The organism is Flavobacterium hydrophilum, from assembly GCF_003202405.1.
GTDB classification, from domain to species: Bacteria; Bacteroidota; Bacteroidia; order Flavobacteriales; family Flavobacteriaceae; genus Flavobacterium; species Flavobacterium hydrophilum.
The window spans coordinates 403,557-518,899 of record NZ_QJHL01000001.1; the positions used below are offsets into that span (position 1 = coordinate 403,557).

The 115,343-nt window shown below is 34.4% G+C and carries 72 protein-coding genes and 2 other RNA genes (2 of these 74 cut by a window edge); 35 read left to right on the forward strand and 39 right to left on the reverse strand.

What is annotated here, in order from left to right; translation table 11 throughout:
* Together DMB68_RS01835 and DMB68_RS01840 are read right to left on the reverse strand one after the other, a co-directional pair.
* On the reverse strand, nucleotides 1–758 hold the 5' portion of the coding sequence (locus DMB68_RS01835; RefSeq protein WP_110344974.1) for an AMP-binding protein. 286 nt of this gene lie to the left of the window's left edge; the window shows 758 of its 1,044 coding nt (coding positions 1–758); it begins with the start codon at nucleotides 756–758; the stop codon falls past the left edge of the window.
* 3 nt (nucleotides 759–761) lie between these two features.
* Nucleotides 762–1,697: a CPBP family intramembrane glutamic endopeptidase gene (locus DMB68_RS01840; protein ID WP_110344975.1), complete on the reverse strand. Its 936-nt coding sequence runs from the start codon at nucleotides 1,695–1,697 to the stop codon at nucleotides 762–764.
* Between the two features lie 112 nt (nucleotides 1,698–1,809).
* Here DMB68_RS01840 and DMB68_RS01845 point away from each other — a divergent pair, with 112 nt between their 5' ends.
* Nucleotides 1,810–2,154 (forward strand): arsenate reductase family protein, encoded by a 345-nt coding sequence (locus DMB68_RS01845; protein ID WP_110346313.1) that lies wholly within the window; start codon nucleotides 1,810–1,812, stop codon nucleotides 2,152–2,154.
* Nucleotides 2,155–2,249: 95 nt separating this feature from the next.
* Nucleotides 2,250–4,760: an outer membrane beta-barrel family protein gene (locus DMB68_RS01850; RefSeq protein WP_110344976.1), complete on the forward strand. Its 2,511-nt coding sequence runs from the start codon at nucleotides 2,250–2,252 to the stop codon at nucleotides 4,758–4,760.
* 137 nt (nucleotides 4,761–4,897) lie between these two features.
* Here DMB68_RS01850 and DMB68_RS23585 read toward each other — a convergent pair whose 3' ends face one another.
* Nucleotides 4,898–5,077 (reverse strand): hypothetical protein, encoded by a 180-nt coding sequence (locus DMB68_RS23585; protein WP_078226371.1) that lies wholly within the window; start codon nucleotides 5,075–5,077, stop codon nucleotides 4,898–4,900.
* A gap of 416 nt (nucleotides 5,078–5,493) precedes the next feature.
* Between DMB68_RS23585 and fumC the strand changes: the two genes are divergently transcribed.
* Nucleotides 5,494–6,879 (forward strand): class II fumarate hydratase, encoded by a 1,386-nt coding sequence (gene fumC, locus DMB68_RS01860; protein ID WP_110344977.1) that lies wholly within the window; start codon nucleotides 5,494–5,496, stop codon nucleotides 6,877–6,879.
* A 147-nt stretch (nucleotides 6,880–7,026) separates the two neighbouring features.
* Here the strand turns inward: fumC and DMB68_RS01865 are convergent, their stop codons facing one another.
* Nucleotides 7,027–8,229: an NAD(P)-dependent oxidoreductase gene (locus DMB68_RS01865; RefSeq protein ID WP_110344978.1), complete on the reverse strand. Its 1,203-nt coding sequence runs from the start codon at nucleotides 8,227–8,229 to the stop codon at nucleotides 7,027–7,029.
* Nucleotides 8,230–8,468: 239 nt separating this feature from the next.
* On the opposite strand from DMB68_RS01865, the gene DMB68_RS01870 reads away from it, so the two are divergent.
* The 15 genes from DMB68_RS01870 (at nucleotide 8,469) to hxsC (ending at nucleotide 30,033) form a co-directional block, all read left to right on the forward strand.
* A complete protein-coding gene (locus DMB68_RS01870) occupies nucleotides 8,469–9,671 on the forward strand; it encodes a serine hydrolase domain-containing protein (RefSeq protein ID WP_110344979.1) in 1,203 nt (400 codons plus the stop codon).
* A gap of 169 nt (nucleotides 9,672–9,840) precedes the next feature.
* Nucleotides 9,841–10,237: a transfer-messenger RNA gene (gene ssrA, locus DMB68_RS01875) on the forward strand.
* A 486-nt stretch (nucleotides 10,238–10,723) separates the two neighbouring features.
* Nucleotides 10,724–11,311, forward strand: a complete 588-nt coding sequence (locus DMB68_RS01880) for an RNA polymerase sigma factor (protein WP_110344980.1) — start codon at nucleotides 10,724–10,726, stop codon at nucleotides 11,309–11,311.
* 224 nt (nucleotides 11,312–11,535) lie between these two features.
* Entirely contained in the window at nucleotides 11,536–12,579 is a 1,044-nt protein-coding gene (locus tag DMB68_RS01885; protein ID WP_110344981.1) for a FecR family protein, read from the forward strand.
* A gap of 247 nt (nucleotides 12,580–12,826) precedes the next feature.
* Nucleotides 12,827–16,144 (forward strand): SusC/RagA family TonB-linked outer membrane protein, encoded by a 3,318-nt coding sequence (locus DMB68_RS01890; protein WP_165830074.1) that lies wholly within the window; start codon nucleotides 12,827–12,829, stop codon nucleotides 16,142–16,144.
* Between the two features lie 11 nt (nucleotides 16,145–16,155).
* Nucleotides 16,156–17,532, forward strand: a complete 1,377-nt coding sequence (locus DMB68_RS01895; RefSeq protein WP_110344983.1) for a RagB/SusD family nutrient uptake outer membrane protein — start codon at nucleotides 16,156–16,158, stop codon at nucleotides 17,530–17,532.
* 65 nt (nucleotides 17,533–17,597) lie between these two features.
* On the forward strand, nucleotides 17,598–18,545 hold the full coding sequence (locus DMB68_RS01900) for an ABC transporter ATP-binding protein (protein WP_110344984.1): 948 nt from the start codon (nucleotides 17,598–17,600) through the stop codon (nucleotides 18,543–18,545).
* A gap of 11 nt (nucleotides 18,546–18,556) precedes the next feature.
* On the forward strand, nucleotides 18,557–20,824 hold the full coding sequence (locus DMB68_RS01905) for a Gldg family protein (protein ID WP_110344985.1): 2,268 nt from the start codon (nucleotides 18,557–18,559) through the stop codon (nucleotides 20,822–20,824).
* 111 nt (nucleotides 20,825–20,935) lie between these two features.
* Complete coding sequence (locus DMB68_RS01910) at nucleotides 20,936–23,746, forward strand: M16 family metallopeptidase (protein WP_110344986.1); 2,811 nt, start codon at nucleotides 20,936–20,938, stop codon at nucleotides 23,744–23,746.
* A gap of 127 nt (nucleotides 23,747–23,873) precedes the next feature.
* A complete protein-coding gene (locus DMB68_RS01915; RefSeq protein WP_110346314.1) occupies nucleotides 23,874–25,343 on the forward strand; it encodes a M28 family metallopeptidase in 1,470 nt (489 codons plus the stop codon).
* A gap of 405 nt (nucleotides 25,344–25,748) precedes the next feature.
* Nucleotides 25,749–26,019, forward strand: a transfer-messenger RNA (tmRNA) gene (ssrA, locus tag DMB68_RS23820).
* A 311-nt stretch (nucleotides 26,020–26,330) separates the two neighbouring features.
* The gene (locus tag DMB68_RS23540; RefSeq protein WP_196783669.1) at nucleotides 26,331–27,029 is read left to right on the forward strand and encodes a peptidoglycan-binding domain-containing protein; all 699 of its coding nucleotides are present in this window, start codon (nucleotides 26,331–26,333) and stop codon (nucleotides 27,027–27,029) included.
* On the forward strand, nucleotides 27,026–27,388 hold the full coding sequence (hxsD, locus tag DMB68_RS01935; protein ID WP_110344987.1) for a His-Xaa-Ser system protein HxsD: 363 nt from the start codon (nucleotides 27,026–27,028) through the stop codon (nucleotides 27,386–27,388). The genes DMB68_RS23540 and hxsD overlap by 4 nt, the downstream gene beginning before the upstream one ends.
* 6 nt (nucleotides 27,389–27,394) lie before the next feature.
* Nucleotides 27,395–28,888 carry a His-Xaa-Ser system radical SAM maturase HxsB gene (gene hxsB, locus DMB68_RS01940; RefSeq protein WP_110344988.1) on the forward strand — a complete coding sequence of 498 codons (1,494 nt, stop codon included), beginning with the start codon at nucleotides 27,395–27,397 and terminating at the stop codon, nucleotides 28,886–28,888.
* Nucleotides 28,885–30,033, forward strand: coding sequence for a His-Xaa-Ser system radical SAM maturase HxsC (hxsC, locus tag DMB68_RS01945; protein WP_110344989.1), 1,149 nt, complete (start codon nucleotides 28,885–28,887; stop codon nucleotides 30,031–30,033). Before hxsB ends, hxsC begins: the two co-directional genes overlap by 4 nt.
* A 124-nt stretch (nucleotides 30,034–30,157) precedes the next feature.
* Here hxsC and DMB68_RS01950 read toward each other — a convergent pair whose 3' ends face one another.
* The 6 genes from DMB68_RS01950 to DMB68_RS01975 form a co-directional block, all read right to left on the reverse strand.
* Complete coding sequence (locus DMB68_RS01950; protein WP_110344990.1) at nucleotides 30,158–30,730, reverse strand: DUF4833 domain-containing protein; 573 nt, start codon at nucleotides 30,728–30,730, stop codon at nucleotides 30,158–30,160.
* 242 nt (nucleotides 30,731–30,972) lie between these two features.
* Nucleotides 30,973–31,404, reverse strand: coding sequence for a GtrA family protein (locus DMB68_RS01955; RefSeq protein ID WP_110344991.1), 432 nt, complete (start codon nucleotides 31,402–31,404; stop codon nucleotides 30,973–30,975).
* A gap of 1 nt (nucleotide 31,405) precedes the next feature.
* Nucleotides 31,406–32,092 (reverse strand): CDP-alcohol phosphatidyltransferase family protein, encoded by a 687-nt coding sequence (locus DMB68_RS01960; RefSeq protein WP_110344992.1) that lies wholly within the window; start codon nucleotides 32,090–32,092, stop codon nucleotides 31,406–31,408.
* 140 nt (nucleotides 32,093–32,232) lie between these two features.
* Entirely contained in the window at nucleotides 32,233–33,039 is an 807-nt protein-coding gene (locus tag DMB68_RS01965; protein ID WP_110344993.1) for a phytanoyl-CoA dioxygenase family protein, read from the reverse strand.
* Nucleotides 33,040–33,263: 224 nt separating this feature from the next.
* The gene (locus tag DMB68_RS01970; protein ID WP_110344994.1) at nucleotides 33,264–34,052 is read right to left on the reverse strand and encodes an SDR family NAD(P)-dependent oxidoreductase; all 789 of its coding nucleotides are present in this window, start codon (nucleotides 34,050–34,052) and stop codon (nucleotides 33,264–33,266) included.
* Nucleotides 34,053–34,195: 143 nt separating this feature from the next.
* Nucleotides 34,196–34,864, reverse strand: a complete 669-nt coding sequence (locus DMB68_RS01975; protein WP_110344995.1) for a response regulator — start codon at nucleotides 34,862–34,864, stop codon at nucleotides 34,196–34,198.
* Between the two features lie 100 nt (nucleotides 34,865–34,964).
* Between DMB68_RS01975 and DMB68_RS01980 the strand changes: the two genes are divergently transcribed.
* From DMB68_RS01980 to DMB68_RS01990, 3 genes are all read left to right on the forward strand, one after another.
* Complete coding sequence (locus DMB68_RS01980) at nucleotides 34,965–35,153, forward strand: hypothetical protein (protein WP_110344996.1); 189 nt, start codon at nucleotides 34,965–34,967, stop codon at nucleotides 35,151–35,153.
* Between the two features lie 112 nt (nucleotides 35,154–35,265).
* Nucleotides 35,266–37,302 carry a tetratricopeptide repeat-containing sensor histidine kinase gene (locus tag DMB68_RS01985; protein ID WP_165830075.1) on the forward strand — a complete coding sequence of 679 codons (2,037 nt, stop codon included), beginning with the start codon at nucleotides 35,266–35,268 and terminating at the stop codon, nucleotides 37,300–37,302.
* Nucleotides 37,303–37,417: 115 nt separating this feature from the next.
* A complete protein-coding gene (locus tag DMB68_RS01990; RefSeq protein ID WP_110344998.1) occupies nucleotides 37,418–39,364 on the forward strand; it encodes a metallophosphoesterase family protein in 1,947 nt (648 codons plus the stop codon).
* Nucleotides 39,365–39,677: 313 nt separating this feature from the next.
* Here DMB68_RS01990 and DMB68_RS01995 read toward each other — a convergent pair whose 3' ends face one another.
* Nucleotides 39,678–40,739 (reverse strand): phosphatidylinositol-specific phospholipase C1-like protein, encoded by a 1,062-nt coding sequence (locus DMB68_RS01995; protein ID WP_110344999.1) that lies wholly within the window; start codon nucleotides 40,737–40,739, stop codon nucleotides 39,678–39,680.
* A gap of 366 nt (nucleotides 40,740–41,105) precedes the next feature.
* Here DMB68_RS01995 and DMB68_RS02000 point away from each other — a divergent pair, with 366 nt between their 5' ends.
* The 10 genes from DMB68_RS02000 to DMB68_RS02050 all read left to right on the forward strand — a co-directional run bounded on the left by DMB68_RS02000 (nucleotide 41,106) and on the right by DMB68_RS02050 (nucleotide 53,373).
* On the forward strand, nucleotides 41,106–41,630 hold the full coding sequence (locus DMB68_RS02000; RefSeq protein WP_110345000.1) for an RNA polymerase sigma-70 factor: 525 nt from the start codon (nucleotides 41,106–41,108) through the stop codon (nucleotides 41,628–41,630).
* An 83-nt stretch (nucleotides 41,631–41,713) separates the two neighbouring features.
* Nucleotides 41,714–42,637, forward strand: a complete 924-nt coding sequence (locus tag DMB68_RS02005) for a FecR family protein (RefSeq protein ID WP_110345001.1) — start codon at nucleotides 41,714–41,716, stop codon at nucleotides 42,635–42,637.
* 72 nt (nucleotides 42,638–42,709) lie between these two features.
* The gene (locus DMB68_RS02010; protein ID WP_110345002.1) at nucleotides 42,710–45,988 is read left to right on the forward strand and encodes a SusC/RagA family TonB-linked outer membrane protein; all 3,279 of its coding nucleotides are present in this window, start codon (nucleotides 42,710–42,712) and stop codon (nucleotides 45,986–45,988) included.
* Nucleotides 45,989–45,993: 5 nt separating this feature from the next.
* Nucleotides 45,994–47,763 carry a RagB/SusD family nutrient uptake outer membrane protein gene (locus DMB68_RS02015; RefSeq protein ID WP_110346316.1) on the forward strand — a complete coding sequence of 590 codons (1,770 nt, stop codon included), beginning with the start codon at nucleotides 45,994–45,996 and terminating at the stop codon, nucleotides 47,761–47,763.
* Nucleotides 47,764–48,146: 383 nt separating this feature from the next.
* Complete coding sequence (locus DMB68_RS02025) at nucleotides 48,147–48,698, forward strand: hypothetical protein (protein ID WP_110345004.1); 552 nt, start codon at nucleotides 48,147–48,149, stop codon at nucleotides 48,696–48,698.
* Between the two features lie 254 nt (nucleotides 48,699–48,952).
* On the forward strand, nucleotides 48,953–49,576 hold the full coding sequence (locus DMB68_RS02030) for an SMI1/KNR4 family protein (RefSeq protein ID WP_110345005.1): 624 nt from the start codon (nucleotides 48,953–48,955) through the stop codon (nucleotides 49,574–49,576).
* 285 nt (nucleotides 49,577–49,861) lie between these two features.
* The gene (locus DMB68_RS02035) at nucleotides 49,862–50,350 is read left to right on the forward strand and encodes a hypothetical protein (protein ID WP_110345006.1); all 489 of its coding nucleotides are present in this window, start codon (nucleotides 49,862–49,864) and stop codon (nucleotides 50,348–50,350) included.
* Between the two features lie 299 nt (nucleotides 50,351–50,649).
* Nucleotides 50,650–52,305: a sensor histidine kinase gene (locus DMB68_RS02040; RefSeq protein WP_110345007.1), complete on the forward strand. Its 1,656-nt coding sequence runs from the start codon at nucleotides 50,650–50,652 to the stop codon at nucleotides 52,303–52,305.
* Complete coding sequence (locus DMB68_RS02045) at nucleotides 52,302–52,934, forward strand: response regulator (protein ID WP_110345008.1); 633 nt, start codon at nucleotides 52,302–52,304, stop codon at nucleotides 52,932–52,934. Before DMB68_RS02040 ends, DMB68_RS02045 begins: the two co-directional genes overlap by 4 nt.
* 115 nt (nucleotides 52,935–53,049) lie before the next feature.
* On the forward strand, nucleotides 53,050–53,373 hold the full coding sequence (locus DMB68_RS02050) for a hypothetical protein (RefSeq protein WP_110345009.1): 324 nt from the start codon (nucleotides 53,050–53,052) through the stop codon (nucleotides 53,371–53,373).
* Between the two features lie 117 nt (nucleotides 53,374–53,490).
* Here the strand turns inward: DMB68_RS02050 and DMB68_RS02055 are convergent, their stop codons facing one another.
* From DMB68_RS02055 to DMB68_RS02105, 11 genes are all read right to left on the reverse strand, one after another.
* Nucleotides 53,491–55,536 (reverse strand): protein-disulfide reductase DsbD family protein, encoded by a 2,046-nt coding sequence (locus DMB68_RS02055; protein ID WP_110345010.1) that lies wholly within the window; start codon nucleotides 55,534–55,536, stop codon nucleotides 53,491–53,493.
* Nucleotides 55,537–55,671: 135 nt separating this feature from the next.
* The gene (locus DMB68_RS02060) at nucleotides 55,672–58,485 is read right to left on the reverse strand and encodes a M16 family metallopeptidase (RefSeq protein ID WP_110345011.1); all 2,814 of its coding nucleotides are present in this window, start codon (nucleotides 58,483–58,485) and stop codon (nucleotides 55,672–55,674) included.
* 12 nt (nucleotides 58,486–58,497) lie between these two features.
* Nucleotides 58,498–59,880, reverse strand: coding sequence for a TlpA family protein disulfide reductase (locus DMB68_RS23590; protein WP_231131559.1), 1,383 nt, complete (start codon nucleotides 59,878–59,880; stop codon nucleotides 58,498–58,500).
* Nucleotides 59,881–59,907: 27 nt separating this feature from the next.
* The gene (locus DMB68_RS02070; protein ID WP_110345012.1) at nucleotides 59,908–61,380 is read right to left on the reverse strand and encodes a retropepsin-like aspartic protease; all 1,473 of its coding nucleotides are present in this window, start codon (nucleotides 61,378–61,380) and stop codon (nucleotides 59,908–59,910) included.
* A 5-nt stretch (nucleotides 61,381–61,385) separates the two neighbouring features.
* On the reverse strand, nucleotides 61,386–62,258 hold the full coding sequence (locus tag DMB68_RS02075) for a thioredoxin family protein (protein ID WP_110345013.1): 873 nt from the start codon (nucleotides 62,256–62,258) through the stop codon (nucleotides 61,386–61,388).
* Between the two features lie 74 nt (nucleotides 62,259–62,332).
* Nucleotides 62,333–63,811 (reverse strand): PKD-like family lipoprotein, encoded by a 1,479-nt coding sequence (locus DMB68_RS02080; RefSeq protein WP_110345014.1) that lies wholly within the window; start codon nucleotides 63,809–63,811, stop codon nucleotides 62,333–62,335.
* 34 nt (nucleotides 63,812–63,845) lie between these two features.
* Nucleotides 63,846–64,613: a DUF4843 domain-containing protein gene (locus DMB68_RS02085; protein ID WP_110345015.1), complete on the reverse strand. Its 768-nt coding sequence runs from the start codon at nucleotides 64,611–64,613 to the stop codon at nucleotides 63,846–63,848.
* A gap of 13 nt (nucleotides 64,614–64,626) precedes the next feature.
* Nucleotides 64,627–66,075 (reverse strand): RagB/SusD family nutrient uptake outer membrane protein, encoded by a 1,449-nt coding sequence (locus DMB68_RS02090; RefSeq protein WP_110345016.1) that lies wholly within the window; start codon nucleotides 66,073–66,075, stop codon nucleotides 64,627–64,629.
* 5 nt (nucleotides 66,076–66,080) lie between these two features.
* Nucleotides 66,081–69,458 carry a SusC/RagA family TonB-linked outer membrane protein gene (locus DMB68_RS02095; RefSeq protein WP_110345017.1) on the reverse strand — a complete coding sequence of 1,126 codons (3,378 nt, stop codon included), beginning with the start codon at nucleotides 69,456–69,458 and terminating at the stop codon, nucleotides 66,081–66,083.
* A 113-nt stretch (nucleotides 69,459–69,571) separates the two neighbouring features.
* The gene (locus tag DMB68_RS02100; protein WP_110345018.1) at nucleotides 69,572–70,717 is read right to left on the reverse strand and encodes a FecR family protein; all 1,146 of its coding nucleotides are present in this window, start codon (nucleotides 70,715–70,717) and stop codon (nucleotides 69,572–69,574) included.
* A gap of 154 nt (nucleotides 70,718–70,871) precedes the next feature.
* Nucleotides 70,872–71,465 (reverse strand): RNA polymerase sigma factor, encoded by a 594-nt coding sequence (locus DMB68_RS02105; protein WP_165830076.1) that lies wholly within the window; start codon nucleotides 71,463–71,465, stop codon nucleotides 70,872–70,874.
* A 411-nt stretch (nucleotides 71,466–71,876) separates the two neighbouring features.
* Here DMB68_RS02105 and DMB68_RS02110 point away from each other — a divergent pair, with 411 nt between their 5' ends.
* On the forward strand, nucleotides 71,877–72,896 hold the full coding sequence (locus tag DMB68_RS02110; RefSeq protein ID WP_110345020.1) for a PAS domain-containing protein: 1,020 nt from the start codon (nucleotides 71,877–71,879) through the stop codon (nucleotides 72,894–72,896).
* Nucleotides 72,897–72,921: 25 nt separating this feature from the next.
* Here DMB68_RS02110 and DMB68_RS02115 read toward each other — a convergent pair whose 3' ends face one another.
* Nucleotides 72,922–73,500, reverse strand: coding sequence for a Crp/Fnr family transcriptional regulator (locus DMB68_RS02115; protein ID WP_110345021.1), 579 nt, complete (start codon nucleotides 73,498–73,500; stop codon nucleotides 72,922–72,924).
* A gap of 4 nt (nucleotides 73,501–73,504) precedes the next feature.
* On the reverse strand, nucleotides 73,505–74,545 hold the full coding sequence (locus tag DMB68_RS02120) for an SDR family oxidoreductase (RefSeq protein ID WP_110346318.1): 1,041 nt from the start codon (nucleotides 74,543–74,545) through the stop codon (nucleotides 73,505–73,507).
* Nucleotides 74,546–74,902: 357 nt separating this feature from the next.
* Between DMB68_RS02120 and DMB68_RS02125 the strand changes: the two genes are divergently transcribed.
* Together DMB68_RS02125 and DMB68_RS02130 are read left to right on the forward strand one after the other, a co-directional pair.
* A complete protein-coding gene (locus tag DMB68_RS02125; protein WP_110346319.1) occupies nucleotides 74,903–75,352 on the forward strand; it encodes a response regulator in 450 nt (149 codons plus the stop codon).
* A gap of 18 nt (nucleotides 75,353–75,370) precedes the next feature.
* Nucleotides 75,371–79,390 (forward strand): PAS domain S-box protein, encoded by a 4,020-nt coding sequence (locus DMB68_RS02130; RefSeq protein ID WP_110345022.1) that lies wholly within the window; start codon nucleotides 75,371–75,373, stop codon nucleotides 79,388–79,390.
* Nucleotides 79,391–79,480: 90 nt separating this feature from the next.
* Here DMB68_RS02130 and DMB68_RS02135 read toward each other — a convergent pair whose 3' ends face one another.
* From DMB68_RS02135 to DMB68_RS02150, 4 genes are all read right to left on the reverse strand, one after another.
* A complete protein-coding gene (locus DMB68_RS02135) occupies nucleotides 79,481–80,137 on the reverse strand; it encodes a 3-keto-disaccharide hydrolase (RefSeq protein WP_110345023.1) in 657 nt (218 codons plus the stop codon).
* Nucleotides 80,138–80,484: 347 nt separating this feature from the next.
* Complete coding sequence (locus tag DMB68_RS02140) at nucleotides 80,485–81,708, reverse strand: T9SS type A sorting domain-containing protein (RefSeq protein WP_110345024.1); 1,224 nt, start codon at nucleotides 81,706–81,708, stop codon at nucleotides 80,485–80,487.
* Nucleotides 81,709–81,897: 189 nt separating this feature from the next.
* Nucleotides 81,898–82,302, reverse strand: a complete 405-nt coding sequence (locus DMB68_RS02145; RefSeq protein ID WP_110345025.1) for a hypothetical protein — start codon at nucleotides 82,300–82,302, stop codon at nucleotides 81,898–81,900.
* 129 nt (nucleotides 82,303–82,431) lie between these two features.
* Nucleotides 82,432–83,928 (reverse strand): S41 family peptidase, encoded by a 1,497-nt coding sequence (locus DMB68_RS02150; RefSeq protein ID WP_110345026.1) that lies wholly within the window; start codon nucleotides 83,926–83,928, stop codon nucleotides 82,432–82,434.
* Nucleotides 83,929–83,972: 44 nt separating this feature from the next.
* Between DMB68_RS02150 and DMB68_RS02155 the strand changes: the two genes are divergently transcribed.
* On the forward strand, nucleotides 83,973–84,353 hold the full coding sequence (locus DMB68_RS02155; protein WP_110345027.1) for a hypothetical protein: 381 nt from the start codon (nucleotides 83,973–83,975) through the stop codon (nucleotides 84,351–84,353).
* Nucleotides 84,354–84,532: 179 nt separating this feature from the next.
* Here the strand turns inward: DMB68_RS02155 and DMB68_RS02160 are convergent, their stop codons facing one another.
* The 11 genes from DMB68_RS02160 to DMB68_RS02210 all read right to left on the reverse strand — a co-directional run.
* The gene (locus tag DMB68_RS02160) at nucleotides 84,533–85,210 is read right to left on the reverse strand and encodes a glycoside hydrolase family 78 protein (protein ID WP_110345028.1); all 678 of its coding nucleotides are present in this window, start codon (nucleotides 85,208–85,210) and stop codon (nucleotides 84,533–84,535) included.
* Between the two features lie 2 nt (nucleotides 85,211–85,212).
* Nucleotides 85,213–90,468 carry a T9SS type A sorting domain-containing protein gene (locus tag DMB68_RS02165; RefSeq protein ID WP_110345029.1) on the reverse strand — a complete coding sequence of 1,752 codons (5,256 nt, stop codon included), beginning with the start codon at nucleotides 90,466–90,468 and terminating at the stop codon, nucleotides 85,213–85,215.
* A gap of 332 nt (nucleotides 90,469–90,800) precedes the next feature.
* Nucleotides 90,801–91,484 carry a hypothetical protein gene (locus DMB68_RS02170; RefSeq protein WP_110345030.1) on the reverse strand — a complete coding sequence of 228 codons (684 nt, stop codon included), beginning with the start codon at nucleotides 91,482–91,484 and terminating at the stop codon, nucleotides 90,801–90,803.
* Nucleotides 91,485–91,488: 4 nt separating this feature from the next.
* A complete protein-coding gene (locus tag DMB68_RS02175) occupies nucleotides 91,489–97,086 on the reverse strand; it encodes a fibronectin type III domain-containing protein (RefSeq protein WP_110345031.1) in 5,598 nt (1,865 codons plus the stop codon).
* Between the two features lie 32 nt (nucleotides 97,087–97,118).
* A complete protein-coding gene (locus tag DMB68_RS02180) occupies nucleotides 97,119–99,575 on the reverse strand; it encodes a TonB-dependent receptor (protein ID WP_110345032.1) in 2,457 nt (818 codons plus the stop codon).
* Nucleotides 99,576–99,668: 93 nt separating this feature from the next.
* The gene (locus DMB68_RS02185; RefSeq protein ID WP_165830077.1) at nucleotides 99,669–106,214 is read right to left on the reverse strand and encodes a T9SS type A sorting domain-containing protein; all 6,546 of its coding nucleotides are present in this window, start codon (nucleotides 106,212–106,214) and stop codon (nucleotides 99,669–99,671) included.
* 16 nt (nucleotides 106,215–106,230) lie between these two features.
* Nucleotides 106,231–107,586: a hypothetical protein gene (locus tag DMB68_RS02190; protein WP_124019380.1), complete on the reverse strand. Its 1,356-nt coding sequence runs from the start codon at nucleotides 107,584–107,586 to the stop codon at nucleotides 106,231–106,233.
* Between the two features lie 7 nt (nucleotides 107,587–107,593).
* Nucleotides 107,594–109,027 (reverse strand): hypothetical protein, encoded by a 1,434-nt coding sequence (locus tag DMB68_RS02195; RefSeq protein ID WP_110345035.1) that lies wholly within the window; start codon nucleotides 109,025–109,027, stop codon nucleotides 107,594–107,596.
* Between the two features lie 3 nt (nucleotides 109,028–109,030).
* Nucleotides 109,031–110,584, reverse strand: a complete 1,554-nt coding sequence (locus DMB68_RS02200; protein ID WP_110345036.1) for a SprB repeat-containing protein — start codon at nucleotides 110,582–110,584, stop codon at nucleotides 109,031–109,033.
* A gap of 3 nt (nucleotides 110,585–110,587) precedes the next feature.
* A complete protein-coding gene (locus DMB68_RS02205) occupies nucleotides 110,588–112,660 on the reverse strand; it encodes a fibronectin type III domain-containing protein (RefSeq protein ID WP_110345037.1) in 2,073 nt (690 codons plus the stop codon).
* A gap of 2 nt (nucleotides 112,661–112,662) precedes the next feature.
* Nucleotides 112,663–115,343: the 3' portion of a hypothetical protein gene (locus tag DMB68_RS02210; protein ID WP_110345038.1), read on the reverse strand. It continues 2,116 nt past the right edge of the window; the window shows 2,681 of its 4,797 coding nt (coding positions 2,117–4,797); the start codon falls outside the window, past its right edge; it ends in the stop codon at nucleotides 112,663–112,665.

Below are 115,343 nucleotides of genomic sequence, written 5' to 3' on the forward strand. Positions count from 1 at the left end.
CCTAAAAAAGTGAATTGATTTTCTTTTATTGACTCAATTAGATCATTTGTAACAATTGGTTCTTCAGAAATTGCAGGAACGGTAATTACTAAACATCCCCGATTATCCTTAGTAATTTTTATATTTGGTAAAACTGTAAAAACTTTTTCACCGACTTTTCTGGCTGCAATATGAGTAATGGTTTCGGTCATGCCATAAGTTTCATAAACTTCAGTTTTTAAAGCCAAAAGTTTTTCTTCTAATTCAGTATCCATTTTTGCTCCGCCAACTATAAGTTTTTTGACATTTTTTAAAGCTTTAATCGAATTCTGCACTTGTAAAGGGACCATTGCCGCAAAATCATAAATGGTCTTATTTAATGCTAAAGGGGCTGTACTTGGCTCTGTAATATCTAAATCCAGCCCCAAAATTAAACTTCTGACCAGCATCATTTTTCCTGCTATAAATTTTACGGGTAGACAAAGTAAGGCTTTATCTCCTGGTTTTAAATCGAAAAAATCCCCGGTTGCTAATGCCGATTGTATCATAGCTTGTTTCTGCAGGCGGACTAGTTTGGGTAGACCAGTAGTTCCTGATGTTTTCATTTCGATGTACTCTTTTTTATCAAACCAGTCTAATAGAAATTCTCCAATAGCCTGTTCGTTAGGATCACCTTCTTTGATAAAACTATAGGCTACACTACTGAGTTCATCAGCATTAAGGTGATGACCATTTATTTTAAAATAATTATGAACGTTTTTATGAGTTAGTTGAATCATGACTTAATATTTTATTATTTCTGTAACAGTTATATCGCCTGTTAACTTTTCTTTCCAGTTTTTCCAGTTGTATTTTTTGCTAAAAATAAAAAGCAAAATAGGGTAGATAATCACTACCGGCAAAATAACATCGAAACCTGCAGAGGGCTCAGATAAATCTATAAATATAGAATGAGTTTGAAAAACGGACCAATCCGAGGTTACCAATAAAGCACCAATCAGGTTGTTTGCGGCGTGAAAACCAAGTGCCAATTCCATTCCTTCGTCCATTAATGTGAGAATTCCTAAAAATAAACCTGTGCCAATATAATAAACCATGATAATAGGGCCTATTTTAGTCACTTCCGGATTAAACCAATGCATAGAACCAAATATAAGAGAAGTCATTACTAATGGAAACCATCTGTTTAGTGCTAAATTAGCAAATCCCTGCATAAGATAACCCCTGAAAACATACTCTTCTGTACTGGTTTGTATCGGAATAAACACGGTTCCTATAACTACCAGAATAAGGAAAGGGACAGGTTTAAAATTCAAAATAAATTGTTCCGGTGATTGTAAATAAAGAAACAAAAAGCTTGCTATGGAAAATAACGACCATAATAAAAATGAAAATAAGATACGCTTGATATCTACTTTCCTTCGCGAGGTAGTAATGGATAAGAAACTTTGATTATGAAGGTGTTTAACCACATAAAAAACACCCGCCAGAGCAAAAACAAATGATATCATAACCAAAAGCAAAGTAAGATTTGATTCAAACATTTTCATTGCCGAATCATTATCTGACGGAATCGCAGTTTTATCTGTAAAACTTTTGTAAACCATCGCAAGAGTAAAAGGAATCTGGCCAACAAACGAAGCAATGATTATTATGACGGAGCCTAAAATATATTTCCCAAAATTATTTTCAGGCTTAATTCCTTGTTCTAAAAACATGTTATTTAAAATTTAAAATGAAGTTCTAATTAATAAGTAAATCTTATTTTTGGGGATAGCTAAAATACCTTTTTTTAAAGTAATTATTTTACAACATCTTAAAAAAAATAAAATGATACAAGTTTACCATAATCCACGTTGTGGAAAATCAAGAAATTGTCTGGCTTTTATGGATGAGGCAAATCTAAGTTATGAAATAATCCCTTATCTTACTGAAACGCCAACTTTTGAGGAGCTGAAAAGTTTAATTGAAAAATTAAACCTCAAACCAATTGAATTAGTCAGAAGTAAAGAGAAAATCTGGATTGATGAATTTAAAGGAAAAACATTAACCGATTCTCAAATCATTCAGGCAATGACTGATAATCCTATTTTGATTGAAAGACCAATTGTAATAAAAGATGGTAAGGCTATTATTGGACGTGACCCGGACAAACTTGCTGCTTTTTTGAAATGATTATAAAGTAGAGGATTAACATTTTTTTGTGATTTCATCTTTTAAACCAAAAGTTATATTTGCGGTCTAAAAGAAAAAGAAATACCAGAAAACTAATGAAAAAAATCAAATTTGCCATACTAATCTTATTCCTGTTTTCAGGATTATGGAATTATGCACAACAACCACCTTCGGGTCAAAACAAAGTAAAAGTTACAGGAAAAGTTTTAGAGAAAGTATCTAAACAGCCATTAGAATACGCTACTATATCAATAACAGCATCCAATGATACAAAAGTAATTGCTGGAGGAATTACAAATCCAAAAGGTGAATTTGATTTAGCAGTTCCTCCGGGAACTTATGATATCAAAATAGAATTTATTTCATTTAAAGCCACTGAAATCAAAGGAAAAAATATTTCTTCCGATACAAATTTAGGAGTTGTACCGCTTTCTGAAGATGCAGCGCAGCTAAACGAGGTTGTGGTTCGTGCAGAAAAATCGACAGTAGAAATAAAGCTGGACAAAAAAGTGTACAATGTGGGCCAGGATATGATGGTAAAAGGCGGAACAGTGAGTGATGTGCTTGATAATGTTCCTTCAGTTTCAGTCGATACAGAAGGAAATGTAAGTTTAAGAGGAAGTGATAATATCCGAATTTTAATTGACGGAAGACCATCAAACGCAATCAATATGGCTGAAGCATTACGTCAGCTTCCGGCAGATGCAATTGATAAAGTAGAAGTAATTACTAATCCATCTGCTCGTTATGATGCAGAAGGAGGTTCGGGATTAATTAATATAATTCTTAAAAAAGGAAAAAATCAGGGATTTAACGGAACTTTTATTGCTTCAGGAGGAATTCCTGAAACGTATGGTTTAAGTGCGAATCTGAATTATAAAACAGAAAAATTAAATTATTTTACGACCGCTGGCTATAATTACAGAACAAATGAAGGAGAAGGCTTAACCAATTCGGAATATTTCAATGCGGATGGTTCAACAAAACGTTATTTAGATGAAACCCGTGATACTAAAAGAACCAGAGACGGATTTAACGGAAGAGCAGGTATAGAATGGTCTATTACACCAACTACTTTCTGGACGAATGCCATCAATTACCAAAAAAATACCGGTGAAGACAGAGATTTGATTAATTACTATAATTATGATGCTAATCGCGTTTCAACAGGTAATTCATCTCGATTAAACAATGGGGATTCAGGAGGCGAAAATGTAGAATATACATCAAACTTAATTAAAAATTTTAATGATAAAGGGCATAAACTGACTGCCGATTTATCGATTTCAAGAAACACAGACGACAGTAACAGTGTGATTAATGCATCGCCAAATTTTAATACGACTTTAAATAATCAGGTTCAAAAGCAATTTCAATTACAGGCTGATTATGTGCTGCCGATAGGTGAAGGAAGTCAGTTTGAAGCTGGATATAAAGGAAGTTTTGGTGATTTGAATAACATATACTATGTTACGGATAATGCTGGAGAAGAAGATGAAAATTTATCTAATACTTTAGAGTACAAAGAGTACATAAATGCATTGTACACGTCATACGGTTTTAAAGTAAATAAATTTTCTTATTTATTTGGTTTGCGTTGGGAAGATACTAATATTGAGGTTAATTTACTGGATAATAATAATTTCAATACCAAAAAATACAACAACTTATTTCCAAGTGCTTTTATAAGCTATGAAATTTCAGATCAGAGTAATTTTAACGCAAGTTACAGTAAGCGTTTGTCAAGACCAAGAGGGCGTTTTATGAACCCTGCAGTAAACTATGCCAGTAACGTTAATATTTTTCAGGGAAATCCTGATTTAGATCCTTCATTGACTGATAAATATGATGTTGGATATCTTAAACGTTGGGAAAAAGTGACTTTTAGTACATCAGCTTATTTTGAAGATACAAAGAACGTTTTCAGTTTTGTAAGAATGCCAACGGGTGATGTTGTAACTCCTGACGGAGAAGTTGTAACTCCTGCACCTGGTGAGACAGTTGATGGTATTCCGGTTATTAAAAGCAGTCCAATTAACTTAGGAAAAGAACAAAAAATTGGTTTCGAATTTACATTTAATTACACCCCATTCAAATGGTGGAGATTAAACAGTAATTTCAATTTTTACAATGTAAAAACAACCGGAGAAAATAGCTATGAAGATAATAATAATCAACTAATTGTACAGAATCTGGATAATGAGGCTACTACCTGGTTTGCCAGAATTAGTTCAAAAGTTACCCTTCCATACAAAATTGACTGGCAGTTAAGTGGTAACTACAATGGAGAGCAAAAAACAGCACAAGGTAAAAATCTGGGACAGTTTGGTTTAAATACCGCTTTCAGTAAAGATGTTTTAAAAGATAAAGGGACTATTGCATTCAATATCAGTGATATTTTCAACTCAAGGAAGATGAGGTCTTATACGGATCTTTATGATAATAGTATATTAACTCAGACATCTTATAGTGAATTCCAGTTCCGTAAACGTCAGTTCAACTTATCATTTACGTATCGTTTCAACAAGCCTAAAAACGAAAGAGAAAAGAATGGAGCACCTAGAAATGAAGGTGGAGGAGACGGAGGTGGAGAATTTCCCGGATAATATAGCTTAAAACTTCAAAAAATAAATTCCAAATTCCAACCTAAAAAAATGGAATTTGGAATTTTTTATTATCAGAATTATTTTTTAGTTATAAAAAAAAGGACTCGAATAAACGGGTCCTTTTTTTATGAAATCAATTAAAGTTTAACTGACTGTTCTTCTTGTCTTTTCTTTGCTCTTTTCTCTTTGAACATTTCCCAACTAGCTCCCGTAACCCAGTAAGATACGAAACCAACTAAGAAAAACATCAACCAAAACCCTATAGTTAGTATGGTCAAGAAAAGTAAAAAACCTAAGTACTGTGAAAATTCAAACATGTTTTCCGGAATTTTTGAATGTAAGCACAAATGTAGGTTTTATATTTTTCGTTGCCAATAAAAACCAAATCAATTTTTATAAAAGAGCAATTATCTTTATATTTATACTCATTTTAAATAAGGTTTTTTTTGCTGTCAATAATCTTTTTGGAATAAATGAAATTCAAATAAAAGAGAATGAGTGTTTTAAGGAGCTGTTTCCCGCTATCCGTTGCAAACGAAGTTCATTGAACTCCAATGAAAATGGATGCTAAGTGAAGTGATCTTTTGTTTTTTAAAGAAAAAAACAAAAGGATTTCCACTACTATCGGGGCTATACCATCCGTTTTCAGAAGAACCTAATTTTTAGATTAGAAAATCAGGCATTTCACATTTTACAAAATACATTTTACAAATAACAATTTACAAATAACACAATGAAATACAGAATAGAAAAAGACACCATGGGAGAAGTACAAGTCCCAGCCGATAAATATTGGGGCGCACAGACAGAACGTTCCAGAAATAATTTTAAAATCGGACCATCGGCAACCATGCCAAAAGAAATTATCAAAGGTTTTGCGTATCTTAAAAAAGCTGCTGCGTATGCTAATTATGATTTAGGTGTCTTGCCAATCGAAAAACGCGATGCGATTGCGGCAGTCTGCGACGAAATCCTGGAAGGAAAACTAGACGATCAATTTCCATTAGTTATTTGGCAGACCGGTTCAGGTACACAAAGCAACATGAATGTAAATGAAGTTATTGCCAATCGCGCACAGGTTCTCAAAGGATTTGAAATTGGCGAAGGCGAGCAATTTATCAAAGCGAATGACGATGTCAACAAATCACAATCGTCAAACGATACTTTTCCAACCGGAATGCACATTGCGGCTTACAAAATGGTTGTAGAAACCACAATTCCGGGAATCGAAAAACTGCATGCAACTTTATCTGCAAAAGCAGCCGAATTTAATGACGTCGTAAAAATTGGCCGTACACATTTGATGGATGCAACACCATTGACATTAGGTCAGGAAATTTCAGGTTACGCTGCTCAGTTGGCATACGGTTTAAAAGCACTTAAAAACACGCTTTCACATTTATCTGAAATCGCTTTAGGTGGAACAGCAGTCGGAACAGGACTAAATACTCCAAAAGGCTATGATGTAAAAGTTGCAGAATATATTTCCAAATTCACCAATCATCCTTTCGTAACTGCCGAAAACAAATTTGAAGCACTTGCAGCACACGATGCAATTGTTGAATCTCACGGAGCATTAAAACAATTAGCAGTTTCATTAAATAAAATAGCAAATGATATTAGAATGTTAGCTTCAGGACCACGTTCCGGAATTGGCGAGATTCATATTCCTGAAAATGAACCGGGTTCTTCAATCATGCCCGGAAAAGTAAATCCAACGCAATGCGAAGCTTTAACCATGGTTTGTGCTCAGGTGATGGGGAATGATGTGGCAATTTCAGTAGGAGGAATGCAGGGACATTATGAATTGAATGTCTTTAAGCCTGTTATGGCAGCTAACTTTTTACAATCAGCAAGATTATTGGGAGATGCCTGTGTGTCATTTGATGAACATTGCGCTCAGGGAATCGAACCAAATTACAAACGCATCAAAGAACTGGTTGATAATTCATTGATGCTGGTAACAGCTTTAAACACAAAAATCGGTTATTACAAAGCAGCCGAAATCGCTCAAACTGCTCACAAAAACGGTACAACTTTAAAGGACGAAGCCGTTCGTTTAGGTTATGTAACTCCGGAAGATTTTGATGACTGGGTAAAACCGGAAGATATGGTATGATTTAATTGTTAATGGTGAATTATTAATTGTGAATTCTCATTGATGCAAATAAAAAAAGAGCTTTCTAAATTTTAGAAAGCTCTTTTTTTTAGATCATCTTTTAAGCAAACCGTTTATATTAGGCATTTCACAATTTACAATTCACAATTAAACATTATTAACATAGTCTTGTAAATAACTAAATCGCTCTGTCAGTTTACCATTTTCAGTGATTTTAGCTCTCTCCAGAATTCCGTCTTTATCTTTGTTGAAGAAGGCAGGAATTACATGCTCTATAAATTGTTCTCCAAAGCCTTCACTGGCATCTTTGGGTATTTCACAAGGCAAATTATCAACAGCCATAACTACGATTGCTGCAGGATGAAAAACATCAACTTCTTTATTTTCTGAAGGAAGATAACCATACAAAGGTTCTGCAATAGTAGAAGAACGAAGTGTACTGGCAATAGGCCCGTTTACATCGCACGAAACATCTGCAACAACTCTTATTTTACAATCTTTGGCGTTCAACATTTCCTGAGTTAGGATTATAGGTGCGCCGTTAGCATAAAAATGTCCTGCGATATAAATGTCACTGACTTTGGTGAATTTTTCAAAATTAGAAGTATAAGCTTCCGGATGTTGTGTGAAATCCACAAAATCAAGAGTCTGTCCGTCAGTTCTTTTATTGTATTCTAAAGCATCCAATTGCACATAAACAGACTGAGTATAATTCTTGGTCAAATAATTTTCTGCTGTGATTTCTTTTACTTTGATCGCTTTTAAAATTTCCTGAGCACCGCTTCCAACTTTTCCGGTTCCGGTAATGACAAATTTCAAAGGAGGTAGTGTTATTCTTTTCAGATGCATAATCAAGGCATCTTTTCCTGAAAGGGTTTCTGCTTTTGGAAGTTTGAATAATTCAAATTTTATTCCGAACGCACGGATTCCGTTATAAACGCCCACCATTCCTGCATATTTTCCAAACCCGATTAATCTTCGGTTATGCTCATCTACGATGGTTTCATGATCGTATAGAGTGATGTTTTTCTCTAATACAGCCTGTAAAAGTTTTTTGTTGTAAGGCTGTTTTTTTATGGTATGTGAAAAAAAGAAATAGGATTTATTTGGAATTAAATTCTCAACCGGAACTTCTTTTACGCCAAATAAAATGTCACAGTCCGAAACATCATCAGCAACGGTTATGCCCATACTTTTGTATTGCTGGTCCGAAAAAATTCTAATATCTGAACTTTCTACAAATACTGAAGCTTCTGGATACAGTTGTTTTAGTTTTGCTAATGCGTCAGGTGCAAATACAACACGTCTATCAGGCGGATTTTTTCTTTCTTTGATAATTCCGAATTTCATGTAATGGGATTTTGGTTTTTAGTATTATAACTTTTAAGTGTTATTTTGTTTTAAATATAACAAATATAGTTAAATTTTTGTTGCTGTTTTATTATTTTTAATGATTATGAATCCTTAAGGTCTGATGTACAATAAGCTGACGAAAAAAAATGTTAATTAGATGTTAATCTTAAGAATTTTCTTCGGCTAAAATCTTTAATCATAAATATTGAATTCTATATATTTGTTTTTAAAGAATAATGAAAATGAGTTTCCTTAAAAAAACAAATATACCACAAATACTTTTCTCAATTTTAGTTTTAAGTTCTTGTGGAAAAGATAAAAATAGCAGTCAGGATGAGGCTGTAAAAGAAAAAGATACATTAGGTAAAATGGTTCCAATGGGACCTGAAAAAAAAATAACTGCATCCTATGCTAATTCTGTAAAAGGGAGAATAAATCATTTTTACAACAAAAACTGGCCAAACAATAGTATGAACGGAAGTTTTTTGGTAGCAAAAAACGGTCAGATTATTTTTGAAAGATATAATGGTTTTGCCAATAAAAATAAAGACACCAAAATTACCGCTGATACCCCTGTGCAAATTGCCTCTGTAAGCAAAGTACTCACCGCAACTGCTGTTTTAAAACTAATTAATTTAGGTAAACTTGGCCTGGATCAGAAAGTAAATACGATTTTAAAAACCTTTCCATACGAAGAATGTACGGTTCGAATGTTATTGTGTCATCGCAGCGGAATGCGAAATTATGCTTATTTTACAGACAGGGATAAATCAGTTTGGGACAGGCACAACCAGCTCACCAACAAAGATATTTTAGATATTCTGGCTACTAAAAATGTAGGTTTGGAGTCCAGAGTAGGTACCCGTTTTGCTTACTGCAATACCAATTACGCCATGCTGGCACTTATCATTGAAAAAATAACTAGTCTAACATACAAAGAAGCCATGTCTCAAATGATTTTCAAGCCTCTTGGAATGACGCATACGTATGTTTTTGATGATGATAAAGAGAGAAAAAATATTGTTCCGTCTTATAAAGGGAATGGTGTAGAAATTGGTTTTGATTATTTGGATAACGTTTATGGCGATAAAAATATCTTTTCGACGGTACGTGATCTTTTAAAATTTGACAGAGCCAGAAATGCACCCGACTTTTTAAAACCGGCTTTATTAAAAGAGGTTTACACCGGCCAGAGCAATGAACGTAAAGGCACCAAAAATTATGGACTGGGAATCAGAATGATCAATTGGGAAACTGGTCAGAATTTTTACTTTCATAACGGTTGGTGGCACGGAAATACATCATCTTATATTACCCTTCAAAAAGAGCAGGTTACCATTATTGCCTTATCAAACAAAATGACAAGAAATACATACGCAGTTCGCAAACTGGCTCCGGTTTTTGGAGATTACCCTTTTCAGTTTAAAGACGAAGAATAATAGAATATTCGAAAGTCAAAAGTTGTAAAGTCATAAAGCTTTTACCAGTTAAGTATTGGACTTTAAAATTTTATGACTTTTGACTTGCGACACTACCGAATAACAGAATTTTTCTGAAAATTTTAGTAGAAAGTAATTTCAAATAGTATAAATTTGCAAACTCATTTTTGGGGTCGACTGGTTTTGACAGCAAGTCGAATTGAAAAGTAAGCACGTCGAGCATTGAGACCTTGCTCGTAAATATAAGATCTCACACTTTTACACGGCGAAAATAACTACGCTTTAGCTGCATAATCCGAATTATAGTACGATTAGCCACGTCCCTACAAGGTAGGGAAGCTGGATTCTCCTTGAAAGCCTTGGTTTGTGGCGTTCTGTTTAGGGGAACCGTAAAAATAAACCTAGATTTCCATGAGCTTCGGGTGGATTTTGAAAATTAAGAAGATAAGTGTTGAGTGGCTGTTTCTGGCCTTGCTTAACATCGAAAATCTAATCAGGAAATAAACGTGTAGAAAGCTCTTTAGTTGCTTGTTTGGACCCGGGTTCGATTCCCGGCGACTCCACCAGAAGGGATGATTGCCAAATCATCCCTTTTTTTTATAAATCAACTATTCTTTTTTCTTTCATTATCAGTGAAGTGTATGCGAATAAATTCATAAGATTTTCAATAAATCTAATTTACGTATACAAGTTGCTGTCAAAGACGATTTTAATGACTCACTCTTTTGTATCCCGTCAGGCGTAATTATAAATATAGCTTATATCTGGCAATTGGCCGGGATTGTTTTTCAGGATAGTAGATGCGTGAATTTTGCTAATTCTTAGCGCTCAACAATCTGTTTAGTTCAGGGATGGAGTTATTATAAGTAAATTTAATATTTATAATAGTACATTTTTTGTATCAATAATTCACTTGCAGTTTTAATAGAGATGAAGGAAATATTCCTGTAAAAAAATATCAAAATGATATTTTTTTACTTTTTTTTTACTCAAAAGATACAATTATTTAAAAAATTAATAATATTGCCAATTCAAAACAAATTATAAATTTCATGTCATCAAATTCCGGTTTGGATCAAAAGAAACTTCTTCATGAGTTATCTCAGGGAAGCGAACCGGCATTTACTATTTTATATAATCAATATAAAAATGGTGTTTATTCAATCGCTTTAAAAATAACTAAATCCACTATCCTGGCAGAAGAAGTGGTTCAGGATGTGTTTTTGAAAATTTGGCAAAACCATGAAAATTTAGTTGATATAGCGAATTTCGAAAATTATCTTTTTATTATTTCCCGCAATCATATTTTTGATATGATTAAAAAAGTAGCAAGGGAAGCCTCCCTGCCAGTTGAACTTAATTATAAAAATACAACTTTAGAAGATACAGATACAGTTGTAAAAGACGACCAGTATAATGTTATTTTAAATCAAATTATAGACCAGCTGCCTCCTCAGCAGCAAAAAATCTATAAAATGGCCAAAATGGAAGGTTTAAGTCATCAAAAAATTGGTGAAGATTTAGGGATTTCTACCGAAACAGTAAAAAAGCATATGGCACAGGCCTTAAAATTTGTACGCAACAGAATTTCTCCTTACATGAATATGTTCATGACAATTCTTTTATTTTTCAAAGCTTAGAGCCTGTTAAATTTTAAAGCTTTTCTTTCAAAACAGCCCTTCGGATTATTTTTTTTACATTTTTTTAACTTTCGACTACTCCCTCCTCATTTTTAAATCGTCTTTATAATAAAGATCATTATTTAATTGGTAATTGCCCAAAAGATTGATCTTTTAAATAAATTTTAAACTGTCCCAAGTTTACCATTTACGACCTATTATTAACTTATTTAATTACAAATCGAATGCAGAAAAAAATATTTGAAGAATTATTTGAAAATTATTTGCAAAGGAACCACTCAGAGGCTGAAGAACAAAAACTGATGGAACTTATTCGAAATGGTGAATATGATGATATCATAAAAGAAAAAATTCATATCATGCTTAAGGAGAAGACTGGATCTGAAGTAATGGGTGATGAGCAAAGTGCTTATATTTTAAGATGTATCTTGTCTGAACCTAATTCTAACCGGGAAGTTATAAAACTTGAACCGGAAAAAAGAAACAGAAAAAAAGTTGTTCGTATACTATTTGCAGCAGCCAGTATTATTGCTTTAATCGCTCTTGGCAACAGTTTGTTTTTTAAACCAAAAACTTCTTTAATGACTCCAGTTATTGAAAAGCCTGTAATTGCAGAAAATACTTCTATAGATTTTAGCGGAAAACAGTTGATTCGTTTGCCTGATGGAAGTACAGTGCTTTTAAACGATAACAGTACCCTGAAATATGACCAGGATTCTTTTGATGCGAAAACCCGTGAAGTGACACTTACGGGAGAGGCCTTTTTTGATATTAAACGAAACGAAGAAAAACCTTTTATTGTACATACAGGAAAGGTACAAACCAGGGTGTTAGGTACGGCATTTAATATTAATACACATAACTCTTCGGGTAATATTGAAGTTACCGTTGCAAGAGGTAAGGTTCAGGTTGGAGATGATGAGAAAATTTACGGCATTATCACTCCGAACCAGCAAATTAAAGTCAATAAAAACACACTCAGTTTTGCCCAAAGTAATATTAGTGCCGCTGTCGTGACAGAATGGAAAAGTAATTACCTGATTCTTGACGACATTAATATGGAAGAGGCTATTGCCTTAATTTCCCAGAAATACAAAGTACAGATTTCATTGGCAAACGAAAAGATTAAAAATTGCAGAATTACAGCCAGCTTCTTAAATGATGAAGATCTGGATCATGTGCTAAAAGTAATCAGCAGTGTTATTGAAACCGAATATCGTTACAACAAAGCCGGGACGATTATTTTGGAAGGAAAAGGCTGTGAATAAATAAAAAAACAAAAAGGGCTGACTAAACCTCCTACTTTAGAAAGCTTTAAAATAATAGTAACCTTAAAAACAAGCTATAAGAGTAAATAAAAAAGCCATCCAGCTCCTACACCAGATGGCCCAAATTTTTAATAATTAAAACCAGTAACCATTAAAAACAAGCAAATTTATGAAATTACGCTGTAAAACAACCATGTTTGACACGGAAAAGAAATCTACATTTTTCCATTTGTCAAAAAAAACACTTATGATCATGCGAATCAGTTTATTCCACATTTTCTTACTGACCTGTGGCACTCATATGGTCTTCGCTACCGAAATGAGCAGCCAGAATTTAGAAACAATATCAGTTGACATTGAGCTTCATAACCAGGATATTAAAACTTTATTTAAAACAATAGAAAATAAAACGGGATTACTGTTTGCTTACCAGCCACAGATCATAAAAGATTTTCCAAAAGTTACTACACCAAGAGGACGTAGAAGTGTAAGTGATATTTTGGACTTAGTATTTCAGGGCAGCAATCTGGTTTACAAACAGGTAGACAAAAATGTTGTCATTTATAAAAAAGAAAAAACAGAATCCAGCACATCCGGAAAAAATGATATGCCGGAAAGAGACCGTACACTTACGGGAAAAGTTTTGGATGAAAAAGGATTTCCTCTACCAGGTGTTTCTGTTCTTCTTGTAGGGAGTAACAAACACGGCGTATCAGATTTTGATGGACAGTTTTATATTGACCTGCCAGCCGGAAAACATACGCTTAAAGTAGCTTATCTGGGGTATAAGACACAAGAAGTTATCGTTGAAAATCAAAGTTCAATAACTATCAAATTACAGCCCGATTTGGCCAAACTGGACGAAGTTGTAATTATTGGTTATGGTACAACAACCAAAAGAACAACGACCGGATCTGTAGTTAAAATTACAGCTGAAGATATTGAGAAACAGCCTATAACTAATATTTTACAAAGTTTACAGGGAAGAACACCAGGTGTTTTTGTAACACAGACATCAGGTTATGCAGGATCAGACATGAACATTAGTATTCGTGGCCGAAATTTTATTGCCGGAGATAACCTGCCCTTTTATATCATAGATGGAATTCCTTATATAGGCGATGATTTAAAGGAGCAGGCGCAAAAAGATCAGGGAGCACAAAATATGGACGTTGTTAGAGGAGCGCAAAAAAGAACAAGTCCATTAAACATTCTTAATCCAAATGATATAGAAAGTATTGAAATTCTAAAAGATGCAGATGCTACGGCAATTTACGGATCAAGAGGAGCCAATGGTGTTGTACTTATTACAACCAAAAAAGGAAAGGCAGGAAAAACAGAATTTACTATAACGACAAACTCAGGAGTTTCTGAAGTGGCACATATGATAAAAACATTAGATACCCCTACTTACCTGAATATGCTGCAAACTGCATTAAACAATGGTGGTGATGTAGCTGATGTGGATAGTAACGGTATTGCTATTACAGACTGGGATCCAAATGCTTATACAAACTGGCAGGAAAAACTGATAGGTGGTACAGCAAATTTCAATAATTATTCGGGTTCATTAAAAGGTGGAAATGATACAACAAATTTTCTTTTAAGTGCCGCTTACCATAAAGAAACTACTGTTGTCCCGGGAGATTTCAGCTACGATAAATTCTCTACTAACTTTAATGTGAATCACAGCACACTCGATAAAAAATTAAAAATAGGAGCATCTGTTCTTTTCTCTACAGACCATAACCAGCTACCGTTTTTTGATATTACCAATTATGCAATAGGTACTGCACCAAACCGTCCGTTGTATAATGCAGATGGCAGTTATTACTGGTCTCCGGATTATTTTAGTGATATTAACCCGCTTGCAGCTTTAGGTAAAAGAGTTGATGATAAAGGAATTAACTTAATTACAAGTGTAAGCCTTCAATATGAAATTGCAAAAGGACTTTCTATTAAAACAGATTTGGGTTACGGAAGAGCTCAAATGCTTACCAAGCAGTATATGCCTGGATCTGCCAGTAACCACGTGTATGATGAAGCAAATGGATATGATACATCAAGATCTTATACTACTTCAACAAATAATACCAACAATTTTACTATAGACCCTCAGCTTAATTATACAACCCAATTATGGAAGGGTAATCTTACCGCACTTGTTGGTGGATCCTGGCAGGACAGAAAAGCTGAAATGCCTACCTATTTAAACGCTTCCCAATATTCTGCAGATAATTTAATTGGTAATGTAGGTGCTGCAGAAACAATCTCTGCGTCTAATGCAAGCTCAGAATACAAATACATTTCTCTTTTTAGCAGAGTAAATTATAATATTGAAAACAAATACATTCTGAATTTGAATTTTAGAAGAGATGGTTCTTCTAAATTTGGAGCCAATAACCGTTTTGGTAATTTTGGTTCTGTTGGGGGTGCCTGGATTTTTACCGAAGAAAAGTTTTTAAAAGACAATTTATGGCTAAGTTTTGGTAAAATCCGCTCCAGTTACGGAGAAATCGGAAGCGACGAAATTGGAAATTACAGATACGTTGATACGTACGACACACGTACTTATGGTAACGGAAATCCTTCTATGGCTGCAACAAAAATTGCCAATCCAAATATCAAATGGGGACTTACCAAAAAATTTGAAGTGGCTTTGGATTTAAGTTTCCTTAAGGACCGTATTTCTTTTACCACAGCTTATTACAAAAATACATCCAGTAACCAATTAGTTGATTATACACTTAGTCCACAGGCCGGATTTACCTCTTATACCGCTAATTTACCAGCTGAAGTTGAAAATCAGGGATGGGAGTTTACCCTTGGTACAACGAACATCCGTACCAAAGACCTAACCTGGTCAACTTCTTTTAATATTTCGACCAACTCAAATAAATTAGCAAAATTTGATGGTATCGAATTCACCAGCTATTACTCTCAATATGTTGTAGGCAGACCTTTAAGCAGCCGATATTTATACACTTACACAGGTAATACTAATGGAGAACCTCAATTTAAAGATGTAAACGGAGACGGAAGAATTTCACGCGGATTAGCAGATACAAAAGTTGGCGACAGAGAATATTACGGACCAACATATCCTCAATATTACGGAGGAATCTCAAATACAATTAGCTATAAGGCATTTACTCTTGACTTTTTATTCCAGTTTGTAAAACAGGAAGGTACTACTTTAATGGCATCAACAGGTGCGCAGCCAGGGTACCCTTACAGTACAGCAAATTTTCAGGTTGATGAGTACAGAGATTACTTAGCACAAGGAAATGTACTAAGTTCAGGTTTTCAGAATAGTTTTTTCAATTATATAGGATCAAATGCAGCTATCGTAGATGCATCGTATATAAAACTTAAAAATGTGAATGCCTCTTATCAGGTTCCTTTAAATGAAGGAACTAAGAAATACATACAAGCCATCCGTCTTTCATTACAGGGTCAGAATTTAGTAACCTTTACCAGCTACAGAGGACTTGACCCTGAAACACAAGGCTTGGCATTGCCTCCATTGCGTACGATCACTTTTGGAACTCAGTTTACATTTTAATTCTACTAATCATGAAAAATTTTTCTATTAAATATACCTATATCTTTTCGTTTTTTCTTTTAACAGGACTTACAGGCTGTGATGATATGCTTGACGTTGACCTTCCGGTTAACGAATTATCATCTGAAAATGTATATGTTTCTGATCCAACTGCAGAAGCTGCTGTCAATGGAATTTACCAAAGCATGGTTGCCAGCGTTTATTATGATAATTTGCATAGAATTCTTGGACAGACAGCTGATGAGTTAATCCCCCGAACAGGTATTGCAAATGTTTATAGTTCTAATGAAATTCCGGATATCGATGGGAGTATAGGTACTATGTGGACAGAATTGTACAAAACAATTTATAATGCCAACAATGTTATTGAAGGAGTTACTAAAAGCACTACACTTAATCCTGTAAAAAGTAAACAATGGATTGCTGAAGCAAAATTTCTACGCGCCTATTCACATTTTTATCTAACTAATCTTTGGGGAAACGTACCATTGATATTGACTACAAATATAGATGTTACGGCTTTGGCACCACAATCTTCTCAGGAAGCGGTTTACACCCAGATTTTGCTTGATTTGACTGATGCCTCAAAAGATCTTCCAACTAACTACAGTAATTATAATGATGGAGAAAGAATAAGAGCTACAAAATGGGCTGCAGAAGCATTATTAGCAAGGGTAAATCTTTATTTAAGAAGATGGAGTGCAGCAGAGATTCATGCATCTGCCGTAATAAATGAGACCGGTACCTACAAAATAATTACCGGATTGACAGATTCGAATAATCCATTTATTGCAGATAATGATGAAGCTATCCTTCAGATACCTTATTATAATGTTAATTATACTTATGAAGGAACTGCTGTATTTGGAACCGGAGGAACTTATTTACTAAGAAAAGGAAATGCCCTTTTTGAAGCAGGTGATGATCGAAAAACAAAATGGACAATTGATATCCGAGACAGAGTAACTAATGCTTTTATAGGCATTGCGCCAAGAAAATATAAAGCTAATTTTGGACAATCTATCAACGAACGCTCAACTGTACTCAGACTGGCAGAACTTTATTTGATAAGAGCCGAAGCAAGGGTAAAATTAAATAATATTACCGGCGCACAACAGGATATTGATGTAATCAGAAACAGGGCTTTATTAGGCAACACTACATTAACAGACTCCAATCAACTCCTTGAATTAATTGCTATGGAAAGAGAAAGAGAACTGTTTGCCGAAAATGGCCACCGATGGCTGGATCTTAAAAGAAGCGGTAACATTGATCAGATTCTTGGATCAGTTAGCGATAAAATCTGGAAAAGCACGGACAGTCTTTATCCAATTCCGGAAACGGCTATTCGATCTAATCCTTCCTTAATTCCAAATCCGGGATACTAACTAATTCAAATAATTTACTCAGGAATGTTTTATAAAAAAAGCATTCCTGAGATTTTAATAACACTATGGAAACAACAATTGTAAGAGTTGAGGACTTGTCACATCAATATAGTAAGGATTGGGCAATACAAAATATAAATTTTGAAATCAAAGAAAACAGGATTCTGGGGCTTCTGGGCTCTAATGGTGCCGGAAAATCGACTACTATGAATATCCTTTGCGGGGTTTTAAACCAGACTCACGGAAATATTTTTATTGATGGGATTAATCTAAAAGAAAACCCTGTTGAAGCTAAAAAACTAATCGGATTTTTGCCCCAAACTCCGCCTTTGCATTTAGATTTAACGGTAAATGAATATTTAATTCATTGTGCAGAATTGCGCCATGTCAAAAAAGAAGATTTAAAAAATGCGGTTGAAAAAGCCAAAGAAAAATGCGGAATTGCACATTTCAGCCACCGATTAATTAAAAACTTATCCGGCGGATACAGACAGCGTGTGGGAATTGCACAAGCTATTATTCACGAGCCAAAACTCGTGGTTTTAGATGAGCCAACAAACGGATTAGATCCAAACCAAATTTTAGAAGTAAGAAACTTAATTAAAAAAATTGCCAAGGATAAAGCCGTAATATTTTCTTCACACATTCTTTCTGAAGTTCAGGCAACCTGTCAGGATATCAGAATGATTGAAAACGGACACATGGTTTTTTCGGACACTCTCGAGGCTTTCAATAATTATATAGAAGCTGATAAATTGACTGCAAGCTTTGAAAATCCGCCCGCAATTGCTGAATTAACAGCCATTCCCCAAATTTCTCATGCAGTATATCTTTCCCCTAAAAAAGTTCAGATCACTTTTAATGGCACACAGGAAGTTGCTGAAAAAATTGTATCGCTAAGCGTCTCTAACAACTGGAAATTACGTGAGATTCAATTCGAAAAAGTATCTCTGGATGAAATTTTTGCCCAATTATCAAAAAAAGCACCTTCTAAAAACGCCATTCCTTCTTAAAAATCAAACAAATGAAAACAATATACAGAATTGCTAAAACAGAGCTCAATACCATGTTTTATTCGCCGGTTGCGTGGGTGGTTTTAGTCATATTTTCTATCCAGTCCAGCTGGAAATTTTTCGACTCGGTACAACGTTTTGAAAAAGCACAAAAAATTGGAGAAAGCATTGGCAATTTGTCGCAATATGTTTTTTCGGGCTTCAATGGATTGTATACTGAAATGCAAAATTATTTGTACTTATATGTCCCTCTTTTAACAATGGGGTTGGTGAGCCGTGAAATTAACAGTGGTTCCATTAAACTTCTGCTTTCTTCCCCTATAAAAATTAAGGATATCGTACTAGGAAAATATTTAGCCATTGTTACCTATTGCCTGTTATTTGTCGCTATACTGGCACTTCAGGTTATAATTGCATACTTTTCTATTGAAAATTTAGACTTAACATTTGTTCTTTCTGGACTTATTGGCTTGTATCTACTGGTTTCTACTTATGCAGCTATTGGTCTTTTTATGTCCTGCCTTACTTCTTACCAGGTTGTGGCAGCTATTAGTACATTAGTTGTTTTGGCTGGTTTAAATTTTATTGGAAAATTATGGCAGGATGTCGAATTTGTAAAAGACATCACTTATTTTCTTTCCATCGCAGGCCGTGCCAATGAAATGCTTGAGGGACTAATTATAAGCAAAGATGTATTTTACTTTATACTTGTAAGCGGTCTTTTCATTGGTCTGAGCATCTACAAATTAAAAACCGGAAGAGATGCTCAGAAAACTTCTAAAAGAGTTTTAAATTATACTTTATTAGTGACTGTAGTTCTTACACTTGGATACATTACTTCACGAGCTCCGCTGACATTTTATAAGGATATGACGCGTACTAAAAGCAGAACGCTGACCAAAAATAGTTTAGATATCGTCAAAAAAATAGAAGGCCCCATTAAGTTAACAACCTATGTAAACTTATTAGATGTTAACTATCACGTGGCCATGCCTTATTCTCAAAATCAGGATATTTCCAGTTTTGAAAACTACACCCGCTTTTTACCGCAAATGCAAATAGAATATGTCTATTATTACGATACTTCAAATAATGAGGCTTTATATGCGCAAAATCCGGGACTAAATGATAAACAGCTGGCCGAAAAAATGATTGAAACGCAGGATTTAAAACTCAAAAAATTATATTCTCCTGCTGAAATCAAAAAGTTGATTGATTTGAAACCAGAGCAAAACCGAGTGGTTAGAGTGCTGGAATACAATGGAAAGAAAACATTTTTAAGAATGTATGATGATTTGTTTAAAGCGCCGAGCGAAAAAGAAATTTCTGCAGCCTTAAAACGTTTAGTGGTTCCGGCTCCTAAAATTGTTTTGGCAACGGGAAACCTGGAGCGCAGTATTGACAAAATTGGAGACAAAAATTACAAGACAGGATTTAATGAAATTACCTTTCGATATTCATTAATCAATCAGGGATTTGATGTTGCTGCAGTTGATATTAATGCAATGAATATTCCGGAACAAACCAATATTTTAGTCATAGCCGACCCAAAAACGCAATTGAGCCAGGGGGCTGTTGACAGAATTACAAAATATATAGATGAAGGAAAAAATCTAATTCTTCTGGCAGAACCGGAAACCAATTCGACTTTAGCAGTAATAACAGATAAATTAGGTTTAAGCTATACGAAACAAGCTTTGGTTCAGGAAAGTGAAACCAATGCTCCGGATTATCTGGTTACAGATCTACAAAAAAATAGTGATCCGAATAGTGTTAGATTTAGTAAAACCCGTAATAACAATCCAATTCCGTTTTTAGGCAGCAGCGGCATTAAAATTAATAAAGATGCCGGTTTTAAAGTAACGCCACTTTTAAAAACCAATAAGCAGCCTGCATGGGAATCTCAAACAGCCATTACATCTATTTCAGAGGATTTGAAAAAGCAGCCTTCATCAACTGCAGTTCCCCTTGTAGTATCGCTAACCAGAAACAGTAATGGTAAAGAACAAAAAATTATTATTTCAGGTGATGCTGATTTTATGGGCAATGCCGAGTTAAGCAGAGGAGGTTCCGGAACATTTCAGTTTTTCACAGATATTTTTAGCTGGTTCAGTAATTACGAATTTCCAATTGATACAACACGTCCGGAAAGCATTGACAACAAAATAACCATTAATGCTAATCAGGTTTTAATTAATAAAATTGTCTTCATCGGACTATTTCCTTTATTAATCATATTAAGTGCTGCCTTTATTTTAATTAGAAGGAACAGAAGATAAAATCCCCTTTTGGTGTCGTTGAAAATGATATTCGATCTGTTTTTGTTCCCCAATCAAAATACATCCGAATTGATTTTTTAACGGCAGCTATTGGATAAAAAAATAAAAAAAATGACTAAAAAAAATATCATCTTTGGGATTCTGCTGCTGTCTTTTCACGGTGCATTCTCTCAATTCAAAACCACAATTCCGCTGGATAAAAATGTTATAACCGGAAAACTTAAAAACGGTTTAACGTATTATATTCTGCATAACGAAGAGCCAAAAGACAGAGCGAGTTTTTACTTCGTTCAAAACGTTGGTGCCATACTGGAAGATGACAATCAAAACGGACTGGCGCATTTTCTGGAACATATGGCATTTAATGGAACCGAGCATTTTAAAGGCAAAGGTATCATTAAAATGTTAGAAAAAAACGGAGTAACTTTTGGTAAAGATATTAATGCTTATACAGCTCAGGACGAAACGGTTTACAACATTAGCACTGTTCCTGTAACCAACGAAAAACTGATTGATTCTACCCTTTGGGTTTTACACGACTGGTCAGGATCCTTATCTTTAACTGATGCAGAAATCGATGCAGAAAGAGGTGTTATCCGTGAAGAATGGAGAACAAGAAGAACGAGTGATTTCCGCTTAAAAATGCAGACCGATCCCGTTTTGTACAAAGGATCGAAATACGGTAAAAGAGATGTGATTGGCGATTTGGATATCATCAATAATTTCAAATATGCCGAATTACGTAATTACTATAAAAAATGGTACAGACCCGATTTACAAGCCGTAATAATAATTGGGGATATCGATATAAAGGTCATGGAGCAAAAGGTTAAAGCAATTTTTTCCGATATTCCTTTACCGAAAAAAGCAGTGGAGAGAACCTATGAAACAATTCCGAAACATGACGAATTGTATTTTGGAACCGCTTCAGATAAAGAAGCTTCTTCAACGGTTATCACTTTGCGATATATCACGGACGAACCGCTTGTAAAAGACAGTGTTGTAACGCGTAAAAACGTTTTGAATTCTTTTTATACCAGTATATTAAACAATCGTTTCAAAGAATTACTCCTAAAAAATCAGGGGGCAAGTCTGAATTTAAGCAACTATTTCAGCGGAATTTCCAGATTAAATACAACTTATAATATTTCGGCTTCAGCCAAAAAAGGAAAAACGCTGGAAGCATTTGAAGAAGCCTACACAGAAGCTGAACGCCTAAAACGTTTTGGTGCAGTACAAGCCGAATTAGACCGAACAAAAAAGCTTTTTATAAGTTCTTATGATGATTTTATCAGTAACAAAGATAAAATTGACAATGAAACATGGGCAGATAAATTAACTGATTATTTCTTAAAAGCAAAACCATTTCTATCACCTGAAGAAGATTATAAACTGATTGTGGGTATTATAAAAAGTCTTTCTCTGGAGGAATTGAACGCTTACGCAAAAACGATTCAGAAACCAGCCAATCAGGTGGTTCTAATAACAGGTTCTGAAGATGAAAAAAATAGTTTTCCGACCAAAGAAGCTGTTGTTGACGTAATCAAAAAGGTAGAAAGCAAAACCTTGGAACCTTACACGAAAAAAGAAAATAATGCACCTTTGATCGAAAAGGAATTGAAGCCCGCTGCCATCAAAAAAACATTTGAAGTTGCCGGAGTAAAGGATGCAAAAGGTTATATTTTAGAAAACGATGCCAAAATAATTGTGCTTCCAACAACTTATTCTCAGGATCAGATTGTTTTCTCTGCTTTTTCAAAAGGAGGTAAATCTTTAGTAAAAACAGAGGATTTAAATTCTGCAGAAATTGCAACTACACTTGCAAAATCATCTGGATTAGGAAAATTTGATAATTTAGCTTTAAAAGAAAAGCTGACAGGAAAAGTAGCGCAGTCATCTCCTTTTATTGGAGAAAATACGCAGGGGTTCCAGGGAGGTTCCAATAAAGCAGATTTTGAAACAATGCTTCAATTGCTTTATCTTTCTTTTGAAGCACCCCGTTTTGACATAAATATTTTTAATATTCTAAAGGAACAATATAAAAACCGCTTAGAAACTATCAAAAAGGATAACGGAAGTGCTTTTAATGACACAGTTGATTTAGCAAATTCAAATCACAATCCAAGAACTTTTCTGTTCAACGATAAATTCCTGGAAGCGATTGACCTGAAAAAAGCAGAAAACATCTACCGTGACCGATTTAAAAACGCGGCTGATTTCACATTTATTTTTGTAGGGAACGTTCCGGAATCAGGTTTGGAACTAATTCAGAAATACATAGGGAATCTAAAATCAAATCCGGCATTAAAAGAGAATTATGTCAATCATAATATTGAACCGAAAAAAGGAAAAACTGTAGTGCACTTTAAACGCCCGATGGAAGTTCCTAAAACCACTGTTTATTTAAACCTAACTGGTAAAACTGAGTACAGTAAAGAAAATGCAATAAATATATATGTAATTGGTCAATTATTATCCAAACGATTCCTCCAGACTATCAGAGAAGAAGAGGGCGGAAGTTACGGAGTAAATGTAGGCGGAACTTTAGAACAAATTCCAGTACCAACTTACAGCCTGGCACTAACCTTTGATTCTAATCCTGAGAAACAGGAAAAATTAATGCAGATTGTCTGGAAAGAATTAAATTATTTGAAAACGGTTCCGGTTAATGCCAATGATTTGGAAGACATCAAAAAAGCACTACTTAAAAACAGGGAAGAATCACTGAAAACCAATTCTTTTTGGAACAGCACCCTTTATAACAACAGCTTAAATCAGATTCCATTTTTACAGGATGACGAGTATAAAAATTTAATCTCAAAAATTAACCAAAAAACTATTCAGCAGTTTAGTAAACAAATGCTGGACAGTTCAAGCAGCGTTGAAGTAATTATGAGTCCTGAAAATACATCTGGAAAATAGAACTTCAGCACACATTTTTATTTTATTAGTTAAAGGAGGCTGTCCTTTGCCAGACAGCCTTTTTAATTATTAATTTCTATTATCTGATATGCAGGTAATTATTTTCGAATCAATTCAAATTAGAACTATGAAGAAAAAAATTATACTATTACTTATAGCGTGTAGTGAAATTGTTTTTTCGCAGACATTCAAAAAACCGTTGATTTCTGCTATAAAAGAAAAAGATCTTAAAACAGATCTTTATCAAATGGCAGCAGATCATTTTAATGGGCGGGAAGCAGGAACATTGGACGAACTTAAAGTTTCTGCATGGCTGGCTGAGAAAGCAAGAGAAGCAGGCATGTTGCCTGCGGGAGATGACGGCACTTTTTTTCAGTTTTTTGATCTTTACAGACATCAGGTTACGCCAAACACAAAAGTAAGTATTGGTCAGAAAAGCTATAAATTATGGGATGAGGTTTTAATAGCGGAAACTACAAATAATAAAGTTGACGCACCGTTGTTGTATCTCGGTTCCGCTTCAATTAAGGAAATAGAATCTGCTGATGTTAAAGGAAAAGCTGTTGTCATACTTGCATCAAAAGAAGGAATCTCAGATAATATCTCACTTTTTGACCGACGCTATCCAGGTTTTGTTAAACAGAAGTATTATGAGTCGTTAGCTTATAAAGGAGCCGCAGCACTTATAATTGTTGCTGATGCATTAGGAGAAGAAAGCTGGTCTCAGGTAGAACCGCAAATGAAGAGAGGTGTTTACGGAATTGAAGGTATGCGCGATAAAATCCCTGTGCCCCCCAGAATGCCAACTTTTTGGATGCATAATGATCAACTCGAATTTTTAAAAACTACTAAAGCGAACCTTACAGCTGAAGTGATTTCAGAAACCTATAAATATCCTTCTGTAAATGTTGTCGGAAAAATTGAAGGAACTGATTCTAAACTTAAGAATGAATATGTTATTTTCAGTGGTCATCAGGATCATGACGGTATCAGACAAAAGTATGGTCAGGATTCTATTTATAACGGAGCAGATGATAATGCCAGTATGTGTGTCGCAATGCTTGCTATTGCAAGGGCTTACAAAAAGCAGCCTGGAAAAAGATCGGCATTATTTGTATTTCATGGATCTGAAGAACGAGGTTTGTTAGGCTCAAACTGGTATGCATCGCATCCTACTGTCCCTCTGAAAGATATTACTGCAGTATTAAATGGTGATATGATAGGCCGAAATGAACTGAATCAGGCAGCACTTTTGGGATCTACTGCACCGCACAAAAATTCAAATGAATTGGTTGATGCTGCTTTAAAGGCCAATAATGAGGGGCCAAAATTTGAGCTGGATAAGTTTTGGGACAAACCGGAACATCCTGAATATTTTTACCTTCGTTCAGATCATGTTTCTTACGTGAATAAAGGTATTCCTTCTGTTTTCTTTACCAGTGTTCTGCACAATGAATACCATACTCCAATGGATGAATCAGAAAATATTGATTACGCAAAATTGTACAAAATGACAGAATGGATCTATAGAACAGGATGGATTTTGTCTAATGAAATCGAGAGACCTAATTTTTTACCAAAAGATAAAAGAAAATAAAAGTCTGGGATAAAAATTGAAGTGAAAGTGATTTTAAAAGTGTCATAATTTTAGAAAAAAATCATTATTGTTAATACATTATAAACATACATTGGTTTTTCATTTATTTTATTTAGGAAGTATTTTGAATTAGTAAGCTTATACAACTAACTTGAAAAACCTTATAAGGAGCTGCTTTTAAGCAGCTCTTTTCTTTTAATATTATTTTCTCTCGAAACAATTATTAAGGAAAGGTGGGAGACTTTTATCAGGTTTAGAATATCTATGAAGCAAAAAAAATGCGCAAAGTCAGAGATATTTGCGCAGCTTTTCATAAGGAAGACTTCGGAGAACTAAAGACATTTGCCAGTTTTTCATAAAAAGACTTCGGAGAGCTGGGAAAATAACTACGCTTTAGCTGTATAATCTGAATTATAGTAAGATTAGCCACGTCCCTATCAGATAGGGAAGCTGGATTCTCCTTGAAAGCCTTGGTTTGTGGCGGTCAGTACAGGGGAACCGTAAAAATAGACCTAGATTTCCATGAGCTTCGGGTGGATTTCGAAATTAAGAAGATAAGTGTTGAGTGGTTGTTCCTGACCTAGCTCAACAACGAAAATCCAATCAGGAAATAAACGTGTAGAAAGCTCTTTAATTGCTTGTTTGGACCCGGGTTCGATTCCCGGCGACTCCACAAAAAGGAAGGTATTAAAAACCTTCCTTTTTTTTTCTCAAAAAAACATTTTTATTGAATTAAGCACTAAACATCTTCTTATCGCTACTAAATCAAAACAAAAGCTTATCAAAAATTAAGTAAAAACATTATCATTGCCTAATTATCAGGTGTTTCTACTTATTGTATTATAATTCATAATTAATATTTTTGTATCTATTAAATAAATTTACCCATTACGTTTTTCCGTAAAATATTAAAAAATAATTCTTATATATTTGCTAATACGCAAAATTTCTAACTGAGTAGATATTTAATAACCAATAAAAACAAAAATGAGTGATTTCAAAGGTTTAAAAAACTTAGTCAACAAATCGTTATCAATTGCAGTTGCTGCATTGTCCTCAATACAATCTACACAAGCAAATAATATTAGTACTTTAGAAAATATTGATCATGGCTATAATGAGTCTGCAAACACAAATAAGTTAAAGCCAAAATTAGTTTTGAAATTAAACATGTCAAATCCAGAAGCAGGACACATGCTTTTACTACATAGAAGCCACAGTTCACATAGAAGTCACAGTTCCCATAGAAGCCACTCTTCTCACTACTCTTCTTCCTATAGCTCAGGTTATTCTACTCCGACAACCCCGCCTGCAACATATACGCCTACTACAACATCAAGTAGTGGAAATAATACTTCCAGAGTTTCAAATTCTTCCGTATCAACACCAACAAAAAAAGCACCGACAACTACAAATGAAATAAATACATTATATGATACAAATTATGAAAAGACTCCATCAATAGTAATGAATCTTGGTGATAGAGTATTATATAAAGGCTGTCAAGGTGCTGATGTAGAGCAGCTTCAAAAACTTTTAGCAAAACTTGGCTATGATATTATTATTTCTGAATATTTTGGCGATCGCACGGAAAAAGCAGTTATAAAATTTCAAAATGATAATGAACTTAAGCCTGATGGCCGTGTATCAGGAATAACTCTTTTGAAGATTAAATTAAAATCATGAAAGACATTATAAAGCTTAATAACGAATTGCATTTTTCATTGAATGAAGAAATTTATAGTGAGGATGTGGTTTATAAATGTTTTTACTGGTATGGGGCTGATTTTAATATTGATATAAATAAAATAGACTCAATGTTTTTGATAAACATTACTTCCAAATTAGATTCAATAAATCACAACGAATTATTAGTAAAAATTAAACAGGATTTAATTGATTTCAAACTGCGTGATATCGTAACTAAAGAAACAAAAAATATAAGAGAGCTTTTAATCGCAAAAGCCTTTGCACATTTTGAATCTGATGATAATCCCTTAACTGAAATATCTGACCCAATAGGGTTTGACCCAACTAATTTTTGATTAATTATGGTTTCAGTAATACAAAAGAAAAATAGAAAATTCAAAGAAATTGATTATTATAAAAATGAAGTAAGCAATTATTTTCTTTTGCCATTTAGATTTCAAAAAATTAATTTCCAAAAAGAAATTTTAGTGAATGAAGTCGGAGATTTTCTAATTGTGCCGATTGGAACAGCAGAAAAAATAATACTGAAAAAAATCTCCAAAATTGATGATGAAGAGCTTTACTTTGATCTAATAAGTAATTTCTTTATTTCAGAAGATCCCATACCCATACTTTTAAATGTGTTAGAAGCCCGTTATAGAACCAAAAAATCATTTCTAGAGCATTTTACCGCACTGCATATTTTTGTTATATCACTTAGATGTGAACACACTTGTCATTATTGCCAGGTTTCTAGAGTAACAGAAAACAAAGATCAATTTGATATGTCTTTATATAATATTGATGAAGGCATAAAAATAATGATGCAATCACCTAATCCATATATTACCATGGAATTTCAAGGTGGAGAAGCTCTTCTTGCTTTCAACAATATCGAGTATGCTGTAAAAAGGGCTAAAGAGGAGGCTATTCTACATCAAAAAAACATCACATTTGTTATATGTACAAATCTTGCCCCCCTTAGTGATGATATGCTTCCTTTTATAAAAGAACACAATATCATGATTTCATCTTCTTTAGATGGGCCAGCCTTTATTCATAATCAAAACAGACATCGCCCTCAACGTAACAGCTATGAATTAACTATTCAAGGATTAGAAAAATGTCGTGAAGCGTTAGGTGAAGATAATATTTCAGCATTACTTACAACTACAAATTTATCACTAGATTATCCTGGTGAAATTGTTGATGAATATGTTCAACAGGGTTTTAGAAATATCTTTCTACGTCCAATAAGCCCATATGGTTTTGCTACATATAATGAAAAGAAAAATAAATATCAAACAGAAAAATTCTTAAACTTTTACAAAACTGCATTTGATAGAATAATAGATTATAACAAAAAAGGATATTACATACGGGAAGATTATGCTACTGTAATTTTAAAAAAAATCCTTACACCTTTTCCTGTTGGCTATGTAGACCTCCAATCGCCAGCTGGGATGATCAATAATGTAATAGTATTTAATTATGATGGTAAAATTTATGCCTCCGATGAAGCTAGAATGTTGGCAGAAATGAATGATTTTACTTTTCAGCTTGGGGTATTAGGTCAAAGCAGTTATAACGATATTTTTTATGGCGAAAAAGCAATGGATATTGCAGAAAATTGGACAAATGAATCTTTAGCAGGTTGCTCTGAATGTGCATTTCAGGCCTACTGCGGAGCTGACCCTGTCCTAAATTATGCTACTCAGGGAAATATGTACGGTTATCGTCCAACAAATGTATTTTGTCAGAAGAACATGGAGATTATTCGTTATCTCTTTAATCTAATGGAAGATGAATCTATTGAAAAAATTTTTAGAAGCTGGATAACAGGACATAGCGAATGATACTTAAAACTAAAGGAAATACATACGATATTGATGCTCCAATAATTGGTAGAGTTACAAGATTTCCTGAAAATATAGGATATGAAATTCTTATTTCTGAAAATATTTTTAGTAAAGATTGGTATAGGTTTAAAGCCGTTCTATCCACTAACAAAATTATTTCTTCCTTAGAAATTCCATTAATTCACTCAATTAAAAACTTAGATCATCTAAATGAAGGTGATATCATTATAATCAATACTGATGGTATTGTAAACACGATTTACCGTGTCAATTCAAATCACAATTTTCTACTTTTTACAGAACGCTGCAACAGTAATTGCTTAATGTGTTCCCAACCACCAAAAGACAGGGATGATACTGAATATTTTTTTAATCAGTACATTCAGGCGATTCCTTTAATTCCTAAAGATTGCTTAGAAATTGGAATAACTGGTGGAGAACCAACTTTACTTGGAAATAGATTCTTGAAGTTGTTAAATCAATTGAAAGAACAACTTCCTGAAACTGAAATTCATTGTTTAACCAATGGAAGATCTTTCGCATGGGAAAATGTTGCGCAAAAAGTTGGAGAAATAGATAATAAAAGATTAATGTTAGCTATTCCATTATATGCGGATGTTTATCATATCCATGATTACATAGTTCAGGCAAAAGATGCATTTAATCAGACAGTTAAGGGTATTTATAATCTTGCTAAATATGGACAAAGGATAGAAATTAGGATTGTTCTGCATAAGCAAACAATTCCTAGATTGGCAAAACTGGCAAAATTCATATATAAAAATATGCCTTTTGTTGAACATATCGCATTTATGGGGTTGGAACATGAAGGTTACACTTCCTTCAATATAGATAAACTATGGATTGATCCAATTGATTATCAAGAAGAATTAAACGACGCAGTGACATATCTCTCAGATTTTGGAATGAACGTCTCTATATATAATGCTCAACTTTGTACATTATCTGAAAACCTCTGGGAATATTCCCGTAAATCAATTTCTGATTGGAAGAATATTTATTTTGATGAATGCAACAAATGTGATTTACTTGATCAATGTGGTGGAATGTTTGCTTCAGGAGTGAAAAAATATAGTAATTCTATAAAAGCTGTATCTATTTCAAAGCTTACAAACCTCTAACAAAATCTAAAATATCGGATTTTTTCAGGAAATTTATATTAATAAAAGCACAAAGAAATATGTATGAAAGAAATAAAAACTCAGTTTAAGGCTATATTAATTATAGAAAATTTTATACCGGATTTTATTTCAACAACATCCTTTCAGTAATTGTTTTATTTGAGGCAGTATCAATTCCGGTAACTTCGGCATACTTGACATTTGGTAACCAAAAAGAGCCTCCTTCAATACGCACAAATATTTTTTCTACCTGTATTTTTTTCTGATTTATATTTACAAAAACATGATATTTTTGATCTATCTTTTTCAAGGTTAAGGGTAGCTTTTTATAGGATACAAATTGAAGCTCAAAGTCCTCATTATTTATGGCTTTACTTTCTATTCCGTAGGCAAATTTACGTTGTATATAACTAAAATCTTTTTTTACTCCTTTCTCCGCATATCGAATCCAGTACGCTTTTATAGGATTGCTTTTGTTTATTTTTCCGTTTTCCTCATAGTTTATAGAATAAATAGCAGTGTTTATATTCGGGTCCCGCTGAACATAAAATAACATATTATCGATGTTTTTAGGCGTTGGAAAACTTAACGGCGATGGATTTTTGGATTGTGCCAATAGATTTCCGGAAATTATAGTTACTAAGATCATTATAACGATTAGTGATTTTGTAACATGTTTAAGTGATGATTTATTCATAGCGAATCTTAATTTTTCTTTTTTTGGATTATTGTAAACAAGCAGAATGTTGTCTCTTAGCCCCGATTGCTTCGCCAGTTCGCTTCGCTCGTGTGCAGTGTAAATCCTTATTGCCCGGGGTTCGGGCAATAAGATTACTTCGTCAGTTCGCTATCGCTCGTGTGCAACGAATAGCGGGACCAATCTTTTAAAAACACGCAAATCTTGTGCTCCAGGAATTAATAATCGAGATCAGCTTCTAACTAATTTGACTGAATTGCGTTTTGTTTTTCGTTTATCCTAAAAACCCAATATTTAATCAGTGGGTAATTAAAACCATATGAAACAAACAAATCCGTTATTAGTCTTCCGATTCTGTAATCGATTTGAAACAGTTTTTGAAAAATAAGCGTACCAAATGATTTTAAAGAAATACTTCCCAACACAACCAACGCAAATTTAAAAAGCTGACTATTGATGTGGCTGCTGTAATTGGATTGATTTTTAAAAACCCAAAATCTATTGATGCTGAAATTGATGATGGCGCCAACAGTACCGGAGATGAGAATGGAGAAGGTGAAATGCAGTTTAAATATTTCTGTTAATAAAATCATTACCCCATAATCTGTAATACCGCCTAAAAATGCCGCAACTTGTGCTTTTAGAAAAGTCAAAACGGATTTTTTCCTGAACATATCAATCCTGGTTTTTATCTTTCAAATCACCCAGCTTTAAAAGCTTAAAGCTGTCTATCGTGTTGATTATAAGTAAAACAATAGTAATTGAGCCAGCCAAATAGGCAATTGATCCCTGATATAAAACTTCTGTAATTAAAATGAAAGCAATAATAAATCTAAGTTCTGTTGGACCAACAAAGCCGGAATCTATACTGTATTCATTTGTGATTTTGTAGCGCAACTGGCTGATGATGATAGACCAGCCATACAACGCAACAAAAGCAAAGGCTACTATTTGCGTGCCGTTTTCAGCATAGATGTAGTAGCCAAAGCCTATGAGTACAATACCAATCCAGTCGGCAATAATATCGAGTGCAAAACCATACCAACGGCGTGGAATATTTCTGTAATATGCCAGTCTTCCGTCTAAAGAATCGCCTAACCAGTTTACAGCTAATCCAAGAATACCCAAAAGCAAATACCAATTCGCTAAATAAGAACCTAAAACAAAAGCTAAAAAAACGAATCCCGAACCAAGCGTACCAATTAAGGTGAGCAAGTTTGGCGAAATGAATTTAGGTACTTTTGGAAGCAAAAATACAATCGTTAACTGTTCTGCTCTTTTTAAAATATTAGTCCGCTTGCGGTCTGAAAATGTTCTTTGTACAATTGCACTATAATCTGCTACTTGTGTTTCTGTTCCCATTAATAGCCCAATTCTAGTTTTGTAATTTTTAATTTTATTTTTCTTAGCGTATTTTTAAGAAAATCTGTGGTACTTTTTAGCCTACCTGATCTAACCAGATAACTATATGCGATGATAATAAGCATAGATAAATAGGATAATTATTTAACAATGCCTGCAAAACGTTGATAAAAAACCGTTGGGCTATTTTCATCTTTAGGAGCGTATTTTCCAGCTATGATTGGAATATAAATAACTCTTCTTCTGCTTTCTTCGCCACGGATAGATGATTCTGCAACTCTGTGCCACAAACGGCCATCGTGAATGGTTAAATCTCCAGCTTCCGGAGTGATGGAAATCTCCTCTGGATCGGCTTTATGGTCTAAAAAGTACTTTTTACGGAAAAGCATTTGATAAACACTTTGTTTGTGAGTACCGGGAATGATTTTAAGACCGCCGTTTTCTGGTTTTAAAGTGCTTAAGTGGATGCCCACATTTAACATCGGGTTTAATTTTGCACCATAAAAAATATCTCTCAAACCATCTGTATGCCAGCCCATTTTGGCAAACTTACTTTCCGGACCATTGATATAATGATTGAAAACCATTCCGTCTTTTTCTTCAGTGCCTAATCTTGCGCCTTCGCCTGCCAATGGTAATAACCCATTAAATCTTGGATCAAGTAAGAGACCGCTTAGGGTTTGATGATGCTGATTGATAAAAGCAAAACGCTGTACAATAGGGGAGCCGTCTAAATCTTTTCCATATTTAATAGGAACACCATTTACTTTTTGAAGGTCGTTGTCAATCCATTTTTGCTGTACTTCTTTCGAGGCATCAATGATGGATGAAACTGTTTCCGGATTTATAAATTTTTTGAAGTGGATAAAACCATGTTGGTTAAAAAAGTTGATCTGCTCATCAGTTAATTGATTAGCAAGTGTAAATGTTTTATATGAAGATGCCATGATATATATATTTAATAAATGAAATAATAAGTTTGAATTTTTTCTAAAAGTTTAGCAACAGCAACAACAACAGCAACACATTCGCATCTTTGCGTGCATACCGCTTTTAGTAAAATTAAACATTTTTCTTTTATTATACATGTTCTATCGAATTAGTAGACATTGCAAATGTAATATAATTTTTCATTTGCAAAGAATATTTTTTTATTTTTTTTGAAAAAAAATTAAATTTTATAAATTCCTGCTGCCGTTTTTTCGATGAAAGCCTTTGGTAGTATGCGGTTGGCATAAACCGAAATGATATTTGTAAAACCCGGAATAACTTCTGATTTTTTGCTGAACATGGCTTTTACAGCCATTTTTGCAACTTTATCAGGCTGCATATTAAACTTTTCAGCCATTTTGTTTAAAGCACTTAAACCAGCTCTTTCAGCAAAACCGGTAGCAACAGGTCCCGGACTAAAGCAGGTTACTGAAATGGAAGTTTGGGCAAGTTCAAAACGCAAGGCGCGGGTAAAGGATAAAACAAAAGCCTTTGTGGCCGAATAAACAGCAAGTGTAGGTACAGCCTGGTAGGCAGCAGTACTCGATATATTTAAAATGTAGGCTTGTTTTTCTTGTAAAAGTATAGGGATTAATAAATGTGAAAGTTCAACTACTACATTCATGTTCAGCCGCATCATGCCAAGCTGATCGGTTAGAGAAGACTGACTGAAATCGCCCCACACCCCATAACCGGCATTATTAACCAAAAAGCCAACAGGATAATTATTTATTTTTATCCAATCGGTTACTTTTAGCGATGCACCGTTTACCGAAAGATCAATCGATAAAAAAGGAGCGTTGATTCCGTATTTAACCTGAAGATCATCAGATAGTGTTTTTAACTCCTCTCTACTTCTTGCTACAAGCAATATTGGATAACCCTGTTTAGCCAATTCATAAGCAATAGATTTCCCAATGCCTTTGCTGGCGCCGGTAATTAAGGCATACGGTTTCGTTTTTTCGCTCATTTTAGTATTTTAATCATCAAATATAAAAATTAATTAATTCTTATATACTAACGGATTATATAATGAGCAAAATTTGCCATTTCTCTAAAACTATTGTTTAGCTATCATGCCAACATATAAAGATTATACATAAAAATAATGATTTACAAAAGCCCCAATTGCCTTGCCTTGTTTATCAGTTCTGTATCTCCTCCTTTTTCTAATAATAAATGACTTTTAATATTCGCTTTTCTTTTTTCTATTGCGCTCATCGATAAGGGGATATGGTTGGGCATACTAACCGTTTTAATACCCTGAGAAAGTAAAATCAGAATTTGAGTATCATATTCATCCCAATCTAAATTCTTTTGCGCCATTTTTTTTTGAGACTTTATAATTTGATCACTATAAATGATTTCTCCCGATAAAATTTTTTTGCATATCATAGGAAATGTTTCAAAATTGACTTCACTTTTAGAAATAAATCCATCAGGTATGATATTTTTTATAATTCTGTTTACTATAAAAACTTCCGTATGCATGGTCAATAACAAAATTTTGCAATTTGGATGCGTTTTTCTAATTGTTAAAGCCAAATCAATACCATTGAAAATATTTAATTCAGGATAGGGAGGTAAATTAATATCAAGTATTGCAAAATCAATTTTTGCATTTTGTTTGTCAAGAAGCAGTATTTTATTGTAAGCAGTTTCACAATCATACATTTTTATAAAAAAAGGGTCTAATGTTTCAAAACACTCATCAGACAGTAGGTTAGCATAACTATCTACAGTCATAGGATGATCATCAACAATCAGGATATTAAGTGGCATTTTATGAGAGTTTATGTAAAAATAATTAATGTTACGGTAAAACCGTAAAAAACACATTTTTTTTGAATGTTTTTTTGCAAAAACATAAAATATAAATACTATGAAAACGAAATTACATTACATCCTTTTTGCTGTTCTTATCTCATTAACTTTCTCTTGTACAAATGATGAAGATCAGGAAGTTACAACCATAAGCAAGGCAAAAACTGAGAAAGTTGAATTGAATAAGTCAGTTCAGACACTGCAAACACCGGAAGATGGAGAACCAAGTAATCCTAAAACTAAGTAATCCTAAAAGGAAATAACAGATTTTAGCTAATTTATTGAAGACTATAACTGCTTTAAGTGTTATAGTCTTTTTTATTTGGTATATATTTGAAGAGAATCTATAAATGACTATTTTGAAATATATATATAAATTTTATATTCCATTTATTCTGCTAATTATAGCAGTCACAGTTATTTTATCTGAGAGAAAACCGTTAAAAACACACGCCGGGAATCATTTTAATTTTAATGAAGTATATTTTCGTAAAATTTCAAATATTGAAAAAGAAAAATACTTAGATTCAATTGTAACATCATTAAATAATGAAAGTAATGATTCAGTTAGCAGAAATTTATATTTAAAAGCCGGAGAAGAATACTATTACTTAAACAATATCAGAAAATCATTTACTTCAAGTGAGATTGCACTAAAATTATCCAGAGAAGCAAAGGATAGTTCCAGAATAGCCAAATCGCTTTATTTTATTGGAGATTGTTATGAAAATTCGCAAAAAGACAGTGCTTATTACTATTATTTACAGGCGCAAAAAATTTATACATTAATTGAAGACTACGAAAAAGTAGGCAGAATGCATTTTAATAAAGCATATGTTTTGTTTTATGACGGCAATTTTGTTGAATGTGAAGTTGAATTAACTAAAGGGCTCAATTATTTAAAAGACTCGAATGATGTCAAACTTCTGTATTCATGTAATACCTTAATGGGTAATTGTTTAGAAAAACTTTTCATGTATGAACAGGCTTTAAAATACCATCAATATGCACTGGGAAATTTAAAAGTGATGAAGAGGAATAATTTAGACAGTGATGAGGTTAATAATTTTAATGTGTCTTCAGTAATTAATATTTGTAATTTGTATGATTTAAAGGGCGAATATTCAAAGTCAATCAAAGAGTTAAGTGCTGTTTTGACAGAAGATCTGAAAAAAAAATGGCCTCGTATGTATGCTAGTGTACTTTCGAATTTAGCATACTCAAAAATGAAAAACAAAGAGTATAAAGATGTAGAATTTATGTTTTTGGAGTCTTTAAAAATAGTGGATAGTCTTGGGTATACTTCTGATGCTATCTATAAGAAAATTTATTTAGGAGAGTTTTATCTCACCCAAAAAGATACCTTAAAATCGTTAAAAAACTTAAAAGAGGCTTACACGACTTCGGTTGGAATGAATTATACAAATGATATTTTAAAAACACTCAGGTTACTGACAAAAATAGATAACAGAAAAAAAATATTTTATGCGAATCGTTACATAGACATTAGTGACAGTATAAACAGTATTCGAAGCAGAATTAGTAACAAATATGCCAGAATAGAATATGAAACAATTATTGTTGAAAATCAGAATAAAGTTTTGACCAGAAAGAATTTTTATATTTTAATTTCTTCATTTGTTATTTTCTTAATTCTGTCGTCAATTTTTGTTTTTGTTTATCTGAAATATAAAAATAAGGAACTGCGGTTTGTAAAGCAGCAACAAAATGACAGCGACGAAATATACCAGCTTTTGAGTGAGCAGAATGAAATTATCAATACAGCAAAGGAAGAAGAAAAAAACAAAATTGCCAGAGAACTGCATGATGGGGTTATGAATAAACTTTATGGAGTCAGGATGAACTTAGGGTTCTTTAATACAAAATTCGATGATAAATCAATTGAAAAAAGAAAAGAATATATCCTTGAACTACAAAATATTGAAAGAGAAATCAGAACAATTTCTCACGATTTGAGCCGTGATTCTTTCTTTGAAGGCAGCGATTTTAATACGTTGTTATCCAATTTAATTGCAAATCAAAATGGGCTGAGCAGGGCAAAATTCAATTATAGTATTGAAGAAAATTTTGATTGGGAGCAAGTTCAGAATATCTATAAAATAAATTTATATCGGATAATTCAGGAAGCGCTTTTAAACATTCATAAATATTCAAAAGCATTAAATGTAGAAGTTAAAATTCAATTATTAGAAGATAAAATTTTAAAATTATCGATTATTGATGATGGTATCGGATTTGATATGAATGCTGCAAAAAAAGGCATTGGTCTTAGTAATATTAAAGAAAGAACAAATTCTTTAAAAGGGAATCTGGATATTCGGTCCGAAGCCGGAAAAGGCACACAAATCATTGTAATGTTTGAAATTGCCCGTTGATTCATAAGTTTTAAGTTGTTGAGGAATCTGAGATTTTATCATTCCATAACAATACGGTAAATGTGTTTAAGGTTTAAATCTATAAAATTGCAGCTAATTTTAGAAAGATTAATCTATGATTTTAAAACACCTACCTTCCTATAAATACAGTAATTCTACTTGTTTTTTAATACTGTTGTTGCTTTGCTTCAATGTCACTGTTTCAGGACAGAAACAGTCAAAATCAAATGGCGTTCATGTTGCTTTTTTATCTGATGTGCACTTGCAGGATTTGTTTGGAAAATTTTCAGATAACGATTATCAGGGGATTTTGAATCCGAAAACAGGAAAATACACTTTACTGAGAACGATGGCTTCTCAATTGCATTCAACCCGAATTTTTAATGAAAATTATTTTGCTTTTATCGCCGCTCTGGATGATATTGCAAAACGAAAGATTAAATATGTAGCGCTGCCTGGAGATTATACGGATGATGGCCAGCCCATTCATGTTCGTGGATTAGAAGAAATTCTGAACCAATATCAAAAAAAATACGGCATTGAATTTTTTATCACAACCGGAAACCATGATCCTGTTGGGCCTTTTGCACAAGAATCCGGTAAAGAAGATTTTTTAGGAAAAGACGGAAAAAGTCAGCCCATTTTCAGCAAAGACAGAATGTATCAACCGAATTTAATTATTGAAAATCCGGTTGTTGTAACTGCCGATATTGCAAAAATGGGGTATTTGGGAATCACGGATGGCTTGCAGCATTTTGGTTTTTATCCCGATAAAAAACACAAATTCTGGGCAACACCTTTTTCGACTTATAACAATCAGAATTATAGTTATGATAAGGCTTTACAAGAAGCTGCATTGTCAAAAAGGGTTTATGAAGTTGCACCGGGTTACGAAGTTCCTGATGTAAGTTATGTGGTTGAACCAATTGAAGGACTCTGGTTGATGGCTATTGACGGCAATGTTTATATTCCGAAGAAAAATGCAACTGCAGATCCGAAAGATCCTAAAAATTATTCGGAAGCGAGTACGGGATATAACAATGTGCTTTCGAACAAAAAACATTTAATAAAATGGGTTGAAGTTATTTCGGCTCAGGCCAAAGAACAAGGCAAAATTTTGATTGCTTTTAGTCATTTCCCGATGATTGATTTTAATGATGACGCTTCCGCTGAAATAAAAGAATTATTAGGACCAAATAAATGGCAGTTAAACAGAGTCCCGGTTGAAGAAGTTGCACAGGTTTTTGCCGATGCCGGGCTGAAAATTCATTTTGGCGGACATATGCACATCAACGACACCGGAATTCGCACAACTGCAAAAGGAAATACTTTGGTCAATATTCAAACGCCGTCTTTGGCAGCGTATATTCCGGCTTATAAATTACTGACGATTAAAAAAGACAATTTAGTCGATATTCAAACCATCACAATTGATAAAGTAAAACGTTATAATGAACTTTTCGATTTGTATAAGATGGAGTATCAGTTTTTGGAAAGTCAGAAAACTAAAGACATTTGGAACAAAGCTATTTTAGAAACCAAAAATTACCACGATTTTACCGATTTTCATTTGAAAGAATTGGTTCGTCTACGCTTTTTGAAAGACGACTGGCCTGAAGGGTTCAAAGATTTTATAGGAAATATTTCTGCGAAAGATTTATTGGTTTTAGCAAACATCGAGTCAGATCGGGATTTTGATTTTATTCTGAAAAACAGAGCCCAATTTCAAAAGGAATGGGCGGCTGCTGAAGCTAAATCTGAACAAATTTTGTCTGAAAACAAACTTAAAAAAGAAGATTTCAACTGGACAGGATATGATCTTTTAATCGATTTTTACCGTTTCAGAAGTGCCGATGAACTGGCTCTTGCCGATGTTGGGACAGAAAGAGCGAAACAATACAAAGTGTTATCAAAGTTGTTTTTGGAAAATACGTCTAAAGAAACTCCTTTGCAAAAACAGATGAGACTGTTCTTTGTTATATTCAACAAATTCATGCACGAAGTTGCTGCAGATCATTTTAGTGTTGATTTGAAAACGGGTGTTATTAATAAGGAGAGGTAATTTTTTTCACGCAGATTAGGCAGATTTCAGCAGATTTTAAAATTAAAAATCAATAAAAATTTTGTTAAATACATCCAAATAACCTTAAAGTTGTCATTTCGACGTAAGGAGAAATCATATTCTGAGAGCAACGAACAGTGTGATGCAGCGGATGTGATTTACTTAGTCTGTTCGCTCCAGTCTGCTTCATTGAAATGATACAAAATGAGAATAAAATCTGCTGAATCTGCAAAATCTGCGTGAAACAAAAAAATCAGGTTTCAGGTTTTAAATAACGTAAAACCTGAAACCTGAAAAAAAATAAAACCAGAAACTATTTCCCTCCAGTAACCGGATTAGTTCTCACATAACTCCCGTCTTCATATTTTATCTCATAAGAAGAATCAAAAAACGTACTCGGAAAGTAATAATCGGTAGTAATGACTTGGGCTCCTGAAGCTTTTGCAGCGTTAAAATGTGTGTAATCATTAGCTCTGGCTTCTTTGGTGTCAGAATCAGCTCTGGTTCTGATGATGTAGCCTTTTTTTACTAAATCCGTAATTGTCGGATCTTCAGAATTGTTTCTGAATAAAGTTGCAGCTTCCGGTTTTCCTGGTTCGGCGTTGATAAAAACGGCTCTGCCTTTTAATGATGGATGGTTTAAGGCATACAAATCTCTTTTGGCTCCGTTATTATCTAAAATAAACAAAAATTTACCTCTTGCTTTTTTAAGGGTTGGCCAGTTGTTATTTAAAACGGCTTCTTCCAGCGTTTTGTATTTTCCACGTACCATATCGGGTGTGATTAACTTATTTCCTAAGCCTTTACGAAGTTCTTTGTCTAAAGCATCAAACAATTCGGGTGTAAATTTCTCTGCTTTTGTGCCTAAGAAACTGTCGTCATCTTTTGGTTCCAGCGTAATAAAAACCGGAACGTGATCCGGATTGGCATCTGACCATTTTTTTAATTCAGCAAGGCAATTTTGAAACGTGTAACAAGATGTTCTAAAATCGATATCAATCATATGAAAAACTTTAAACCCTGGTTTTTTCATTTCGCCATTTGGGTCGTAAGCTTTGTCCGATTTTGCAATATTCAAGCCTTTTGGATGCGCATATTTTCCACCTTGGGAATCAGCCTCAACATCAATTTCAAGATTTCTCAATCCTTTATTTAACTGGTCTGTAATGCTGATATGCGTGTATTGTAAACCTTTTAGTGAACGTGAAGTATCTTTTGCCTGAATGACATTATATAAATCAGTTTCGATAGCCTGTCTGTAGCTGTTGTGCGAGCCAATAACCTGCAATTGGTTGATTTTTAGATCGTCGCTTTGTGCAGTTGAAGTGTAGGTTACAGCTGTGGTAATTAAAAATGTAAACAGAATTCGTTTCATAATTTGAAAATAATTAGGTATTAATAAAGATAGGGAATAAGATAAATGATTTAAAATTTTTAAAGTGCGAAGATCAGGTGTCAGGCTGAGCGGAGTCGAAGCCCTTTTCTGGACTTAAAAGCCCTTCGACTCCGCTCAGGGTGACAATTTATAAGATGAATTAAAGCTGACTAAATTAAAGTCTGAATTCTATTTTCGTGTTAGATAAAAAAAAAGAAATCAGTAATCGATTGTCATTTTTGGGTCAAAATAGTAGTATTTCTTCATCAAAAGAGGTTTTTATTTAATTTAAAGATAACCTTCAGGAAAAAAGCATTGGTATTACATTTTATTATTTTACATCATAAAATACCACTCCGATAATCTATGAATAATCCTGAAATTTTTGAAAAAACGTATACCCAATACTGGAAAAAGCTAACTGCTTTTTCCTATACGATGACTCAGGATAATGACCTGGCACAGAATATCGTTCAGGATGTTTTTGTTGATTTATGGGAAAGAAAAAGTGATGTCGAAATAAACGCCATCGAACCTTATTTATTCAGGGCCGTCAAAAATCAGGTTTTTAAACATTACCAGAATAACAGATTTGATAAGACGATTCTCGAAGATAAATTCGAAGATTATGTAATAGATCACTTTTCGACGATTGATCCGGAAGTAATGGATTTGCTTTATTCCTTATTAGACAAACTTCCTGAAAAAAGGAAAGAGGTTTTGCTAATGTACAAAATGCAGGATATGACAATTGATCAAATCGCTGATGAACTCGGAATCTCGAAACAAACAGTTAAAAACCAAATATCGTCAGGTCTGAAGCAATTGCGTGAAGGCTTGAAAGACCTGGCCTGGCTGGCTCCATACATCATTTTGCATCAAAATTTTTAAGATAACTTTCTGTTCATGTTTTCATAATATTTCGCGATAGTACGATTTTAGCTTTCCGGTACTTATAGGTAACAATAAGTATTATGGTAAAAAGATTAAAACATAGTTTAGAATATCTTATCGATAAAAGTTTGCGTAATAAAGCCTCTGAGAAAGAAGAAAATTTACTTACTGATTTTGCTTTAAACGAATATCAGGAATCAAGATGGGATGAAAATTTAATGGGAAACCCAAATAAAGTTTCTCAAAATATATATGAAGGAATTCAATTTCGAATAGGGAAAAAGAAAACCTTCAAACCGTATTTAAAATATATAGCTGCTGCCAGTATTTTTTTTCTTGTTGGTTTAGGATTTTTATTCAAACCAGGAGTTGCCCATGAAAAGCAACTCACATTCAAAACATCAGATGTCCCCAAGTCTATCAAATTAAGTGATGGCTCGAAAATTTATCTGGCAGCAAACTCATTATTTCAATATCCTGAAAAATTTGAAGGAGACGAAAGAAACGTTTCTCTGGTAAAAGGAAATGCATTTTTTGAAGTTGCTAAAGACAAAAAGCATCCTTTTATTATTACTTCAGGAGAAATTAAAACAAGGGTTTTGGGAACTTCATTTCACATTCAGTTATCAAAATCAAAATGTGAAGTGATTGTGGTAACCGGAAAAGTAAATGTGACTTCAAAAGGGCAGAGCATAGACCTGGTTCCTTATGAAGAAGCTTTGTTTGAGGGCGAAAAACTAACCAGGCTTCAGGTTGATAAATCATTGCTGATTAACTGGTATACTTCAGATGTTACTTTAAATCAAGCCACTCTTCAGCAGGTCGTTATCATTTTACAGTATAAATACGGCGTAACATTTCAATTCGAAAATAAATCGGTTTTAACAGCTCCGATAACGGTATTTATCGAAAAAAATGCCTCGCTTGAAAGCGTTTTACAACAAATAAATTATATCACAAACCTAAACTTTAATGTGTATGACAAGACAGTAAAAGTGAACTAAAATCAAAAAAAAAGCAGTTGCTGAGAACAACTGCGATTAATAATTAAGTATCGAAAACCAATAACTTAAATCATGTATTTTAAACGAATCAATTTAAATTTTCTAAAGAGAACCTTCTTTTTAGCTTTGGCGCTAATGTCTGTTCTGGGCGGTTACAGTGCCACCGTTCTTAAAAAATCAAATGTAAAAAATAAAATAGAAAAAGCGACATTAGTTTCTATTTTTTCAAAATTGAGCCAGCAAACCGGCTATAAATTTAGTTATGGACAAGCCATTATTGCTGATAACACAGCCTATTCAGTAAATTATGGCAATGAGTCTGTAGCGGTGATTTTAAGCGATCTTTCTAAAGAAGCCAATTTTAATTATAACATTAACGGAAAGCTGGTTTTAATTAAGAAAACAATTGTAAAAGCGGCATCCGGACAGGAAAAAATTAAAGTAAAGGGAAAAATTGTTGACGAAAACGGAGTGCCAATGCCGGGTGTAAGCATTGTAGAGGCAACTACAAAAAATACTTCGATAAGTAATTTTGACGGAGAATTCGAGATTACAGTTCAGGAAGGCAGTAATCTTGAGGTTTCGTATTTGGGTTATAAAATGAAAACTGTTGCAGTTCAAAAAAGTTTTATGACCATTCCGTTAGAACCAAATACTTCAGAACTGAGTGAAGTTTTAGTTGTCGGTTATGGAAAACAGTCTAAAAAAGATGTGACCGGAGCCGTAACACAATTGGAAGCTGCTAATTTTAAACAGGGAGTAAATGTATCGGTAGACAATTTAATTCAGGGAAAAGTAGCAGGCGTACGTGTAGTTAATTCAAGCGGAGAGCCGGGAGCGGGTGTAAACGTGACAATTAGAGGGGTTGGATCTATCAGAAGCGGTAGTACGCCTTTGTTCGTTGTGGATGGTCTGCCTTTGTCAAATGATGATGTAAGTCCGACAGGGACTAATGTTGGTTTTGGAGCGTCTTCTGCTAAAAATCCATTAAACTTTTTGAATACAAGTGACATCGAATCCATTACCGTTTTAAAAGATGCTTCTGCAGCTGCTATTTACGGAGCCAGAGGTTCTAACGGAGTTATCCTTGTTACGACTAAAAAAGGAGCAAAAGGCGAGGGGACTATGACTTTTGATTCGTATATAGGAGTTGCAACTGTGGCTAATAAACTGGACGTTTTAAGTGCAGATGAATATAGAAAGGCTATAAAAGATCCAGCTTTTGATTATGGAGGAAACACAGACTGGCAGGATGTAATTTACAGAACGGCTATTACGACCAACAATGCGCTTTCTTTTGCAAAACAAACAGCATCAGGAAATTATTATGCTTCTGTAGCGCATATGGATCAGGAAGGGATTATCCGCAACAGTAATTTCAAACGCCTTACGGGAAGGATTAACGCAGCAGAGTCTTTTTTAGACAATAAACGTTTAAAATTAAAACTGAACCTTACGGCGAGTGAGACAAAAGATAATGGCGTTCCAACAAGTGATGACGGTGGATCAAACGGACAATTGATTGTACATACATTAATGGCAAATCCTACAAGACCTGTTTTTGATGCCAATGGAAATTACACGAATTTTAATAAGAATGCGCATTACAATCCGGCTTATTTGTTAAGCATTTACGAAGATGAAACACGTACATTGAGAGTGTTAGGAAATTTAGAAACTTCTTTTAGAATTATTGACGGATTAGAATATAAATTAAACATAGGTATTGACCGTTCTACATCTGAAAGAAATACTACGATTTATCCAAACAACACCGATTTAAATTCAACAGGAAGATATGCTCAGAGCAATCTGGATTCTAAAAACTCTCTGATCGAGCATTACCTGACGTACAACTTAAATTTAGACAAGCATAAAATTGAAGCTTTGGGTGGTTTCTCTTATCAGAAATTTGAAAGAGCAGGGACCAACTTTACTATCGAAAACATTACGGATAAAGGAGTTGGTGTAAAACCATCAATCAATCCTGGTTATGAAGGAGAAAAACCGTTAGTGACAGGTTATGCTCAGGAAAACGAATTGCAGTCTTATTTTGGAAGACTTAATTATACCTTTAATGATAAATATCTTTTAACAGCTTCGATGAGAGCAGACGGTTCGACCCGTTTTGGAGAAAATAACAAATACGGTTACTTTCCTTCATTTGCTTTGGGATGGAATATATCTAAAGAAAGTTTTCTTGCAGAAGCTACAGCTATCAATAATTTAAAACTTAGAACGAGCTGGGGACAAACCGGAAATCAGGAAGTAGAAAACAAACTGACTAAGGCAAGTTACTCTCTGGCCGGTCCTGATGGATATTATTTGTATGATGATCTGAATCTGGTAAACGGGATTTCTGTAGTAAGAACAGCCAATCCTGATCTGAAATGGGAAGTAGTTACACAATTTAACGTAGGAGCAGATTTTAGTTTGTGGAATGATAAATTGTACGGGACAGTTGATTATTTTACCAAAACAACAACAGACGCGATCTTAAACGTACCAGCACCGGTATTAAGCCCTACAACAACAATCTGGACGAATATCAAAGATGGTAAAATCATCAACAAAGGTATTGAGATCATGTTGGGTTCAAAAATAATAGATTCTAAAGATTTTACATGGAATGTGGATGTAAACGGTGCTTCATTACGAAATAAAATAGAAGACTTGCCTGTTTCAGAAATCTTAACCGGAACAGTTTCCGGACCGGGGCAATCTGGAGTAAATGCTAATATCTACAAAAACGGTTACGCTGCCGGATCATTTTATATGAGAAAACATATTGGTTTTGACGCTAACGGAAATGATATTTTTGAAGATCAGAACGGAGACGGAAAAATTGATAACAGCGACAGGGTGATTTTTGAAGGAGCTTTGCCAACTTTTTACTATGGACTTAACAGTGATATGAAATACAAAAACTTCAGTTTTTCATTCTCTATCATTGGTCAGACAGGAGGTTATCTGTTTAACAATACAGGGTTGAATGCTTTAAATATCAACAATCTTGCTTCAGACAGAAACGTAGCTACACAATATTATGAGTCGGGTGCAAACTCTGCCAACTCACCGGTTTTATCATCGCTTTTCCTTGAAAAATCAGATTTCATCAGATTAAATACGGCTCGTTTAGGGTATGATTTTAACCTGAAAAACCTAAGCTGGATAAACGGACTGACACTTTATGTAACAGGTCAGAACCTGCTTACGATAACAAATTATTCAGGATACGATCCTTTAGTAAATACTCCAAAATCTAATGGAGGAAACCAATCTATCGGTATTGATTACGCCAGTTACCCAACTTCCAGAACCTTCAGTTTTGGTGCAACTTTAAAATTATAATGATCATGAAGACAAAAACGATATTCAGTTTAAAAATTATAACACTTTTCTCTTTTATTTTTCTCTTTACCAGTTGTACAGACCTGGATGAGGTGGTACTGGATGAAGTATTAGGTGGCGAAGCATCGGATCCTGCCGGTGCATTGGCTGCAGCTTATGACAGATTAGGGGACAGAACATTTACAGATCACGGAGGTGTTTTTTCGCTACAGGAATATACTACCGACGAAGCTATTTTGCCAACCCGCGGAAGTGACTGGGGAGATGGTGGAAAATGGAGAGACATGCACGAATTTACCTGGACTTCCAACAATGCTATCGTTGTGGATAACTGGAATTTACTGACCAACGGAATTACACGTTCGCTGACTGCAATTAAAGCTATTGAAGAAAGTACGATTCCTGAAAAAACGATATTTTTAGCCGAAGCTAAAGCACTTCTGGCATTTTATACCTACCACACTTTAGATTTGTACGGACAGGCTCCATACAAAGATCCGAAGATTTTAAACGCCCCTTTACAGGTTTTTAAAGCAGATACTCAAATTGATAAATTAATTACAGAAGTAGAAGCTTTGATACCCGATTTGGCTGATTTTGGCACACAACGAACTCACCACGGAAGATTCACAAAACAGGCAGCTTACGCTTTTTTAAGTACCATGTATTTAAACCGTGCGGTTTTTAAAGACCGTTATAATGCCACTTCAAACTTCAATTTCAATGAAGCGGCCGTATCAGGTACAGGAACCGACATGGATCGTGTTATTTATTACACTTCATTGTTGATTGACTCAGGGAAATTTTCTTTAGAAAGTGATTATTTCAAAAACTTTGCAAGAGATAATAATAATGGTAAAGAGCTTATTTTTGCCATCTCTCAAAAAATCGATGGGATCCGTAACGGTTCAAACAGTTTTGCGTATGTGTGTGTAGAGCGTAACCAGAGAGCTTCTGCCCTAAACAGAGGAACAAATGCCGCTTGTACAACTCCAGAATTCTATGCAAGCTGGGACGGTAATCATGATGATCCAAGATTTCATCAGCATTATCAATATGCAGATGGTACATGGTTTATGAATGACGGTACAGACGTAAGTGTTCCTGCAACAGACATGGTGCCAAACAGCAGTCCGGCGACACCTTGGTTTCACTTCAACAGAGGAATTCAGGCTGGTCCCCAGTATGGTCCTAAATTATTGACATCAGCATCTCTTGAAATGGTAGGGAACCGTATTAAAGTTTCTCCTCTGTACATGGAAAAAAGTGCCACTACAAGAATGGATTTTACACCATCCTTAACCTTTACAAAACCGCTGGAATCTGTTTTTGCCCAAAACGAAATCAATCAGGGAGCCCGTATATTTAAATATGAATTTGATCCCGAAGGAGGAAACGGTAATAGCAATGTGGATATTTCGCTCTTCCGTTTAGGAGGAATGTATGCCATGAGAGCCGAGGCTTATTTCAGAAAAGGAAGTGATGGTTTAGCAATGAGCGATTTAAATAAATTGCGTACCAGCAGAAACAGGGAATCCTTATTTGCAAATGCTCCCGGAAAAGCGCTTACTACTTTAGATGCAGCGCAATTATATAAAGAATTAGGTTTCGAATTGTATTGGGAACTACAGAGAAGACCACAAAGCATGCGTTTCGGAAAGTTTGATTTGGCCGGAACTGCAAAACCGGTTACAGAACCTTACAGAAGATTTTTCCCGATTCCGCAAACGGTTATTGATGCAAAAGATTTAGACCAAAATGAAGGATATAAATAAGTTAGTGTGTTAGTTTGTTTTTTGACAAAACGCCTGTTTCGAAAGAGACAGGCTTTTGTTTTTTAATGAGGAGCTTGTTCCGGCTGTCCGCTATATTCCCGCTAACAAAAACTACGGCAAAAAAGCCTTGTTTTTCTAAAGCGGGAGATGCCGCTTTCATCTGGGCTAGGGCAGAGGTTTTTATAAGGACGACAGTGTAGTATTTAACATCCAACAAATAAACAACCCTTTTGATTATTGTAAGAAAAAATAAATATATTTGAAACTTACTAATACTGATGTTTGTCAGACATAGCCACCCGATTTAAGGTGGATAAGTCGGATATTGTCGCACATATATACGAGTTGGTGGCAAGTTCACCGCAGAATCAAGAATCCAACATATGAAATTTGAAATACCTTTTGACGAAAGTATCTACAAACAACAAATCGAATTGACCTTTAAACAATCTTGGTTACATTCTCAAGCTGAAACAAAAAAATTAGCAATAATTGCGATTGTCTTTGTTTGTCTTGGAATTGCTATTCTTTATGGAGATGGAGATATTGGAAAATTATTTTTGATTATTGGAATCATATCTCTTGCTGTTTTTGCATATCGTTTGCAACGTTACAAAAAGGCAAAAAACACAACTCAAAATTTGATGATTGAAGCTATAAAAGTTTGGGAAACAAATCCAATAAGTTTATGGAAATTTGAAAATGATTTTTTTAGATTTAAATTCTACGGCGGAGATTATAAAATTAATTGGGACACTCTTAAACATTTTGAAGTCGTTGAAAATACTCTTTTCTTTGGATTCAAAAAAAATGGAAATTATTACACATTGTCAGAAAATGAAGTTGGGAAAGATGATTTTTTGAAAATTGTTGAATTCGTAAAGCAGAGAATAGAACCAGCCACCAACAGCTACTACAACGGATTTGGGCAATAAGCTTAATGGAAAGATGGTTTTGTATTTGGGATGATTTGGCAAATCCGAAGAATGGGCTTAATTTAATCCCAAACTGCTTGTAGCGCGAGAACGTCAGGCTGTGAAAAAACTAAAATCAACGTCTTGAGAATCTCATATTTGAGATTTTTCTCCGGTAGCTCTCCGAATACTTTCTAAATTTGAAGAGGTTTTTTCACAGACTGACGTTGTGCGTCATTTTAGCCCGAATGAAACTTAAATAAAATCAAACTTAAATGGTAATAGAAAAAGAACAAATTTCTAAGCTTAAAAAAATTGATGGAAATGGTTTTTTTAAGAAAAATCCATTTCAAATATTTGGTTCCCAAAAGCATAAATACGAACTAAATTATTGTTTATCAGAGGAAAAAATATTAGACTTTGAAAAAACAAATCAAATTGAGCTACCATTAGAATACAGAGATTTTATAAAAAACATAGGAAATGGAGGAGTTGGTCCGGCATATGGAGTTTTCAAGTTAGAAGATTGGAATTTTGAACTTGATATTGAAAACAGGAATTTTCTAAATGAAAATTTTCCATATACAGAAAAGTACAATTTAACATTTGCCGGAAATGAAAATGATGAAGATTATATTGAAAGTGAAGAATTTGCAAATTGGGAATTAGAATATTTTAGCGAAAAACATATTTATGGCAGTATCAGAATTTGTCATTATGGATGCGGAATTTATTGTTTTTTGGTTATTTCAGGATTAGAAAAAGGAAATATCTGGCTTGATTCCAGAGTAAATGACGAAGGGATATATCCATTTTCGACAGAAACTAACTCGAGATATAATTTTGCAGAATGGTATAATGAATGGATAAATGAAAGCTTGAAAAAACTGAATAAATAAAAAAACGAACGCACAACAGCTACTAAAACGGATTTGAGCAATAGGCTTAATGGAAAGTTGGTTTTGTATTTGGGATGATTTGGCAAATCCGAAAATAGGGCTTAATTTAGTCCCAAACCCACGCTACGCAAAGTCTTTTTTCAGACTTTGCGTAATTTTAAAATCGTGTTACAATCCGTAAAATTGTCAAAAGTCCTTGGCTCGGCAAAGGGTACAATCTCCGGTTTCCGTATCGGCGGTTAGCGAGCTAAAATTAGTGGTAAGTAACATTTAAAACTTAAAAAAATGAAAACGAAACTTTCTATATCAATTCTTATTTGTTGTTTATCACTTTACGGACAAGAAAATGTTGATTTTGAACAAAAAGCCTTCGAGTTTTATAAAGATTCTATAATCAATAAGACTTCATCAAAAATTAACTTAGTAGTTAAAGTTCAGGATTATAATTATTGGAAATCAGATTGTACAGAAAAATTTATGCTTAAATGGCAAGATACAATGGTTGGAGGTACAGACAACCTTGAAGTTAAAAATATTATTTTAAGCAATGACAATAGATTTAAACTGATTAATAAATTTAAAAAAGGTGATTATCCAAGAACTTTTGTCATAGCAAATCTGAAAAAGAATAAAAACCAAAACCAAAACCAAAACCAAAACTTTGTTACTATTGTCGAAAGCTACAAAGACGAAGTCATAAATTATCTTTTTGAAATGGATATTTATGGAAAAGTTAAAAGTTGGTGTAAAGGAAAATGGATTGGAGAAAATTAAAACCAGCCTTACCTCGCTACGCAAAGTCTTTTTCAGACTTTGCGTAATTTTAAAATCATCTTCCAATCTATAAAAGTCTCAAAAGTCTCCTGACTTTTAACAGGAATCCCTTAAGCCAACCATCTAATTTCATTAAAATCCAAACAAACATTTAAAGAATTTAGCAAACCTATTGCTTCAAAGTTTCTTTTAAAACCCCAAACCAAGTATATTTACATAAAGTAAAAAAATTGGAAAAAGTTATATTTAGGACTTGAATCAGTCATACTAAACTGACTTTATCTTTAAAATAGATTTTAATGAACATCAAAACATTAATACTGATTATAATTAATAGTTTAATCGCATTGGTAATTGCTTTGCTGTCTTTTTCATCCTACCAGCAGTTTTCAAACGTTTTGAACGATCGTATTTTACTGCAGTTAAATTCTATTAAAACACTCAAGCAAAACCAGATTGAGCATTTATTAAAATCGGAGTGGGAGCGATTTGAAGCTTCCGAATTGTACAGCCAAAACATTGATACTACGTTATTAAAACTTCCGGACAGTATTAAAAACAGAAATGGTATTTACGATTTTACTGCGTATCATGTGGCTAAAAAAACAACAATAGGTTTTATCTCCAATTCGAAAAGAGGTAGAATGATTAAAGTTTTAGATTACAATAAAATTAAACAAATACTTCTTGAACGTACCGGAATGGGAGACAGTGGCGAATCCTATCTTGTGGGTGCCGATTTCCGAATGCGTTCCCAATCCCGTTTTTATCCTAATAAAATTCCTTACACCATTACTGTTAAAACAAAAGGGGTAACCAATGCTTTTAAAGGGATAAACGGCAGAGGTGTTTTTGAGGATTACAGAGGTATTGAGGTATATAGTGTTTACAGTCTCATAGTGGTTGGAAACTTAAAAATGGTTATTCTGTCTGAAATAGATGTTGATGAGGTTACGCTCCCTTTAAAAGAGTTGAAGCAAAGACTTTTAGGTTTAACGCTTGCTATTTTTTTATTGGCTGTTATGCTTTCTCTTTTTCTGACAAGATTTATCACCAACCCAATCAAGAATATGCAAAAAAGTCTCCGGATTATGGCACAAGGAGACTATAACCAAACCAATGAATTTATAAAAAATTCTACCGAAATAAAGGAAATGTTTGATGCCCTGGCAAATTTGAAAGCTTCTTTGCAGGGTGCCGTAAAATTCTCTGATGATATTGGGAAAATGAATTTACATTCCGACTTTAAACCTAAAAGTTCTAATGACCTGCTGGGAAAAAGTCTTTTAGCGATGAGAGATAAGTTGATAGAGTTTAGAAATAATGAAGAAAATACTCGAATACAATCAAAACGGATGCTCGTAAACGGTTTGGAAGATGAAAGGCGCCGACTTTCGAGAGAGCTCCATGATGGTGTAGGTCCGTATTTAACCTCTTTGAAGCACTACATTGAAAACAGGGTTAAAAATGAATTGAAGAAAGCAGAAATGAAGAAAATAGTAGATGATACCATTTCTGAAATCAGGTTGATGTCAAATGCCTTAATGCCTGCTTCAATAGATGATTTTGGAATTGGAGTTACTTTAACCAACTTTATTGAAAGCCTGAAAAAATCGACAACTGTAACTATTGAATACGAAGATTTAACCCAACAGGAAAATTCTAATATTACCAACCATCAGGCGATTAATCTTTTTAGGATAACCCAGGAGCTGATTAATAATTCATTAAAACATGCTGATGCAACAAATATCCGGATTACCCTTTCAGAATTCGATGAATTTATTTCTCTTTTTTATTTTGATGATGGAATTGGGTTTGATATAACCACTGTTAAATTAGGTTTAGGAATTATTAACATCAAAGAACGTGTAGAAATTTGCAATGGTACTATTACCATCAATGCAGCTCCCGGAAACACAACCTTTGAAATCGAATTACCCATAGAATTATGAGCGAAATCAAATTAATAATAGCAGATGATCATGAGCTTTTTCGAAATGGATTGGCTGAGCTCCTTAGAAAACATGACGATATAAAAATAGTTAAAACGGTTGGGGATGGTTTAGAGTTTATGGAATTGATAAACAGCCAGTTTGAAGCTGATATCGTATTGCTGGACATTACGATGCCCAATATGGATGGTTTTCAGGTTTTAAAAGAATTAAAAAACGCCACTTCTGATATAAAACCTATTGTGATTTCGATGCACAATGATGGCAATTATATCGCTAAATGCGCTAAAATGGGGGCTTACGGATACCTGTTAAAAAATACAGATGAAGCGGAATTGATTCTTGCCATAAGAAGCGTTGCTAATGGGAAAAAATATTTTAGTGCTGAAATTTCTGAAAAAATGATCAACTTTATGTCAACGCAAAGCATCAGTGAAGATGTTTTGTCGAATAAGGAGACAGAAGTTTTAGGTTTGATTTCTAAGGGTTTAACAACGAAAGAAATTGCTGCTAAACTATTTGTAAGTTCACGTACCATAGAAACCCATCGTGCCAATATTTTGAAAAAATTAGAAGTAAAAAATACCGCCGAACTCATTAAAAAAGCAGCAAAAATGAATTTAATATAGTGCATTAAAAATAACAGCTATCCGTATAAATACGGATACAGATTGGGTAGATTCACATAATCCTAAAAGCCTGTTACTGATTGTAACTTTGAAAAAACAGTAAAAAGTAACAGTCATGAAAAATATACTATTGGTTTTAGGAGTTTTATTAATGTCTTTTAGTGCATCTGCACAGGAAGAACCTACTAAAGTGAAACAAAGCGATTTGAAAGGTCCTGCTTTTAAAAATTATAAAGTTTGGGAGCACGAAACAGTGCCAACCAAAATATATTCAGAGAACAATAAAGAATCACTGCAAGGTCCGGCATTTAAAAATGCTCAACCGATGAAAGAGACTCCAGAAAAAGAACTGGTTGAAGTAAAAATAGGTAATCCTGAAAGACTAAAATTAACGGGGCCAGCATACAAAAACCATGGTCCGTGGAGTAAAAAAGGATAATGTCTCACTAACTGAATTAGATGGTTCAGCTGTTTGCCACTGTCTAAAATCTGATTCAATAGTCATTATAAAGCTAAAAGGCTGTCTGAAAAGTAATTTTCGAACAGCCTTTTTTTGTTACCTTTTATAATTAGAAACCCCAACTCTGAGCCAATCTAAATACTCTTTTACATCCGGATTATAGGCAGAAGTTTTGTTTAATAATTTGCCATCTGAATCAGCCAATACATAAAAAGGCTGTGCGTTGGTTTTATAAGTAATGGTTTGAAACCCGCTCCATTTCTGACCGATGTATTTAATTTTTTTGCCTGTTAATTCAGATACAATTTGTTCATTTTGAGGTAATTCTCTTTTGTCATCGACATATAATGAAATCAAAACCAGGTCATTTTTCAATATATTTTGTACCTCATTATCAGACCAGACATTGTCTTCCATTTTTCGGCAATTTACGCAGGCATGTCCTGTAAAATCTAGCATAACGGGTTTTCCTGTTTTTTTTGCAAAGGATATTCCTTTCTCGTAATCATGAAAAGTGATGATATTGTGCGGACCATATTCGGCACCTTCAGGAAGGTTTTCTCTATTTGAGGTCTCCGTATTTTGAGAGCCGCCAATTCCGTTTGGAGATTCGCTGTAGTGCATAGGAGGAGGGAAGCCACTGATTAATTTTAAGGGTGCGCCCCAAAGTCCGGGAATAAGGTAAATTGTAAAACTCAAAACCACAATTCCAAGACTCAATCTTCCAACAGAAATATGATGTAACGGTGAATCGTGAGGGAGGGTAATTTTTCCGAATAAATAAAGAGACAGAATTCCAAAAACAGCAATCCAGATTGTTAAGAAAAGTTCTCTTTCGAACCAATGTAACTGCAAAACCAAATCGGCATTGGACAAAAATTTGAAAGCCAGCGCCATTTCCAGAAAGCCCAAAAATACTTTTACCGTATTGAGCCAGCCACCGGATTTTGGCAAAGAATTCAGCCAGCCTGGAAAAGCAGCAAATAAAGTAAATGGCAAAGCCAAAGCCAGAGAAAAACCAAACATACCCACAAAAGGAGCAATTCCTCCTCGTGAAGCTGCTTCTACCAGCAAAGTCCCCACAATTGGACCGGTACAGGAAAAGGATACAATGGCCAGAGCCAAAGCCATAAATAATATTCCAACAAAACCGCCTTTATCAGCCTGACTGTCTACTTTATTTGCCCACGAATTTGGAAGCATAATTTCAAATGCTCCTAAAAATGAGCATGCAAAAACCATTAACAGTACAAAAAAGATAAGGTTAAACCAAACATTGGTTGACAATGCATTAAGTGAATCAGCGCCAAAAATCCAGGTCACTACAGCACCTAAAAAAACATAAATAGCAATTATTGAAATGCCGTAAAAAACAGCTTTTTTAATTCCCTGTGATCTCGTTTTACTTTGTTTGGTAAAAAAACTTACAGTCATGGGGATCATCGGAAAAACACAAGGCGTCAATAAAGCCGCAAATCCGGAGAAAAACGATAATATAAAAATCGTCCAGACACTTTTTGAAGCTGTCGAAGGTTCTGTCTTCTTCACTTCCTGTTTTGGGATTTTAATACTTTTGGTTTGAACTAATTCTGTTGATTTTTTCTTTAAATCAGAAACCACCGTATCGTTCTCTTCTGTTTTTTGTTCTGTATTTGAAATATTTTCCACAGAAGATTTTATAGCTGCTGAACGACTTACATAGAATTCCAGTTCATCAGATCCCGGAGGCAGACAATTTTCGTCATTGCAAACCATAAATTCAGCTTCAGACTTAATTTTGAATGGCTTTGAGGATAGTACTTTTATACGTTGTCTAAAGGTAGTTTCTTTCTCAAAAAACTTAATCTGCATTTTAAAGACAGGATCGTTAATCGTTTTTCCTTTCTCTTCTTTTACACTGCCAATTAATTGAAAATCGGAACTTTTTATAAAATTAAAATGAGTAGGAATTGGACCTCCGTCTGCCACTTCCTGACTGTATAAATGCCAGCCTGCTTCAATAATTGCTTTCGCCTGCAGTTCATATTCTGTATCTGAAATTTTTACAACGCTGGTTTTCCATTTGATTGGATTATATATCTGAGCTTGTGCCATTATTGAAAACAATAGCAGAAGACTCCCTAAAAAAAAGTTCTTTTTCATGGGTAGGAATTTAAAAAAAAGAGGGTTGAATATTAAAAAAAACAACCCTCTGTCCGCTATAAAAATTACAATGCTTACTAATTCAAAATAATAATCAATAGGGAGATAATTAGAATGTGAGGATACAGCTTCAGGTTATTTTAGTGGCTTGAAAACAACCTCCATAGAATCGGCTTTGCTTAAAAGTGAGTTTGCAAATTCCTGTATGTCTTTGGAAGAAATGCTTTTTACAATATTGACATAATTTTTGGGATCATTCATATCATAACCATTTTCAAAATAATTATAAATCAGGTTCATGCTGTAACTGTTGAAGTTTTTGCTGTCTTCTCTTGATTTTAGATAATTGGTTCTGGTCTTTTCGATATCTTCAGCAGCGATTTCACCTTTTTTAATTTTATCAATCTCCTGATAAACAATTGGCAGTAAATGCTCTACCTTGTCAGCATCACAGTCAAAAGTAACCTGAACACCTGCTTTTGAAACCGGCAGTTTATCCAGATTTGCCCTTACACTTGCTCCGTAGGTTCCGCCTTCTTTTTCACGAAGGCTTTCTGTATAACGCAAAGTCAGCACATCGCTTAAAAAAGAAGCTAAAATTCTGTTTTTCTGGGTGTAAGCATAATCTTTTTGAAAGACAATACGGACCGAACTTTTTGGGGTTTCCATTTTAATAAAAACATCACGGTCAATTTTGTTCGAAGTCCATTTTGGGACATTCGTTTTAAATTTTTCTTTACGCTTGATTCCATTTATACTCGCTATATATTTTTCGAGTAAGGGCTTCAGGATCTCTGGTGTTAGATCTCCAACAACATAAAATTCAAAATTGGATATATCTGCAAAACGGTCCAGATAGAAAGATTTCATTTTATCAAAAGACAAATCATCGATATATTTTTGATCTACCGGACGAATTCTCGGATTATTTTTGCCATAAACGATATCCGATAAACTGTCCTGCATTTTAGCATTAATATCATTTGCCCTGTTTTTTAAAGAGTTTTGCATTCTTTGTTTTAAAAGCGCAAACATTTCGGCATCAAATCTTGGCTGAACAAAGCGCAAATGCACCAGCTGCATCATCGTTTCGATATCTTTTAGATTGGCAGAACCTGAAACCGATTCTTTCAACGAACTGATACCAATAGCAGAATTTGCAATTTTTCCTTTTAAAACTTTTTCAAGATCGATATTCGAAAGCTCCCCAACACCCGACATCATTGCCAGATTTGCAGATTGGGAAGCGGAAGGGATATCCAGAGGTTCGTACAAAGAGATTCCGCCGAAGCTTTCTGCTTTAAGTTCAACTTCTTTTTTATTTTTATCGGCGAATTTATAATGCACTTTTACGCCATTACTCAATACAAAAGTGGTGGCATCAATTGCTGTCTCTTTTTTCTCCGAAACAATTTTTCCGGGCACAACCTGCAGGTTTCCTAATAATGTTTTGCCTTCGAAGCTGTCCACATAAGGCTGTAGTGAAGCGTCATTTTCTGCTTTCTGAATAATATCAAAAGCTTTTTCCTGAGTCAGGTTTGCTTCACCTTCAACACCTGTTACGGTAATAACGCGGTTTTGTTTTGTGTACAATTTGCTTATCTGCTCCTGAAGAATCTGGGTGTCAATATTTTTTAAAATGTTTTTTGTCATTTCAAATTCGGCATTCGGATCAGCAATTACCTCGTGGTTTAAATAATCATCTTTTACCATTCCGATTACTTGTTGATGCGAAATTTCGTTTAGTTTTTCCAAATAATTTTCATAGCCTGAAATCGTTTCTGTAACCGCTCTTTCAATTTCACCTTTTGAGAAACCAAATTTGTAAGCGCGAACCCATTCGGTTATGACCATTGTAAAGGCTTCGGTCTGTTTATCCGGTTTTGGCGAAATTCCAAGATACCAGGTATCATTTAAACGGGAATATCCCTGATAAGTAATTTGTGCACTTTTAAAAGGACACTCCTGCTTTTGCGCCATTTCTGCCAAACGATTGTTTATGATTGAAAAAGCCATTTGGCGCTGTGTGTTTTTTTCTAAATCTGCAAAAGTTCCGGTTGGTTTTTCAGCTGCATGACGAATCATAAAACTGATGCTTGCTGCAGAAATTTCCTTGTCTAAAGCCAGTTTAAAAGTTGGGGTTTCATTATTCGGAATCGCAATTTCAAAACGTTTTTTAGGATTTTGATGCGTCGGAATATCTGCAAAAAGCTTTTTGATTTTTGCTTCAATTTCGGCAGTATCTATGTCTCCAACAATGGCGATTGCCTGCAAGTCCGGGCGGTACCAGTCTTTATAGAAATCTTTTAAAACCTGATATTTGAAGTTTTTGACAATATCCATATCCCCAATCGGCATTCGGTCTGCATACAGCGAATTGTTATAATAATAAGGGGCCAGCTGATTGTAAATTCGGGCTCTGGCGTTTTGTCTTGTGCGCCATTCTTCGGTAATTACACCTCGCTCGGCATCGATTTCTGCATCAGTCAGAGACAAAAAATTAGACCAGTCGTGTAAAACTAACAAACAAGTATCCACCACCGCACCATCTTTTGACGGGATATTATCCAGATTATAAACCGTTTCATCTGTACTCGTATACGCATTGATATTTTTTCCGAACACGGCTCCTTGTTTTTGAAGTGTATTCAGAATACCTTTTCCTTCAAAATGTTTGGTTCCGTTAAACGCCATGTGTTCCAGAAAGTGTGCAAGACCTTTTTGCTGGTCGTTTTCTAAAATCGAACCTACATTCTGAATGATGTAATAACTCGCTGTATTTTTATTGACATCTGTTGGATAAATATAATAGGTCATGCCGTTTGGCAAAATACCTTTCTTTATTTTTTGGTTGACCGCAATTGGGGCTGTTGATTTGAAATTTTGAGCCTGTAAGGATGATAAACATCCGAAGACAAATAATAAAATTGATATTTTTTTGTATAACATAAAAGTTTTGTTTTATCCTTTCAATAATTTATCCAATTGTACCCTTAATTCAGGATTAGACGGACGAAGCGCATCAGCATTGATAATGTTTCCTTTGGTATCGAATAATAAAAATCTCGGAATGGCATTTACATCATAATTTTTAGCCACATCAGAACCAAAATCTTTATCAGCCATTAGCTGAATGCCTTTTAATTGCTCTTTTGTAACAAAGTCTTTCCATTTTTGGGCGTCTTTTGGCTTATCCAATGACAGACTGATAAATACGATATTTTTTCCGTGATAATCTTCTTCGATTTTCTTCATATGCGGAATTTCAGCTTTACATGGTCCGCACCAGGTTGCCCATAAATCGATGTAGACAAATTTACCTTTAAAATCAGAAAAAGAAACAGGTTTGTCATTAATATCTTTATAAGTAAATTCTAATCCTTTTTGACCAACATTTTTATGAAGGACTTTTTCGTAATCCAGTAAAAAAGCTTTGCTCGCATCTGAAATCATAAAAGGTTTTATGGCCGGAGCCACTTTTTCATACTCTTCAATTTTCATTCGGGAACCGGCAACGGCATCGCGAAGAAAAACATCTTTTAAAGCCGGATCTGTAATATGTGTGATGGCTTCTGCTAAATCTAAACGCTTTGGAGCTGTTGAACTATTTACACTTACATAGAAAAAATAATTAGACATTAATGAAACGCCGTTAGACAATTTTAACAAATCAGGGTCTGTAAATTTTTTATCTGTTTCCCAGGTTTTAATAATTTCCGGACGAACATCTTTTTCAGGATGTACTGTCCTTGGCAATCTGAAAAAAGTATAGGTCAGTTCCTCAACATCGGTTGCTACGGCTAATTTTAATAATTTATTGAAAGCAGCATCTTTGGTTTTGATGGATTTTGAAAATTCATTGGCTTTGGCCACACCTTTATCAAGCCAGGGATAAAAATCAAGGTACGTCTGGTCTCCTCCAAGTTTGGCAAAAGGGGCAAATTCGTTGTAGATTTCGTTTGCTTTCTGAACTAATACATTTTGTCCGATATTTTTTCCTGCCAAAGTATAGCTGTCTTTAACAATGGTAAGTTCGATATCTAATTTGGGTTCTAAATACAAACGAATTAACTGACCTCTGCCTTTTTGTTGTCCGTAATCAACATAATAAAATCCCGAAGTTGTGATTGGCAGCATAAAACCAAATTCGCCCAGAGAATTTATTTTTGCTGTTGCAGCAACAGCCGGTTTTCCTTCTTCTGCATTATAAAGCGTAACTTCTTTCGCCTTTGATTCAGGGATTGAAAGTTTTCCTTTAATTATGGCATATTCTGAAATGCCGGACGCAAATCCAATCTGAACGGTAATGAGGCTCAGGATGAAATAAAAAATGTGTTTTTTCATGATAGTTATTTGTTTTTTGTTGATAATTTAAATTGAAATCTGCATGGACTGATCGCCCTGTTCGATGATGATATCTTTCGTTTCTTTGGATTCTTTTATTTTTTTTAGATTTTCCGGCTTCAGTAAATCTTTAGCTTCGAAATCATTGATTTGTGTGACTTTCGCACCCATTTTTACTTTTTTTAAATCTTCGTTCTGATAGTCTATGATTTTCTTTACAATAAGATTTTGGTTTTCATCAAAATCTAAATCCAGTCCTGCTAAATAAAAGGAAGAAAGCTTTTTAAAACTTTTATTAGGATCTAAATAAACCGTTTTATGAAGCAGATCGATCGTAAAATTGAACCGTTTTATTAAATCGATTCCGAGTGATCCATCGGCGGAAGCCCAGTTTTTATTTTCTTCCTCATATTCCTGAAGTGCTATGGTTACATTGCTGAAATTATTACCGTTGATAGCCACATTCGGAATTGCACCGCTAACAATTTTTGTTTGCTTTCCTAAGCTGTGATTTGTTGAGGTATATTCGGTTTTCAGGCTTTCTTCCAGTTTGTTTTTATGATTGAAAGGTCCGTAAGCAATTAGATCGTATCCGGCTCCGGTATCAAAAGTGAAACTGCCTTCGACTGTTTTTTTATCTTCAAAAGTCAAGTTCATTTTTACCACCGGAAGCCCCGATTTATAGTCAAAAACAAAAGGCTTTGCTTTGCCTGAATATTTAAAATCACCAAAATTGTACAAATCAATTGTCTTCCTATCAAAGTTGACCGAAGTGATAAAATTGTGAAGCAGGTTAGCACCAAATAATCCATCGTAAATACCGCTTTTTGGAAAAATAACCAAGCCCTGATTCTTCAAAACCTGATTGCCCAAATAAATGGTATTATTTGCCGAATATTGTACCTGCTGGCTGCCGCCCACCACACTTGCGGATTTGGTTTTCGTAACCACTACACCTGCTTTGTATGCACTGTCAGGATTCAGCGCCATTCCGTCTGCACCGGTGTCGAACAGCATTAGAAATTCACGATCCGATTTGTTGAGTTTTATTTTGATGGCGATTCCGTTTTCGATAATTTCAAACGGAATACTGGCTACTTTCTTTACTTCAGCATTTCGGTCAACATTATACAATTTGTCAAAATAGGTGACATATAATATTTTATTTGCTGAATTAAAAACTATATCAGAAGCTTTTTTGTCTTTCCCTTTAAAGAAAAAATGTACCGCAATACGGGTTTCATTTTTAGCTGCAACCGACTTTCCAATCTGCAAAGAGTCAAGTACCGGAAGAGCATTGAAAATTCCGTTCAGGTAAAACTCATTTGAAGATGAATCTCCCGTACTCACTGTAAAGTCTGATGCGAACAGTTCTTTCATGCTGTTGTAATCTTTATTCTGAAAAGCTTTTTCGAAAGTTTCAAGCGATTTTTGAATGCTGATCTGACCATAAATCGCAACACCGGAAAGCAATATTGTAAACAATAAAAACTTTTTCATTTGGGTTATTTTTGTAAAGTGTATGGATTCTTTGTCACAACTTTCTCGACACCAAAATCTTTCAGTAAAATGCCTTCATATTTTGTCCATTCTTCAGGCGTATATAATTCTTTTGCTCCTGCAAGTAGTTCTTTGAATCCTTTTAAATCATTTGTTTTTTCAAACTCTTTTTTCCTGCGCTGTAAAATTGTAAATACGTGACCCGTAACACTTGATCTTCCATAATCCTGAGCTAATTTTTTGCTTCCAAAAAGAAATGGATCATCGTATTGTTTGCCTACTCTTAATCCGGTAATAATCACAAAAGAAACTTCTTCAGTCGTATCCTTAGATTTTAAATAAGTATCGATAACATCAAAAGGGACATTTCTTTTGCCTGCCATATAAGCCTGCACATAAAAATCCGGATACTCTTTTTCGTTAATTGTTGGACTGTATTTTTTTAAGATTCCTTTTTTAGCCAAATCTTTAGCATTTTCAAGTAAAACTGTAAATTGATCTGCGTTTTGAAATCCGCCCGCAATATCAATTACCCTTCCATCAGCATTCATGAATATAAAAGTTGGAAAACCGGTCACACCATATTTCATACTTAGTTTTTTACCGATTTCTTCTTTCAGGATATCTGACTTAAAAGTGATGAAATTTGTTTCTAAAAGCGAAGCTACTTTTGGATTAGGAAATACTTCCTTGTCCATTTGGGCACAAGGAGCACAGCCGGTAAAATACAAGTCTACAAAAATCAGTTTATGTTCAGCGATAGCTTGTTTTTTAACCGATTCCCAGCTTTCATCAGTCGATGTTGTCTGTGCATTTAAGGCAATAGAAGACCAGGCAAGCAGCAAAAATGCACTTGCAGTTTTAAAAATGAGTTTCATAAAATGTGATTTTTTATAAGCAGAATGAATGTTGAATTTTCATTCGGGTTTTTAAATTTTCTAAGGATTTTTAATTATCTCGCACGATATGTTACATCAACAATTTTGCATAAACCGCTATAAGTATTGTCCAAAACTAAATCTCCATTTACAGGTGGAACAGTATACAATTCTAATTTACCTAGAGTACCATTATAACTTCCAACAATTAACTTTTTGGCGAAAGTTTTTGATCTTGCATTAAAATCTAAATAAGTAATTTCTTCACTACCTCTGTCAATCATTAATTTAGCCGATTGTATTCCGTTGTCATACTCGTATAATTTTCCTCCAACAGAATAGAATAAATATCCTGCATCCGGGCTTACGGCGAATTTTGTTGCTTTGTCAATATCCGGTGCGTTCAGGATTTCTTTGTAATAGGTCTGTGTCAGTGCTTTATTGAATCGCAACAAATAATACTTTCCTGTAGAAATGTTTTTTAGAACTGCAAAATTTTCAAGTGAGTTATAAGCTGAAGTCGTCATAAATACTAAATCGCAGTTGGTGTTATTCCAGTCTAAAACAGTTTCAGATCCCGTAACCGGAGGCATCGCAGAACAATTTCCTTTGTAAAGATTGTAACGCACAAAACGGCGTAAATCTTTATCAAAAAAGACAGGCGTTCCATTTACACCCTGATTCTCTGCTATAAAAGGTGCAGCGAAAAAAGTCTTTGTTTCTGTATCAAGGATATTTTGCGGCAAACCATATTTAACCTGACCAGCTCTGTAATAACTGTAAATATTTCCTTTACTATAAATAATATTTTCACCCGGACTTGCAGATTTCATAAAATCGACACCAAAATTGGTTTCAAAAGAGCCACCAATGGTTTCGTAAGCCATATTTTGAGATTGAACCCATCCAAAAGAATCCGGATCGATTCTGGCGGTACCGGTTTCAGTAGAGGTTATATAAATCCCGTAGGCTGTTGAAGTAGAAAGTGCTGTGCCAAAGCATTCAACATCTACTGCTTTTCCGCCCAGTTTTAATGCTGAACCGGAAGCATCCAAAACATCATTTATCACACGGGGTGTAGCAACGCCAGGAATAATGGATACCATATCCAACCTTGGTTTTCCATCAGCCTCTCCAATAATCAACCAGCCTTCATAGATTGAAGTAATTACGTTAAGTGTAAAAGGCTTTGCCTGCCAGGTAACTCCCGTAACTAAATCTTTGACAAAATAATAAACCGAATATTTTGCAGGAGGTAATTTTATAAGATCATCAAAATCTTTTGTTGTAGCAATTTTATTTTTAGCAACGGTAGTTACTGCAAACCATTCAAACGAATATCTGTCAGGGTTTGAACCATCGTCTTTGGTAGGGTTTAAATGAGGCGTTAACTTAAGATGCTCTCCTGTATAGACGGTATAGTTTTCCTCTAATCCCGTTACATTTATAGTGTTTATATCAGTATAATTGTAATTTCCCTCATCACTGACACAGCTATAAGCCAAAGTAATCAGTACTATTATGGCGAATTGTATTTTTATCTTTTTAAACATTTTCTTAAATATTTTAATATTAAAATGAATGATTTTAAGGAATAGTCATTTCGGTACCATCATCCTCATAAATGGTATTTCCTGATTTTTTTTGATCGGCCAGATAGCGTTTCATAAAAGTCTGGTAATACACTACTTCCGGGATTGTTAAACCTGCTGCGCCCAGTTTTTGAGAGAACATTGCCGGATTTAATTGCATAAGATCACACATTAAAAAGAATTTTTTGGCTGTAAATACGCCTAAATATGGTGCATACCATCCGGCAGGCTGTGTCAGTTTATCATCAAATGATAATTTATAACGAATGAAACTCATGGTTTTATTGGTCAGTGCATTAACCACTTTTGATTTCATATTTGTTGTAAAAAATTCATTTTCTTCCAAATTTAAAACCAGGGTAAAAGAATTGTTTTTCATGTCGGGAGCTCTAAAAACAGTTACTTCTATAGTATCTACTTCTTGTCCTGCATGAATAAAAACATCTGGTATAGAAAAATGAGTTCCTGCAACAGCTGTACTTGTGGGATCTATTGTAAGTTTTACTTTTCTGTCAACGTTACTTAATTTCCCTTGTACTCTTATCGGAATTTTGAAAATTCTCTCGGTTATGGCGGGATTGTCTAAACCAAAACTAAAGCCTGTACTGTCAATTAATGGGGCACTTATTTTATTAGGAGCGAACATCGCATTAGAAAAATAAATGTTATCAGTAGCTTCATAAGTTGCTATTTCTTCTTTCTCACAAGATGTAAATCCTAAAAGGGACAAGAAGAGGATACTTAAAATCAATATCTTATTCATAATTTAATCATTTTTAATTTTGAAAATTAATTTCAGAGTCCGGCATTGGCACTACATATTGAAGCGCTGTCATTGTTAGGTTTCCGGATGAAGCTGAACCATTAGGAATTGTTGTCGAATTGATTCGTTTGTAATAGAAAAACAACTGACCCTCTCCAATAAATTCTTTTTTGTATTCTTTAGTAACTTCTGTTGCTAAGACAGCTGTCGTGGCTAAATTACCCAGACCTCTGTTAAAACGAAGCGTATTCAAAAAGGCGATACCATCAGCAGAAACTGTTGCACTTTCGGCAGCTATTAGATACATTTCTGAAAGTTTAAACATCGGAATCTGTAGGCGAAAATTTTTTGTCTTATCTGTAACATCTTCATATTTATAAAATGTTTTTTGGGTTTTTCCTCCAATTATCGGAATTTTCCAGCTTGGCAAGCTTCTGTAATCATTATCGTTAGATTCGAAAACAGCATTTATACGAGTTAAAATTGGAGAGTATATTTTATCAGCTGCCAAACTAGAATCAAATAAATCCTTTTGTTTTGTGTATAAAGTATAATCGCTTAGCGCAAAGAAGTTTTCTGAAGAAAAAATCCGGTCCGGATTTGCTGCGTCTGTTGCTGCTAAAAATGTCGTCCATGGAAAGAAACCGCTTGATTTTACAAACGCAATAACTTCGTTTGCCACAATCGATGCACCTGGCTTATCACCTGAATACAGAAGAACACGCGCTTTTAAGCATTTTACTGCCAGATAATTCATTCTTTGTCCTCTGTTTAATGAATAATACGGATTTGCATCAAAATCTGACGTCGCAACATATTTTCCTGTTGTCAGGATAGGATCTTTGTCTAAAAGTGTTAATGCTATATCAAGATCTGCAAGTACTTTTGTAATCACATCTTTAGCCGGAAGAATAGGATTGCTGGTTGTTACAAATTTATCGTAATAAGGTATTCCGGGATCAGCTGGCGCTATTTTATATATTGGTCCATAGAGACGAAGCATATCAAAATGCAGCATGGCACGAATGGCAATAGCCTCTCCTTTTAAAAGATTTGCTTTTTCAACAGAAACAACTTCTGGATGCTCTTCTATACTTTCTAAAAATTTATTAGCAGATAAGATAGCTGTAAATGCAGTTTCCCAGATATTTAAAAATACCGATTTTGGTGTTGCTTCAGCATAAGCATAAGTTGCTATATTATACTTTGAAGCATAACTAGCCATATTATATTGCTGTCCCAAGATATCAACAGCATCCATAGTAAGCTGCTTTCCATAGAGATTATTACCCGCTAACTTAAGATAAAGTCCGTTATGTGCATTTTGTACTCCTGCCTCAGAAGTATAAACCTGATCTTCTAAAATTTGATCTTGCGGCACTACATCCAAAAAATCACTGCAGCTAATGGCTGTAATTGATAAAAGAAAAACAGATGTAATTTTATATAAATACTTTTTCATAATGATTAAAATGATACGTTTAAACTAAGTGAATAGATTCTTGAAAAAGGATACTCGATACCGCGTTCTGCTTTTATAGTGGCTACACGGAAGAATTCGTTTGCCAAAGCATTAAATCCTAATCCAACTAATCCTGCTCTTTTCAACCAGGCTCTATCGGTTACTCTGTATCCCAAACGAATTGACTCTCCTGAGATGTAATCATCTTTTTGAATAAAACGGGATGATATTGGTGTCGCATTTGTTAAGCCAATTGCTTTAAATTGTGCTACTTGTCCAGGTGTTGTCCATCGATCTGTAAAGGCTCTCGCATCCTGATTATCAAAAATATTGTCCTTTGAGATATTTTCAACTTTGTTATATAAAGCAGTGTTAAATCTCTCAGCTCCAAAACTGTAACGTACAAATAATCCAAAACTAAAGCCTTTGTAAGTCAGGTTTGTAGAAACGACACCCGTTGCCGTTTCTCTGGAATTACCCATTACTACTTCATCTTTTTTATCTAAAGTAAAAGTAGACTGACCGTCTTTTTTGCGAAAAATTTCTCTACCGGTTGCAGGATCGATGCCTAAAGAAGGAACAGCCCAAAGATCATTACTGCTGGCTCCGTCATAATATCTTGTAAGACTTGTTGTTTTTTGAGCTGCTGTATTTAATGATGATAAGGCGTTATTGAACCCCCCCAGTTTATTATCACCGGAAGCTCCCATCAAGCCTATTCCCCAAATAAAATTATCCTTAAGATCATAAATAAAGTTGTAATTTAATTTAAACTCTATACCTTCAGTTGTCAAATAACCAACATTTAAAGGGTATGAGTTAACTCCTGTAGAAGCTGCAAGATCGATTGCTACAATTTGTGGCGAAGTTTTTCGTTTGTATGCGCCTAAAGTAGCAGTTAATCTGTTTCTAAACATTCCCAAATCTAAGCCAACAGATAAATCCTTTGTTCTTTGAGGTTCTAAATTAGGATTTGCAACCTGAGAAATTGCTAATCCTGGTCCAAAAACATTTGTATTAATATCATAAGAATATACATCGTAAGAAGCGTACCCCACTAAATTCTGGTTTCCGGTCTGACCAATATTAGCACGCAATTTTAATATGTTCACAATATCTTCATTCATTTTGAATTCGTTGTTTACATTCCAGCCAATACCTGCTCCCCAATACGGAGAATATTTTTTATTTGTTCCAAAATTTGTTGCTCCGGAAATAGTCTGTGTAAAATCAAATAAATATTTTCTATTATAAGCGTAGTTAATTTGATTCGTCAAATCAACACTTCTAATTAATCCTGTATAAGTTCCTGGTTTTCCATTTGGTTCATATCCGAAAGCAAAGGTCGGATTACCGGGAACTCCAAGAGGAAAACCTCTTAAAGCAGTGTTATAAGCGTTGTTTGTTGTTTCCTGAGCAGAAGCTCTAATAGTATAATTAAAAGAATGTACATCACTGAAAACATTAGAATAAGTAGCACCCAAATTTGCATTCCATTTATTTACTAATGTTTCTTTATTAGTATAAGTTCCTTTTTCGGTAGCAATGTTACTGATAAATCTGGTATCATCTGGTGATACAAATACAGTAGCAACACTGGTATTTCTTGAAACGGATAATGCTCCGGTTGTTTTAAGATGTGCATTCACATCATAATTTACTCCAAAGTTATTGGTAAAATTGAACTCATTTTTTTTGTTATAACTCGGCAGAAAAACATTATAAAGTGGATTAGCAGGATGATTAACAACAACATTTTTATCTTCTAATGGTAATGAGGAGCCATCCAGATAACGTGTTATTTCTCCATTTTCGTTATATTTAGGATAATAAGGACTAGCTTTTGCCCAGGTTTCAAAAGAACCGTATTGTGATTCCTGATTATCACCTCCGGAAACAAAGAAATTGTTATTAATACTTAGTTTATTCTTTCTGTACGTCAGTGTTGCATTATATCCCCAGGTATTATGCTCAGAACCTTTCATTGTACCGGTCAGGCTTTTATAATTTCCGGCAATATTGAACCTGAATTCATCTGATCCACCTCCAAAAGACAAACTATGTCCTGACGTTATTCCCATCTGGATGGGTTCGTTTAACCAATAGGTATTTACACCACTGCGAACTGCCGCCAAACGCTTATCATAAACTTGCTTTACAGAGTATTCATATGCTGGAAATGCACTACTTGTATAGGCGCCGGAAAGCCTTTCGAATTCCAGTTTTTGTTCGGCATTCATTAAGTTATAAACACTTAAATCTGCTAATTCATAAGATGAATTATACACATAAGAAAACTGTAATTTTCCCGGTAAAGGTTTATTCGTTTCAATAACTACAACACCATTAGCAGAACGGGAACCATACAAAGCAGTTGAAGCCGCATCTTTTAATAAAGTAATGCTTGCAATTCTGTTAATATCTAAATCGACAACCTGCTGCAAAGTAGTTGGAAATCCGTCTAAAATAAATAACGGCTGATTAGGGTCATCTCTAAACTGGCTGTCTACCTGGTTGGCAGTTAAACTTGTCTGACCACGCACCTCAATTGTAGGCAGGATATTTGGGTTTGAACCAGAGATATTGTTATTTAGTACTATAAAAGAAGGATCTAATGATTTTAAAGCCTGCACCGCATTTTGAGTTGATACCTGTCTTAATTCCTCACCTTTAAAAGTGGTAACGGCTCCGGTAATTAGTTCTTTTTTACGAACAGTAACCCCTGTATTGATAACAACACCTTCTAATTGTTTGGTTTCTTCTTTTAATGCAACATTAATTAATTTTCTGTTATTTACGGCAATAATCTCAGCCGTATGTCCAATATAAGTAAACAATAAAATACCATCGTTTGGGGCAGTGATTGTGTATTTTCCATCAAAATCAGTCTGAGCTGTTTCATTGGTTCCTTTAACTTTTATGTTAACGCCGGGAAGAGGCTCTTTTTTGTTATTGGTAACTGTTCCTCTTATTTCTATAGATTTTGATTGTTGAAATACGACTACTTTTTCAACAGGAGTTTCTTTTACAACAATAGTATTTCCGTTGGCAAAACTGAAATTAAAATCTTTTTTAGGAAAACTGGCTTCGAGTAAATCATTTACCCTGATTTTGCCTTTCTTTAAATGTACTTTTGGTAATTTTTTAAATAAATCTTCCTGATAAATAAAGGTGTAATTGGTTTGTTGTTTGATAAGATCAAAAACTTCGTCAACAGTTACCGTTTTATCAGCTTTAATAACAATTTTTGCGTTTTGTGAAAATAGATTTAAGGGTGAAAAACCAAAAATTGTAGTACAAAACAAGAAGATGAAAGTTCTCATAATGTTAATAATTAGTCGTTTTCTGAAATAGAAAATGACATCGGTTAATTTAAAATTCATAAATTTACATGTTAATTGGTTGGTCGGTTGTTAAAATTGATTAATCGGTTGATACACAGAAAGGGATGAAGTGCAGTACGGTGAGAGGTCTAAACTTCAGTCCTTTTCTTTTTTTATTTTATTATGATCTTGTGGTTTTTTATTTCATAGGCATTAATAAAATTTATATTTCTGATCGTTGTTAATATATCTTCAATCTTTTGGTTTTTGTTTAATACGCCGTTGAATTTCACATTTCCTAAAGCCGGATCAGCAAAAACGATATCAACATCATACCATCTTGATAATACTCTGGCAATATCTTTCAAAGGCATTCCTTTAAAAACAAACAATCCTTTTCTCCAGGAAATTTCATTGTAAACATCTACTTCCGAAATTTTTATTTCATCACTGTAATTATTAAGTCTGGATTGTTCGCTTGGTGCTAATATTTCTTTTTTGTTAGAATTGCTTACGGCTACTTTTCCATGCACTAAAGTCGTGTAAACTGTGGTTTCATCTTTATACGCTTTGATGTTGAACTCGGTGCCAATAACTTCAACATTCTGCATCATTGTTTTTACTTTAAACTTAGAACCTTTGTGCTTGGTACTTGGTGATACTTCAAAGTAGGCTTCTCCGTACAAAAGTTCTACTTGTCTGGTTTGGCCATCAACAAAAGCAACAGGATATTTTAATTGAGATTCTGAGTTTAACCACACTTTCGTACTGTCTGCCAGTTGAACAAAAAACTGGCCTCCTCTTGGAATGGTCAAAAAGTTATTAGCGATTGCATTTTGATTTTTAGAATTATAAACCAATTTTTCTCCATTGCTGGAAACATTCCCGGTTGCATATTCTTTCCCTTTTTCTAAAGCAATTACAGAGCCGTCTTCTAAAGTCAGGGTTGCTTTGTCGCTGCCAATTTCAATCTTTTTGCTAATGACAACCTGGTTGTTGGGGCTATGAAAAATAGTGGTTTTAAAGAGTAAAGAAATTGTAACAAAAAGTACAACTGAAGCTGCAACGGCAAATTTGAAAACTCCTTTTGAATAGAATGACTTATTAATTGGCATAACTTTTACCTCTTCTGATGCTAAGGCATTTTGAATCCGGTTACGCATTTTATTTTCAAGTTCATCTTTTGGCCCAAGCGTTTCATGCCATTCCGTATTGTTTTGAAAACTTTCAAAATAATTCAGCAATAATTTATTCTCCTCTATATTGGTTTCACCGGAAAGATGTTTGTTTAGTAACACCAAAAATTCCTCTTTTTTCATTTTCTTTTATATATTAATCGGGGAGTATTACCAGTAAGTACACAAAATGGTGTGTACCCCCTAGTCAGAATCTGTTTTTTTTTGTATTTTTTTTAAACTAAACAAGAAAATCACACAACATCAATCAATTAACAGCACATTTTTTAGTTTATTTTTAAAAGATATTTTTAGAAATCCATATCACCATTGCCATACTAATACTGCTGCCCATTGAAGATTTTATGCTGTGCAGTGCTTTTGTAATGTGATTTTCGACCGTCTTTACAGAGATATTTAAACGTTCGGCTATTTCTTTGTGGCTTAATTGTTCTTCACGGCTTAATTTATAAACCAATTGACATTTTTCAGGAAGTGTTGCTACTATCGAATTTATCTGAAGTACCAATTCCTGATGCATCATTTCGGTTTCAGGGGTAGTGTGCTGAAAACGTTTTTCTAAGTCATCAAAAAGTTCGACCTGGATTCTGTCTTTATTTTTTTTAAGATGATTAAAAACCTGGTATCTGGCACAGGCATACATATATCCTTTTAGAGAAATTCTGATTTCGAGTTTTTCGCGGTTGTGCCAGATGTTCATGAAAATATCCTGAATAATATCTTCACATAACTCTTTGTCTTTTATAATATTGAAAGCAGATATAAAAAGGGCCTGCCAGAATTTATTATACAAGTCTGTTAATGCGGACTCATCACCGTTGCGTAAACGGCTGACTAAAACTTCATCATGATTTATGTCCGGATTTAACAATGCTTTTTGCTTTAATAAATTGAATATTTCGCAACAAACATACTAAAATTATTGAATCATTTTAATTTATTGCAAGTCAGAAGGCTTGTTTGGGTTTTATTTGAAAATTCTGCTTAATTTATAAATCTGTTAATTAAGTAGGAACTTAAAGTTTGGAAATTTAATATTCTACAATTCTTGTATAGTATAAAAATGGATTTCTTAAAACTCTTCAAATGTTAATGATTAAATTTTAAAGTGTGAGTTTAAAGTTTATAACTATTGTGTAGCTTATTTCTTAAAAGACTGAAAATGGTTTAAAAAGTTTAAAATATACATAAAATGGAATTTTATAATATATAAAATTAATTATGTAAACTATTGATCTCTCATTTTTCGAAATTTATATAAATCCTGTAAAATCATGATGGTATGCAAAAGAAATCTATTACATGTCGCATTCTTCTAATGGGTAATGTTCAGGATGTCAATAATATAAAAGAATTACTCCATGATAGGATTATAGCACCTAAAATAACTGCAACTTATGATTTTAAAATAGGTTTCGATATGATTTTATCTTTTAAATATGATATTATTTTAATAAATATAAATCATATAGAGGACATTGAAATATTGGATTCAATTGAAAAAAATATTAGCGATGCAGGAGTAATAATTATTTCTGATATTCCCTCAATTTCAGAAATTATTGATTTAAAGAACACCAATAAAAGCAGTATTGTATTTGATTATTTGCCAAAAACTGAGTTAACTTCATTTTTGATCCTTAAAAGTATTACTTATATCAATGAAATAAATAAAAATCATATAAAATTAAAAAGTTTACAGCGTAAATACAATAATTTGTTTGAGATGAATCCTGTTCCTATGTGGATTTATGATCTAGAATTTTTAAAATTCTGGCGTGTCAATACTGCAGCTGTCCGCAAATATGGCTACACCAAGGATGAATTTAAGAAAATGACTATAAGAGACATAAGACCGCGGGAAGATATAGAAAAACTTGAAAAAGCTGTTGGTCTTGTAAGAAAACATAAAATGCTTTTTTCAAACGGAATTTATCGGCACAAAAAAAAAGATGGTACCATAATATATGTTGAACTTATAAGTAATATAATCTATATTGACAAAGTAAAATATGTACTTGTTCTTGCAAATGATATAACAGAAACCCTGGATTATATTCAGGCAATAGAAAGTCAAAATTCGAAACTGCAGGAAATAGCATTTAGTCATTCGCACCTAATCAGGGCTCCGCTTACGAATATAATGGGCATATTAAATCTTATCAGGGAAATAGAGTTTAATAATCCTGAAAGTGCCGAATTATTAGAGCATCTTTCTACATCCTGTAACCAACTGGATGAAAAAATCTCAGAGATTGTAGAAAAAAGTGCTCCATATCCACTTCCCGAAAACAAAGTATAACATTCAGTAAAAGCCTGTATGGATTTTATCTGCTTTTAACAATCTGATTTCTCAGCCTGCTGAGTGATTGAGGGGTAATCTTTAAATAAGAAGCAATATATTGTTGCGGTACATTTTGGGCAAGGGCAGGATACCGGCTGATAAATTCTAAATATTTGGTTTTGGCATTACCATAATTTAAAAAATCGTTGTCTTTGATTTTATTTAAAAGATGTGCTTCTGTTATGCTTTTCAAAAAGATATAAAAATTTGGAATTCGTTCACTCAATTCGTCTAGTGTCTTTTTTGATATTGAAAAAGCTTGTGTATTGACAACCGCCTGAAACGCATCTTTGTTTACGGTGTTGGTATAATAACTTTCCAGATCTACAAAAAACTGATTTTCGCGTACAAAATATTTCGTTACTTCTACATCGTCGGGATCGGTTGTATAAACTCTTACGATTCCATTCTCAACAAAACCAACTCTGTTTGAAATTTTATTAGAATCCTGTATAATTTCATTGGCCTTAAAATAATTTTTCTCAAACAAAAGCGAAATTTCTTCAATGGCTGTTGTGGTAAGAATGCCTCCAAAACCTAAAACAGATTTTAATTTTTCCATATACTTATTTTACAATTTTTAATGCTATTACGCTTTCGGCACAGGATAAAATAGCTTCTTCCATTGATAAAGGCTGCCAGTTAAGTTCATTTACAGCTTTAAACCGGTCTATTTTCCTTTCTATTCCTAAATCAATTAAGATTGGTTTTAATGATGTTTCGAAATTGGACAGCAATTTAACAAAAAAATCAGGTAATTCTTTAGACGGAACCTTGCGGTTCGGATATTCTTTTTTTAAAATCCCGGAAATATTTTTGAAAGACAAATATCCCGAAGAAGCCAGATAGCGTTGATTATTGGCCTGAGGTAATTCCATAGCTTTAATTAATAAATCGGCTACAGAACGTACGTCAATAATTTCTACACCAATTTTAGGAATTGCGGGCATACTGCCATCGATGGTTTTGATGACAATATTTGCTGAAGTGCCAAAATCATCTTCGAGTACAGGTCCCAGTATAGCGCCAGGTAAAACAGTAACCAGTTCTAACCCTGAGGGATTTTTTTTAAGATACTCCCAGGCAGCTTTTTCAGCAATGGTTTTACTTCTGAAATAGGGAGTTGAATCTTTTTTGTTTGATTCGTCTGTCCAGTCCTTTTCCGTAAAGGTAAGATCCAGGTCCTTTTTGTTTTTACCATACACTACTGCTGCTATTGATGAGGTAATTACAACCCGTTTTACATTATTTACTGAGGCACTTTTCAGGATATTAAGTACACCATTTCGGGCAGGGATAATTAAATCGGATTCATGTTTTGGCAGAATGCGTGGAAACGGAGACGCAATGTGCTGTATAAAATCTATATTTTGGGTTAATTCCGGCCATTTGCTTTCGTCATTTAAATCTGCTTCTGCAATAGTCAGATTTTGAATATGCGGGGTATGTTTTTCAATAATAGCTTTTAAATCATTTGCCCTGCTCAGATTCCTCACCGTACCTGTAACTTTATAACCTTTGTTTAATAATTGAATGGCAGTGTGAGAACCAAGAAAGCCTGATATGCCGGTAAGCAATACTCTTCTATTGTTGAAATTGTGATCCATTTTTTTTGATTTTGATTTAAACAAAAATACCAACAGCTGTTGAGCCGGCAATTATCATTTGTTAAGAACGACAAAATCGCCTAAAAAAAATAGTACTTTCAAATCAGATTGCCCAAAATTGCTTTATTGACAATTTACAAAGTAGTGAACTAAAAGATTATAAGTTTTATCAGTAAGTGTTAAATTATAAGTATAGTATTGACTACTGATAGTAAAATTAGTTTTATATTAGCACGTACAAACATTTTTTGATTCGGGGTTTATTAAAAGAATAAAAATCGACTTATAAATAGTCGATTTGACAGGGCAAAAAATGTTTAAACCAAATTGAAATTAATTAAACTTATCCTGCAACAAATGAATAAACAGATTTACAATCTTCTACTGGCTGATGATGATGAGGATGATTGCATTTTTTTTAAAGAAGCACTCGATGAACTCTCACTTCCTGTAACACTTGTAACTGTTAATGATGGTGTTGAACTTATGGGATTTCTGGATGTTAATGTTTCTAATAATTTACCGGATGTCCTTTTCCTGGATTTAAACATGCCACGTAAAAACGGATATGAATGCCTGACAGAAATAAAAGCGATTAAAGAACTAAAAAGGCTTCCTGTAGTTATTTTTTCAACTTCGCTGGATATGGAAATTGTAAATACAATGTATGATAAAGGTGCTTTATACTATATTCGAAAACCCGGTGATTTTTCCAAATTAAAACAAGTAATAGGAAATGCACTTAAGGTAATAGCCGAAAACAACTTCAAAAAACCTGAAAGAGAAGATTTTATTCTTCAACCCTAAATATTTACCTGAATACGCATGATAAACAAAGTGCATTATTTTCTTGAAGGCGGAGGAGAAATGGGACAACTCATTCGCAGTAAAGATTGGAGCAAAACAGCTTTAGGGGCTCCTGATATCTGGCCACAAAGCCTTCGTACAACGCTCGGTATTATTTTAAATTCAAAATTTCCAATGTTTCTATGGTGGGGAGAAGAACTTACCTGTTTTTACAACGATGCGTACCGTCCAAGTCTTGGAAATGAAGGTAAACACCCCAATATTTTAGGACAAAAAGCAGAGGATGCCTGGCCTGAAATCTGGCCAGTTATATTTCCTCTTATTCAGCAGGTATTGGCGGGAGAGGGATCAACATGGAGTGAAAATCAGCTTATTCCAATATACAGAAACGGAAAGCTAGAAGATGTCTATTGGACATTCAGTTACAGTCCGGTACACGATGAATCCGGAAAAATTGCCGGTGTAATGGTAATTTGCAGTGAAACAACAGAAAATATATATTCTCTTAAAAAATTAGAAGAAAGTAATAACCGTTATTTAAACAACATCATTCAGGCTCCAACCGCTATGTGTGTTTTCAGAGGAAGAACACATGTTGTGGAAATTGTAAATGACATGATGCTTGAGATTTGGGGAAAACAAAAAGAAGAAGTTATAAACAAACCAATATTTGAAGGGTTGCCTGAGGCAAAAGGGCAGGGTTTGGAGTCAATACTGGATAAGGTTTATGAAACAGGAGAGAAATTTATTGCAAATGAACGTCCTGTTAATCTTCCCCGAAACGGGAAAACTGAAACCATTTATATCAATTTTGTATATGACGCATTAAAAGAAGCAGACGGAACGATTACCGGTATAGTAGCGATAGCTATTGAAGTTACGGAGCAAATAATATCCCGTTCAAGAATAGAGGAAAGCGAACACAAAATAAGAGCATTGGTAGAAAATGCTCCATTTGCTATTGCGGTTTACACGGGTGAAGAAATGATTATTGAATTGGCGAATGAGTCCATTATTAATATTTGGGGAAAAGGGAATGATGTAATAGGAAAATCATTCATGGATCTTTTGCCAGAGCTGACCAATCAGCAGGTGTTCGAACAGATTAAAAATGTTTATAAAACCGGACAGCCTTTTCGTACAGAGAATACACCTCTCGATTTACTGGTAGATGGAAAATGGGGTACGTATTATTTTAATTACGAATTTACGCCCTTATATGATTTGAAAGGAAACATTTACGGCGTTATGAATACCGGACTCGACCTGAGCGATCTGTATTTAGCAAAGAAAAGAATTGAAGAAAGCGAGGAGAATTTGCGCAGTATGGTATTGCAGTCGCCTATTGGTATTTGCGTACTGGATGCAGCAACTTTAGTAACTGAAATTGTAAACAACAGTTTTATTGAGATAGCCGGAAAACCCTATGAGGAAATTGCCGGCAGATACTATTGGGATTCATTCGCTGAAGTAGAATCGTATTATGGCGAGGCGCTCAAAAATGTAGCTGAAAATGGTATTCCCTTTTCTATCAATGAAGTTGAAATGATGCTTATTCGACATGGAAAAGAGGAAACTATATATGTAACTTTTGTGTATGCTCCTCTTAAAAATATACAGGGTGAGGTAAAAAAAGTTGCAATTTGGGTTCTCGATAATACAGCTCAGGTAATTGCGAGACGGGAAATCGAAGAGGCTAATAAAAAATTCCGGAATACTGTTAAACAAGCTCCTGTTGGTATTACTATTTTAAGAGGTGTTGACCATATAGTAGAAATGGCTAATGAAGCTTATCTTAAACTGGTTGACAGAGAAGAAAGTACATTTGTAGGCAGACCGCTTTTTGATTCCTTGCCTGAAGTAAAAGAAACTGTAAATACGCTATTGGAAGGTGTCTTGATTACCGGCATTCCATTCCACGGAAACGAAGTACCTGTTCCTATAAAAAGACAAGGTAAAGAAGGTATTTACTACTTTGATTTTCTTTATCATCCACTGAAAGAAGAAGAAGGGAAAATTTCAGGTATCATTGTAACTGTAACAGAAGTAACAGAAAAAGTGCTGGCCAGAAAAAAAACAGAGCAAAACGAAGAAAGACTTAATATTATTGTAGAAGCCAGCGAGCTTGGAACATGGGAACTAAATGTTAAAACCAAAGAACTGCATTATTCTAAAAGGTACCTCGAAATTGTTGGCGGATATAAAGATCTGATTGATTTAACTCACGAACAATTAATCGAACATATTCACCCGGATGATATGCCTATCAGAAATAAAGCGCTAGAGGAAGCACTTCGTTCTGGTATTTTAAATTATGAAGCACGATTAATCTGGAAAGATAAATCAATCCACTGGATGGAAGGAAAAGGGAAAGTTTTTTATGATGAAAATCACAATCCCGAAAAGTTAATAGGAACAATAAGAGATACTACAGCCGAAAGAAAACATCAACAGGAGTTAGAAGAAAGTGAAAAAAGATTCCGCTCTTTAACCGAAAGTATCCCGCAGCTTATTTGGGAAACAGATGAAAAAGGAAATGCCTTATTTGCATCCGGAAAATGGGTAGAGTATACAGGTATTCAGCCAAATGGCGAAGCCGAATGGAAAGCCATGATACATCCGGATGATTATGAGGAAAATATAAAAACATGGGCTAATTCGCTTGCAACAGGTGAAGGTTACAGATCTGATGTAAGAGTCAGAAGACATGACGGTACATACAGATGGCATGCCGTAATTGGTGAACCGGTTTTAAATGAAAACAATGAAATCATAAAATGGGTAGGAGCGTTTACGGATATTCATGCTGAAAAAGCTTTTACGCACGAATTAGAAGAACAGGTAAATGCCCGTACCAAAGAATTAAACCGGATAAATGAATCGCTGAGAAAAAGTGAGCAGCGTTATCATTTAATGGTAGAGGAAGTCCAGGATTATGCCATATTATATCTGAATGAGGAAGGTATAATTGAAAACTGGAACATGGGGGCAGAAAAGATAAAAGGATATAAATCAGAAGAAATAGTCGGAAAATCTTTTTCGGTCTTTTATACAGAAGAAGACCGAAAAAACAATCTGCCTCAAAAATTATTGCAGATTGCACGCGAAAAAGGTAAAGCGTTGCAGGAAGGATGGCGTGTTCGAAAAGATGGAACATTTTTTTGGACAAGCGTTGTCATTACAGCTGTCCATAATAAAAAAAATGAAGTTATAGGATTTTCAAAAGTGACTCACGACCTTACAGAAAAAAAGAAAGCAGATGACAAATTAAAAAGAAATGCATTAGAACTCGAACAAAAAAATGAAGAACTGGAGCAAATGAATAAAGAGCTCCAGTCTTTTGCCTATATTTCAAGTCATGATTTGCAGGAGCCTTTAAGAAAAATCCAGACTTTCGCGACTCAGATTATAGAAAAGGAATCACAAAATCTTTCTGAAGCTGGAAAAGATAAATTCCAGAGAATGCAGAATGCGGCAAAACGAATGCAGGCTTTGATTAATGATCTTTTGTCCTATTCAAGAACCAATATTCAGGAAAGAGTTTTTGAAAAAACAGACCTTTCTCAAATCATCGAAGAGGTTAAAGAAGATTTGAAAGAAGAGATAGAGATGCAGGGAGCTGTAGTGCAGGTAGGTCAGACTTTTACAGTGGATTTGATCCCGTTTCAGTTTAGGCAATTGTTGTATAATTTGTTGAGCAATGCAATTAAGTTTTCCATACCTGGAATCTCTCCGATAGTAAAAATTAATAGTGAAATTATCAAAGGATCTTTATTAAATAATCCTAAAGCTATAAACGAAATAAACTACTGCCACATCAGTATTTCAGATAACGGAATTGGTTTTGATCAGCAATACAGTGCAAAAATATTCGAAGTATTTCAACGTTTACACGGAAAACTCGAATATACCGGAACCGGAATAGGACTGGCTATTGTTAAAAAAATAGCAGAGAACCATAACGGATTTATTACAGCAAGTGGCGAACAAAATAAAGGAGCCACTTTTGATATTTATATTCCTGTAAATGAAACGTAGAATATCCAGTGAATAATTTTCAAAACGTCAGTTCGAGTGTTTTTTGTGCAGAGAAACGGAACAAAAAAATGTATCGGGAACCATTTAGGTTTACTCTTTAGAAATATTTTTGATGACAATATTTTTGAAGTCAATAGGTGAACTTTCGTAATTTAAGGAAATTTTGCCTTCTGTTGCGGTAGCTTCCGTACATTCGTTTACCAGTTTGCCATTCAAATATTGTGTGATTTTTCCGTCGAAAGATTTGATTACAATTGAGTTCCATTCGCCGTAAGGCTTTTCGTTTTCAATAAATTTGGCAGAGGTTACACTCGCACCGGCTTCAACTAATTTTCCGTTTACTTTTGCAGTTACCTGATCTAAAAAGATAAAGTCGCCTGTAGTGTTTTCTTTAATTTGAAACTGAATTCCTTTTGGCCAGATTTTATCAGGATAATCCGCAGGGATATTGTACATGACACCGCTGTTTTTCTTATTTTTTGTTTTAAACTTCTCTTCTGTATTCCAGCGGTATTCTAAACTTAATTCAAAATTTTTATAACTTTTTTTAGACATCAGATAACCGTTTGTTTCACCGTACATTCTGATCATGCCATCTGAGAATTCATAAGCTTGTGAAGGCTGTTGTCTTTCAGTACTGGTTTTTGTAAAAGCATACCAGTCATCGGCTGACAAGCTTTTTTGTTGAACTGCGCATGAATTTAAAAGATAAAGTAAAACGAAAGAAAAAAATATTTTTTGGAACATATAGAGGAATTTAAAAACAAATATCTGATTTTTTAAGGACGTAAAAATAAGGAATAGAAAACTTAGGAGGTTTATTTAAAATTATGTTTTTTTTGAAAATAAGTTATATATGAACCGTCTGGTGAAATTATAAATAGTTGTCAGGCTGAGCGGAGTCGAAGCTCTTTCAGGTAAAAATACCTTCAAATCTGCTAAGGATGACGTTATTCTTTGAAATTAAAAATGATGTTAATTTCAATTGTATACTTTTTGATTTTTTGTCAATTTTAAAAGAATTGTATCACAATTAAAAATACGAAAGAGGCTGAGTCTTCCGAAACAACCTCTTTTGATATAAAATCAGTGAATTATTTCACGAGTACTTTTTTAGTAGCAGAGCCATTTTCTGTTTCTACTTTTACCACATAAACTCCTTTTGGCTGAAGAGATAAATTAACAGAAGAGGTGTTGTCTGCAGAAAGAACCTGTTTTCCGGCAACATCAAAAACTGTAATAGATTTTACATTTTCAACTCCATTAACATTAACCAGACCGCTAGTAGGATTTGGAGATACTGTGATACTGTTTTCGTCTAAAGTGTTTTCATTAATTCCTAATGCTGGGTTTGTATACAAAGTAGTTGGTACTGTTTGTGCAGTCAAAATATAGGCTGCATTTCTCCAAAGGGTCAAAAATTCATTTGTAACATTTTTACCATCTCCGGCAGCGATTGCTCCATAATTGAATGCAAAAGTAATCATGTCTTTTGTGCCTAACTTATCATTTACATCTGTGCCCAGTTGAGTTCCGGCAGGGAAACGATTTATTAATAATGAATTGGTGTTTGAAGTAGTTGAAATAGCAGTACCAGCAGCAACATTTCCACTTGTACCAGCTAATAAAGTTGCAGTTCCAGGTACAGGCGTAGTAATTTCTAAATCATTAACTAGAGAAAGACCCTTAACAGCTGCGGCTGCAGTAGCTCCAGAAGCTACAGTAGCTCCAAGATCAGTAGCACCCGCAAAGAAAATAGGAATGTTAGTACCTGTGATTCCACTAAAGATTGGGTTGGTCTCATTGCCAGAGATTACTTGAACTGCTAAACTACTTGAACTTACAACATCATATGCCGTGCCGGTAGTAGAAGTTATGGTTCTATTGGCTCCCTTCTGAAATGTAAATGACTTGTTATAAATAAGGGGTGTGTTTAGTGCACCAAGTTTTCTGAATGCAAGTATTCCAGACGGTCTAATGGCATTAGCAGTAGAGCCCCAAGTTTCCTGCATTATTATTAAATCAGGGACAAGAGCAGCGATTTCTACATCTACATTTACATTTGTAGCAAGATCTTTTCCATCGATATCACACGAATAAACAGTAACAGCAAATCCTGTGGCTGTAAGCATTCTGGTAATAGCATCGCTACCTGCATCAGTAGAGTTTCCTGTTTTTGAAGCAGTCGCATCCATAGTTTTGCTCCATATTACATAGGCTACTTTTTTTTGTGCCATCATTTGAACCGATGTCAATGTCGTAAACAATAGAAAAAAGAAGGTAATGATTAATTGGTTTTGATGTAGTTTTTTAGTCATAATTCGTAAAAATTTAAGGTTTAAAATAGGTATAAAGTTTAATTTATCATAAAATTAAAAAAATATCCATACAAAACACGTAAATTAAAAGTAATTATGTAATCGATTACGTAAATAATAAAAATAAGCGCGTGATTTTTAGAAGAATCCCTTATTTATAGCTGGTTCAGAGTTATGAAATAAATTCAACTATTTTGTTATGAAAGAATTAAATATAATTTTTTTGAGATTTGGACTATATAAGATCACTTTATCTAAACTTTCAAGATAGTCGAGAAGGATAACAGCAACATCATCAAAATCATTTTCCGGATCGGGCGCAAAAAGAAATCGCATTCTTGCATTGCATTTTAATCGTTTTCCCAAAATATATTCCAAATCATCTGAAACAGTTGCATTGTCATCAAAAAATACGCTGATGTTATAACGATTGTCAATTGTTAGTTTTAAATAGTCTTCTTTTGTAAATATATTTTTTGCATTAGTAAATACAACACGATTACTGTTTGAAAAAAGTTTTTTTACAGAATCGAAAGAGGTTTGTTTATTATAATTTTTCTCCTCTGTAAAGTAAACATGTAAGGTATAACTCATTGCTGTTATGTAATTTTTATTTGAATAATTTTATTTGTTTTTTATCATAGAATATACAGCGTTAGAAAGGAACACTTCGGAGAGTTGGGGATTGATGATTTTAATTTCTAAATTTAATTTCGTTGCTATTTATTGTTTTTTCAACCTTTTATAATCCTCGATATATAAACCTTTGGCAGTATTGGTAGGGTTGAATGCAGCAAGATTGCTAATTCTTAATGATAAAGAAGGATTGGTGGTTTTTGCTGTAGTTCGCAAGGTTTGGCCTGTAATTAATTCGATAGCTTTCTTCAAATAAGGATCTTTTACGTTTCCAAATTCAACCAGATTTAAGAAAGTGCTATAAGGATTAATTTCGTAATCAGGTGTAATTTTCGCCGGATTTGCGTCTTTGTCTTTGTTATAATATGAAAAGGTAATGGGTTGCAATTGCCATTTGTGTTTAGTACTTCGATTGGCATAAGATGCATAATCATAAGCAGGAGAATCGTATAGTGTGTTAGATCCTACAAATTTGCCAACTGTTTCTTCACCTATTGTTATTACACTAACGTATTTTTTTAGACATTGTATGGTAAGCTCACTCGCAGAAGCGGTTTGAAAACTTACGAGCACATATATTTTTGTCAAAGCAAGGCTGTTTATACTTTCTTCTCTCTGAAAAGTAGGTTCGTTATCAATCAGGTTAAAAATTTTTACTTTATCTGAAAGATTTTCATAGCCGTCTTCACTATTGTGTTTGTTATTAAAGTCTAAGTAAATATAGGGTTTGTTGGTAAAACTTCCGTTAATCATTTGTGCCAGAGCAACTGCAGTTTCTAATGAACCGCCGCCATTGTATCTTAAATCTAAAACCAATTCGTTAATTCCATCTGATTGCATTTTGGCGAAAGCCGTATTGAGTTCGTCATTATAATCGGATTTGAAACTATTATAAACCAGATAACCAATGTTTTTTCCTCCATATACTTTCTTTTCGTAATAAGCAACCGGGTTTTCATCAATATCAGTTTTTGTTACAGTTACAGTTCCTATTTTGTCTGTGGTTACTAAACTACTGTTTGTAAATTGCACGCTTGCTGCCAGAGTAACGGTTAGTTGAGTGTTTTCTAGTTGGTCATAATTACTTGAAGTAAGCTGGCTTCCGTTTATTTTTGTAATGACGTCACCTCTTTTCAATCCCGCCAAAGCTGCTGGTGAACCAGGTACAATGTAGTTAATTAAAGCGACCATATTTGTATTGGATGCGTCTTTAGGATAAATTCCATAGCTAAAACCACCTTGTTTTTCGACTTCTGCAATTTTTGAAACCTGCACTATCTCATTACTGTTTTCAATCCAGGAAAATCGATCGACAGTTCCTCTTTGATATAGGAGTGAATAAAAAAGCGCATCGGGAGTTTTTCCGTTAATAAAATTGTTATATGTTGTGGTAGAAGTGATTTTGCTGTCAGACAAATTGGCAACGTTGGGTTGCCAGTAGTACCAGGAATTCATCGCTTTCCAGACAAAGTTGTTAATCTCGTCCGGCTCGGTAGCTGTAGTTTCATTTGAATCAGAATCCTTGCTGCAAGCTGTAAAAACCAATCCTATAAGTAATGTTTTAACAATATATTTTAATTTCATTATTTTTCCAATCGTTAAATTTGTGGATATAAAACGCCAAAAGTATGAGAAATAGTATTCCCAAAGCCGTCTTTTTATTATTTTCTTTCGGATTTTTTTTTCTTTTTTCCTGTTCTGGAAAACTTTTAGATATTAAAAATCAAACGTATAAAAGTTATAACAGGAATACTGAAAGAGGATATGTAGTTAGTTTTAAATTAAATGACGCTGCTGTTATTCCTAAATCGGTTGTGATTAATGGTATTGTTCAGAATATATCAAAAGAAAACAAAATTGGAGATACTTACCAGGTAAATGTGATTGCACAAACTACCATAATTCATAATTACCAGGTAAAATTAGATAAAAAAGAAAATGGAATTTATTTTGAGAAAAATTCCAATATATTTTTTCAACCTGTAAAATTCAAATTAATCACGGACTAATTGAAAAGTTTAAATTTGTTTTTTATAAATATAAGTAAACCGCTGATTACTAAAAATATATTAATCGAGGAAACAGCAAAAATACTGATGTTTATAAGTAATTTGTATTAGAATCATTTCAATAAAAAAATCTCATTTTCATACTTGAAAATGAGATTTTTGTAGACATAAATTTTGGTTTAATTGGTTTTGAATCTCCAGATTTGCCCGACAGTTTCTCCTCCTTTGTTATCTTTTGCAACGACTCTCCAGAAATATTCTTTTGCAGACTGCAGCGCTACATCTGTGGTTTTTGCGGCATTGTTTTCACTTATTTTGGTAACAGGAGGATTTACAGTTCCAAAATATACATCATAATTTAGAATATCACCATCTGCATCCGCAGCATTCCATTTCAAAGAAGCTGTTGTTGTACTGAGGGTAGTGTTTAGAACAGGGCTAACCAATTCCGGTGAAAAAGGCAGATGATTTACCACAGCTTCACCGGCAGTATAAAATTTTCGGGTCTTGCTGTAGGCGCTGGATAATCCTTCGCTATTTGTGGCTTTGATTCTCCAATAGTAAGCCGTGTTTTGATATAGTTCAATTTCTTGTGAATTAGAATAACTTTCACGTGTTTCTACAATTTCGGTAAATTGATTGTCCAGGGCTATTTCTATATGATAAATGATTTCACTCTTGTTTTTATCTTTAGACTGTTTCCATTCAAAACTAACTGTGTTATCGACACATAACTTATTATCTGCAGGTAAAGTTAAAACAGGCACTGTAGGCTCAGCATTTTCAGAATCGTCATCCCCTCCGCTGCAGGAAAGGAATAAAAGTGCAATTATTGACAGGTATATAGAATTCTTCATGTTTATCTTTTTATAATTTTTATAGTTTTAACTTGCCCTAAATAAACTTTAGCAATGTAAACTCCTTGTGGCTGGTTTTCCAGATTTAATTGAGCGATACCATTTTCGGGAGCATACTTTTTATTTGAGATTACACGGCCGTCTAAAGAATTTATTTCTATAGTTACTTCTTTGTAAGCAAGCGGCAGTTCAATTTCAAAACTTCCTGAGGTAGGATTTGGATAAGCAGTGACGGTCATATCTAAATCGGTAATATTTTCTCTATAAGTTCCTTCGCATTCTTTTGCTGTTTTAACTTCCAGCACACCCGCTCCTTCTGCAGGGATAGAGAAACTTGGAGTATCGGTTTGAAATTGCTCAATTCCGTCAACCAAAACAGTGTAAGGGGCAGTTCCATCAGCAATTTCAACATTAACTTTTTTGGAAGAAATACTTGATTTTCCTGAAACTGTTGTGGCTTTTTCAATGGTGAACGTATATTTTTGCTCAAAATCTTCCTCAGGAATTGTAATTAAAACGGTGTAATTTCCTGGAGCCAGATTAGTTATGTTTAAACTGTTGTCGACAAATGCAGTCGGTTTTCCGTTTATACTGGCGGTGTAAGCATACGATTCTTTTGCATATATACTGATTTTTCCATTTTTTTCATTTACACAAGATTCACTTCTGGTTTCTACTGTAAAATTATTTGCAGGAATGTTAAAACCACATGTTGTTAAAAAGTAAGCACTGGCATCTTTTTTATCTGACCAGTTAGTATCAGCATACGATTTATTATCAACTTTAATACAATATAAATCCGGATTGTTTTTAAAACTAATGGCAGAAGCATTAAATTTTGTATTGTTTTTATTTTTTACGTTTAAAGTTACTAATTGGTTTACTGAACAGTTTAAATCTGTTAGAACAGTGTTCAGACTAAGGTTTAATTCCTTTATTTTGTTGGTACTGCAATTTAATTTTGACAAGGCTTTGTTTTTAGAAAGGACAAGCTGGGTTAAATTATTTTTGGAAACATCCAGTGATGTCAGAGCTATATTCTCAGTAAGTTCAATATTTCCTATTTTATTTCCTGAAACATTAAGTGATACCAGATTAGCCAGCTTTGAGATATCCAGATTACTAATTTGATTGTCTGAGCAGTTTATATCTTTTAATTTATCGACTTGCCAGGTTGATAATGTTGTCAATTTATTGTTGTTACATAATAATGTTTCTAATTCCTGATTTTCATAAAGACTTAATGAGGTAATCGAATTATTGCTGACTGATAGCCACTTTAAGCCTTTAAAAATATAACTGGAAAAACTACCATTTAATTTGTTCGAAGCAACGTTTAAATGGGTAAGTGAAACGCACTCGTCTATATCCAGGTCCGTTATTTGATTGGACTGGCATTCTATTTTTGTTAAGGTGATATTTTTATTAAGGTCTAATAGGGTCAATGCATTATTGGAACAATTTAAAGTTGTCAACGCCTTGAACCCTTCAATGCCTTTCAAATTAGCAATTGAACTATTGGACAAGTCTAACTGAGTTATTTTTTCTATAGCAGAATTGGCTACTACACCATTTTTACCATCAGTATCAATACCCAGAGCGATGAGTTTATTTTCAAAATTGGAATCATTAATGATGGTATACGCATTACAATCATAAGTAGTAAAGATTGCAGAGCTGTTTTTTTTACTGCTCCAATTAGTATTGGCATAGGCAACATCGTCAACTGTAATACAATTGAGGTTGTAATTGGAACTTAGAGATAAAGAGGTAAGAAATCCGTTTTTACCATTTTTTAAATTTAAACTGGTCAATTGATTCAAGGTACAGCTTAATTCATTTAAATTTGGATTTTTACTTACGTCCAAAACAACCAAACCATTCCAGGAGCAGTCTATTTTTTTTAATTTGATATTTTTGCTTAAGTCAAGTTTAGTAAGGTTATTGCTTGAACAATATAAATCAGTTAGTTTTTCAAAATCCTGAATACCGGTTAAATCTGAAATTTGAGAATTAGAGACATTCAAAGATTCAATATTTGCAAGATTTTTTGTTTCTGCTTTACCATCTGCAACATCATCTAAACCTAAAGAAATTAACTTAGCCTCAAAATTCGTATCCGGAATAATAGTAAACGTTCTGCAATCCAGACTGAAGCTGGCAGTAGCATCTTTGGTAGTAGACCATTTCTTTGCTAAATTGATATCGGCTACCTGAATGCAGGTAAGCATTGAATTCTTGGAACAATCCAGGGTTGTTAATGCTGTGTTTTTGGAAAGATCTAAAGTTTTTAAGGAATTTGTAGAACAATTTAAAGTTTTCAAAGCAGTAAATTTTTGCAAACCGGTTAAATCGGTGATCGAGCTATTGGAGACATTCAGGGATGTGAGTGTTGCGATACTCGAATTTAATACCCAATTATTTTTCCCATCTGTATCAATGCCTAAAGCAATTAATTTGTCTTCGAATGCCGTATCTGGGATTTGTGTAATTTCTGAACAGTCATAAGTAGTAAAAAGTGTTGTTTTATCTTTGTACTCAGACCATTTTGTGTTGGCAGCTGCAACATCCTTAACAGTAATGCAGCTCAGTTTTGGGCTATTTAGACAATAAAGTATACTCAGTTTAGAATTGTTTGTTAAATTAAGTGTGTTTAGTTTACTGTTATTACAATACAAATAAGTAAGATTTATGTTTTTGGAAACATTCAGACTATTGAAAGGATTTTCCGAACAACCTATATTTGTTAAATTGATATTTTTGCTTACATCTAGTTTTTCTATTTGGTTTGAATGGCAGGCCAAAGTTGTTAAGCTGGTTATTTCACTAATATTAAGATTTGGCAATACATTGTATGAATAATTTAAGTTTGTCAGCTTATTGTTTTGACCCAGCACTAGATTTGTTAGTTTATTGCTGGAACAGTTTAGTTCAGTTAAATTGATATTTTTGCTTATGTCTAAGCTGGTTAATTCATTTGAAGAACAATCTAAATAGGTAAGATTGATGTTATTGCTTATATCTAAGGTTTTAATTTTTAGAGATCTGCAAATTAAAGAGGTCAGCGATGCAAAGTCTTGAATTCCTGTTATATCTTTAATATCATTGTACCATGGAAGTTCCAATGATTTGATGGTGTTAATATTTTTTGTCAACACTTTACCATCTATAGCAGTATCGTATCCGAGCGAAATTAATGTCTTCTCGAAATTAGAATCTGGGATTAATGTGTATGAATTGCAATCTAAACTGAATTTATCTTTTGCTTCCTGAGTAGTTGTTATGTTTGTTTTTGCTGCATTAATATCGGCAACCTGTATACAAGTTAGGGTTGTATTATTAGAACAATTTAAAGAGGTTAAAACCGTATTTTTAGAAATATCGAGATCTGACAATGTATTGTTGGAACAGTTTAAAGTTTTTAAAGCGATAAATCCTTTTAAACCTGTTAAATCAGTAATAGAACTATTGGAAACGTTTAAGGTTGTAAGAGCTGTTATACCCGAATTGAAAACCACTCCGTTTTTCCCATCGGTATCAATACCAAGTGCTATTAATTTGTCTTCAAATTTAGCATCGGGAATTTGAGTAACGGTAGAACATTCGAAACGAGAAAATGTATTTTGCGCCGTATTTGCTTGGTTACTCCATTTTTCTTTTGCATACTCAACATCGTCAACGATTGTACAAGTGAGCAAAGGATTATTGTTAAAATTTAACGTTCCTATTTTTTTGTTGCCTTCATTTTTAATGTTTAAAGATATCAGTTGGTTATTACTACAATAAATAGTTGTTAAAGCTGCATTCTTGCTTAAATCAAGGCTATTAATTTTGTTTGATTCACAATTCAAACTGGTTAAGGCTGTGTTACTGTTTAAATTTAAACTTGTTAATAGATTATTTGAGACACCCAAAGATGTCAAAGCTATATTCTTACTTACATCTATGCTTGTTAATTTATTACTAAAACATTCTAAGGAGGTTAAAGCAGTATTTTTACTCATATCCAGGCTTTTTAAATCATTATATCTGCAATCTAAATAAGTTAGAGCACTAAAATCCTGAATCCCTGTCAGATCAGTAATGGAACCATTTGGAATATATAACTGCTTGACACGGTTTATTTTTTTTGTTTCAACTTTCCCGTCGAGAACAGTATCGTATTTTAAGTAAATTAATTGATTCTCAAATCTTGAATCTGGTATTAAGGTATAAAGTCTGCAATCTAAATTGAATTTATCTTTGGCATCCTGAGTGGTAGTTATGTTTGTTTTTGCCGTATTAATATCAGCTACCTGAATGCAGGTTAATGCTGTATTAACCGAACAGTCCAAAGAGGTGAGAGCTGTATTCTTAGAAATATCTATTCTGGGCAATAAATTGTTAGAACAGTTTAAGGTTTTTAAAGCAGTAAATCCTTCTAAACCTTCTAAATCAGTAATAGAACTATTCGATACATTTAATGTCGTAATTGTGGCAATACTGGAATTTAAAACCAGTCCGTTTTTACCATCAGTATCAATACCAAGGGCTATTAATTTTTCTTCAAATTTAGTATCAGGAATTTGAGTTATGGACGAACAATCATAAGAAGAATATATTGCTGTACCGTCCTTAAAGTTGCTCCAGTTTTGGTTTGAATAGGCAGCATCATCAACAGTTATACAGGAAAGAGAAGCATTCCCTGCTAAATATAAACTGTATTTTGAAAGCGAAGTGTTTTTGCCGTTTTTAATATTCAGATAAATAAGCAGGTTTCCGACACAATCCAAACTGGTTAAAGCTGTGTTCTTGCTTAAATCCAGGCTTTTTATTGCATTATTTCGGCAATCTAGCCTACTTAAAGCAATATTCTTACTTACATCTAAACTAGTTATTTTATTAGAAGAACAGTACAAGGATTGTAAAGCAATATTGTTGCTAAGATTTAAGCTGGTTAATTGATTGCCATAACAATTCAAAGATGTTAAAGCAGTATTTTTACTTAAATCCAGACTTGTAAGTTGATTGTTTCCGCAACTTAAAATACTTAATGCTGTAAAATCCTGGATTCCTGCTAAATCGGTAATCGAAGAAGAAGAAATAGATAACTCCTTAACGGTATTGATTTTTGAAGTTAATACCTTCCCGTCAGGGGCATCATCAATTCCTAAAGCAATTAATTTAGCTTCAAACTTAGCGTCAGGAATAGTAGTATATTGTGCAAAAGCATTTGCGCCAAATAAGAAGAGTAATAATAAAAGTAATTTCGTTTTCATAAATGTGGTTTTATTTAAAGCACCACAATATTACAATTCATGTATTTTTTGACAGTCATCATTTATAGTGATTTTATTACAAATGGAGTCTAAACAGTTTTTGGAGGTTTGAAATTGGGATATATGTATAAAAAAAACTCCTGATTTTCAAGAGCTGAAAATCGGGAGTAGTGTAAAAATAATAATGTTTTGAAGACGGGGTTAGTATAAAAAGTCACATGACTTTAAGATATTAAGGACTTATAAATTCGTCTAAACTTTTGGGTGCAGTCTAAAGACATTTGTGCACCATTTTAGTTTTTTATCATAACACTTCGTAGAGCGGGGAAGTATTAGACCGCTTTTTCTTGAAGATTGTTATGCAGAATTTTAAAATTTTCTAATATTTTTCCAAACGTTGAGTTTGATTTCATTGGTTCAAGTTCAGACATAACCATCTTTACAAAATCATTTTCATCATGTGCCTTAGACTTATTTTTAATCACCAATTCTCTATAAAAAATATCTGTACCAGTATTAATAATTAAGGTTGATATTTTTTCTCTTTCTAAATTTTCATAAGATTTTGCAACATCAATAAATTCATTGTAATTATTAAAAAACCTAACTACATCATTTTGGTAAAATGATTTTACAAAAGCACTAAACAATTGAATGTCTTTAACTGTGTTTGATACAAAACGAAAATTCTCTCCTCGCATTTCATACTCTAAATCTTGAGGAATATGATCCACATCAGCTGCAGGTTTTTTGTAAATAGTATAATAATTATTTAAATCGCCATCTAATATTTTTTGTATTTCTTGCTCTACAATATTAAATCGCTTTTCAGCAGTTAAACCATGAGTAACAAATTTGTCACCATATTCCAGCCAACTAAAGGCAATTCTAAATCCCTTGTCATTTGTATCTTTTGTGTAAAATATATTCATATCTACTTCCTTAAATGTATACCCTTCGTCTTCAAGAAAGGCACACTCTTTTCTTATTGTTTGAATATATAGCTCTCTGTTCATATTATTATTTTAATGAGTTTACATCTTGAATGGTATTACCCACACCATTACTATTTACCTTGATATAATCTGTAATTTTTAAACTTTTGGAATCAGTACCTGTACCAATCAAATATTTACTATCATCCGTTTTTCTTGAAATGCTTCTAATATCAAAAGTGTTGGATGTTGATTTTACCTTTGCTAAAGCATTGGTTTGTGGTGTCGTTAGAGCCGTAGAACTGCTTAATTTAGTTTCTAATACAATCGCATTATCGAAGTCTAAAATTTCTTGGCCTAAAACAGTTTTCTTTTTCACTAAAACAAAGTCAGCTACAAAAAACTCATCTGCACCATTTACTATATGACCTGTTTTAATTTGAACCTGCTCGAAAATAGCATAATCGTTTAAGTCAATATTTGGATACTTAGATAAAAGCTTGCTTCTTAAAACAGATAAATTACTTGAAACAAATTGCTCAAAATCTTTTCCTGCTTGGGTTACTGTTTTAAAGAAATTCCCTTTTGCCCACTTGTCCCAACGTGTACCGCCTGTTTTGGCTAATTCAAAACTATATTTAGGGTCGTCTTTTAATGTTTTCCAAATATCAGTTAAATCGTCCGGACTTTCTTTTAAAAGTGTTTTTAGTCCTGCTCCGTTAGAAGCAGAAGTGATATCAGCTTCCAACTTCGTTAAATAACTTGTATCTAAACCATCTAATTTTGAAATTAAATTCGCATCTGCAACATCATCTAAAGTATTAATCCATGTTTTAAGGCTGGTAAAATTGTCTATTTTATTGAGTAACGAAGCCTTCCCCCCATTATTAATTCCTAAAACCACTTTCTCACCACTTGCAACACCAGCAGTTCCCTTAGGAATCTCTGACTCAGAAAGTACTTTACTTATATTGCCTGGAGAAAACTCTTTACAAATACCTTCTCCTTTTATACTACCATTTTCAAAAACGGCGACAGCTCCTTCCCATGCGGTAACCTTGCTTGTTCCACCTAGTTTGTTGGCCAGATTTTGGGCAGCATTTAAATCACCACACGAAAGTAAAACAATATTTTTGTTTTTCAAATTGTTTTTTACGAGCCAAGAAGCTAGTGCTTTGTGGTTCATAACGACATTTGACATGCCATTTCTTACGACACTAAACGTTTCTCCACTACCATGTACAATTAAATACACTTTCTCTCCTGAGTTTCCTATTTTTGAAAGGTATTGTTGGGCTTTAGTTACGTCATCTGCACCTAATGCTACTACGTTTTTAGGAAACTGTTCTACATCTTCAGCTACGCTTGCTAATATTGTTTCATTTGTAGTAACATCATCTGTTAATGCTACAATTTCATCTAAATTATTAGTTACTACATTACTTGTTTTTTCAACTGTAGAAAGTCCTTTTGCAATTGGTTTAAGAATTTTTCCCGTCCCAAATACAGCTACTTCAAAACCTAAATTCGTAACCTTATTTAAGGTTCTGCATATTTTTGCAAATTGTACTGCTTCTACGCCTAAACGTGCTGCTACAACAGCCGAATATTCTCCCAGTGTTAGCACAACCGGCACGACCATCATGGTTAGTCTGCCATAGCGCCATGGGTTACCATTAGTTATAAATATGCCGTATAAGTTATGTGCAGCTTCTTTTACTTGTTTATATTTTTCATAAGCTGCTGGATTTATTACAACAGATATCACATCTTGTTGTGTAATAACTTCATTGGCTGCTAATTTTTTAGAAATATCGATAATATTCTTCATTTGTTGCAGATAACCTTTGGGTTGCTCTATCAAAGAATATTTTACAAGTCCTACTCCTAACTCCTTTAGTCCTCCTATTAATTGAGGTATATCCAATGTTTGACAAAATTCATATAAAAATCCAGCTACAAAACTGTCTTTATTGTTTTCTTCCCCTAAAGTACATTCCACGAGTGACTGAATGGAATAATATACTTTAAAAATGACACTTTCTATTCCTTCCGTATCAAAATCAGGGTTGTCTTTTTTCTTTTGGGCTATTTTAGCTTCAACAAGGTTAGCTATACAAACATTACCAACTCCTATTATCGATTCTATATTAAATACTGCTTTAGTAACCGTGCCATTAGCATCAATTTCAACTTCAACAGCTGCTCTGCCTGCTTTTACTTCTGCCTGATAGTCTGCATCTGCCTCAGATTTTTTGGAAGAACCTTTTGGATAGGTAATGACCTTAATACCTTTACCGTAAACTTCTGATAATGCCGTAAAAAAGCTATCTAATTTTGATTTATTATCACTTGAAATATTTATTACTTCGCCGGCAGATTTATATTCTGAATAAACATAATTTACAGGTTTATTTCCATGACTATCGCATTTACTACAATTAACATAAGCCCAATAGGTATTTCTATTTTCGTTTTCTTCTTTTACAAATAGGTCGTCTGTGCTATTTTTTTTGATATAACTATTTAATTTTTCACTACTTTTTGATTTTATAATATCGGCTAATTCTTTATTATAAATTGTTCTTATATACTTACCGAATGATCCTTGATTTTCAAAAAATAGAAATATTTTGCTGTTATCTTTAGGGGTAGTTATAGTATTATTATAAGCATTGCCTTTGGAATCTATGTATTTTCCTAGACCATTAGCATCCTCTTTCCATTCATAAGTAATATCATTTGAAACAATCCCTCTTAAAAAACCTTTGGAATCAGTTGTTCCGCTAGCTTTTACTTTATTTTGATCTCCGCTACTCACAAAGCTCCAATCAGGAGCAAGGGCAAAACCACCAAGTAATCCCCCGGAAGAACTCTTCTGAAACCCATAAAATTTCCATCCACCACTGTGGATAATATCCCAGTCATTATGAGAGAGTCTTGTTCCTTCTTCATCATAATCCATTAAAAGGTCTGTTTTTTCTGATTCAGCCTCGGTTTCAAATGGGTGTTTCAGGCCAAAAATACCGTGACCTAATTCGTGTGCAGCAGTTTTTAAATTACCATTATTAAATACAAATGCATATTGACCACCTAGTGGCATAAAACCTTTATAGTTATTTTGTCCGGCTTTATCCGTATAAATAACATAATACGTTTTATCGTTGTATTTGAAATCAGTGCTGGATTCGATCTCACTGATAATATTATTTTGGTCTTTGGTGTAAACTTCCAAAAGACCACTGTCTCCACATTGTATTTCATCTGGCAATGAACCAATGGCTACCTTTTGGGTAGTAACATCAAATTTAATCCCTACTTTATTATAGACTTCATTAAAGAATTTTTTTGCCTCACCCTCACCTGGAGTACTGGCTCCGTTTACACTTAAAAGGGTGATGTTTATAACAGGTTTTTGGGTTAATTGCCAGATATTGACTTTACCTGCAATGTCTGATTTTCCGTCAATTGTTTTGGTTGCGTCTTTAGGATCTTTTTCTTTGGCACCTTTTACCGTTGCAATGATACTTTCTTTCGAGAAGTTTAAAGTTCTTTTAAGTTTTATCTGGGCTTTCGTAGCGCTTTTCCATTCTACATCAACGGCTGCTCCGGTATTGGTTTTAAAAACAATATCGTCTTTGGTTTTTCCGTTTTCAAAATCGGCTTCAGCGATTAAGATATCGGGACCGTTTAAATCTGAAACAGCTTTATAGTTGACGTTATAGACACTTCCGTCTTTTGTTGGAAGAGTCTCATAAGTATCTTTAAGTTTTTTGGGACCATTATCCGGAAGTTCATCAAAAGCATAAAGGGCTTTAGGAGCATCCTCAAAAGTAATGGAAACATCGGCAGAGGATATTTGTGTAACCTCGCCACTGCTGGAAACTCCATTGGTGTTTGCCGTAATTGCTCTGCCGCCTTGTGCAGATTTGATAAAGGTAGGCTGACCGCTGCCATTGGCCGGAATATTGATTACATCTCCGCTTTTATCAATATAAACCTGATCATAAACTGATTTTGGCAATGTGGTCGATTCCCCATTAGTTCCTTTTATGGTCGTACTGCCATCCGGATTCAATACAGCCCCGTCTTCTTTTGCCTCATATGCTAACTTGCCTTCAATAGGTTTACCGTTACTTCCTGCAATATCATTAGTGATTTTATCTACATCCAGCATTTTATCCCAGTTACTGGCGTCATAACTGGCAACTATTTCACCCGAAATCAATTTAAAATCAGTATTTACGCCAATATTTTTGAAAGTAATCTTGATGCGTGAGAACTGCCCTATATTAGTTTTTCCACCGCCAAAAGCATCAGCGGCATCAATCAGTTTTCTGAATTTCTCTAAGAAAGGAAGCGTTACATAACCATCTCCGGTAAAAGTTCCGTTGCTTCCGGTACTGTGAAGTACTACAATAGGAAAATCACCTGCGGTAACGACATCATTTGGGAAAAGCTCAGGAAGCGGATTTTTATTTGCCAGATCTTTAGGATCGGGTTTGATACCACAGCCCTGAAAGGCAATTTCGTCTTTAACAAGGGTTGTAAATTCTTTAATAGTGCTATGCGTGTATTTCCCAACCTCACAAGACGCACCAACAGTATATTCGTAAGTAGCATTTGCTTTTAGATTGCTGAGTGTGATGTTTTCTCTTGGAGTAACGAGCTTATACCATTCTGAATCTGCATTTTTTTCACGGTAGTTTACCTCATAGTCATAGTTATCAATATTACCGCTCCATGTTATTTTAGCCTGGTTTTCACTAACTCCTGAAGTTGCTATGGCAAGAGGAGCAGTACAATAAGTTTCATAATCGAAAGAAAAAATTTCACTGTAACCGTTATTTTTAAAAACACCTATTTCTTCGGCACCAAAAATAGCTTTAGCCTTGATACGCCACGCATATTTTTTACCCGGAATCAACTGTGGTTCATTGATGCCGTATTGTAGGGTCGTGTTTCTTGTGGTGGTGGTATATAACGGAGGAGAGTAGGCAAATGCATTTTGAACGGGAGTATATTTGTCCCAGATTTCAACCAGTGAAAATTCATATTCTACATTACTGACATTGATGCTTCTTGGCGTCCAGCCAAAAACAATATTCTGAATATTTTGCTGCATAAAAGAAGCATTATTCAAAGGAAGGTTTAAAAACGGAGGATCGTTCTGAAAAATAATAGTATTTGTTCCGGTTTTATTAGACAGTTTTTTGCCAGTAGCAAAATCATAGACCTCTACATAAATATTGTAAAGCCCTTCCGGTAAAGGCTGTGCATATTGATTAGGAGTTAGCCCCAATAGATTTTGATACTCAAAGTAAGGAGCCAGATCTACATTGGTTAACTGTAAAGGAATTCCTCCTTCAAGATATAGCGGGCGTGCACCCGTAACAAAATCATTGGTATTAAACGAAATTCCGTTGCCCTGAAAATAAATTTTCAGTTTTACCTGTCGGTTTGAAATGGTCAAATCGTTTAGGACGATTTGTATTTTTATCGGACTATTGATTGTCGATGGATCTGCATAATGGCTCAGATAAATAGGCGAGGGCTGTTTAATTTGGGTTGATACCGATATCGGATAACTCTGCGCATAGTTCTCAAAGCCAACAAAAGAGCTTATCAGTAATAGAAACAGGTATAGTTTTTTTAGCATTTTGGGGAAGTATGGTTTATCCATTATTTTGTCAGTTTAATATCTTAGGATGTACTTTATTTTTGAATATATTTTAAATCAATTTCATCATTTGAAGCATTCTTAACGGCCAGATCATGATAAAACGGAATTATTTTTAGTTCGATGGCGCCCACTATTTCGGCTGCATTCTTTTTTTCTTTGATCAATTTAAAAATGTCTTCAATATTTTGTTTGCTGAATTCGGCTGCATTTTCATTTTGCTGAATTTCCTTTGAAGGTATTTTAGAAAGTACCGCCATTTCACGCAGCATCCATCGATGATTTTTTAGCTGGTTGCGGCTGTTTTCGTTTCTATCTACCAGTTTTAAATAGGAATTATAACTGGTTCGATTGGTAATATCAGCTTCATTTACACCGTGTAAGGCATGGCTGTTTACTCTTCCAAGCGTAGCGGTATAATTATTTTCAAGAGCTTCATCTTTTTGGTTCATTTCATTTTCCAGCTTTTGGGACGCTTCAACAAAATAGTTGTTATATTTTTCTAAATTTTCCTTTTCTGCTGTGTACGCTTCCAGATAATCAATCACTTTTTCTTTTAGTTCTTTGTCATCAGGGGTAAGGGAGGCAAGCGTTAGTAGATGCTCTAAATTGTTAGTTGATTCTGCAGGTAAAGAATGTAATGTGAGTTGCATTTCTTTCAATTGCGCAATAATTTGATCACGTGTACCTTCGAATATTTGATTTTTAAAATTGATTTTTAAAATGGGTTCAGAAACTGTTTTATCTCCATTTTCAGGGAGAGGCTCTCTTTTCGGACGCATTTTAATTTTATCAAATGAATAAGTGTAGGCAAAGGTAGCTGTAAGATCATTATTCTTTTGGGTTGATGAATTACTGAATAAAGTAATTACACTCATATTAAAGTTGTGGTTTTGAAGATAAATATAAGATCCGTTTAGCCTGAAATTAATGATATCATTTTGTTTATCACCATTGTTATAACTGGTATTGTAGCTTGTTGAGGCATTTGTGGTCAGTTTTTTGTCAAAAAAGAGTTTTGAAGCCCCAATAGTAGGTCCGATGATGAGGTTCGTTCCGGAATCAGTTTTCCCGTACGTATTATTTAAAGATCCCGTAAAGTTTAAATCCTTTTCAGGATAACCTACAGTATAGGCAATACCTGAATTGTAGTATGTTGAAGCACCACCCTCTATTGTTTTGCCCTGTTGTTGGTTTACAGCATCCTGCATAGAAAAATTAGCGTTTATGGCTTTTTTTAAATGCTTGTCGTTTTTTAATAAATAATTGATGTTAATAGCCGCGTTTTGATTTACCTGTCTGAAGTTTAAGGTGTCCAGATAATCATAGTCAGAAACCTGATTGATATAGTCAAACTGGTTTCGGCTATTGGTGTAGGATTGAAAATTAGAGTAGTTTATATTTAGGTTTAACTTTTCATTGGCTCTGAAATCAGCATTAATAGAAGATACAAGACGTTTCATCTGACTTTGTTTTTGTTTGTCCAGATTATCTTTTTGAAGTCCAAGGTTTAAGGCTAATGAAACTTTGTCTTTTAATATATTTTGAGTTGCATTTATAGTAATGTTTTCCAGATCATTATTAAAATAATAACCTCCTAATGTTCTGTAATTAGGATCGATTCTTTCATATCCAACTCCAAGGGTTCCTTTTCCGGCTGGATAGGTCAATTGACCTTTAAAGGCGTCGTAACTGCTTGTAGTGCTGTTTTTATTTAAAAAGAAGGAAGAAATACCGGATTCTTTTCCATTTCCCTCAGCACGCAAGTCTTCCGTTATGCTGCTGTTGGCATACTCTGTAAAAACCTGCAATTTTTTGAGTACTTTAAAAGAAGATTCAATACTTATAGCAGCATTGTCTTTTGGTGTTACACCCAATTCAAAAGGAATCGGGTTTGATAATGAGCCTGCTTCATCTTTTGCTTTAAAAAAGGTAACACCCAGATTTACTTTTTCAAAAGCGTATGATGTTTTAAAACCATATCCTAACCTTTTGTAAGTTGGAACAATTTCCGGATAAAGATTGTTATACTCACTGTTTTTTAATAATCGCCCATACATGGCACTAATTTTAAAGTTGCCCTGTGGAGTAAGATCTACACCAACTCCTGAAAATTGATGACCGCTCAGCGTATAAGGAGAAAAGGTCATGCTGACATCTCCGATATGCCCGGTAATCCATTTATAGGACGGGTGGATACTTAAACGGTTCATTAGTACCGGTTTCCCATAACCCAGTTTTTGATTGGTATATGAAAATGAAAAAGGTAAATTGTATAAGCCTGCTACATTTATATTAATGTTTCCGTTTAGGAAATAACTGAAAGGTTCTCTTGTAGCATTTCCTGAATAGAAAACAGTATTGGCAGTTGCACCACCACTTACATTGACTAGTTTGGTTTTGCCCAATTCCTGAACATTAAAGTTTTGGGAAAAACCAAATGCACTTATAAAAACCAGGATTGTATGAAATAATATTTTTTTTAATGTCATTCTTTATATGCTGTGAGTGTCAAACTTGAAAGCATTTGCTTTTTGAGATCTCATTATTATTGAAATTGATGTCTGCTGTTGGATAACTAAAGTTTATTGAATGATGATTTTTCTCAATTTACTTCCTTGCTGAGATTCAAACAATACAAAATAAAGCCCCGGAGGCAGTCCGCCTAAATTAAAGTTGAACAGATAATTATCTTTTCCTTCTTCAGTTTTAGAATCAATAAGCAGGTTGTTGTTTAAATTATAAACCTTTACGTGGGCAGGCATAACTTTATCAAGTGTTACATCTACTGTAAAAATTCCCTGTGATGGATTCGGATAAATTTTCAGGTCAAATTTTTTCTCAGTAATAGGCTCGTCATCAGGATTTTCTTCGTATTCTCCTTCGGTAACCAGAATTTGTTTGGTCTGGAAAGCGGTGCAATTTCCTTTTTTAGTGTTTAAAGTAATTTCATACTCTCCGGCTTCACTAAAACTGATTTCGGCATAATCCTTATTTTTAGTGACAACGTTTGCTTTCGCCGGTAAAACCCATTCGATTTCATCAGCAGCAGGATTACTGATATCTACAATTACAATTTTCTCATTTTTGAATACTTGGCTCGACATTGCAAATTCAGCACTGATAGCTGTATTTTGACTAAATATCTGAATTGTATCAGTAGCTTCACAGCCTAATTTATTGGTTACTGTGACTGTGTAATTAGCAGGCTCAGAAACCGTAATCATAGCTTTATTACTGGAGAAACCTTTGTCAGATTTCCATAAATAGGTTGCTTTGTCATCGTCGATCGTAGCATTAATGGTCAAAGTCTGATCAAAACATAAGGTTACGTCTTTGCCAAGATCTATAACATCCTTAGGAGGATTTGCAATAGTATAAGTTCTCGAAATAATACATCCTTTAGAATCGGTGATTTCGATAGTATAATCTCCGGCTGCTGCATTTTTTAAGGTATTTGATTTTTCTCCGGTATTCCATGAATAGGTATAGGGAGCAATTCCGGCTACAGGTTTTACTACAATTGTTGCATCAGAACCACCATAACAGGTTGGAATTTTTATGTTTTCTGTCGCATCCAAATGAGCCGGTGCAGTTAATGTAATCATTTTTGTAATTGTACATCCATGGCTGTCTGATACCAAAACAGAATAATTTCCGGGAGGAACGTTTTGTATGCTGGCCGTTTTCGCTCCTGTATTCCATGAATAATTATAAGGCTGGGTGCCTCCTGATGGTGTTGCATTTATGGTCCAGTCATTAAGATCTCCGCAAAGCATATAATCTGATGTTAGCATATTGCTTAGAACTGCTGGTTCGGTTACAACTAAAATTGAGCTTGTAGCTTTATTGCCGTTAGAATCGGTAGCAATTGCATAATAAGCCCCTTTACCAATAGCACTTAAAACCGCAGTAGATGCCAGAGCTGTTGGATTTCCGTTTTCAAACCACTGATAAGTGTAACTATCTCCGGACTTTAAAAATCCACCTGTTGTTGTTGGTTTTAGGCTTCCGTTTTTATCCCCGTTACATAAAACAACATTTTGAACTGCAATAGTGGTTTCTAAAATTGGCGGCTCGGTCACTTCTATCAAAGGAGAGGTCAAATTACAGCCCTTAATATCTGAAACAACAACATAATATTTTCCTGCAGCCAAATTTATGGCCGTACTGGCAGTTTGATTAGCACTGGTATTATCACTTTTGTACCATTGATAACTATATTGGCCGTTAGCTCCCTGAGCAGTTATGGAAATTGATCCGTTGCTTAGCCCTTTTCCGGTAGCTGGTGTAATGATAGTATTGCTGATGATTAATGAAGTAGGTGATGTTATTTTTACAGTTGCCTTTGTACTTTGACATTGTTGTGAATCTTCTACCTCAATTGAATAATCTCCTTCGGCTAAATCTGCAATAATAGTAGTCTTTCCATTAGAGAAATTCTCCCAGTCTTTGATTAATACATTATTAGAAGAGTAGCGGTATCTAAAAGTTCCATTTCCTCCGGAAGCTGTCAAAGTAACTTGACCATTACTGTTTCCAAAACATTTTACAGGTTGTTGTATTGTTGAAAATGCTACAGGATCTGGTTGTGTAATGCTTATAGCATTGCTGGTCACTTCTACCTTTTTAGAGTCTTTTACTACTGCATAATAAATACCTGGTTTTACATTAAGAAGTACATCCTGGTTTTCGTTAGGTAATAAAACATTGTTGCAGTACCATGTATATTTTTTTTGGCCAAATCCACCGTTAGCATTTGCTTTTATAGTTCCATTATTGGCATCATAACAGCTAATATTTTGAGTCTGGTTTACACTTATGGTTAAAGGATTGTCCCTGAAATCAAAATCTGCATATTTTATACATCCGGTAGCATCTTTAGCAGAAATGTAATAATGGTCTTTAATCAATCCTGCAAAATCAGCTGTCATTAATGGGCTGTTGGAAATTGTTTGTATTATTGTTTCGGCTCCTGCAGCATTTTTTGTGTAAAATTTATATTCGTAGTTAGCCTTTCCACCTGTAATTTCAAAGTGTAGGGAACCGTCATTACCATTTACGGCAGTTGGGTTACTGTATATTATTTTTTCAATATCAAAGCCAAAATCAGCAGGTTGAGTAATTTCTATATCTTCCAAAATGCCAATACAATGTGCAGCATCGCTGTCATCGAAATTTGCATCACGGACTTCAACAGCGTATATACCTGCAGGGAATGTATTTAATGACGTTGGCGTAAAGTTTTCGTAATTATTACTGGTTGTATTTTTCTTTTTCCATCGATAATTGTATTCAGGGGTTCCGTTTATAAGTGGGGTCCCGCCAGATACAGAAATAGTAATTGCTCCGTCTTTATCTCCAAAACATCTTACGTTGGATTTTGAAACTAAAGATACTACAATTGGATCAGGCTGTTTAAACTGTACATCAATGCTATTAGAATCAATTCCGCTTGCATCTGTCGCAGTAAGGGTATAATCTCCATCAACTATATTGGCAAAGTTTGCTGTGTTTCCGTTTATCGTCGTAACGGCAGCCGTGGCTTTATTTTTTAGTTTGTAGGTATAAATTCGGGATGTCTGAATCTGATTATATGCCGCTCCGCCATTGGCCGTCGCAAGTAATGAACCTGATAAACCATTACATTTAGGCTGCAGATGTGTTTCTGTAAGTACAGGTTTTGTAGGCTGTTCTATTGTATATGTTTTTGAATCAAAACAGTTATTTGAATCCGTTACGACAATACTATAATTGCCGGAAACAACATTGACTAAAGAAGGACTATTTGTACCTACAATTAGTCCTGCATTATTTTTCCATTGATAGTTGTAAGGTAATGTTCCGCCAACTGCGCTTATCTCTATTTTTCCTGTTGCTAAACCAAAACCGGTACTTGGCGTAACAGTTGCGTTTTCTTCTATAATTACTGATTTGGCAGGTTGACTAATCTGAATAGTTTGTTCAACTGGTCCGCAAAGATTTATATCTGTTACTTTTATTGTGTAAGTTCCTTCGGATAGCCCTGAAATAATTCCGTTTTGATTATCTACTGTTCCTCCACTGCTAATGATTGAATAAGGTTTTGCAAGGTCAGTATCTTTTGTTCCGCCGGTAATATTGAGTTTAATTGTTCCATTATTTCCTCCAAAACAGGAAACATTTTCTTTTGTATATGTAAAAGCTAATTTATCCGGTTCAGTAATTGTAAAGGTATTGGTGCCAAAAAGAGCATTGCTGTTTGCATCTTTAACAGAAACTACATAATTACCCGCGCCCAATCCTGATGCTTTTGAAGCGGTTGAATAGATTGAAATAGTTTCGATTGAAGTATACTGTTTTCCGGTTGAAGTGTTCAGCCATTCAAAGCTATATTCTTTTACACCACCTTTAACAATAATAGTATATTCACCTGACAAGTCTCCCTTACAAAGAATATTTGTAAAAGGTGTCTGGGTTAAGCTTACCACTTCTAACTTATCAGGCTGGGTAACAGTATAGTCAATTTCGGGAAGCGTACAGTTATTGGCATCTTTTACAATTAAATGATAAATTCCGGCACTTAAATTGGTTATGGAAGAATTTGTACCAATTATTGCCATTGCAGTGCCTTTTCGCCATTCATAACTATAATTTGGCTTTCCACCTGAAACAGTAACGCTTATACTTCCATCATTGGTTTCAAAACCTTTTAAATGTACAGGTCCTGTGCTTGAAATCTGTAATGGAGCAGTAGGTTGTGTAATTTTAACAGCATCGGTAAGAGTTGCAGTACATTCATGTCCGACTGCATCTTTAACAGTTACATTATATTCACCGGCAGCAAGCTGATTTAAATTCCCGGTATAACTTACACCGTCTTTAGTCCATTGTTGGGTATACGGTGCAGTTCCTCCTTCAATTGTAATTTCGATAGCACCTGTTGCCGCACCAAAGCATAAAACATTGGTTTGTTTGGCAAGTGATACTTTTAGCTTATCAGGCTGTTTTAATTTGAAATTGAGCTGCTCGGCATTGGCAAAAGGGCCAGGCTCAGGATTCGCACTGTCTGTTACAAAAACGCTGTAATCGCCAAAGCCTATACCTGAAAGACTTGCTGAATTTTCTCCGGATACTGTAGCGCCATTCTTTTCCCATCTGTATTTATAAGGAGCAACTCCTCCTGTTACTTCTGCGACCAGTTGACCATTTGAATCTCCGTTACACTTTATAAAAGCAGATTCTTTAATAGTTACTTCCAGTTTTGTTTTTTCAAGAACAGTAAAATTATACTGTATAGATTGGCATAATTTTTTATCTAAAATTGTTAAGTAATAGATTCCTGCTTTTAATCCAATAACATCCCTTATGCTTGCTGAAAAACCATTATTAGATGTCCATTGGTAAGTATAGTCACCATTTCCGCCTGAAGGATCAGAAGGGAAAATAATCGACCCGGTACTTTGACCATTAATAGCAACATGGGTTATAGACGGAGATGAAATAGTTATTTTAGATGGATCTGCAATTATAATATTATTGAGGCTTTGTGTACATCCATTAGCATCTGTAACAGTTAGAGAATAAGTTCCTGCTGTTAATCCGTATCGGTCTTTGCTGGTGGGTCCGTCAGCCCATTTGTAAGTATATGTTGGTGTACCTCCTGTAACATTAATTTCTATTTTTCCATCATTACCGCCATTACAGGATGCGTTTTGTTGCTGGGTTGCGGCATTACTTGTAACCGATAACGGCTGCAATGGAGATATAATAGTATAAATATCCGAGGTCACAGGTACCATTTTATCATCCATTACCTGAACAGAGTAAGAGCCTCCTCCAAGATTATTTATTGTTGCATTTGTTTCGTTATCTATTTTGGTGGCATCTTTGTACCATTGATATTGGTAAGTAGAATTAGTGGCAAGAGTCCCTCCCGATGCCTGTACAGTTATTGTACCTGTATTTTCTTCGTAACATTTTACATTTTGCTGGCTGACAAAAGTTATTGCTAATGCTTCTAATTTTGCTATCGAAGGTAGTGAAGTACAATTATTATTGTCTTTTACAACAACCTCATAGGTGCCATTTACGAGATTTGTAATGATATTACTGCTGTGTGATGATGTAATTCCGCCTTTCGTAAGTAAATAGGTGTAAGTACCTGTTCCTCCGGAAGCAGAGATAGTTATTTTTCCATCATTACTGTTAGTACCGGATGGCTGTGTTGGAGTTATAGAGGTAATAATTACTGCTGGAGGGGCTGTGATTTTTATATCAGCAGCACTACTATAAATACAGCCTTTTGTATCGGTAATAGTATAAGAATAATCTCCTGGAGATAATCCTGTCCTGTCGGGTTGTCCAGCTGTGTAAGTTGTGGTAATATTATCACTCCAAAGGATAGAATATCCTGAAGTACCACCGCTGATGGTAAGTGAAATGGTACCATCACTGCTGCCATTACAGCTTACGTTGGTTTTACTTTCTGCAACAGATATTGCAGCTAAGGGCTCGGAGATAAGGAATGTATTTGATAATGCTGTATTGACAGGGGATGCGTTATCTGTTATTTCTAATTGATAAGTTCCTGTATATAAACCATTAGAAATAAATTCTCCGGTTAAACCTGTATCGTCAAAAGTATTTCCGTTGCTTTTGAACCATTTATAGGTATAGCCAGTAGTTACTGTTCCTCCTAATTTTTTAGTTATAGAAAGTGTTCCGGTGTTTTTTCCATGACATGAAATGCTATTACCATCTATAACAACTTCCAGTTTATCCGGCTGGCCTATTACAAAAGGATAAGCCACACTTTCACAGCCATTGTTTTTATCTTTTGCTTTTATAGAATATTCTCCATGTGCTAATTTTGACCAGTCAGTTATAGCTGTAATGGATAATCCGTCTTTCGTCCATATATAGTCATAACTGCCTGTTCCTCCTTTAAATACAATGTTTAAAGTGCCATTAGCCAAACCGAAACCTGTCGCGTCTGTTTTCTTAAGCTCTCCATCAATTTCAATTGGAGCAGGATTCACAAAAGTAACAGTTCTTGCACCATTAACAGCAGTAGGAGTAACGGTAGCCTGAGTTTGCGAATAACCCCAAAAACTTGTAATAAGCAATAATAATAGTAAATGTTTTTTCATAGTTTTTATTTTAGGATTATTGCTCAATGCATTTATTATCATCAGTTATTCTGATGTTGTATTCTTTTGCTTGTACCTGTTGTATCGTAACGGTTTTTTTATTTGGATTCAGGACATCAAAAGGAATCCTGTTTATCTGAGTTACCCCATTGACAATTTCAGTTTCTCCATTCAGATTATCATAATAATAGGGAGGAGTACCGCCATCGGCTTCGATAGTGATATCAACCTTGCCATCATGGCACTTTGGATTATCTGCTCTGACTTTAAAAGTGAGCGGCTTTGGATCATTATAGGTGAAAGGTTTTGAGCCAACCAAAACACCTTTTAATATATAAGAATTAGGAACAGTAGGATGTTTAACTTGCGCCTGATAAAAAACTTCGTATTGACGACCGCTCTCTAAACTTGTAAAATTGGATAAATTAGAATAGGAATATATTTTAGAACCAGCAGGATATGTAACATTATTTACTGAAAACATAGGGGTTGATTTGATAGGAAGAGGATTGTTTATAGTTTCCCTGACATACAATTGATAAAGATTTTCGTCTTTATTACTATCCAATTCTCGGTCGAATGTAATCTCCAGTTTTTGAATACCCTCTCCGCTGCAATTAGGCCCTTTGTATTGTACATCGGTAACAGTTGGTGCACAGGGATTATAATGAATTTGAATTGTATTGGTAGAGAATATCCGGTCTTGATTATACCCAATTCTAAAGTAAATTGGACCATAATGATTTTTGTGGTCTTGTCCTAATAAATCAAAAACAGAAAACCTTGAAACTTCTGTATTGGTCATGTTGTGTCCACCTACAACTTTTTCCGGGACATCATTCCAGGTAATTTGACCATCTAAAGAATATTGCCAATGATAAACATAGTTATGAAATCCCCCGGGAGTTGCCACTAAATTTAGCATTTCTCCGGCGCAAACCTCAGTTGTTCCTAAGTTTGATATTGCCAAGTCGTTGGGCGTTAGCTCAGCATATGCTTCACCTCTTAACTGTTTGTATAAACTGCCTTTTATTAAGTCCTGAATAGAAATTACATTATAAAAATCATCTAATTCACCGCCAAATGTTATGTAGCCCCATAATGAAAACCTATAGGTAGTTGTATTCAAGTCTACAGGTACATTGTAATTCACATAAGTTGATCTTGGTGAATTTAAATAAAACCTGTCCGGTCCTGTAAGATTAACACTAGATCCACCAGATGGATTGTATAAATACTCATCATAAGTATACCACTCATAATTGATATTGTCGGTAATGGTTTGAGTAAATAAGTAAGTGTAGCTTGGAACAGTTTGTCCTAAACCTTTTGTGAAAAAACCTAATATAAGTATAAAATAAATCTTTTTCATAATATAATTATTTTTCAATACAGCCATTTTCATCAGTCACTTTAATACTATTTACTGCAGTTGGGATCAATCCTCTAATATGATAATAGCCATCAGCTTCTTTTACAGGTTTTGGATTTTTCTGTTCCGTTCCATCAACATAAAAGAGGTAACTGCCCGTGCCACCGGATACATCAATGGAGACTTCTACAGCATCATTAGCGCATTTTGGGTTATCCGCTTCTACAATTTCAAATATGACAGGCTCAGGTTCTTTGTATTTGATATTCAGTTCCTCAATTGAAATCCCCAAACCTTTATTTATATTATTATCAAAAGCCTGATAGCGTATTTGATAGGTCGCATTAGGATTTAAACCTTTAAAATCTGACATAGAATAACTGTAAATTCCAGGGCTTTTTTCGTCAAGTTTTTTAATCAGGCCATTGTTTGGATCACCCTCAGTAAAAAAAGGATAAACAATAGGCGGTGTACTATCAGGGAGATTCGTACTTGTATTTACGGCTTTTAGCTGAAAATCATGCAATTCTTCATTAGGATATAAATCCCTGTCAAAAGTTACGGTAACACTGCGAACATTATCGCCATTACAAAAAGGAGGAAGATATTCAATATTGCCTACAAGTGGCGCACAGGATGAATAGAATAATGGAAATTCTATTCCTCCGGCAAAAAGCATCGAATTATACCCCATACGGAAGTAGATGGTTTTTCCAATGTAATTTAAATGATTATTTCCTAAAAGATCAAAAATGGTAAAATTCGGATTAGCTTTATGGAATTCATCCGGTACATCACGCCATGTAGCCTTATTGTCCAGACTATATTGCCAGTTATAAATTTCAGGAGGAAAACCTTCCGGATAAGCAAATACACCGAACTGTTCATTTGCACAAAGGGTCTTTGTTCCGGTAGCTGGATTTCTGTTAGCCGGGAATCCAATAGACACGTTTGGTTTAAAAGACTGAACATAAAAATTACCCATATAAGTTTCCAGCAAAAGTTGACTCTTACCAGGATTTATGAATTCATCAAATTCTAAATTATCTCCACCATCATCAACAGTGTTTGCCGGAGTAGTGTTAAACAGCTTAACTGCAATAGCAAAATCTACAAAATAGGGTTGATAAGCAGACACATTTTTATAATTTAGTAGAACGGTTTGTGAGCTGTTCGGCATTTTGAAACAGCAGCCATATAGCTCATTAATATAACTGTTCCCTGTGTTATCACTGCTTTTGATTTTAATAGTATTACCTTGATAGTCAGTTAAACAAAATCCCAGATATTCACTTGAAACTGAATAATTATTTTGAAATTCTTGATTTTTATCATCTGTAGGTTGACGCTCATACGCAATGACTATGTCATAGGTTGCCTGAGCATATCCATAATTACTGAAGATAAATATTAAAACCAATAAGTAGTAAAGTTTTTTCATAAACTAAAGCGATTTTTCGATGCAGTCATGTTCATCGGTTACTTTTATTTTATAACTTTTTTTGGCATCATTTATAGATAAGTTCACAGGCTGGCTGGCAGATCGGCTTATAGTAGTAGTATTGTTGGCAGTAGTTGAGGTTTGAACTGTAGTAACGGTAAAAGGAATTGCAGTTCCGCCGTCTAAAGAATAAGAGTATTTTCCGGAACCTCCCTTAACGTTTATAGTCATACCGCCTTCTCCGTTATGGCATAGAGGATTTGTGGGATCTATGGTAAAGGTCAGGGGTTCAGGATCCTGATATAAAAAAGGTTCCGCTTCTGCCATAGTTCCTTTTGGAACCCCATTCAATGCTGCCTGATATTCTACTACATATTGTTTATTGTTTTCTAAGGTATTGTTTGACGTTGGTATTATGAATGAATATATGTATTGATCTTTTAAAGGATCATAAATAAGATTTGTTATTTCAGGCTGGGAAAATCTAACAGCATCTCCACTTACTTTAGGAAAAGGGACAATTCTGAAAAGCGAAAAAGACTCTCCCGACACTAAGTTTCTGTCAAAGTACACATCAATGCTAGTTACAGGATCTCCACTACATTTTGGACTAGTATATACTACATTGCTTACTACAGGTGCACCGGGTTTGTAAATAATACGATAGACAGCGGTAAAAGCTCTGTCGTCAGGACCATAACCAAGTCTGAAATCAATTGCACCAAATGGAGCCCAGGGCAAGTCACGCATAGTGAAAATTGGCTTTGGTGTATTGTTGGTTTTTGATGTGTTTATGACAGTATTAGGAACATCTTCCCAGGTTTGACTGCCTTCAGGTCTGTATTGCCAATGATATACAAAATCAGGAAATACAATTGTAGTATTTACGCTGGGTGTAGTTGCTATCAAATCAAAAGCCTCTCCTGCTAAAATTTCAGGTGGTGTATATACTCCTGTTGCATAAGGGTCATAACCTGGTTTAGATATCACAAGACCATTAGGAAAAAAATTTTTTACAGACACTTCTCCAAAACAGCTATGAGACTCACTTTCATAAGCACTAGAACCTGTTATAACTGAATTTTCAATGCTAAAATTATTAGATTCATTTACGGTATTAGCTAAGCGATAAAACATGGTTTCAATACAGGTATACGTATTTTCATTAGAATTATAATTAAAAAAAGTCGTATAAGTATGATCATCTGAATATCCACTATTGCTGGAACATTTGCAAATAGCATTATACCTAACCTCATAGCTTGGTTTTAAGGGAATTATAAATGTTTGTTTTTCAATTCGTGGAGGATTAGATATATCGTCAAACATTACACCTTCCATTTCGGAATGTCTTAAATATTGAGAATTTTCAGCAAAACCCCAGCTATAGGAACATGGGGACATATCGTGTCCTATTGGTCCGTAATTGGTGTAATTTCCGCAAAAAGGAGTTCTTTTCCATTCAAAATCTACTGTGTAGGTCAACTCAGTTTGCGCTATAATTCCTTGGAATGATAAAAACAGAAATAAAAATAATATCGGGTAGTGCTTCTTCATAATTTAAAATTTTAAACTGAAGAAATCCATTTTAGAAGCTCTCCCATCCTTAAAAACGGCTCTGATACCATATTTATAATTGGTATTAATAGTAATAGTAGGATCAGACAAACGTTTTATTTTTCCATTCAGCACCTGAATCAACTGCAAAGGCTCAGTATCGGAAGCCTTATAAATTTCAAAACCGTTTACCTCCGTATTCGCATATTCCCATGATAAATCAATAGTATTGGTGGTTTTGTTTACTTGTGCAAAAAATCCTTTAATAGCAGGCATTACCGAATATTTAGGCACAAACACAGCCATTTCGGGCGAGGCTTTAGAGGTTAAATTACTCTCGTCTTTAGCAAAAATGGCATAACGGTAAGTATTTCCTTCAACAACTGTTTTGTCCTGGTATTTTTCTTCTTTGTTTTTGGTATCCAGAATAAGTGTCCAGTCTTTCTGATCATTTTCTTTTCTGTATAACTGATGGCTGACCGCATCTTCGCTCTGACTGTTGACCCATTCCAGGAATACGGCACCTTCTTTTATTTCGAAATCTGAAAATATAGGAGAAGTAGGAGGGATTACATCAGGTTTTTTAATGATTAATACTTCTGAAAAATCTGACATATTGTAGCGATTATCGACAGCAATGATTTTATAATATACCTTAGGATTTAAGTTTTTAATCTGTACTTTATCTTCATAAGCAATAGATTCATGTGGGCTTACAGTCATTTGACTGAATTCTTCCTGAGCAGTATTTCCTTTATAAATACGGTATCCTAACAAGTCTTTTTCTTTGTTGGCTGTCCAGCTTAGTTTCACTACACCCAAACTGTCAATAATACCTTTTAGTCCCTCTGGTCTTGAAGGAGGAATAGAATCCACAGGTTGGACAAGCATAGGGAAAGAAGTTCTGTTGCTCCCTTGCTTTCCTATGGCAGTAATAGTAAAATAATTCGTTGACGAAAGTTTATTATACGTAACCGAACGATTTTTTGCAGGTATATTTTTAACAACAGTAGTATAGTTTTTATCGTCGCTGTCAGAACGATTTAATTCAAATCCGGAAATTTCAGTATCGCCTTCTTCCGGGAATTCCCATGATAAGGTAACGGTTGTATCATCCTTAAAATCCTTGACTTTTAGGTGAGGTACAAATTTTAAAATAGTACTTCCTTTTCCTGTAATAACTGCAGAGTAAGGGCTTAATTCTCCAAATGGAGAAATTCCCTGTATTCTGTAACTGTAAGGTTTGTTGTTGGCGATAGAATCTACATAAAAAATGCGGTTGTTATTCTCATTTTCCTGATTTAAGGAGGTGTACGGTTTGTCAGTAATTCTCTCAAAAGTCTTTTTATCTGTAGAGCGTTCAATGTAATAACTTCCGTAGACTTGGGACAACGTTTTAAAATTCCAGCTGAGCATACTGCTTTTATCAGTAAAATGAACCGTAAAATCAAGAGGTTTAGGTAAAGGCTCGTATTCTTTTAAGCCCACGAAAATTCCGCCGTAATCAATGTTTAGTTCATTTTCCGGAACATTTGACATTATCCTGTAAGCATATTTTTCATTCATTTTGGCTGTTTTGTCTTCAAAACCCAGACCGGCTTTCTTTGCGGTCTCAAAATCTTTATCAGCACTAAACAAGGCAAATGTAAATCGCTGTTCATTTTCTTCAGAAAGATTGACAATATTTTGGATCGTGCCTCCTCCTTCAATAGCAAAACTTTCACCATAAATAGCCTGTGCAATAATGGCAGCATTATCGTTGCTCTCGATAAGTTTTTCCCATGCTTCGAGAGGTTCAGGTTTTATAAGTTTGGCAAGAACCAGTTTTTCAGGTTGCGTTAAGGTTTTATTATCACGCGTTACGGTATATCTTTCTAATGTGTAGCCGTAAGTATTTAATTTTTTCCACGCGAGTGGTGTAGTAACAGCCCAGCGTAACAAAATTTTATCTTTTTGTACCCGGGCTATTACTTGTATTTCAGGTTTTTTTTCAGGAATAACTGCTTCTTCATTTTTACTTTGCGAAAAACTGAAACCTATTATGAAAAGAAATAGGATTGTAAATAGGGATCTCATGCTTAATTTGATTTGTTGAAAGTAAAAATAGAACTGGTTCCTGCCTGTCCGCCAGGTAGGGTATATTTCAGTTTAATGTTATAAAGTCCTTTTTTGAGATAAGGAAATTCTCCATTTATGATGTAATCATATTTTGCGATCATGGCCTGATTGGATGAATTAAGATATTTGTTTACAACTTTATAACGTAAATCGATAAAATCATTTTTAAAATAAAATGGCAGGTTGTAACGATAGGGCAGGTATTCTTTTAGCATAAAGCTGGTAGGATTGTTAAAGATATAATCCTGATACCATGCCATGGTTTCCACACCTTTTACAGGAGGAACACCTAAACTGATATTGGCAGCCTTGTCCAGTTTTAAATCAGCTTCCAGAGGATATCCCTTATAAATAAGCGGATAGATTTCATTGTTATAATAACTGTTGTCTAAAATAGCTTCAGTACTTACTAAGGGTTGAAATAATGTTTTTGCATTACCAATAAGTTCTGCTTCATCAAAAGGTTCGGTTGAACTATTTAAGGATTGTAAAGCATGCACATCCATGTAAATAATTTCTACTAATGTTTGTTTAGGTTTTTTTGCAGCCATTTTTTCCTGAAAAGTATTGTATTGACTGGTGTTGAAATTGTATTGTACTAACTCAATGGATTCTGCACCGGAAACAACTTCTTTAAGTTCATTGTCTTTTACATCTACATTGTTATCGTCAGTAAGATTTTGAGTTTGGTAATTTTCGGTTAAATTACCATTGGCGTCATTTTGTTTCTCCAGTGTCATTAACGATAAATTATAAGGTTTTGTCGCTTCCAATACAGGCAAATCAACAATCACTTTTTTCAAATCCGTATTATATCTAATCGCGGTGTTGGTTGTTTTATTTCCGGTTTTGTAAAAAGCTTGTTGGGATTGACCTGGCTTTAATTCAAACAAATACGACTGACCTTGTTTTAATACGATATATGCTTCTTTGCTTTCGTTTTGGTATACATATTTCTGATCAAATACAGGATAGCTGTAAGCAATATTGTTTACCGGAATGTTTTTAGGTGCTGCACCTGTGGTAAAGTTTCGGACTTCGTTTTCCATAGCAACCTGCCCTTCATCCATAATGGTTTTCCAGGTACCATTTACATTTTCCTGGAAGCTTACTTTAGCAGTTACCACTAAATTAGAATTCTGAGGTAAAACTTCACTGGAGTTAAAGCTTAATAAGTCTTTAGTGCTGTTCCAGCTTATAGTACCAATTACGGGAACACCGTCTTTTTTGATGGTATATTCTTCCAGTTTGAGTCGGTATGTTTTGGTTCCTTTATCATCTTCAAGGGTAAAGTTTTTATCTACAGGCATATTAAAGGCAACTTGTGGAATTGCAAAAACATCAACATCTTTTGATCCTTCGGTTGGGGTAACGTCAGCAATAGATTTTAATCCTGCTAATGGATCGGCATTTATAAATTCGCATTCTTTTCCAAACTGTAATTTAAATCGGAAACTGCCTCGTATGGCTCCTCCGAGTATGCTAAACTTACCGGCCATATAACCACGGATCCATAACGGATTAGGCAATTTGGCCTGCAGTAAAACAGCACCTCCTCCTTTGATAATCGATATTTTCTTGCGGACGAAAAGTAATTTTATGTTGATGCCCAGCTCTCCCTGCAGATAGGCATAAGATTGTCCATTAGCATACCATCCGTTCAAACCAATTTGTCCGGAGCCTTTACATTCAGCCTCACCGTAATCTTTTACCATAATATCAAATCCAAATCCGGCTTGAAAATTGGCATAAAACATTAAAAAACTCAAATTACCGGTTTTAATGCTGAAATCAGACCCAAATGCAAATCCTCTTCCTGCATCAATCATATTTTCATTACGCATATAATCGAGTTTGGATGCATCCACTCCCAAAAGTTGTGCAACTATAGCAGGAGGTGGCGGACTGGCAGGAATATCGTCACCTAACATAAAGTAACCGCCGGCTTCTACTTCAATTGATGCTACGGCTAATTTAATGCCTAATCGGTCAGTTGGAGTTCCCATATGGATGTACCACTTATCCGGTCCAAAATGTAATACGGCCCATCCGGCTCTGTTGCCGGATGCACGGCCTTTTATAAAACCTCCTGGAGTATCAATATATAAATCAAAAGACCCGTGTAAAGTTTTGGCTCTGAAATCATATTCTATAGCAGCAAAAGCATTGATTCCCATGGAACTTTTCACATCATTCGGATACAACGTAGCTGCAGCTTCTGATAAATTAGAGGTTTTCAGCGCTTCTAAGGCTACTTTGGACATCAGGCTTTCATTTTCGGCTACTGCTTTTAAAGCGCCTTGCAGTTCTTCTGCACCTGGTATTTCAAATGGCTGCATCACATGGCCTTCTCCATAAATACTGATTCTGTTGATGCCCCCGTGATTGTTAAAGGCGATTTCAAAACCGGCACCTCCCCAAAAAGCATCGGCAGTAGCGGTTCCGGCAAATTTGATCATGGCTTTTACCCCAAGACCGGAGTCGGCATCTGGAACATAATTAGATCCTGAAGCGGCAAATCGATTACTGTAACCGTCTTTTTTCATTCGGTAATAAGCACCTCCGCCAAAACCTTTAAAAGTAATAGCGCCAGCTGGGATATTAAGGTTATCCACCATAGCATCTACATACCAGTATCTAA

Excerpts from the sequence above, each read along its gene's own strand:
- DMB68_RS01840 (WP_110344975.1), bottom strand. The coding sequence starts at position 1,697 with ATGTTTTTAGAACAAGGAATTAAGCCTGAAAATAATTTTGGGAAATAT.
- DMB68_RS01845 (WP_110346313.1), top strand. The coding sequence starts at position 1,810 with ATGATACAAGTTTACCATAATCCACGTTGTGGAAAATCAAGAAATTGT.
- DMB68_RS01850 (WP_110344976.1), top strand. The coding sequence starts at position 2,250 with ATGAAAAAAATCAAATTTGCCATACTAATCTTATTCCTGTTTTCAGGA.
- DMB68_RS23585 (WP_078226371.1), bottom strand. The coding sequence starts at position 5,077 with ATGTTTGAATTTTCACAGTACTTAGGTTTTTTACTTTTCTTGACCATA.
- fumC (WP_110344977.1), top strand. The coding sequence starts at position 5,494 with ATGAAATACAGAATAGAAAAAGACACCATGGGAGAAGTACAAGTCCCA.
- DMB68_RS01865 (WP_110344978.1), bottom strand. The coding sequence starts at position 8,229 with ATGAAATTCGGAATTATCAAAGAAAGAAAAAATCCGCCTGATAGACGT.
- DMB68_RS01870 (WP_110344979.1), top strand. The coding sequence starts at position 8,469 with ATGAAAATGAGTTTCCTTAAAAAAACAAATATACCACAAATACTTTTC.
- DMB68_RS01880 (WP_110344980.1), top strand. The coding sequence starts at position 10,724 with ATGTCATCAAATTCCGGTTTGGATCAAAAGAAACTTCTTCATGAGTTA.
- DMB68_RS01885 (WP_110344981.1), top strand. The coding sequence starts at position 11,536 with ATGCAGAAAAAAATATTTGAAGAATTATTTGAAAATTATTTGCAAAGG.
- DMB68_RS01890 (WP_165830074.1), top strand. The coding sequence starts at position 12,827 with ATGATCATGCGAATCAGTTTATTCCACATTTTCTTACTGACCTGTGGC.
- DMB68_RS01895 (WP_110344983.1), top strand. The coding sequence starts at position 16,156 with ATGAAAAATTTTTCTATTAAATATACCTATATCTTTTCGTTTTTTCTT.
- DMB68_RS01900 (WP_110344984.1), top strand. The coding sequence starts at position 17,598 with ATGGAAACAACAATTGTAAGAGTTGAGGACTTGTCACATCAATATAGT.
- DMB68_RS01905 (WP_110344985.1), top strand. The coding sequence starts at position 18,557 with ATGAAAACAATATACAGAATTGCTAAAACAGAGCTCAATACCATGTTT.
- DMB68_RS01910 (WP_110344986.1), top strand. The coding sequence starts at position 20,936 with ATGACTAAAAAAAATATCATCTTTGGGATTCTGCTGCTGTCTTTTCAC.
- DMB68_RS01915 (WP_110346314.1), top strand. The coding sequence starts at position 23,874 with ATGAAGAAAAAAATTATACTATTACTTATAGCGTGTAGTGAAATTGTT.
- DMB68_RS23540 (WP_196783669.1), top strand. The coding sequence starts at position 26,331 with ATGAGTGATTTCAAAGGTTTAAAAAACTTAGTCAACAAATCGTTATCA.
- hxsD (WP_110344987.1), top strand. The coding sequence starts at position 27,026 with ATGAAAGACATTATAAAGCTTAATAACGAATTGCATTTTTCATTGAAT.
- hxsB (WP_110344988.1), top strand. The coding sequence starts at position 27,395 with ATGGTTTCAGTAATACAAAAGAAAAATAGAAAATTCAAAGAAATTGAT.
- hxsC (WP_110344989.1), top strand. The coding sequence starts at position 28,885 with ATGATACTTAAAACTAAAGGAAATACATACGATATTGATGCTCCAATA.
- DMB68_RS01950 (WP_110344990.1), bottom strand. The coding sequence starts at position 30,730 with ATGAATAAATCATCACTTAAACATGTTACAAAATCACTAATCGTTATA.
- DMB68_RS01955 (WP_110344991.1), bottom strand. The coding sequence starts at position 31,404 with ATGTTCAGGAAAAAATCCGTTTTGACTTTTCTAAAAGCACAAGTTGCG.
- DMB68_RS01960 (WP_110344992.1), bottom strand. The coding sequence starts at position 32,092 with ATGGGAACAGAAACACAAGTAGCAGATTATAGTGCAATTGTACAAAGA.
- DMB68_RS01965 (WP_110344993.1), bottom strand. The coding sequence starts at position 33,039 with ATGGCATCTTCATATAAAACATTTACACTTGCTAATCAATTAACTGAT.
- DMB68_RS01970 (WP_110344994.1), bottom strand. The coding sequence starts at position 34,052 with ATGAGCGAAAAAACGAAACCGTATGCCTTAATTACCGGCGCCAGCAAA.
- DMB68_RS01975 (WP_110344995.1), bottom strand. The coding sequence starts at position 34,864 with ATGCCACTTAATATCCTGATTGTTGATGATCATCCTATGACTGTAGAT.
- DMB68_RS01980 (WP_110344996.1), top strand. The coding sequence starts at position 34,965 with ATGAAAACGAAATTACATTACATCCTTTTTGCTGTTCTTATCTCATTA.
- DMB68_RS01990 (WP_110344998.1), top strand. The coding sequence starts at position 37,418 with ATGATTTTAAAACACCTACCTTCCTATAAATACAGTAATTCTACTTGT.
- DMB68_RS01995 (WP_110344999.1), bottom strand. The coding sequence starts at position 40,739 with ATGAAACGAATTCTGTTTACATTTTTAATTACCACAGCTGTAACCTAC.
- DMB68_RS02000 (WP_110345000.1), top strand. The coding sequence starts at position 41,106 with ATGAATAATCCTGAAATTTTTGAAAAAACGTATACCCAATACTGGAAA.
- DMB68_RS02005 (WP_110345001.1), top strand. The coding sequence starts at position 41,714 with ATGGTAAAAAGATTAAAACATAGTTTAGAATATCTTATCGATAAAAGT.
- DMB68_RS02010 (WP_110345002.1), top strand. The coding sequence starts at position 42,710 with ATGTATTTTAAACGAATCAATTTAAATTTTCTAAAGAGAACCTTCTTT.
- DMB68_RS02015 (WP_110346316.1), top strand. The coding sequence starts at position 45,994 with ATGAAGACAAAAACGATATTCAGTTTAAAAATTATAACACTTTTCTCT.
- DMB68_RS02025 (WP_110345004.1), top strand. The coding sequence starts at position 48,147 with ATGAAATTTGAAATACCTTTTGACGAAAGTATCTACAAACAACAAATC.
- DMB68_RS02030 (WP_110345005.1), top strand. The coding sequence starts at position 48,953 with ATGGTAATAGAAAAAGAACAAATTTCTAAGCTTAAAAAAATTGATGGA.
- DMB68_RS02035 (WP_110345006.1), top strand. The coding sequence starts at position 49,862 with ATGAAAACGAAACTTTCTATATCAATTCTTATTTGTTGTTTATCACTT.
- DMB68_RS02040 (WP_110345007.1), top strand. The coding sequence starts at position 50,650 with ATGAACATCAAAACATTAATACTGATTATAATTAATAGTTTAATCGCA.
- DMB68_RS02045 (WP_110345008.1), top strand. The coding sequence starts at position 52,302 with ATGAGCGAAATCAAATTAATAATAGCAGATGATCATGAGCTTTTTCGA.
- DMB68_RS02050 (WP_110345009.1), top strand. The coding sequence starts at position 53,050 with ATGAAAAATATACTATTGGTTTTAGGAGTTTTATTAATGTCTTTTAGT.
- DMB68_RS02055 (WP_110345010.1), bottom strand. The coding sequence starts at position 55,536 with ATGAAAAAGAACTTTTTTTTAGGGAGTCTTCTGCTATTGTTTTCAATA.
- DMB68_RS02060 (WP_110345011.1), bottom strand. The coding sequence starts at position 58,485 with ATGTTATACAAAAAAATATCAATTTTATTATTTGTCTTCGGATGTTTA.
- DMB68_RS23590 (WP_231131559.1), bottom strand. The coding sequence starts at position 59,880 with ATGAAAAAACACATTTTTTATTTCATCCTGAGCCTCATTACCGTTCAG.
- DMB68_RS02070 (WP_110345012.1), bottom strand. The coding sequence starts at position 61,380 with ATGAAAAAGTTTTTATTGTTTACAATATTGCTTTCCGGTGTTGCGATT.
- DMB68_RS02075 (WP_110345013.1), bottom strand. The coding sequence starts at position 62,258 with ATGAAACTCATTTTTAAAACTGCAAGTGCATTTTTGCTGCTTGCCTGG.
- DMB68_RS02080 (WP_110345014.1), bottom strand. The coding sequence starts at position 63,811 with ATGTTTAAAAAGATAAAAATACAATTCGCCATAATAGTACTGATTACT.
- DMB68_RS02085 (WP_110345015.1), bottom strand. The coding sequence starts at position 64,613 with ATGAATAAGATATTGATTTTAAGTATCCTCTTCTTGTCCCTTTTAGGA.
- DMB68_RS02090 (WP_110345016.1), bottom strand. The coding sequence starts at position 66,075 with ATGAAAAAGTATTTATATAAAATTACATCTGTTTTTCTTTTATCAATT.
- DMB68_RS02095 (WP_110345017.1), bottom strand. The coding sequence starts at position 69,458 with ATGAATTTTAAATTAACCGATGTCATTTTCTATTTCAGAAAACGACTA.
- DMB68_RS02100 (WP_110345018.1), bottom strand. The coding sequence starts at position 70,717 with ATGAAAAAAGAGGAATTTTTGGTGTTACTAAACAAACATCTTTCCGGT.
- DMB68_RS02110 (WP_110345020.1), top strand. The coding sequence starts at position 71,877 with ATGCAAAAGAAATCTATTACATGTCGCATTCTTCTAATGGGTAATGTT.
- DMB68_RS02115 (WP_110345021.1), bottom strand. The coding sequence starts at position 73,500 with ATGGAAAAATTAAAATCTGTTTTAGGTTTTGGAGGCATTCTTACCACA.
- DMB68_RS02120 (WP_110346318.1), bottom strand. The coding sequence starts at position 74,545 with ATGGATCACAATTTCAACAATAGAAGAGTATTGCTTACCGGCATATCA.
- DMB68_RS02125 (WP_110346319.1), top strand. The coding sequence starts at position 74,903 with ATGAATAAACAGATTTACAATCTTCTACTGGCTGATGATGATGAGGAT.
- DMB68_RS02130 (WP_110345022.1), top strand. The coding sequence starts at position 75,371 with ATGATAAACAAAGTGCATTATTTTCTTGAAGGCGGAGGAGAAATGGGA.
- DMB68_RS02135 (WP_110345023.1), bottom strand. The coding sequence starts at position 80,137 with ATGTTCCAAAAAATATTTTTTTCTTTCGTTTTACTTTATCTTTTAAAT.
- DMB68_RS02140 (WP_110345024.1), bottom strand. The coding sequence starts at position 81,708 with ATGACTAAAAAACTACATCAAAACCAATTAATCATTACCTTCTTTTTT.
- DMB68_RS02145 (WP_110345025.1), bottom strand. The coding sequence starts at position 82,302 with ATGAGTTATACCTTACATGTTTACTTTACAGAGGAGAAAAATTATAAT.
- DMB68_RS02150 (WP_110345026.1), bottom strand. The coding sequence starts at position 83,928 with ATGAAATTAAAATATATTGTTAAAACATTACTTATAGGATTGGTTTTT.
- DMB68_RS02155 (WP_110345027.1), top strand. The coding sequence starts at position 83,973 with ATGAGAAATAGTATTCCCAAAGCCGTCTTTTTATTATTTTCTTTCGGA.
- DMB68_RS02160 (WP_110345028.1), bottom strand. The coding sequence starts at position 85,210 with ATGAAGAATTCTATATACCTGTCAATAATTGCACTTTTATTCCTTTCC.
- DMB68_RS02165 (WP_110345029.1), bottom strand. The coding sequence starts at position 90,468 with ATGAAAACGAAATTACTTTTATTATTACTCTTCTTATTTGGCGCAAAT.
- DMB68_RS02170 (WP_110345030.1), bottom strand. The coding sequence starts at position 91,484 with ATGAACAGAGAGCTATATATTCAAACAATAAGAAAAGAGTGTGCCTTT.
- DMB68_RS02175 (WP_110345031.1), bottom strand. The coding sequence starts at position 97,086 with ATGGATAAACCATACTTCCCCAAAATGCTAAAAAAACTATACCTGTTT.
- DMB68_RS02180 (WP_110345032.1), bottom strand. The coding sequence starts at position 99,575 with ATGACATTAAAAAAAATATTATTTCATACAATCCTGGTTTTTATAAGT.
- DMB68_RS02185 (WP_165830077.1), bottom strand. The coding sequence starts at position 106,214 with ATGAAAAAACATTTACTATTATTATTGCTTATTACAAGTTTTTGGGGT.
- DMB68_RS02190 (WP_124019380.1), bottom strand. The coding sequence starts at position 107,586 with ATGAAAAAGATTTATTTTATACTTATATTAGGTTTTTTCACAAAAGGT.
- DMB68_RS02195 (WP_110345035.1), bottom strand. The coding sequence starts at position 109,027 with ATGAAAAAACTTTACTACTTATTGGTTTTAATATTTATCTTCAGTAAT.
- DMB68_RS02200 (WP_110345036.1), bottom strand. The coding sequence starts at position 110,584 with ATGAAGAAGCACTACCCGATATTATTTTTATTTCTGTTTTTATCATTC.
- DMB68_RS02205 (WP_110345037.1), bottom strand. The coding sequence starts at position 112,660 with ATGAGATCCCTATTTACAATCCTATTTCTTTTCATAATAGGTTTCAGT.